87 protein-coding genes, 7 pseudogenes and 1 riboswitch (1 of these 95 cut by a window edge) are annotated in these 115,343 nt (G+C 69.2%); of the genes and pseudogenes, 40 read left to right on the forward strand and 54 right to left on the reverse strand.

The annotated features are described in order from the left end of the window. The first annotated feature begins 10 nt into the window (after window positions 1-10). Entirely contained in the window at window positions 11-706 is a 696-nt protein-coding gene (locus C8250_RS01890; protein WP_138351793.1) for a response regulator transcription factor, read from the forward strand. A gap of 10 nt (window positions 707-716) precedes the next feature. Then, the gene (locus tag C8250_RS01895; RefSeq protein ID WP_138351794.1) at window positions 717-1,811 is read left to right on the forward strand and encodes a HAMP domain-containing sensor histidine kinase; all 1,095 of its coding nucleotides are present in this window, start codon (window positions 717-719) and stop codon (window positions 1,809-1,811) included. A 52-nt stretch (window positions 1,812-1,863) separates the two neighbouring features. On the opposite strand, the gene C8250_RS01900 is transcribed toward C8250_RS01895, so the two are convergent. The 4 genes from C8250_RS01900 to C8250_RS01915 all read right to left on the reverse strand — a co-directional run bounded on the left by C8250_RS01900 (window position 1,864) and on the right by C8250_RS01915 (window position 5,947). Next, window positions 1,864-2,481 carry a hypothetical protein gene (locus C8250_RS01900; RefSeq protein ID WP_138351795.1) on the reverse strand — a complete coding sequence of 206 codons (618 nt, stop codon included), beginning with the start codon at window positions 2,479-2,481 and terminating at the stop codon, window positions 1,864-1,866. A 353-nt stretch (window positions 2,482-2,834) separates the two neighbouring features. Beyond that, window positions 2,835-3,191 (reverse strand): hypothetical protein, encoded by a 357-nt coding sequence (locus tag C8250_RS01905; RefSeq protein ID WP_138351796.1) that lies wholly within the window; start codon window positions 3,189-3,191, stop codon window positions 2,835-2,837. A 732-nt stretch (window positions 3,192-3,923) separates the two neighbouring features. Next, the gene (locus C8250_RS01910; RefSeq protein WP_138351797.1) at window positions 3,924-4,310 is read right to left on the reverse strand and encodes a hypothetical protein; all 387 of its coding nucleotides are present in this window, start codon (window positions 4,308-4,310) and stop codon (window positions 3,924-3,926) included. A 5-nt stretch (window positions 4,311-4,315) separates the two neighbouring features. Further along, window positions 4,316-5,947, reverse strand: a complete 1,632-nt coding sequence (locus C8250_RS01915) for an amidohydrolase family protein (RefSeq protein WP_138351798.1) — start codon at window positions 5,945-5,947, stop codon at window positions 4,316-4,318. 143 nt (window positions 5,948-6,090) lie between these two features. Between C8250_RS01915 and C8250_RS01920 the strand changes: the two genes are divergently transcribed. The 5 genes from C8250_RS01920 (at window position 6,091) to C8250_RS01940 (ending at window position 15,119) form a co-directional block, all read left to right on the forward strand. Next, window positions 6,091-6,903 (forward strand): uracil-DNA glycosylase family protein, encoded by an 813-nt coding sequence (locus tag C8250_RS01920; RefSeq protein WP_138351799.1) that lies wholly within the window; start codon window positions 6,091-6,093, stop codon window positions 6,901-6,903. A gap of 237 nt (window positions 6,904-7,140) precedes the next feature. Beyond that, a complete protein-coding gene (locus C8250_RS01925) occupies window positions 7,141-9,027 on the forward strand; it encodes a copper resistance protein CopC (RefSeq protein WP_244809777.1) in 1,887 nt (628 codons plus the stop codon). Window positions 9,028-9,291: 264 nt separating this feature from the next. Beyond that, window positions 9,292-13,965 (forward strand): DUF6531 domain-containing protein, encoded by a 4,674-nt coding sequence (locus tag C8250_RS01930; RefSeq protein ID WP_244808942.1) that lies wholly within the window; start codon window positions 9,292-9,294, stop codon window positions 13,963-13,965. Window positions 13,966-13,995: 30 nt separating this feature from the next. Further along, window positions 13,996-14,739, forward strand: a complete 744-nt coding sequence (locus C8250_RS01935; RefSeq protein WP_138351802.1) for a hypothetical protein — start codon at window positions 13,996-13,998, stop codon at window positions 14,737-14,739. A 5-nt stretch (window positions 14,740-14,744) separates the two neighbouring features. Next, window positions 14,745-15,119 (forward strand): hypothetical protein, encoded by a 375-nt coding sequence (locus tag C8250_RS01940; protein ID WP_187144697.1) that lies wholly within the window; start codon window positions 14,745-14,747, stop codon window positions 15,117-15,119. 85 nt (window positions 15,120-15,204) lie between these two features. Here C8250_RS01940 and C8250_RS01945 read toward each other — a convergent pair whose 3' ends face one another. The 4 genes from C8250_RS01945 to C8250_RS01960 form a co-directional block, all read right to left on the reverse strand. Further along, on the reverse strand, window positions 15,205-15,858 hold the full coding sequence (locus C8250_RS01945; RefSeq protein WP_138351804.1) for a GNAT family N-acetyltransferase: 654 nt from the start codon (window positions 15,856-15,858) through the stop codon (window positions 15,205-15,207). 130 nt (window positions 15,859-15,988) lie between these two features. After that, window positions 15,989-16,801, reverse strand: a complete 813-nt coding sequence (locus C8250_RS01950; protein ID WP_138351805.1) for an SDR family oxidoreductase — start codon at window positions 16,799-16,801, stop codon at window positions 15,989-15,991. Window positions 16,802-16,879: 78 nt separating this feature from the next. Then, window positions 16,880-17,218 carry a helix-turn-helix domain-containing protein gene (locus C8250_RS01955; protein WP_138351806.1) on the reverse strand — a complete coding sequence of 113 codons (339 nt, stop codon included), beginning with the start codon at window positions 17,216-17,218 and terminating at the stop codon, window positions 16,880-16,882. Continuing rightward, entirely contained in the window at window positions 17,215-17,664 is a 450-nt protein-coding gene (locus C8250_RS01960; RefSeq protein WP_138351807.1) for an SRPBCC domain-containing protein, read from the reverse strand. Before C8250_RS01960 ends, C8250_RS01955 begins: the two co-directional genes overlap by 4 nt. A gap of 333 nt (window positions 17,665-17,997) precedes the next feature. Here C8250_RS01960 and C8250_RS43235 point away from each other — a divergent pair, with 333 nt between their 5' ends. Beyond that, on the forward strand, window positions 17,998-18,273 hold the full coding sequence (locus C8250_RS43235; protein ID WP_232485747.1) for a hypothetical protein: 276 nt from the start codon (window positions 17,998-18,000) through the stop codon (window positions 18,271-18,273). Between the two features lie 17 nt (window positions 18,274-18,290). On the opposite strand, the gene C8250_RS01970 is transcribed toward C8250_RS43235, so the two are convergent. Beyond that, complete coding sequence (locus tag C8250_RS01970) at window positions 18,291-19,187, reverse strand: LysR family transcriptional regulator (RefSeq protein WP_138351808.1); 897 nt, start codon at window positions 19,185-19,187, stop codon at window positions 18,291-18,293. Between the two features lie 96 nt (window positions 19,188-19,283). Here C8250_RS01970 and C8250_RS01975 point away from each other — a divergent pair, with 96 nt between their 5' ends. The 4 genes from C8250_RS01975 to C8250_RS01990 all read left to right on the forward strand — a co-directional run bounded on the left by C8250_RS01975 (window position 19,284) and on the right by C8250_RS01990 (window position 22,412). After that, the gene (locus C8250_RS01975; RefSeq protein ID WP_138351809.1) at window positions 19,284-20,141 is read left to right on the forward strand and encodes an alpha/beta hydrolase; all 858 of its coding nucleotides are present in this window, start codon (window positions 19,284-19,286) and stop codon (window positions 20,139-20,141) included. Then, complete coding sequence (locus C8250_RS01980) at window positions 20,138-20,956, forward strand: LLM class flavin-dependent oxidoreductase (protein ID WP_138351810.1); 819 nt, start codon at window positions 20,138-20,140, stop codon at window positions 20,954-20,956. The genes C8250_RS01975 and C8250_RS01980 overlap by 4 nt, the downstream gene beginning before the upstream one ends. Before the next feature lie 64 nt (window positions 20,957-21,020). After that, entirely contained in the window at window positions 21,021-21,869 is an 849-nt protein-coding gene (locus C8250_RS01985) for a class I SAM-dependent methyltransferase (RefSeq protein WP_138351811.1), read from the forward strand. 78 nt (window positions 21,870-21,947) lie between these two features. Then, window positions 21,948-22,412 carry a hypothetical protein gene (locus C8250_RS01990; RefSeq protein ID WP_187144698.1) on the forward strand — a complete coding sequence of 155 codons (465 nt, stop codon included), beginning with the start codon at window positions 21,948-21,950 and terminating at the stop codon, window positions 22,410-22,412. A gap of 100 nt (window positions 22,413-22,512) precedes the next feature. Here the strand turns inward: C8250_RS01990 and C8250_RS01995 are convergent. The 3 genes and pseudogenes from C8250_RS01995 to C8250_RS02005 all read right to left on the reverse strand — a co-directional run. Continuing rightward, window positions 22,513-22,950, reverse strand: a pseudogene (locus tag C8250_RS01995) (phosphotransferase); the annotation flags it as partial. 101 nt (window positions 22,951-23,051) lie between these two features. Beyond that, window positions 23,052-23,294 (reverse strand): annotated as a pseudogene (locus tag C8250_RS02000) (helix-turn-helix domain-containing protein); the annotation flags it as partial. A 167-nt stretch (window positions 23,295-23,461) separates the two neighbouring features. Then, entirely contained in the window at window positions 23,462-24,130 is a 669-nt protein-coding gene (locus tag C8250_RS02005; protein WP_138351813.1) for a Type 1 glutamine amidotransferase-like domain-containing protein, read from the reverse strand. Window positions 24,131-24,434: 304 nt separating this feature from the next. Here C8250_RS02005 and C8250_RS02010 point away from each other — a divergent pair, with 304 nt between their 5' ends. Beyond that, window positions 24,435-24,800 (forward strand): hypothetical protein, encoded by a 366-nt coding sequence (locus C8250_RS02010; protein ID WP_138351814.1) that lies wholly within the window; start codon window positions 24,435-24,437, stop codon window positions 24,798-24,800. Window positions 24,801-24,934: 134 nt separating this feature from the next. Here C8250_RS02010 and C8250_RS02015 read toward each other — a convergent pair whose 3' ends face one another. Then, on the reverse strand, window positions 24,935-25,339 hold the full coding sequence (locus C8250_RS02015; RefSeq protein WP_232485746.1) for a VOC family protein: 405 nt from the start codon (window positions 25,337-25,339) through the stop codon (window positions 24,935-24,937). Window positions 25,340-25,732: 393 nt separating this feature from the next. On the opposite strand from C8250_RS02015, the gene C8250_RS02020 reads away from it, so the two are divergent. After that, window positions 25,733-26,752 (forward strand): aldo/keto reductase, encoded by a 1,020-nt coding sequence (locus C8250_RS02020; protein WP_138351816.1) that lies wholly within the window; start codon window positions 25,733-25,735, stop codon window positions 26,750-26,752. A gap of 292 nt (window positions 26,753-27,044) precedes the next feature. Here C8250_RS02020 and C8250_RS02025 read toward each other — a convergent pair whose 3' ends face one another. Continuing rightward, entirely contained in the window at window positions 27,045-27,590 is a 546-nt protein-coding gene (locus C8250_RS02025; protein ID WP_138351817.1) for a DM13 domain-containing protein, read from the reverse strand. Window positions 27,591-27,693: 103 nt separating this feature from the next. Here C8250_RS02025 and C8250_RS02030 point away from each other — a divergent pair, with 103 nt between their 5' ends. After that, the gene (locus C8250_RS02030) at window positions 27,694-28,230 is read left to right on the forward strand and encodes a protein kinase (protein ID WP_244808943.1); all 537 of its coding nucleotides are present in this window, start codon (window positions 27,694-27,696) and stop codon (window positions 28,228-28,230) included. Window positions 28,231-28,299: 69 nt separating this feature from the next. Here the strand turns inward: C8250_RS02030 and C8250_RS02035 are convergent, their stop codons facing one another. Next, entirely contained in the window at window positions 28,300-29,613 is a 1,314-nt protein-coding gene (locus C8250_RS02035; protein ID WP_138351819.1) for an MFS transporter, read from the reverse strand. A 56-nt stretch (window positions 29,614-29,669) separates the two neighbouring features. Here C8250_RS02035 and C8250_RS02040 point away from each other — a divergent pair, with 56 nt between their 5' ends. Continuing rightward, a complete protein-coding gene (locus C8250_RS02040) occupies window positions 29,670-30,638 on the forward strand; it encodes an ArsR family transcriptional regulator (protein ID WP_138351820.1) in 969 nt (322 codons plus the stop codon). 73 nt (window positions 30,639-30,711) lie between these two features. Here C8250_RS02040 and C8250_RS02045 read toward each other — a convergent pair whose 3' ends face one another. Further along, entirely contained in the window at window positions 30,712-31,095 is a 384-nt protein-coding gene (locus C8250_RS02045) for a VOC family protein (RefSeq protein ID WP_232485744.1), read from the reverse strand. An 831-nt stretch (window positions 31,096-31,926) separates the two neighbouring features. Further along, the gene (locus C8250_RS02050) at window positions 31,927-33,228 is read right to left on the reverse strand and encodes an ROK family transcriptional regulator (RefSeq protein ID WP_187144699.1); all 1,302 of its coding nucleotides are present in this window, start codon (window positions 33,226-33,228) and stop codon (window positions 31,927-31,929) included. A gap of 137 nt (window positions 33,229-33,365) precedes the next feature. Between C8250_RS02050 and C8250_RS02055 the strand changes: the two genes are divergently transcribed. Continuing rightward, window positions 33,366-35,963, forward strand: coding sequence for an alpha-N-acetylglucosaminidase (locus tag C8250_RS02055; RefSeq protein WP_138351823.1), 2,598 nt, complete (start codon window positions 33,366-33,368; stop codon window positions 35,961-35,963). A gap of 122 nt (window positions 35,964-36,085) precedes the next feature. Here the strand turns inward: C8250_RS02055 and C8250_RS02060 are convergent, their stop codons facing one another. From C8250_RS02060 to C8250_RS02095, 8 genes are all read right to left on the reverse strand, one after another. Beyond that, entirely contained in the window at window positions 36,086-36,691 is a 606-nt protein-coding gene (locus tag C8250_RS02060) for a sarcosine oxidase subunit gamma family protein (protein ID WP_138351824.1), read from the reverse strand. Then, a complete protein-coding gene (locus C8250_RS02065; RefSeq protein ID WP_138351825.1) occupies window positions 36,684-39,908 on the reverse strand; it encodes a sarcosine oxidase subunit delta in 3,225 nt (1,074 codons plus the stop codon). The genes C8250_RS02060 and C8250_RS02065 overlap by 8 nt, the downstream gene beginning before the upstream one ends. A gap of 13 nt (window positions 39,909-39,921) precedes the next feature. Further along, complete coding sequence (locus tag C8250_RS02070) at window positions 39,922-41,154, reverse strand: sarcosine oxidase subunit beta family protein (protein ID WP_138351826.1); 1,233 nt, start codon at window positions 41,152-41,154, stop codon at window positions 39,922-39,924. A gap of 14 nt (window positions 41,155-41,168) precedes the next feature. Then, complete coding sequence (locus tag C8250_RS02075; protein ID WP_138351827.1) at window positions 41,169-43,616, reverse strand: FAD-dependent oxidoreductase; 2,448 nt, start codon at window positions 43,614-43,616, stop codon at window positions 41,169-41,171. Window positions 43,617-43,868: 252 nt separating this feature from the next. Further along, on the reverse strand, window positions 43,869-44,861 hold the full coding sequence (locus C8250_RS02080) for an ABC transporter substrate-binding protein (RefSeq protein ID WP_138351828.1): 993 nt from the start codon (window positions 44,859-44,861) through the stop codon (window positions 43,869-43,871). Between the two features lie 22 nt (window positions 44,862-44,883). Then, window positions 44,884-46,908 (reverse strand): ABC transporter permease subunit, encoded by a 2,025-nt coding sequence (locus C8250_RS02085; RefSeq protein WP_138351829.1) that lies wholly within the window; start codon window positions 46,906-46,908, stop codon window positions 44,884-44,886. Then, window positions 46,908-48,002, reverse strand: coding sequence for a glycine betaine/L-proline ABC transporter ATP-binding protein (locus C8250_RS02090; RefSeq protein ID WP_138351830.1), 1,095 nt, complete (start codon window positions 48,000-48,002; stop codon window positions 46,908-46,910). The genes C8250_RS02085 and C8250_RS02090 overlap by 1 nt, the downstream gene beginning before the upstream one ends. Window positions 48,003-48,068: 66 nt before the next feature. Continuing rightward, on the reverse strand, window positions 48,069-49,550 hold the full coding sequence (locus C8250_RS02095; RefSeq protein ID WP_138351831.1) for an aldehyde dehydrogenase family protein: 1,482 nt from the start codon (window positions 49,548-49,550) through the stop codon (window positions 48,069-48,071). Window positions 49,551-49,746: 196 nt separating this feature from the next. On the opposite strand from C8250_RS02095, the gene purU reads away from it, so the two are divergent. After that, window positions 49,747-50,619 (forward strand): formyltetrahydrofolate deformylase, encoded by an 873-nt coding sequence (gene purU, locus C8250_RS02100; RefSeq protein ID WP_138351832.1) that lies wholly within the window; start codon window positions 49,747-49,749, stop codon window positions 50,617-50,619. A 52-nt stretch (window positions 50,620-50,671) separates the two neighbouring features. On the opposite strand, the gene C8250_RS02105 is transcribed toward purU, so the two are convergent. Both C8250_RS02105 and betA read right to left on the reverse strand, forming a co-directional pair. Beyond that, window positions 50,672-51,493: a methylenetetrahydrofolate reductase gene (locus C8250_RS02105; protein ID WP_138351833.1), complete on the reverse strand. Its 822-nt coding sequence runs from the start codon at window positions 51,491-51,493 to the stop codon at window positions 50,672-50,674. After that, a complete protein-coding gene (betA, locus tag C8250_RS02110; protein WP_138351834.1) occupies window positions 51,490-53,148 on the reverse strand; it encodes a choline dehydrogenase in 1,659 nt (552 codons plus the stop codon). The genes C8250_RS02105 and betA overlap by 4 nt, the downstream gene beginning before the upstream one ends. A 151-nt stretch (window positions 53,149-53,299) precedes the next feature. Here betA and C8250_RS02115 point away from each other — a divergent pair, with 151 nt between their 5' ends. Continuing rightward, window positions 53,300-54,097 carry an IclR family transcriptional regulator gene (locus C8250_RS02115; protein WP_138351835.1) on the forward strand — a complete coding sequence of 266 codons (798 nt, stop codon included), beginning with the start codon at window positions 53,300-53,302 and terminating at the stop codon, window positions 54,095-54,097. Here the strand turns inward: C8250_RS02115 and C8250_RS02120 are convergent. The 6 genes from C8250_RS02120 to C8250_RS02145 form a co-directional block, all read right to left on the reverse strand. Next, complete coding sequence (locus C8250_RS02120; RefSeq protein WP_138351836.1) at window positions 54,085-55,221, reverse strand: aromatic ring-hydroxylating dioxygenase subunit alpha; 1,137 nt, start codon at window positions 55,219-55,221, stop codon at window positions 54,085-54,087. The genes C8250_RS02115 and C8250_RS02120 overlap by 13 nt on opposite strands. A gap of 91 nt (window positions 55,222-55,312) precedes the next feature. Next, window positions 55,313-56,524, reverse strand: coding sequence for an FAD-dependent oxidoreductase (locus C8250_RS02125; protein WP_138351837.1), 1,212 nt, complete (start codon window positions 56,522-56,524; stop codon window positions 55,313-55,315). Next, entirely contained in the window at window positions 56,521-56,883 is a 363-nt protein-coding gene (locus C8250_RS02130) for a bifunctional 3-phenylpropionate/cinnamic acid dioxygenase ferredoxin subunit (protein WP_138351838.1), read from the reverse strand. The genes C8250_RS02125 and C8250_RS02130 overlap by 4 nt, the downstream gene beginning before the upstream one ends. A gap of 139 nt (window positions 56,884-57,022) precedes the next feature. After that, the gene (locus C8250_RS02135) at window positions 57,023-57,664 is read right to left on the reverse strand and encodes an MBL fold metallo-hydrolase (protein WP_138351839.1); all 642 of its coding nucleotides are present in this window, start codon (window positions 57,662-57,664) and stop codon (window positions 57,023-57,025) included. Continuing rightward, window positions 57,664-58,749 (reverse strand): S-(hydroxymethyl)mycothiol dehydrogenase, encoded by a 1,086-nt coding sequence (locus C8250_RS02140; RefSeq protein WP_138351840.1) that lies wholly within the window; start codon window positions 58,747-58,749, stop codon window positions 57,664-57,666. The genes C8250_RS02135 and C8250_RS02140 overlap by 1 nt, the downstream gene beginning before the upstream one ends. A 102-nt stretch (window positions 58,750-58,851) precedes the next feature. Further along, window positions 58,852-59,700, reverse strand: a complete 849-nt coding sequence (locus tag C8250_RS02145; protein WP_138351841.1) for a helix-turn-helix transcriptional regulator — start codon at window positions 59,698-59,700, stop codon at window positions 58,852-58,854. Between the two features lie 149 nt (window positions 59,701-59,849). On the opposite strand from C8250_RS02145, the gene C8250_RS02150 reads away from it, so the two are divergent. After that, window positions 59,850-60,629 carry an NAD(P)H-dependent oxidoreductase gene (locus C8250_RS02150; protein ID WP_138351842.1) on the forward strand — a complete coding sequence of 260 codons (780 nt, stop codon included), beginning with the start codon at window positions 59,850-59,852 and terminating at the stop codon, window positions 60,627-60,629. A gap of 418 nt (window positions 60,630-61,047) precedes the next feature. Here the strand turns inward: C8250_RS02150 and thpR are convergent, their stop codons facing one another. Further along, the gene (gene thpR / locus C8250_RS02155) at window positions 61,048-61,701 is read right to left on the reverse strand and encodes an RNA 2',3'-cyclic phosphodiesterase (protein WP_187144700.1); all 654 of its coding nucleotides are present in this window, start codon (window positions 61,699-61,701) and stop codon (window positions 61,048-61,050) included. A gap of 201 nt (window positions 61,702-61,902) precedes the next feature. Between thpR and C8250_RS02160 the strand changes: the two genes are divergently transcribed. Then, on the forward strand, window positions 61,903-62,337 hold the full coding sequence (locus tag C8250_RS02160) for a VOC family protein (protein WP_187144701.1): 435 nt from the start codon (window positions 61,903-61,905) through the stop codon (window positions 62,335-62,337). Window positions 62,338-62,391: 54 nt separating this feature from the next. Here C8250_RS02160 and C8250_RS02165 read toward each other — a convergent pair whose 3' ends face one another. Then, window positions 62,392-63,012: a TetR/AcrR family transcriptional regulator gene (locus tag C8250_RS02165; protein WP_138351844.1), complete on the reverse strand. Its 621-nt coding sequence runs from the start codon at window positions 63,010-63,012 to the stop codon at window positions 62,392-62,394. 71 nt (window positions 63,013-63,083) lie between these two features. Between C8250_RS02165 and C8250_RS02170 the strand changes: the two genes are divergently transcribed. Further along, entirely contained in the window at window positions 63,084-64,688 is a 1,605-nt protein-coding gene (locus C8250_RS02170; RefSeq protein ID WP_138351845.1) for an FAD-binding oxidoreductase, read from the forward strand. 39 nt (window positions 64,689-64,727) lie between these two features. Here C8250_RS02170 and C8250_RS02175 read toward each other — a convergent pair whose 3' ends face one another. From C8250_RS02175 to C8250_RS02185, 3 genes are all read right to left on the reverse strand, one after another. After that, window positions 64,728-66,419: an FAD-dependent monooxygenase gene (locus C8250_RS02175; RefSeq protein WP_244808944.1), complete on the reverse strand. Its 1,692-nt coding sequence runs from the start codon at window positions 66,417-66,419 to the stop codon at window positions 64,728-64,730. 239 nt (window positions 66,420-66,658) lie between these two features. Next, window positions 66,659-67,207, reverse strand: coding sequence for a DUF1062 domain-containing protein (locus C8250_RS02180; RefSeq protein WP_138351847.1), 549 nt, complete (start codon window positions 67,205-67,207; stop codon window positions 66,659-66,661). Between the two features lie 217 nt (window positions 67,208-67,424). After that, a complete protein-coding gene (locus C8250_RS02185) occupies window positions 67,425-68,642 on the reverse strand; it encodes an erythromycin esterase family protein (protein ID WP_138351848.1) in 1,218 nt (405 codons plus the stop codon). Between the two features lie 58 nt (window positions 68,643-68,700). Here C8250_RS02185 and C8250_RS02190 point away from each other — a divergent pair, with 58 nt between their 5' ends. From C8250_RS02190 to C8250_RS43240, 3 genes and pseudogenes are all read left to right on the forward strand, one after another. Beyond that, window positions 68,701-69,483, forward strand: coding sequence for a TioE family transcriptional regulator (locus C8250_RS02190; protein ID WP_138351849.1), 783 nt, complete (start codon window positions 68,701-68,703; stop codon window positions 69,481-69,483). Window positions 69,484-69,745: 262 nt separating this feature from the next. Next, window positions 69,746-69,973 (forward strand): annotated as a pseudogene (locus C8250_RS02195) (PLP-dependent transferase); the annotation flags it as partial. Window positions 69,974-69,978: 5 nt separating this feature from the next. Then, a pseudogene (locus C8250_RS43240) lies at window positions 69,979-70,173 on the forward strand (homoserine O-acetyltransferase); the annotation flags it as partial. 24 nt (window positions 70,174-70,197) lie between these two features. On the opposite strand, the gene C8250_RS02200 reads toward C8250_RS43240, so the two are convergent. From C8250_RS02200 to C8250_RS02230, 8 genes and pseudogenes are all read right to left on the reverse strand, one after another. Beyond that, complete coding sequence (locus tag C8250_RS02200; RefSeq protein ID WP_138351850.1) at window positions 70,198-70,668, reverse strand: Clp protease N-terminal domain-containing protein; 471 nt, start codon at window positions 70,666-70,668, stop codon at window positions 70,198-70,200. A gap of 7 nt (window positions 70,669-70,675) precedes the next feature. Further along, window positions 70,676-70,879: a helix-turn-helix domain-containing protein gene (locus tag C8250_RS02205; RefSeq protein WP_138351851.1), complete on the reverse strand. Its 204-nt coding sequence runs from the start codon at window positions 70,877-70,879 to the stop codon at window positions 70,676-70,678. Between the two features lie 119 nt (window positions 70,880-70,998). Beyond that, window positions 70,999-72,144: an LLM class flavin-dependent oxidoreductase gene (locus C8250_RS02210; RefSeq protein WP_138351852.1), complete on the reverse strand. Its 1,146-nt coding sequence runs from the start codon at window positions 72,142-72,144 to the stop codon at window positions 70,999-71,001. 14 nt (window positions 72,145-72,158) lie between these two features. Next, window positions 72,159-73,236 (reverse strand): annotated as a pseudogene (locus tag C8250_RS02215) (LLM class flavin-dependent oxidoreductase). Continuing rightward, the gene (locus C8250_RS02220) at window positions 73,233-74,615 is read right to left on the reverse strand and encodes an NtaA/DmoA family FMN-dependent monooxygenase (RefSeq protein ID WP_138351853.1); all 1,383 of its coding nucleotides are present in this window, start codon (window positions 74,613-74,615) and stop codon (window positions 73,233-73,235) included. Before C8250_RS02220 ends, C8250_RS02215 begins: the two are co-directional and overlap by 4 nt. Before the next feature lie 20 nt (window positions 74,616-74,635). Further along, window positions 74,636-75,844 (reverse strand): LLM class flavin-dependent oxidoreductase, encoded by a 1,209-nt coding sequence (locus tag C8250_RS02225; protein ID WP_138351854.1) that lies wholly within the window; start codon window positions 75,842-75,844, stop codon window positions 74,636-74,638. A 70-nt stretch (window positions 75,845-75,914) separates the two neighbouring features. Beyond that, window positions 75,915-76,034 carry a putative leader peptide gene (locus C8250_RS44685; RefSeq protein WP_331284126.1) on the reverse strand — a complete coding sequence of 40 codons (120 nt, stop codon included), beginning with the start codon at window positions 76,032-76,034 and terminating at the stop codon, window positions 75,915-75,917. A gap of 137 nt (window positions 76,035-76,171) precedes the next feature. Further along, a pseudogene (locus tag C8250_RS02230) lies at window positions 76,172-76,687 on the reverse strand (ATP-binding cassette domain-containing protein); the annotation flags it as partial. Between the two features lie 99 nt (window positions 76,688-76,786). Then, a riboswitch (SAM riboswitch) is annotated at window positions 76,787-76,900 on the forward strand. 299 nt (window positions 76,901-77,199) lie between these two features. On the opposite strand from C8250_RS02230, the gene C8250_RS02235 reads away from it, so the two are divergent. Beyond that, complete coding sequence (locus C8250_RS02235) at window positions 77,200-78,132, forward strand: glutathione S-transferase C-terminal domain-containing protein (RefSeq protein ID WP_138351855.1); 933 nt, start codon at window positions 77,200-77,202, stop codon at window positions 78,130-78,132. Between the two features lie 23 nt (window positions 78,133-78,155). Here C8250_RS02235 and C8250_RS02240 read toward each other — a convergent pair whose 3' ends face one another. The 5 genes from C8250_RS02240 to C8250_RS02260 all read right to left on the reverse strand — a co-directional run bounded on the left by C8250_RS02240 (window position 78,156) and on the right by C8250_RS02260 (window position 81,516). After that, entirely contained in the window at window positions 78,156-78,788 is a 633-nt protein-coding gene (locus tag C8250_RS02240; RefSeq protein WP_331284125.1) for a DUF6875 domain-containing protein, read from the reverse strand. After that, window positions 78,785-79,348 carry a hypothetical protein gene (locus C8250_RS02245; protein ID WP_138351857.1) on the reverse strand — a complete coding sequence of 188 codons (564 nt, stop codon included), beginning with the start codon at window positions 79,346-79,348 and terminating at the stop codon, window positions 78,785-78,787. The genes C8250_RS02240 and C8250_RS02245 overlap by 4 nt, the downstream gene beginning before the upstream one ends. 9 nt (window positions 79,349-79,357) lie before the next feature. After that, the gene (locus C8250_RS02250; protein ID WP_138351858.1) at window positions 79,358-79,558 is read right to left on the reverse strand and encodes an MbtH family protein; all 201 of its coding nucleotides are present in this window, start codon (window positions 79,556-79,558) and stop codon (window positions 79,358-79,360) included. Between the two features lie 84 nt (window positions 79,559-79,642). Next, window positions 79,643-79,879, reverse strand: coding sequence for a hypothetical protein (locus tag C8250_RS02255; RefSeq protein ID WP_138351859.1), 237 nt, complete (start codon window positions 79,877-79,879; stop codon window positions 79,643-79,645). Then, a complete protein-coding gene (locus C8250_RS02260) occupies window positions 79,876-81,516 on the reverse strand; it encodes a fatty acid--CoA ligase family protein (RefSeq protein ID WP_274599391.1) in 1,641 nt (546 codons plus the stop codon). Before C8250_RS02260 ends, C8250_RS02255 begins: the two co-directional genes overlap by 4 nt. 339 nt (window positions 81,517-81,855) lie before the next feature. Here C8250_RS02260 and C8250_RS02265 point away from each other — a divergent pair, with 339 nt between their 5' ends. The 10 genes and pseudogenes from C8250_RS02265 to C8250_RS02300 all read left to right on the forward strand — a co-directional run bounded on the left by C8250_RS02265 (window position 81,856) and on the right by C8250_RS02300 (window position 108,792). Beyond that, the gene (locus tag C8250_RS02265) at window positions 81,856-89,715 is read left to right on the forward strand and encodes a non-ribosomal peptide synthetase (protein ID WP_274599392.1); all 7,860 of its coding nucleotides are present in this window, start codon (window positions 81,856-81,858) and stop codon (window positions 89,713-89,715) included. Further along, window positions 89,712-91,394, forward strand: coding sequence for a condensation domain-containing protein (locus C8250_RS44415; protein WP_274599393.1), 1,683 nt, complete (start codon window positions 89,712-89,714; stop codon window positions 91,392-91,394). Before C8250_RS02265 ends, C8250_RS44415 begins: the two co-directional genes overlap by 4 nt. Window positions 91,395-91,490: 96 nt before the next feature. Further along, a pseudogene (locus C8250_RS44690) lies at window positions 91,491-95,666 on the forward strand (amino acid adenylation domain-containing protein); the annotation flags it as partial. Between the two features lie 78 nt (window positions 95,667-95,744). Then, complete coding sequence (locus C8250_RS44695; protein WP_346268796.1) at window positions 95,745-102,464, forward strand: amino acid adenylation domain-containing protein; 6,720 nt, start codon at window positions 95,745-95,747, stop codon at window positions 102,462-102,464. A gap of 57 nt (window positions 102,465-102,521) precedes the next feature. Then, window positions 102,522-103,154: a DUF6875 domain-containing protein gene (locus C8250_RS02275; protein ID WP_138352451.1), complete on the forward strand. Its 633-nt coding sequence runs from the start codon at window positions 102,522-102,524 to the stop codon at window positions 103,152-103,154. A gap of 39 nt (window positions 103,155-103,193) precedes the next feature. Then, window positions 103,194-104,096, forward strand: coding sequence for an alpha/beta hydrolase (locus tag C8250_RS02280; RefSeq protein WP_138352450.1), 903 nt, complete (start codon window positions 103,194-103,196; stop codon window positions 104,094-104,096). Then, window positions 104,093-104,992, forward strand: coding sequence for a tryptophan 2,3-dioxygenase family protein (locus C8250_RS02285; protein ID WP_138352449.1), 900 nt, complete (start codon window positions 104,093-104,095; stop codon window positions 104,990-104,992). The genes C8250_RS02280 and C8250_RS02285 overlap by 4 nt, the downstream gene beginning before the upstream one ends. 113 nt (window positions 104,993-105,105) lie before the next feature. After that, a complete protein-coding gene (gene kynU / locus C8250_RS02290) occupies window positions 105,106-106,368 on the forward strand; it encodes a kynureninase (RefSeq protein WP_138352448.1) in 1,263 nt (420 codons plus the stop codon). A gap of 64 nt (window positions 106,369-106,432) precedes the next feature. After that, the gene (locus C8250_RS02295) at window positions 106,433-107,473 is read left to right on the forward strand and encodes a methyltransferase (protein ID WP_138352447.1); all 1,041 of its coding nucleotides are present in this window, start codon (window positions 106,433-106,435) and stop codon (window positions 107,471-107,473) included. A 26-nt stretch (window positions 107,474-107,499) separates the two neighbouring features. After that, window positions 107,500-108,792, forward strand: a complete 1,293-nt coding sequence (locus C8250_RS02300) for a cytochrome P450 (protein WP_232485275.1) — start codon at window positions 107,500-107,502, stop codon at window positions 108,790-108,792. 65 nt (window positions 108,793-108,857) lie between these two features. Here C8250_RS02300 and C8250_RS02305 read toward each other — a convergent pair whose 3' ends face one another. The 3 genes from C8250_RS02305 to C8250_RS02315 all read right to left on the reverse strand — a co-directional run bounded on the left by C8250_RS02305 (window position 108,858) and on the right by C8250_RS02315 (window position 110,903). Next, complete coding sequence (locus tag C8250_RS02305; protein ID WP_138352446.1) at window positions 108,858-109,064, reverse strand: ferredoxin; 207 nt, start codon at window positions 109,062-109,064, stop codon at window positions 108,858-108,860. Between the two features lie 37 nt (window positions 109,065-109,101). Then, a complete protein-coding gene (locus C8250_RS02310; RefSeq protein ID WP_232485274.1) occupies window positions 109,102-109,749 on the reverse strand; it encodes an LmbU family transcriptional regulator in 648 nt (215 codons plus the stop codon). A gap of 314 nt (window positions 109,750-110,063) precedes the next feature. After that, window positions 110,064-110,903 carry a TetR/AcrR family transcriptional regulator C-terminal domain-containing protein gene (locus tag C8250_RS02315; protein WP_138352445.1) on the reverse strand — a complete coding sequence of 280 codons (840 nt, stop codon included), beginning with the start codon at window positions 110,901-110,903 and terminating at the stop codon, window positions 110,064-110,066. 113 nt (window positions 110,904-111,016) lie between these two features. On the opposite strand from C8250_RS02315, the gene C8250_RS02320 reads away from it, so the two are divergent. The 4 genes from C8250_RS02320 to C8250_RS02335 all read left to right on the forward strand — a co-directional run. Beyond that, the gene (locus C8250_RS02320; RefSeq protein WP_138352444.1) at window positions 111,017-111,886 is read left to right on the forward strand and encodes a siderophore-interacting protein; all 870 of its coding nucleotides are present in this window, start codon (window positions 111,017-111,019) and stop codon (window positions 111,884-111,886) included. 74 nt (window positions 111,887-111,960) lie between these two features. Beyond that, entirely contained in the window at window positions 111,961-112,944 is a 984-nt protein-coding gene (locus C8250_RS02325; protein ID WP_138352443.1) for an ATP-binding cassette domain-containing protein, read from the forward strand. Beyond that, the gene (locus C8250_RS02330; protein WP_138352442.1) at window positions 112,934-113,701 is read left to right on the forward strand and encodes an ABC transporter permease; all 768 of its coding nucleotides are present in this window, start codon (window positions 112,934-112,936) and stop codon (window positions 113,699-113,701) included. Before C8250_RS02325 ends, C8250_RS02330 begins: the two co-directional genes overlap by 11 nt. Before the next feature lie 116 nt (window positions 113,702-113,817). After that, window positions 113,818-115,343, forward strand: the 5' portion of a protein-coding gene (locus tag C8250_RS02335; RefSeq protein ID WP_138352441.1) for an excinuclease ABC subunit UvrA. Its footprint extends 736 nt past the window's final position; only the first 1,526 of its 2,262 coding nucleotides appear in the window; it begins with the start codon at window positions 113,818-113,820; the stop codon falls past the right edge of the window.

Genomic DNA, 115,343 nt, shown 5'->3' on the forward strand with positions numbered 1-115,343 from the left:
CCTGAAGAACATGCGTGTGCTGATCGTCGAGGACGAGCCCTACCTGGCAGAAGCCATCCGCGATGGTCTACGCCTGGAAGCGATCGCCGCCGACATCGCGGGGGACGGCGACACCGCTCAGGAGCTGCTGGGCATCAACACCTACGACATCGCCGTCCTCGACCGCGACATCCCCGGACCGTCCGGCGACGAGATCGCCAAACGCATCGTCGCCTCCGGCAGCGGCATGCCGATCCTGATGCTCACCGCCGCCGACCGTCTCGACGACAAGGCCTCCGGCTTCGGACTCGGCGCCGACGACTACCTCACGAAACCGTTCGAACTACAGGAACTCGTGCTCAGGCTCAGAGCACTCGACCGCAGGCGTGCGCACACCAGGCCTCCCGTACGAGAGATCTCAGGTTTGCGCCTGGATCCGTTCCGCCGCGAGATCTACCGCGACGACCGCTACGTCGCGCTCACCCGCAAGCAATTCGCCGTGCTCGAAGTCCTCGTCGCCGCCGAAGGCGGTGTCGTCAGCGCCGAGGATCTCCTGGAACGCGCGTGGGACGAGAACGCGGACCCGTTCACCAACGCCGTACGCATCACGGTCTCGGCCCTGCGCAAACGCCTCGGCGAACCCTGGATCATCACCACCGTGCCAGGCGTCGGCTACCGCATCGACACGCAACCCGGGGCCGTCCACGGAGGAGAAGACCGTGGATAGGGCACCTGGGATGAGCGTTCGCCTCAAACTCACCCTCAGCTACGCCGGATTCCTCATGGTGGCCGGTGCCTTGCTGCTCGCGGCCGTGTGGGTTTTCCTCCTCCGTTATGTCCCGGACCGTGCGATGCTCATCAACCCTGATGACAAGCCCACGCATGGTGTCTTTCCCATCCGGTCCGGCCTCCTTAACGTCTTCGCGCCGAGAGCGGCCGCAGTACTGGCGATCCTGCTGGTGTTCGGCCTCGTAGGAGGGTGGATCCTCGCCGGCCACATGCTCGCCCCCCTGACCCGCATCACACACGCCACCCGCATGGCCACGAACGGATCACTTTCTCACCGGATCCGGCTACCGGGCAGCAAGGACGAGTTCCGCGAACTCGCCGACGCCTTCGACGCCATGCTCGCGCGTCTCGAAGAGCACAACGCCGAACAGCAGAGATTCGCAGCCAACGCCTCCCACGAGTTGCGCACCCCGCTGGCGATCTCGAAGGCACTGCTCGACGTGGCCCGCACCGATCCGAACCACGACACCGGTGAACTCGTCGACCGCCTCCACGCCGTCAACACCCGAGCCATCGACCTCACCGAGGCACTGCTCCTGCTCAGCCGCGCCGGTCAGAGGTCCTTCACCCGAGAACCGGTCGACCTGTCCCTCATGGCGGAAGGAGCCACCGAGACACTCCTCCCCCTCGCGGAGAAGCATGGCGTCACCCTCGAAACCAGCGGCGACGTCGCCCCGGCGAACGGATCGCCGGCACTCCTGCTGCAGCTGACCACGAACCTCGTACAGAACGCGATCGTCCACAACCTGCCGGAACACGGCAGCGTATGGGTCCACACCAGCGTCGGCCCCAACACCGTGGTACTCACCGTCGAAAACACCGGCGAGCAGCTCTCGCCGCACCTGGTCTCGACGTTCACCGAACCCTTCCAGCGCGGTACTGAGCGCATCCACACCGCCCGGACAGGCGTCGGTCTGGGCCTGGCCATCGTCAAAACCATCACCCAGGCACACGACGGAACCCTCACCCTCACCCCGCGCTCTGCCGGCGGGATCCGCATCACTGTGGAACTACCCGCGACATCCCCGTGCACCGACGGGTGAAGAACTGAGCGGGTGCTGGGACCTGACCACAACCGGCGGAGTCTTCCGTGGCTCAGCCGGGTCGGAAGGAGACCCGGACGTTGGCGTCCAACGGGATGATCAGCACGTTTCCGCGATCCACAGTCCAGGACTGCGGAATGATGAACATCCGGTCGCCGGACTGGGCAAGCAAGCGCAGTCCCCGGTAGCGGAACCTGAAGTGTTGCTGCGGTGTGCCCTCGGGAAGGACGGTCTCCTGCACTCCCGGGTACTGGAAGTACAGCCGCTCGGTGGTGTCGAGCACCACCTGCGGTCTGAGCCACAGACGGTCCGTCAGATAAGCAGCGTCGCTTTTGCCATGGTCCTGGGCATAGATGTTCACCGTCCAGAACGACGAGAGCACGATCAGCGCGGCAACGATGGCCAGCGCGGCCTTCTCCCGTAGGACCGGGTACCGGCCGCCGGAAATCTTGACGAGGAGCAGTCTCCCGTACATCAGCACCACCAGACCACCGCCCAGGAACAGCGGTGTCCCCAGCGAGCCGGCGTAGAGCACATCGAACCCGCAGAGCAGCCCGACGAGGAAGAGCAGCAGCCCGCACGCGATCACGGCGAGCGAAGCCCAACGGACGTACGGCGGGGTGGGCGCGTCCGACCGGCCGAGTGACGCGACCAGGTAGTACGCGAGCACCCCCAGCAATCCGACGACCAGCGCCGCCCCGATGGGCAGGAAGAGCGCGCCGCCACTGCGCAGGGCGTAGTCCTGGGTGGAGAAGCCCAGGGTGGCCGCGTCGATCCCGAACTGCTCGTACAGCGCGTCGGTGTAGGCGAAACCGAAGTAGAGCAGCAGCGCCCCGATGAGCGTGGTGGGTGCGACCAGCGTGGTGAGCGTACCCAGCCAACCGGCCCAGGGTGAAGGACCCGCTTCGGGCTCACCGGCATCGCCCCCGTTCCCGCCGGTGCCGGGATCGGCGCCCGGGTCGGGAACAGGGGCCGGGGCAGGGTCCGGGACGGGGGCCGGCTCGGGGGCCGGATCGGCCGGGCTCAGGGTGTGCTCGCGTCGGACGTCGCGGGTCCTTCGGAGACATCGGGGGTATCGGGGGTGTCGGGGCTGTCCGGGGTATCGGGGCTGTCGGGGGTGTCAGAGGGTACGGGCGGGGCGGACGAGGGCGGATGGATCGGATCGCTGAACGTGGTGACGGGGCCGCCGCCGTCCTGGACCAGGGTGCCGCACATAGTGTGCGTAATGCGCGGTGCAGTGGCGGCGAGATGGAATTCGTCGAAGTAGCTCGCCCCCGGCGCCACCGAGATGTGTCTACTCACCGACTGGGCCGGCTGCCCGGGGGTGCAGTCATGGAACTCCAACTGCGCTTCGTAGGCGGCTCCGGTGGTGTTATTCACATCCACATTGACCGGGTTGGGCCACTGCCCGGAGAATTTGGCGGACGGTTTGGGACCGTCCTTGAAGCCGCCGTTCGGCTTCGCAGTTCTTTTTGACCCTCGCTGGACTCTTCCGAGCCCTCCACCGGTGGGGTTGCGTTCGGGTCGAGAGACTCCTCCGAAGTGGCGGACGTCCCGCCGGAGGGGCTGTCGTTGCCACCACCTGACGAGCATCCGAGGAGCAGCGGGGCCGCTGCTCCGAGCAGTGGGACCACTGCCAGGAATCGCCTGCCGCTCGCCGCGAGCATGGGCCGGGACCAGTCCATAGAGCCTCCGAGACTGAGGGGACGGACGGACCGAAAGTAGACCGGGGGCATAGGCGATGGGCACGCACAACACGGCGTCGAGGTGGAATTTCACGCGTCCGGGCGCTACGCCCTGCCCGGCGGGGAGGCCGGCCCCTTGGGAGTCGCGTCCCCCTTCGGGGCCGCGGGGTCATCGGAGTCCGGAACCTCTGACGCGTCGGCGTCAAGTTCGCGCATGCGGCGGTGAATCGCCTCGCGCGGGTTGGCTGCACGAGGCTCTTCGTCTTCCGGCGGTTCCTCTGGTGTCCGACCGGCTTTGGACCGTTCGATCAGCGCATGGATCCGATCCGCGCGCGCCTTGCTGTCCTCGGAGCCCACGGAGCCCTCCGAACTCTCGGGATTCTTACGGCCCTTCGGGTCCTTGGGGCCTTTGGGGTCCGCTCTCCCCTCACCCATGGTCCTTGGCTCCGCCTTCCCAGGTGCCTTCCAGGGTCTGACCTGACTGGAGACCCTGAATCTGGGTCCGCCAGGCGTCGGCGCGTGAGGTGGTGGACTTCTTGACCAGCGCGGTCAGGGTCTGTGCTGAGGTGAAGCGGTCGGACTGCGGACCGCTGTCGGCGATGCGTAGCGCCGTCTTGGTGCGGGAATCGATGGCGGAGCGCAGGCTGCCCGCGCGGGCGGTCAGCTTTCCGAGGTCGCGGAACTGGGGCTTGGCGGTGTCGAACCAGACCTGCTGCCACCAGTGGTCGGTGACCGGTTCCCGCCAACTGAGGTATCCGCCGGGTACCGCCGGCGCTTCGCATCCGAGGAACGGAGTCCGGGCCGAGTCGTTCAAGTCCGTCAGGTCAGGAGGTCGGAGAGCTGGGCTCCGAAGTGGTCGGGCAGGTTGGCCTCGTCGGCGAGGAGGGCGAGGAAGGCGGTGTCGGACGAGGCGGTCAAGCCGTCGAGGGACAGCGGGACGAGCCCGTCCTGCCGCGCAAGGCGTGTTGCGATCTGCGGCCCCGTCGGCTGCCCGCCGTTGCCGCGCAGTGCCAGGCGTGGGCGCAGCTCCGCGCCGGTGGGTCGTATCTCGTCGAGTGCGAGCTGCCAGTGCAGGTCGCCGTCGGGCCGGGCCGTCACCCGCGGCTGCGCGGCTCGTGCTGCCAGCGCCGGCAGGTCGTGCAGCGCGTGGGAGAGCCGGCTGGTGGCCTCGGCCAGCGTCACCCCGGCGACGATCGGGTCGGCGGAATCCTGCTGGAGGTTGAGTACATGATCGGCGGGGGCGCCCGTGGCCGTGTCTTCCAGCGGCGCCCCGGGAGCCAGGGCCGTCATGAGCCGGCGGGTGCCGTAGCGGGCGACGCCGTCGATGGTGACGAGGCGGATGTCCTCGTCACCGGCGTCGATCAGGGATCCGTAGGGATCGCCGGCAGCGCCGGAGATGGTGAGCAGGTCGGCGCGCATGCCGGGCCGCAGCGAGCCGAGGGTTTGGTCCCACTGCAGAATCGTGGCCGCGTCCCGGGTGGCCATGGCGACCAGTTCGCGGTCGGAGAACACTCCCCCAGCCGCGTCGGATGCCAGACGGGCGGCTTTGAGTTCACCGAGCAGGCCTTTGCTTCCGGAGATGGCCCAGTCCGAGCCCAGTCCGATGAGAACGCCGGCCTGTTTGGCGGCCGCGATGTCGGCGGTCTTCCCGTACAGCAGCAGGTTGGACAGCGGCGACCACACCATCGAGCCGCCGTGGTCGGCGAGTATCCGGAAGTCTTCGCCCGTCAGCGCGGTGCAGTGGATGCCGACCAGGTTCTCCGTGATGGCCCATTGGCCCGGCTGGAACTCCAGAGCCTGGAAGTGCGCACGCGCGGCAGCGTCGGTGCCCTCGGCCAGATGCAGCAGGAGCCGGTGCGGCTGCCGCAGCCGGGCCAGGAACCGGGCCGCGTCCACCGCCTCGACATCGGCTATCCGGGAGCCGGCCTCCGGCAGCGCGGGGTCGTCGGTCTGCTCGACGTTGCGAACGATCCCCCGATACATCCGGCGCGCCCCGGCGTTGCTGAACAGAGCGATGCCCTGACTCGTCGTCGTCCCGTTGACCAGGGCCTTGGCCTCGACGTACCGCACCACGGCGGGCATCAGCCGGGGATCCTCGCCGAGCACCGTCATCGGTCCGGTCACCAGGCGGTGGTAGTCGGGGTTCCGGCTACCGCCCCACTGCGACCGGTTGCTGTACTTCTTGGGCACCGGCCACAACTGCAGAACGTCGTAGGGCAGATGGTTGTGCAGTTCGATCAGACCGGGGTATATCGTGCCGCCGCTGACGACCGGACCGATGTCCTCGAACCCCGGCGGTGCGGGCGCCCCGGCAGGCTGCACCGCCTCTATCACGCTGTCCCTGATGTACAGAACACCATCGGCGACGACGGTGTTGTGCGGGTCGAGGGTGACAAGCCGCCCGCGCAGTGCGAACGGTGAGGTGTCCGGGGCGTTGGCTGGGGGCGGCATAGGTGCGTCCCTTCGCTGCGCCCACAAGGGACGACCGTCGAAGCGTTCGGGCCAATACCATGGCCCTCTTCCAGAATGCCGTGCGCCTACCGATATGTCACCATTTGGCATATCCATTCGCCCACCTGGAGTAGGAGCCCCACGTGCATGAATTCGACCCGGGCTACGCCCTCGAGCCCTATGCGACCCTGGCGCGCTCCTACCCGGGCCCGGAGGTCTATCCGGCCGAGGACTTCCGCATCGAGTGGGGCCCGATCTTCCACCGTGGACGGCTCGACGGCACCGCCCGCGTCCTGGTCCTCGGCCAGGACCCCGCCGCCCACGAAGCCATCGCCCGCCGCATCCTCGTCGGCACCGCCGGCCGCCGCTTCCAGGGCTTCCTGGGCAAGCTCGGCATCGACACCAGCTACGTCATGATCAACACCTATCTGTACAGCGTGTACGGCCAGCACGCCGGCAACGCGCACGCCACCGACCCGGACATCGCCCTCCACCGGCACGCCTGGCTCGACGCCCTGACGGGGCACAACCCGATCCAGGCCGTCATCGCGCTGGGCAGCCTCGCCGACACCGCCTTCCACACCTGGCGCAAGACCCCGGCAGGCGCCGCCTTCACCGGCGCCTACCAGCACGTGCTCCACCCCACCTACCCCGACAGCGCCGCCGCGTCCGGCGCCGACCCGGTCGAGGCGATGACCAAGCTCCTCACCAGCTGGAACACGGCGCTCGACGCCCTCCACGGCACGGTCACCGCCGACACCGACCGACCGTTGGTCCGCTACGGCAGCATCCTGACAGCCGCGGACCTCGCCACCATCCCCGAAGCCGACCTGCCGCCGGGTCTGCCCGCGTGGATGCGCTCCGACGAGCCATGGGCCGCCCGAAAGGGGGCCACTTCCGCCGAGAAGCGCGCCACGATCACCGTGCGGATCCCGGAGGACCTCAGACCTTTCTGACGCGGACCCTGAGTGACCGCAGGACACTCCTCCTTCGGCTTACTGAGCAGATGAGGGCCGGAGTGCGTACTCCTTGGCATGCTCCTCGCCGCAGTTGTCTCCCTCTGTGTCTCCCTCTGTGTCTCCGCGCAGTGTGTTGCCGCTCGCCCCGTGCGGTCGGTACGGGCACGGCTTCGCGATGAGAGGACAACGCGAGGTAGAAGCCTGGGGCGCATCCTCCTGTTGTTGTGCGTCGCTGTGGGGGTCCTGCTCGGCGGGGCCGGCTCTGCCGCCTCGCACGCGGTACTCCGTGGGAGCGACCCGGCGGACGGTGCCATCGTCAAGAGAGCACCGACGGTCGTCACCCTCACCTTCACCGAGGGAGTCACGGTCTCCGATGACTCCGTCCGGGTGCTCGACCCTGGCGGTCGGCGCGTCAACGAGGGACGGCCCAGGCATGCCGCGGGGAAGTCCGGCACCGTGCAGACCACGCTCCGCGGGAACATGCCCAGGGGTACGTTCACGGTCGCGTGGCGCGTCGTGTCCGCCGACAGCCACCCGATCTCCGGCGCCTTCACCTTCTCGGTCGGCGAGCCTTCGGCGACGTCGGCGATCGTGCCCCGGTCGTCGGCCGGCGACACAGCCGCGGGGCGTCTCTACGACCTCGGCAGATACGTTGCCTACCTAGGGTTTTCGCTGCTTGTCGGTGCAACGGCCTTCGTGCTGGTGTGCTGGCCGGCCGGCGCAGGGCAGCGTCGGCTGCAACGGCTCGCGGTCGCCGGCTGGTGCGTCCTGTTCGTCTCGACGCTGGCCATGCTCATCCTGCGCGGCCCGTATGAAACCGGCAGCAGTCCTGGCTCCGGCTTCGAGCTCGCCGCGGTGCGTCGGACCCTGGACACCAGGCCCGGCGCGGCGCTGGGTGGGAGAATCGCGCTTCTCACCGTAGCGGGCATCTTCCTCTTCCTGACCACAAGGACGCTGAGCCACACGCCGGTTCGGGACCCACCCGGGAAAGAGAACGCCACGGCCGGTTGGTGGCCGGAGCGGGCAGGACACCGGACTCTGATCGTGACAGGCGTCGTTCTGGCGCTCGCCCTCGCGCTGACCTGGGCGGCAGCGGAACACGCCTCTGTGGGCATTCAAGTGCCGTTGGCGATCCCGGTCGCGATGGTCCACCTCCTGGCCATGGCCCTGTGGACGGGGGGTCTGGCCGCATTGTTCATCGCCCTCCGACGCTCGTCCCAGGACTCTTCACTACCAGTCACTGCCATTTCCCGGTTCTCACGCATCGCGTTCGCCTCGGTCGTGGCTCTCCTCGGCACCGGCATCTACCAGTCCTGGCGTCAGCTCGGCTCATGGGATGCCCTCACCGGCACGTCCTACGGACGATGGCTGACCCTCAAGACCCTTGTCGTTCTCGGGCTGCTGGCCGCCGCGACCTATTCCCGCAAGTGGACAGGCGAGCTGATCCGCGATTCCAGTGAACCGCGTGTCCTGGCGGGCAGAGCGTCCGCCCATGTGAGCGCACTGGTCGGTGTGTCACACGAGGCAGGCGGCAGCCGCTCGCTCCCGGCACCGGACGACGACCCTCCCGCCGTCGGCTCCGGCCCGGATCCCACTGAGCCGGCTGCCTCTCCCAGCCCACGTCGCCGACTGCTCCGCACGGTCGGAACGGAAGTTGCCATAGGCATCGCGGTATTGGCGATCTCCACCGCCCTCACCGGAACGCAACCCGGTCGAGCAACCATCGAGCAGTCCGCCGAAGCCGCCTCGACAACCGTCCCGGGCATTGCCACCGTGCTGGTCCCCTTCGACATGGGCACCCACGGCGGGCGTGGACAGGTACAAGTGACCCTTGAACCCGCGCGCGTAGGTGACAACACGCTGCAGGCGGTCATTTTCGCCGGGGACGGCGGCATCGCAACCGTCCCAGAACTACGCATCACCTTCACGCTGCGCAAACAGAGTATCGGCCCGCTGGATTCCAAGATCGTCAACCGTGGGGGTTACTGGGGCACGGAGAGCGTCAAGCTCCCCATGGCGGGCAGTTGGACGATGAATGTCACGGTACGAACCTCGGAGATCGATCAGATCACCACGACGAAAGACGTGAACATCGCGCCGGACCAAGCTCCGCAGGAATGACGGCAGCCCGCGCGGTTCCTCTCCCGTCCGCGGCCTTCCCTGCGGCCGACGTGCGCCTCGATGCCCACCGGCGCGCCGGACCGGGAACCGAACTGCTGCCCCCGGCAGTCTTCCTGACCGTCAACCGCACCTTCCGGACCCTCGGACGTGGGGGTCGGGTGGAGGCTTCGCTTCCGGATGTGCCTCCGCCACCCGAATGTCGATAAGGTCAAGCTCAAGCAAAACGTCGAACGTTCGGCGGTGATGGATGCACGGGGGCACAAAGTGGCGAATCGTCCGACGGATTGGCATGTGCTGGACCTGGACCGGGATCCGGTCCCCGGGGACCCGTACGAGGTGAAGGAACTCGCCCGCAAACTGGGCGACTTCGCCGACGACGTGTCCTCGGCCCTACGGTCCGTCCGCGGGCTGAGCGGTAACAACGCGGTGCAGGACTGGGCCGGCCTGGCAGCCGACGCGTATCGCGAGCAGTTCGGCGACCTGCCCGGCGAACTGGACAAACTGGAGAAGTCCTACCGGCTGGCGTCCGGGGCGTTGGAGACGTACTGGCCGAAGCTGGAGACCGCACAGGCCGACGCCGACCGGGCCCTCTCGCAAGGTCGTGCTGCCCGCCAGGACCTCGATGCCGCCAAAGCCACCCAGACCAACGCCAATGACTGGGTGAAGCGGGCCGGCGACAAGTCCAAGGAGTACCAGGCCGACCCCAAGCCGGGCGTGGAACCGCCGTCCGCAGAAGAGGTCCGCACCGCCACCCGTAACGCTCTGGACGCCTCCAACGCCCAGAAGTCCGCGAACACCGCCGTCCACGACGCCCAGCAGCGCCTGGACGCGGCGAAAGAACTCGCCGCGCAGGCAGCCCATCTGCGGGACACCGCCGCAAGCACCGCTGAACACGCCCTGCACGAGGCCTCGGACGCCGGCATCAAGAACAAGCACTGGTGGGAGAAGGCGGTCGACTGGGTCGCCGACCACTGGGACGAGATCGTCGCCGTCTGCAAGGTGATCGTCGCCGTCCTCGGCATCATCGTGATGATCATCGGCGGGCCGCTCGCCTGGATCGTGCTGGCCGCAGCCCTCGTGGTGCTCGCCGACACCCTCATCAAATACGCGCAGGGCAAAGCCGGCCTCTGGGACGTGCTCTTCGCTGCGATGGACTGCATCCCCGGCTTCAAGGGCCTGACCACCCTCGGCGGCCTCGCCAAGATGGCCAAGAACCTGCCCGCGCTCCTCAAGAGCGGCAAGGCCCTGGAGAACGTCGCCAACAGCCTCCGCAAGGGCGGCCAGGGCCTGCGGGACGCCTACAACTCCCTGCGCAAGGGCGCCAAGGATGAAATCGGCGCGGGCAAGCCGATGGAGGGCCGCTGCAAGGGCGGCGACCCGATCGACATGGTCTCCGGTGAAATGCTCCTCTCCGAGACGGACGTGGAGCTGCCCGGCCTGCTCCAGCTCGTCATCGAGCGCACCCACATCTCGTCGTACCGCTCCGGAGTCTGGTTCGGCCCGTCATGGACCTCCACCCTCGACCAGCGGCTGGAGGCCGACGCCGAGGGGCTCGTCCTCGCCGCCGAGGACGGGATGCTGCTGGCCTACTCCGTGCCCCGCCCCGACATGGCGGTCCTGCCGCACCACGGCCCGCGCTGGCCGCTGCACTGGGACGGCACCCCCGGCGGAGAGATACGCATCACCGATCCGGCGACCGGCCACACCCGCCACTTCACCCTGGCCGAGCCGCCTCCCGGCGCCTTCAACGGGCTGGTGGCGCTGCCGCTGCGTGCCATATCCGACCGCAACGGCCACCGCATCGACATCGAGCGGCTGGAGGACGGCACGCCCGTCGAGGTCCGGCACAGCGGCGGCTACCGGATCGCGGTCGAGACGCATGAGCGCCGTATCACCGCCCTGCGTCTGCTCGACACCGATGACGGCCCCGAGGGCACCGTCCTGCGCCGCTACGCCTACGACGTCAACGGTGACCTCTCCCGCGTCGTCGACGCGGTGGGCCACGCGGCACTTCTCGCGTACGACGCGGACGGCCGGATCATCGAGCGCGTCGACCGCAACGGCAGCTGGTACCGGTGGGAGTACGACAGCGCGGACCGCTGTGTCCGCGGTACGGGCTCGGACGGCTTCCTCGACTGCGTCATCGACTACGACACCGAGAACCGCGTCAACCGGTACACGGACTCCCTGGGCCACACCACCACCTACCGGTACAACGAACTGCGTCAGCTCACCGCCCGGACGGACGCCGAGGGCAACACCACCATCCGCGAGTGGAACGCCGACAACCGCCTGGACTCCGTGACCGACGCCCTCGGTCGCACCGTCAGCTACGGCTACGACGAAGCCGGCAACGTCGCTTCCCTCACCCGGCCCGACGGACACACCATGCGGGCCGTCTTCAACGACCGGGCGCAGCCCGTAGAGGTCGTCGAAGTGGACGGCGCGACCTGGCGGTACACATACGACGAGCGGGGCAACCGGCTGTCGGTCGTCGACCCGGGCGGCGCCACGACGCGCTACACGTACGACGAGCGGGGCTGCCCGTCCTCGACCACCGATGCCCAGGGCCACACCCGGCGGGTGACCGCCGACCCGGCCGGGCTGCCCCTCGTGCTCACCGACCCGCTCGGCCACACCACCACCGCCCGACGCGACGCGTTCGGCCGCGTCCACACCGTCTCCGACGCCCTCGGGCGCGTCGAACGCTACGGCTGGACCACCGAGAGCAAACCCGCCTGGCGCGAGACCCCGGACGGCGCCCTGGAGACCTGGGAGTGGGACGGTGAGGGCAATCTGGTCGCGCACACCGACCGGATCGGGAACACGGCCCGCTACACCTTCACCCACTTCCACCACCCGGCCACCCGCACCACCGCGGACGGCACGCGGTACACCTTCGGCTACGACACCGAGGCGCGGCTCGCCACCGTCACCGATCCCCGCGGCCTGACCTGGGACTACGAGTACGACGCGGCGGGCCGGCTGGTCCAGGAGACGGACTTCGCCGGCCGGACCCTGCGCTACACGCCCGACCCGACCGGGCAGCTGACCGCCCGGACCAACGGCGCGGGCGAGACGACCACCTTCGTCAGGGACGTCCTGGGACGACCGGTGAAGGAGCACTCGGTCCACGGGACCAGCACCTTCACGTACGACCCGGCCGGGGGCGTGCTCCGCGCCGCCAATGCCACCACCACCGTGGACCACGAGTACGACGTCTTCGGACAGACGCTCTCGGAGACCATCAACGGCCGCACGACGACCTACGCCTACGACGTCCTCGGACGGCGCACGCAGCGGCGCACCCCGGCCGGCACCCTCTCCACCTGGACGTACGACGCCGCAGGCCGGCCCGTGACCCTGGACACCGACGGCAACCGGATCGACTTCGACTTCGACGAGGTGAACCGGGAGACCTCCCGCGCCCTGGGACCCGATCTCTCGCTCACCCAGAGCTGGGACGTCAGTGGCCGGCTGAGCGCCCAGACCGTGTCGCACGGCGGGAGCGCCGCCGGCTCCATCCTGCAGCAGCGTGAGTACGCCTACCGCGCCGACGGCTTCCTCGGCGGGATTCAGGAACTGACGAGCGGCAGCCGGCGCTTCGACCTCGACGCGGAGGGCCGCGTCACCGCGGTGCACGCCCACGGGTGGACCGAGACCTACGCCTACGACAGCGCCGGAAACCTCACACACGCCGACACCCCCGCCCACGCCGGTACCGATCCGGAGACCGGCGCACCGGATCCCACCCGCGAGTTCACCGGCAACCGTCTGCGCCGGTCGGGCCGTACCACCTACGAGTACGACGCCCAGGGCCGGCTGATCCGCCGCCACACACGGCTGCTGAACGGACAGACCCGTACCAGCACCTTCACCTGGAACAGCGACGACCGGCTGACCGGCACCGTCACCTCCGACGGCACCCGGTGGGCCTATCACTACGACCCGGCGGGCCGCCGCACGGCCAAGCAGCGCCTCGCCGAGGACGGCACGGTCGCGCAGGAGACCCGCTTCAGCTGGGACGGCACCCGGCTGGCCGAGCAGATCACCAGCACGGGCGCCGCGACCACCTGGGACTACGCCTCCGGCACCCACCGGCCGCTGACCCAGCTCGACCGGGAACCCGGCCGTTCCGACCCTTCCGTGACCGACGTCCGTTTCCACGCCATCGTCACCGACCTGTCCGGTGCCCCGGCCGAACTCGTCTCACCCGACGGCCGGCTGGCCTGGCAGCTGCGCACCACCACCTGGGGCACGCCCCTCCCCGGCTCCTCCGAGGGCGCCGAGGTGGACTGCCCGCTGCGCTTCCCCGGGCAGTACGCCGACCCGGAGACCGGCTGGCACTACAACTACTTCCGGCACTACGACCCGGATACGGCCCGCTACCTCTCCCCGGACCCGCTCGGCCTGTCCCCGGACCCCAACGACTACGCCTACGTCACCAACCCGTTCACCTTCTGCGACCCGCTCGGACTCGCCTCGATCAACGGCCCTGGAGGGCTGTGGATGCGCGACCCGAACTCCCCGCCGTCGGTCGGACACAACCGCGACAGCGAGTTCCCGAGCAGCTACCGCCAGAGCACCCATGACGCGATGACCGCGAAATGGACCGAGCAGGGCATCGCGCAGGGCGGCACGCCGGTCTACCTGGACGGGCCCAACAAGGGCCAGCGGATCCCGCGCAGCGAACTCGACTGGTTCAACTCCCGCGGTGAGTCCATTCCCGGCGACCCGAAGATCCTGACCTACGAACACCTGCACCCGTGTGTCGACCACTACAACGAGACCGGCTTCAACACCGACCGCGCCGCGCGCGCCGATTTCTACAACGACGTCGATAACCTGGAGCCCATGACCCGCAGCGAGAACTCGCGCGGCGGCTCTCAAATGGACAATTACCGCCAGGACACGGGGCCGAACTACTCCTGCACCTAACGGGGCGGGACAACGAGAAGGAGACAGACGATGGACCTCACATCCACGGTGTCCGCGCTCCCGGGCGCCACACCGGTCGAGGGGCTGCCGGACGCCTGGCACTGGTCGCGCGCGGTGTTCAACTTCGACGCTGTCCTCACCCCGGACAAGAGCCGGTCGTTGCAGATGAATGTCATGGGCCGGTACGACGCGGGGCTGGCCCGCGCCGTTCTGGAGTTCGCCCGTGAGCACAGCGCGGAGTTCGCCGCCGGGGACCGGCCGCTGGTCGCCGTCGGGGGGTTCTCGTATCCCGGCTGGGAGTTCGACACCATTGTCGCGGTGGGTCCCGCCGTGCACGACTACCATTCCCAGGCGCTTCCCGAGCTCCACCAGGCGACGCTTGCGGTCTTTCCCGGATACCGGAACGAATTCTCCGGGACCGAGACCGAGGACGAGGCGTGGGAAAGGTTCAGGAAGATGCTGCAGCCCACCAAGCTGGAGCGCGAGCAGGTGCCCTTCCTGAAGCTGAGCTACACCAACACCCGCACCCAGGGCGGCAGCAAGGGCCCCGACCGCGTTCTGGCACCCCTGTCCCGGCTGCTGCGCGAACTGCCGCTGCTGGAAGACGCGCCCGGCAGTCACGTCGAATGGGAGAACGCGGCCGGCGAGGTCTCCCGGGCCGAGTGGGACACAGCGCTGACCCTTTCCGGGGCCTCTGGGAAGCGCGAGATCACCATCGATGAATTGCTGAAGTACTCCGAGCAGAACGTGACGGGTGCGGGCAGCGGATCGTGACGCGGGTGCGGGCGCGGACCTGGAGCGGGGACACGTGGGACGACCCCCACGAGGACCAGCTGTACGACCTGCTCAGCGAGATGAACCTGCTTCATCGATTCGTCATCGTCGAACGCGTCGATCCGCCACTGCCGGGAGAACACTTCATCCAGGTCCACCTCAACGACGACCTGAGCTGCCTGATCGAGTACCGCGAGGGCGGGCCCCAGGCCCACTTCCAGGCCGACGTCGCCGCCCCGTTCGACATGTACGGCCATGACGTGGTGGCCGACGTGGTCAAGAGCTGGGCCCGCGACGACGGCCGCTGGCGCGACGCCCTGCCCTGGAGACCGCTCCTCGGCAGTGCCGACACCGCCGGCAACGCCGAGGAGCGGCCCTGAGACCGTGGACCGCCTCAGGGAGAGCCGCTCCAGGCACATCGGGCATGGGCCTTCTCCGAAGGCGAGGCCTGGCCGGAGAGCGATCTCACCGAGCGGCAGCCGACGGCTCGTAGCAGAGGCTCGTCATCGGGGAGTGCATGGTCCAGCCCAGCGAGGAGTAGAGCGCCCGGCCCTCGGGCGTACCGACCAGGACGCCGGTCCTTGCACCGGCTTCGTACGCGGTGCTCTGCAGCGTGCGCATCACCAGGCCGCCGAGCCCCTGGCGCCGGTGCTCGGCGGCGGTCTCGACCTGGTCGACCACGACATGGGCGCCTGCCTGAGCGATCTGTCCACGGGCGGCGAAGTGCCCGGCAGGCGTGCGGACCAGCACTCGGCCGACACCACCCCGGGTCCAACTGGTGAGCGTGTACCCGGCCGGCACCTCAGGGTGCTCCGGTCCCAGGTGGCAGGTCATCAGAAACCCGGGACTGTCGCACCGCCAGCCCGGCCCGGCCCAGGGCAGGACCGCCTGCTCCTCGGCGAACAGCTTCAGCCACGTCCCGGGCGCGCTCGTCGCGGCGACGATCTTGCGCACATCGGCTTCGGAGGGCTCCGGCAGCACGTGCCGGGCGACGTGCTGGGGCTGCCCGACGTCGATCGTCCACCCCCACGGCTCGTCGATCGGGTCCGAGCTGCCGCGGGAGACGACCCAGCCGCTGATCCACATCCGCACGAGCTCACTGATCCTGGTGTCCGGCATCGCCGCCCGCCCCCTGATGGGTAATAGGTGCTAGTTCGTAGTGCACCTTACTCAACAGGGGTGGGATTTGACCATAGGAGCACGTCGCCCGACCGAGGACCGCAAGCGATCGCCACCGGACATGGCGGCCTCAGTCGACCAGCGCGCCGGCGGACAGATTGGCGATGGTTCCGGTCATGGCTCCAGCCCGATCCGAAGCCAGGAACGCGGCTGTCTCCGCGATTTGGGAGAGCGTGGGCAGCCTCTTGAGAAGCGTCCCCTGCACCATCCCCCCGCCTTCGAGCATTTCCTGGACCGACTGCCCGGCCGCTGCCGCGGTCTGCTTGAAGAGGTCCTTGGTGTAGGAACCGGCTGCCGGCGCATCGACGACAGCGTGTGGACGGATGCAGATCACCCGGATGTTGTCGGGTGCCAGCTCCGCGGCCAGAACCCGCGAGAAGGCCTCCTTGCCGGCCGCGCTCACGCTGTGCCCCAGGATGCCGCGCACCGCCAGTTTCGAACCCGGCTCGGACAGGGTCAGGATGACGCCAGGACGCTCGCGGCCCATGTGCCGTGCCACAGCCTTGCTGGTGATGAACAACGTCCGCAGAAAGCCATCGATCGGCCGCATGAACTCTTCCAGCGAGAGGTCCGCCAGCAAGGTCCCCTGGTCGTGCATGACACTCACGGCGTTCAGGGCGATGTCGATGGTGCCGGCCGTCGCCGCGACCGCATCGGCGTGCTTCTCGACCGCCTGTTGATCGAGAACGTCGACCTGCGCGGTCTCGACCCTTCCACCTGTGGCGGCGATATCACGCGCCACGGCGTCGAGCTTCGCCTGCGTCCGCCCGGCGATGAAGACCCTCGCGCCTTCCCGGGCGAACACCCGCGCGACGGCGCCGCCGATGGCGCCCCCGCCTCCATAGATCACGGCGTTCTTGTCGCCGAGCAGCAATCCACTCATGGTGTCCTCCACAGGTGACTGGTTCTTCCGGATGATGACGCAGGCAGCGCGGTGTGATCTCTTCCGGCGGCCTGTCGGTCAGTCGCGTCTCTGACGCTGGATCTCTTCCGCGATGCGCTTGATGCGGTTCAGTCGCGCATCCCACGTCTTGCCGACCTCATTCAGCTGCCGGACGGCACGGGCCAGCTGCGCCTCGTCGACCTCGTAGCGCCGCTCGCGGCCCATCGGTGTCGCGTGCACGAGGCCTGCGCGATCGAGGACGCCCAGGTGCTTGGTGACCGCTTGGCGCGAGATCGGGAGACGCTCGCTCAGGCTGGTCGGCGTACCGACTCCTTCCGCGAGCAGCAGGTCGAGCAGGCGGCGCCTGCTCGGGTCGCCGATCGCCGACCAGAGTTCGTCGTCGACGGCGACGGTCACTGCGTCACCGCGGAAGGGGCGTAGCTCTGCAGCCTGGGCAGGAACAGGTCCCAGCCGCGCTCGTGGTCGTGGAAGGACTCCTCGAGCACGGCGGCTTCCCAGCCCTTCTCCCGCCAGCCGCTCTCGGTCAGGCGCACGACCGTGCCGTCTCCGGAGGGCTCGAGCTCGAAGGTGACCAGGAGAGAGTTGTCCGCATCGGGCAACTGACCCTCAGGAGCGACCCAGCGGAACGCGAACCTGCGGGGTGGATCCACGTCGACCACCGTGATCGCTTCGACCCCGGCACGGTCGCCCCACACCAGTTCGCCGACCGCTCCTGGCGCAGGCTCGAACGACGCGTCATCGGACCACCACATCTTGATGTGCTCGGGACGACTCACCACATCGAACACGATCTCCGGTGCCGCGTCGATCCGGATCTCGCGCTCCAACTTTCCGAACTCCATCACGGACCCTCCGATAGGCAACCATTGGTTGCACATGACTCTAGTGGCGGCACCGGCCATCCGCAACCTCTTGTTGCGCAATGAGCGCGAGTGCGCTCCGCGGCGACATCACCCGATCCACGACTCTCTTGACAACTGCCCACGCACCTGACGGGCAACTACCCGCTGCACAGCCGCAAGCCGACCGCACCGGGCGTCGCGTTCATCGGCGACGCCGTCCTGACCGGCGATCCCCTGTGGGGATGCGGGTGGGCCCTGCAGTCCGCGCTATGGCTGGCAGAGGCGGTCGCCCCAGCCGCAGCCGGCCAGGACCACCTCGACAGGTCACTCGCGATGTACGCGCGCAGGCACCGGCGCCGGCTGCGCGGCCACCAGTTTCTGGCCGCCGACTTCGCCAAGGCCCGTCCGTTCTATCCCATGGAGCGGCTGATGTTCTCGGCGGCAGCGCGCGATGAATCGGCGCCCCGGCACATGCATCTGTTCGCATCCCGCCTGATCGGTCCGCTGCGCTTCTTGAACCCGGTTGCACTGGCCAAGGCCTCACCCGTCAACATCAAGCATCGCGGGGCGACTGCGCCACCCGCGGCCCTGTCACACACCGAGTCATGACCGGCTCCCCTCCCTGCTCACGCGCGCTCGGCGATCATGCCTACGACGTCTACGGCGATCTCGATCGCCCGTGCCGCGAGTGGGGAGTGGGTCCGATCCGCCTGCCACAGCAGGAAGATCTCGCGTGGCGGGAGCGCCGGCCGGAGTTCGTGGATGGACAGCGACTCATCGGAGCCGACGTCGGCACCGCCGACGGCGAGCTGCGGCAGTACCGCCACACCCATGCCGGCGCGCACCATCGACAGCACGGTTTCGTTGCCGGCGGTGCGGAACACGATCCGCGGCCGTACGCCGCGGTGTGCGAGCGCCTGCTCCAGCCGGGCCTGGTCGCAGATCGGTGGGTGCGCCACCATCGGTGCGGCGTCGAGTCCGGCCGGATCCACCGGTCCGTCGGGGAAAGTGCCGCGGCGTGCCACCAGCAAGTAGGGATCGTCGAGCAATTTGAAGTGTTCGACGTCGCCGTCGACACGGCCGTCGAAGAACATCAGGTCGAGTTCACCGACGTGTGGCCGGTCGGTCTCCTCCTCGAACAGCCTGATGTCGCAGCCGGGGTGCTCGTCCCGGAGCCGGCGGACGACCAGCGGCAGGATCACGTTGGACACGCTCTGGAAGGTGCCGATGTCGACCCGGCCGTCGCCGGCCTTGAACCGGTCCACGGCCGCTGCCATCGACTGGGCCTTCGCCAGCAACTCGCGTCCGTGTGCCAGCACCACGGCGCCGAGCGGGGTGATCCGCACCGGTTTCGGCCCGCCGGGCCGGTCGAACACGGCACCGCCGACGGCTTTCTCCAACGCCGCGATCTGCTGACTCACCGTCGACTGGGTGTACCCCAGCCGCGCGGCGGCCCGCCCGAACGAGCCCTCGTCAGCGACGGCGGCCAGCGTGGTGAGATGCCGCAGTTCGACGTCAGGCACGGGGCCCCTCGGAGCTCATAGACATCGCTGATCGTGATTGCTTCGATCGGATTCTATCGCTTTTCGCGATGGATGGCCTGGCCTAGCGTGGGGTTCATGACCCACAACCTTTCCCACGGCGAGAAGCTCGTCGAAATCAGCGATATCGAGCTGTGCGTCGAGACCTTCGGAAACCCCGCGAACCCGGCGGTCCTCCTCATCGATGGTGCGGCCGCCTCCATGCTCTGGTGGGAAGCCGAACTGTGCGAACAGCTCGCACACGGCGACCGGTTCGTGATCCGCTACGACAACCGGGACACCGGCAGATCCACCAGCTACCCGCCCGGGCACCCGGGCTACACGTTCACCGACCTGGCCGGGGACGCACTCGGCATCCTGGACGCCCTGAACATCGAGCGCGCCCACATCGTGTGCCGGTCCATGTCCGGCGGAATCGGGCTCATTCTCGGAGTGGGCCACTGCGACCGGGTCGCATCACTGACGTTCGTCTCCACGTCCACGGGCGACGACCACCTCCCACCGCCGTCGGCCGAGCTCACCGACAACACCCCCGCCGACCCGGACCCCGCCGATCACGCCGCGGTGGTGGACTTCGTCTTCGCCTCGGCAAAGGCGTACTCGGGCGGCTCGCCCTATTTCGACGAAACCGCCACGCGTGCGCTGGTCGAGCGGGACGTGACCCGCACACGCAACATCGCGTCCACCCTGACCAACCACTACGCGATGACCTTCGACGGGCCGTCCCACGGCTTCGCCGACATCAAGGCGCCCACTCTGGTGGTGCACGGCGACCATGACCCGTTCCTCCCACTCCCCCACGGGCAGGCGCTGCGCGACACGGTTCCCGGCGCTCAGCTGCTGGTCCTGGAAGGCGCGGGGCACGACCTCCCGATGCCGCTGTGGGACGTGTTCGTACCCGCTCTGATCCGGCACACCACAGGCGGCCGGACATGACCCGGTTGCGTTCGGCCCTCTGGCTGCCGATCTTCGACGATCTCGCCGAACCGATGGTGGTCGCACATCTCGCCGCCGAGGCGGAGGAGGCCGGCTGGCACGGCGTGTTCGTATGGGACCACCTGCGCTGGCGGGCGCCGATCCGGCGGGTGGCCGACCCGTGGATCACGCTGGCCGCCATCGCCACCGCCACCCAGGACCTTCGGCTCGGCCCCATGGTCACACCTCTAGCCCGTCGCAGGCCGCCCAAGGTCGCCAGGGAGACCGCGACGCTGGACCGGCTCAGCGGCGGCCGCCTCACCCTCGGCGTCGGTCTCGGCAGCGACCGCTTCGCCGACGAGCTCCGCGCGACCGGCGAGGAACTCGACGACCGCCGGCGGGGGCAGATGGTCGACGAGTCCCTGGAGATCCTCACCGCCGCATGGTCCGGCAAGCCGGTGCACCACCACAGCCGGCACTACACCGTCGACGGCATCTCCTTCCTCCCCCGGCCGGTGCAGCGGCCCGGCGTGCCGGTGTGGGTGGCGGGGCTTCCCGGCAACGTCAAACCGCTGCGCCGCGCAGCCGGGCACGACGGCTTCTTCCCGGTCAATCTCGAACACCCGGACCAGCTCGCCGACATCGTCGCCACCGTCACCGGGCTCCGCCGGGGACGGACGACCCCGTACGACATCGCCGTCGCCCTCCCACCCGGCGCCGATCCGACGCCCTACGCCACAGCGGGAGCCACCTGGTGGCTGACGGAGTTCCCACCGGAAACGGTGTCGCTGGACCAGGTGCGAGGCGTACTGCGCGACGGCCCGGTAGAGCCTTGAGACATCGACATCCGCACGACCGACAACATGTCGAAATCGGTATCGAGAGGATACGGTGACCGTGATGTCCGACCAGCAGGGAACCCAGACACCGCCGAGCTCCGAGCCGGCCGCGGGTGAGCACGCGACCGGAGCTACCGAACTCTTCGACTACGACGCGGAGTTGCGGCTGTACAACGAGCGCTTCCGCGCCGCTGCCCGGGTCGGCTCCCACGACCGAGTGCTCGACATCGGCTGTGGCACGGGCCAGACCACGCGCGAGGCGGCCCGCGCCGCCGTCGCCGGAAGCGCGCTGGGCGTCGATGTCTCCGCACCCATGCTCGAACGGGCCCGTCAGCTCAGTGACGAGCAGGCACTGCCCAACGTCAGCTACCAACTGGCGGACGCCCAGGTTCACCCCTTCCCACTGACGCATTTCGACCTCTGTATCAGCAGGTTCGGAACGATGTTCTTCGCCGACCCGGTCGCCGCGTTCACCAATATCGGGCGCGCTCTGCGTCCCGCAGCGCGCCTCGTGCTGCTGGTCTGGCAGGACCGCGACCGCAATGAATGGGCGTCAGCGATCCGCCAAAGTCTCACTGCCGCAACCGCCGCACCCATCCCGCCCGCCCCCGGTCGGGACGCGTTCTCCCTCGCCGACCCGGGCAGCACGGAAGACATCCTGACGGCGGCCGGCTTCACGGACGTCACCTTCACCGACGTGCACGAGCCTGTCTACTACGGCCCGGACACCGTCACCGCCTTCGACAATGTGCTGCGCCTGCTGAAATTCCAGGACCTGCTGGCCGACCTCGACGCCGCGACCGCTGAGCAGGCACGCACGCGGCTACGCGCCACCCTCGCCGCCCACGACACCGGCAACGGCGTGTACTTCGACTCCCGTGCCTGGATCATCACAGCCCACCGCCACTGACCAGCACGACGCACCACCGTCCCGGACGGGGCTTGTCGAAAGCACCGCATGGGAACAGCGACGATGCCAAAATCCAGTATGCGAAGAGCGATGGCGGTCCTGGCCGCTTCCATGATGGTGGTGCTGGCCGGTTGCGGGGGCGGGGACTCCGACTCGGCGTCGGTGGCCTGGACGAGCCCGTGCGACCTGCTGACCACCGCAGAGGTCGAGCAGGCGATCGGCGCCAAGGTAAAATCGGATGTCATCGAGGGCAGTTACGGCTATGAATGCCACTGGCGGCAGCCTCAAGCCCTCAGCACCTGGGTGGTGTGGCTCAAGGTCAACAAGAGCAGAGCCCAGTGCGGTGAACCGGGCACGCGCATAGCCGACGAACTGGATGTCAATGCCTACAAGGGCACGAGCGACGGGGTCGTGAGAGTCGGCGGCCCGTACAAGGACCACTGCCTGCGCCTGACCAGCTTCGTATCCACCACTCCCGGAGAGACCGTCACCGAGGACCAAGCCGTCGACCTCATGCGCACGATCAGACGCCGCCTGGAGTAACGGGCCGGCGCGACGCGCACCCGCCTCTCATCCCTTCAGTCCTGTCTGCGCGAGCCCTTCCACGAAGTGCCGCTGGGCGAAGGCGAAGACGATCAGGACATCCCCCGCGGTTTCGGCCCGCGGGCGCCCCGTCGGGGGCCGGTCGGTGCAGGGCTGTCAAGAAGGCGGCCAGGGTGACGGCCGCTTCCGTGGCGCGCGGGGCGGGGGCGCGGTCGGCAGGCTCGCCCGGCACCCAGGTCGTGACGAGCCAGGGCCGCGGAAACCGTTCGGACGGCTCACCGAGGCGCTGCGGGACGGGAATCTGCAGGGGAAGGTGCGGGGCGAGGATGGGCAGCCAAGCGTGCTCCTTGCGCAGCAGCGCGTCCGCGGACTGTGTCGCCCAGGGCAATCGGACGGCGAGGTCGTCGCCGAGCCGCCACACTTGGTTGTCCCAGCCTCGCGCTCCGAGCTTCAAGGGGCGATCCGCCAGGTCCGGATGCTGCTCACGCAGCAGATCCCGGATCAATTCCCCGTTGATGTCCATCTCGGTGGCTGTCATGAGGGGCAACGGTAGTTGGGGACCGGCCTGCCTGGCTTGCGGGCGAACCCGAGTCGTGCCCGGCGGCGAGCCAGAACGGTCCGCCGCCCCGAACAAGCCCCCTACCCGGCATTGTCCACGCGGAAGGCGCGCCGGTAGGCGGCAGGCGTGGTGCGCAGGGCCTCGTGGAAGCGCCGGCGCAGGTTGACGGCCGAGGAAAGGCCGACCCGGCGCGCGATGGTCTCCACCGGCAGGTCGGTCTCCTCCAGCAGGGCCCGGGTGGCGGCGATCCGCCGGTCCAGCAGCCAGCGTCCGGGGCTGATGCCCAGCTGCTCGGTGAAGTGCCGGGTCAGTGCCCGGACGGACCATGCACGGCCCCACGAACACCGCCCGGCGGTTGCCGCGTCAGATTCAGTTCTCCTTGATCCAGACCACGTGGTGAGGCCCGCGAGCGGTCCTTGCATGCCGGATTCAGGATCAGGCGCTGAGCGCCGTACCACCCCGTGCCCCAGGCTCCGCACCAAGCGTTGGGTCACGGATGAAACCGCCACCGGCCTTCGGAGATGACGTCCACCTTGTCGTCACTGACGCGAACAGCCGTCTCGTCGTCGATGAGGTAGATCGGGAAGTCCGCCCGCGCGGCGATGCGATCAGCCCAGGCCTCGTCCCGTTCCGGGAAATCCGGCGAGTTCAGGTGCGGCTTCAGGTACCAGTCGAAGAGACCGAACGGCGGGTCCACGGTCGTCGCGCCGAGCACATGGAGGTCAGCAGCGTCCCCGATCACGTCGGCGGAGTGCTCGGTGAGATTCCGGCTGAAGATCATCGATCCGGCACTCACTCCCACATACACCCGACTCTCCAGCACCTCCAGGAAGCCGCCGGCCAGGTCGTTGTTGGTGATGCTGCGCGCGAGGTGGTAGTGATTGCCGCCCTCGACATAGATGACGTCGGCGTGGAGCAGCCGGTCGAGCACCATCCGCCGGGGCAGGCCGTTCAGCTCCAGGACGTCGAACTCCCGCCAGCCGAGACCGTGCAGCCTGCTCATGTCCGCAACGAGCGACCCGTGGTCCCCGGGCTCGGCGAGGGACGCCGTGGGAATGTATGCGACGTTCGCCGACCCGAACGGCTTTCCCAGTGTGTCCCGCAGCGCATCCTGCAGTGTCTCGTTGCGCAGCCCGCTCGACGTCAACAGAAGCTCCATCCGGCGAGCCAACCACGGCCGACAGGCGCGCGCAACGAACTCTTGATCACCATGACTGTCCTGGCATGACGGCATCGGAAACAGGCACTCGGCCGCCGGGAACGAGCTGGCCGGGCGCCGGGCTTCGGTGCTCGCGCGCAGCGATCGGCGTGCAGCCGATGACCAGGTGTCCCCACGCTGATCGCCACCACCCGCGGTCCTGGCCGCCAGGCCTTGCGGACACCGCGTTCGATGGCCTGCTTCAGCGGCCCGCGGTGGCGCCGCCGCCCAGGCACTACTGGACAATCACCGATATTCTGGAGGCATGACGCATCCGTCGCAGAACGCCGCGAACGGACCGCCGGACGCGCTCGCCGCCGCCCGAACGGCGGTCAGCGGGTACCTGGATCGGCAGGTGGCGGTCGGCACGTCGGGCGCTGCGGACCAGCTGAGCCGATGGCAGGTCACCGGGACCACCGACGAACACATCGCCGAGGCGACCGCCCAGGCGGCCTGGGACCAGGTCGGCGACAAGCCCAGCGGTCTGTACGTGACCGGTCTCGAGGACCTGCGGAAGGAGTACGCCCGGCTCTGGCACGAGGCAGACCTCGTCACCCGCGGGTTGCAGCAGCTCGGTCATGATGTGGCCGGACTCGACATCCCCCACTCCCCGGACGACGAGGGCGCGTGAGTACGCCATAGAGGTCGATGGCCGTCCCGCTGCAGCACGGCGAACTCATCGCCGCCGGAGGCGCGCGATGAGTTCGTCGCGCTGTACGGCGAGGACAACCCGCCCCGCCCCTGACGAGGACAGCACGCGCCAGGTCACTGCCCCTCGGGCAGATTCAGCTGCCAGGAGACGCCGAAGCGGTCGTTCACCCAGCCGAACTTGGTACTGAAGCCGTACGAGCCCAGCGGCATGAGCTCCGTGCCCTGGTCGGCGAGGGCAGCGTAGAGGCGGTCGAGCTCGGCCTCGGTGTCGCAGTTGACGAACAGCGACACCGCCGGGGTGAACCCGAATTCGTGCTTGACGTAACTGTCGATGCACATGAACCGCTGTCCGGCGAGCGAGAACGTGGCGTGCTGAACCGTGCCCGCCTCACCGGGGCCGTCAGCCCCGTAGCGGGTGATGTCGACGACGCCTGAGTCCTCGAACAGCGACGTGTAGAGGGTCAGCGCCTCCTCTGCCCTGCCTTCGAACATGAGGAAGGTGGTGATCTTCTGCGGCATCGAGGCCATGGTGCTGCCCTCCGGGTGATGACGTTGGTCCTTAGAGGACGAGGCTAGGACCCACCGCTGACGCCGGCCTCACGGACACACGTCGCGGCCACTCGGGGTTGAGCCACTCGGACACATGTCCGTGGGTGCGCGGCAGGAACGCGACCCGACTGCGGTGGGGCGCCCAGCGGCCGCCCATCACGGTCGCCGCCGTACCCCGCGCCACATCCTCGGCCGGCCGCCGGCTTGCCAAAGCGGAACGTCGTTCCGTATCGTTAATCGGAACGCGGTTCCGTTTGCTCACGATGTCGGAGCAGGGGCCGCGGAGGCCACAGGGGCCGCAGCGGCCCGACGTCCAAGCCCTGTATTGCCACCACGCTTCACCCGCAATGGAGGAACACGGTCATGCAGTACCGCACTTTGGGCCGCACCGGTGTGCAGGTCAGCTCCCTCGCACTCGGCGCGATGAACTTCGGCAGGATCGGGCGCACCACCCAGGACGAGGTCACCGCCATCGTCGACGCCGCCCTTGAGGGCGGGATCAACGTCATCGACACCGCCGACGCGTACAGCGGCGGCGAGTCGGAAGAGCTGGTCGGCAAGGCCATTGCCGGCCGTCGCGACGACATCGTGCTGGCCACGAAGGCGAGCCTGCCGATGGGTGACGAGCGCAACCGTCAGGGCAGTTCGCGCCGCTGGCTGGTCACCGAGCTGGACAACAGTCTGCGCCGTCTCGGTGTCGACCACGTCGATCTCTACCAGATCCACCGGTGGGACCCGAGCACCGATGACGAGGAGACGCTGTCGGCGTTGACCGATCTGCAGCGCGCGGGAAAGATCCGCTACTTCGGTTCCTCGACGTTTCCCGCGTACCGCATCGTGCAGGCCCAGTGGGCCGCTCGCGAGTACCACCTGCGCCGTTACGTCACCGAACAGCCCAGCTACTCGATACTGCAGCGCGGCATCGAGACCCACGTGCTGCCCGTGACCGAGCAGTACGGGCTCGGGGTGCTGGCGTGGAGTCCGTTGGCCTCGGGCTGGCTGTCCGGCGCGATCCGCGAGGGCAAGGACATCACCACCAGCCGCTCCACGTTCATGCCGCAACGCTTCGACACCGCCATACCCGCCAACCGGGCCAAGCTCGATGCCGTCGAGCAGCTGGCCAAGGTCGCCGACGAGGCCGGCCTGACCTTGATCCAGCTCGCACTCGGATTCGTGACCGCGCATCCGGCCGTGACCACCGCACTGATCGGCCCCCGCACCCTGGACCACCTGCGCTCGCAGCTCGCCGCCGCCGACACCGTGCTCGCCGCCGACGTACTCGACGCCATCGATGCCGTCGTCGCCCCCGGCACCGACCTGGCCGCACACGAGAAGAACGACACCCCGCCCGCGCTCCTCGACCCGGCACTGCGGCGCCGCTGACCGCCGAGCCCACTCTCGCGGGCGGCGCCTGAGGCATCCCGACTACCGGTGCTGCCCGATGCGTTCCCCGCCCGCGCGTACCAGGAGGCCGGGGCAGCCGGCGGGGTGCTCGTGAACGAAGCTGAGCGCCGCCGCCCGCGCCGGTTTCGCTCGTTCAACTGATGGCCACGGCCCGGGCGCACCGGGAACAGCCAAGGACGGCCGCGGTCGGCTGACGGGCAGCCCCGAGCCACCACCCGCCGGCCGTCCGGAGACGGCGGGCGGGCCGTGGAGCGCCCCGCCGACGGGTGACTCACGCCGCGCGCTTCAGCTCCGCCGCACCGAAGGAGACGTCGAATCGGTCGCACCAGATGCTGACGCTGGTGTAGGTGGCCAGGTCGATGTCGGCGGGCAGGTCGTAGTTCTGGTCGCCCTTGTTGCCTTTGAGCTTGCCGAGACTGACGTGCTTCCCGTCGTCGAAGACCCGCCAGCCCGCCGTGCCCTTCTTCACCGGAGCGTCGGTGACCAGGACCCGCAGGTCGGGGCCATTGCTGGTGTCGAGACCCTCCAAACGCAACGTCCGCTTTCCGTCCGCGAGTTGGATGATGCGTACAGAACCCTTCGTCGCGTGCTCGTGGCTGATCAGCTCGCCGGTCGCAAGGACTGACGGCATCGCCCGCCCGCCATCGGCCTTGGCGGGGGCGGCGGTCGGCACCGCGTCGTTGACCGTCTCGTCCACCCACAGCTTCCACGGCTGGAACCAGTACAGGCTCACGGCCAGCAGCAGCACCGCGACGCTGGACAGGGCGATGCCCAGCGGCTTCTTCAGAAAAGTGAGCAGTGCAGTGACCGCGCGCATGATGCTGATTCCCTCTCTCGTTCTTCGAAGAGGCCGGATCCCCTGCGCCCCTTTGTGCCATCCAGCTAAGCGGAACAAGGGGTCCTGGTGCGCCCTCACGCTGATGACGAAAGTCTTACGTGGGTGCGGTGTCGTCCGGACGGAGCTGGCCGCCGATCCCACGTTCCGCAAGCGGTTCGGCCGGGAGATCGAGGCCGCGCGCCGGGTCGGCGGATTCCATACGGCGTCGGTGGTCGCCGCTGATCCCAACGGCGAGCCGCCCTGGCTGGTCACCGAGTACATCCCGGGCCCCTCGCTGCATGACGTGCTGCGCCGGCACGGCGCGCTCCCCGCCAAGACCGTCCAGACCCTGGCCATCGGTGTCGCCGACGGCCTCGAAGGCATCCATGCTTGCGGGATCGTGCACCGCGACCTCAAATCCAGCAACATCATCGTCGGCGAATCCCTCGAGTCCGCCCTCGCCATGCTGCCGTCCCACCTGTCCGAACTCGTCACCCGCTGCCTCGACCACGACCCCACCCGGCGGCCGACCCCCACCGAGGTCGTCGAGCAGCTCTCCGTGAAGGGATCGTCGGCCGGGGACCGGCTGCCGCCGCCCGTGCGCCCGATGGTCGATCTGCACAACGCGTCCACTGCGTAAGGCGATGACGGGTGCGGTGTCCCCGCCGGCGCTGGAGCGAAGCCGAATGGTCTGGCTTGAGTGAATGCCTCAGGCGGGCTTCCCCTCCTGGACGAGCTGGGGCTCACTCCGGCGGTCGGGCTGAGGGGGCTGAGGCAGTTCGGTGCGGGTGCGGACCGGGGACAGGAGGACCGGCAGGAACGCGACGGCCATCAGCCCGCCGCCCACCCACAGCGTGGTGCGCAGTCCGGCGAACTCGCCGAGCATCCCGGCCACCGCGGAGCCGACTGCGATGGCGCCGGTGAGCAGGAAGCGGAAAGTGGCGTTCATGCGGCCGAGGAGGGCGTCCGGGGTCAGTTGCTGGCGCAGACTCACACCGAGCACGTTGTCGACGCCCATCTTGAAGGTGACCAGAAGCCAGCCGGCGCCCGCCACATACAGCCACCCGCCGCGGTCGATCAGCGGCACGAGGAGGGCTGCGGGGGCCAGACACAGGCCGACGAGTCCGAGGGTGCGGCCGTAGCCGAGGCGCGCGGCGATGGCACGGGCGGTGCGGGCGCCGAGGAAGATACCGACACCGCCGATCGCCCAGTACAGGCCCAGTACTCCCTCGGGCAGGTGGAGTTCCCGCACGAACAGGATCGGAAGCAGGGTGTTCACGATCACCGCACCGAGATTGAGCACGGCTGCGGTGAAGGCGAGGGCCCGCAGCTCCGGGTTGCCCAGTACGTGCCGCAGGCCCCGGGCCATCTCCGCACGCAGGGATGTGGTGCGATCTTGTCGGGCCGGGGTCTGCTGTGATGTGCGTACGCCCATGAGTCTGATCGCCGAGGCCAGATACCCGGCGGCGCTGCACGCCACCGCGAACGGCGCGGTGAGCAGCTGAACGAGACCGCCGCCCGCGCCGCGGCCCGCGACATTGCCCGCGGCCTGAAGGCCGACCATCGCGGCATTGGCCCGCACCAGTCCGTCCCGGCTCACCAGTTGCGGCAGCATGGTCTGCGAGCCGACATCGAAGAACACGGTCGCGCAGCCGTTGAGCAGCACCACGGCGTAGAGCTGTCCGAGAGTGAGCCGATCCAGCCACCAGGCCACCGGAACGGAAACGAAGAGCACCGATCGCACCAGATCCGCGACGATCAGCACCCGCCGCTGCCGCATCCGGTCCACCCAGGCCCCAGCGGGCAGCCCGATGAACAGGAAAGCGGCCGTGCCGAGGGCTGCGAGCAGGCCCACCTGTCCGGCGCTCGCGTCCAGTGCGGTGACGGCGAGCAGCGGGACGGCGACGTACGCGATGTTGGTGCCCAACTGGCTGATCGCGGTCGCGGTGAACAGGGCGCGGAAGTCGGGTATCTGCCACAGGGAGCTCGCGGTGCTCGGTGGCCGGGCCGGTGATCTGAACATGGCGCACAAAGTGCCCCACGGTTCGCTGCGCGCCCCAATGATTTAGCGTGAACAAAATGCTGCAGATCGAGTTCACGGCCGAGGACGTGGCCCGCACCCGCTTCGCGGTCTCTCCCCTGTGGGAGGTCGTGGCCAGTGTGCGGGTCCTCAAGGGCGCCGATGAACAGGGCCTGCACCGCCGCTGGACCGACCAGGTCCGCCCCCGCCTCGCGGCCGCGAAGCTGGACCTGGCTCCGCTCTCCGCCCTGGTCCAGGTCCCCACGTACGGCATCCCCGGCTTTCTGGTCCCGCCGCCGACCACCCCGCAGCCCTCCCTCGACGTGGAACTGGCGACGCTGCGCGCGACCCCGTTCGACCTCCTGCGGACCTCCTCCGACGCGGCCCAGCCGGGAGTGGAAGCCCTGCGCGCAGACCCGGAGCGCGGCCTGGGCCGGCTCGCGGACACCATCGCCGCCTACTGGGACGTGGCGATCGCCCCGCACTGGCCGCGCATCCGTACCCTCCTCGAGGGCGACATCCTGCACCGCGCCCAACTCCTGGCCGAGGGCGGCGCCCGGCGTCTCTTCGACGACCTCGACCCCCAACTCGGCTGGGACTCCGGCACCTTGAACCTGGCGCACCGTTTCGTCAGCGGCGAGCGCACCCTGGACGGCCGCGGCCTGCTGCTGTGCCCCTCGGCCTTCATCTGGCCGCGCATCTTCTCCACGATCGGCTACGACCCCTGGCAGCCGACCCTGCGCTACCCGCCCCGCGGCGTCGGCACCCTCTGGAACCCCCGCACCGTCCCGACCCCGACCGCCCTGTCCGCCGTCCTCGGCCGCTCCCGGACCCTGCTCCTCGCCCATCTCACGACCCCCGCCACCACGACCGACCTCGCCGCCCGGACCGGCCTGACCGCCGGTGGCGCATCACAGCATCTGACGGCCATGCGAGCAGCCGGCCTGGTCACGGCCCACCGGACGGGACGCCTGGTGCTCTACGCGCGGACGAGCGTGGCAGAGGCACTGCTGACAGCCGGGGACTAGACCGTTGGTGTTGCAGCATGATCCGCCGCCGAACGCCTACGCGAAGCCGCCAGAAGGGCCAACGTTGCCTGGCCTAATCACCATCGCGGCACAGGCAGAAGGGGTGACCGGCCGGGTCGAAGAGCACCCGGACGCTCTCCTGCGGTTGGAACTCCGCCACGGTGGCGCCCAGGGCGACCGCCTCGGCGACCGCTGAGTCCAGGTCTCCGACCTGGAAGTCGAAGTGCATCATCGGGCGCTGGGCGCCGTCGACCGGTGGCCACACCGGAGCCCGATAGCCCTCCGCCTGCTGGAACACGAAGAACGGCCCTTGCGGAGAGGCGGCGACGATGGCCGTTCCCGGCTCCTCGTGCCCGATATGCCAGCCGAGAAGTTCGGCGTAGAACCTCGCCAAGCGACTGGGGTCCGCCGCTTCGATCGTGGTGCCCCACCACATACCGCCTGTTCGAGATCGCATGCCTGAGCCTAGCCCGGGCCACCGGCACAGGCACAGGAACAGGCACAACGATGCCGGCCCCCGGCCCATCTGATCGTGGGTTCATATGCGTCCCCGGGTGACGCACAGACCTGGGAGACGCGGGTCTGATCGACCTGCTCCGCGCCTGGGAGCCGGAAGAGTAGGACCTGACGGTGCACCACCTCCCGCACCGGGCCGACAGGTTCCCGTACCGGAGAAGCGCCGGCCGTCGTCGGAGTCAAAGCCCTGCCCGCCCAGCGGGTGGACTCAGTGGCCACCGGGCGTGTCGGTGACCGGCGGCAGGGACGGCCAGGGCGTGGGGCCGGCTGAAGGTGGCGGCCAGGAGTAGTCGTACGGTGGCGGGCTCCACGGTGCGTGGGCAGGCGGTGGTTTGAACGGTCCTGCCCGATTGGCCATGAGGATCAACATCGTCGCGGCGAAGACCACGCTGACGACGATAAGGGCCAGGCCGAGGGGGTTTCGGGGGTTGTAGTAGTAACGACTGGTTCCCCAGTTGCTTCGTTTGAAGACCGGCTCGTCCTCGTCATGCACAGGCTGCGTCCCAGGTCGAAGGTGTTCCGGGGCCGGCATCGTCCAGCGGGCCTCCGCTCGCTCCCGCCGGGAGCTGATGGCACTTTAGGTCAGGAGGTGCGGCCTGCCGAACGGGGGGGGGTGGTCGGGAAGTATCCCGTCACGGAGCGAGCAAGGCCGTCGCGGCGCTTCATGGCGTCGTCAGGCTCGGGGAGTTGCCGCTCGGCCTGGACGACGAAAGACAGCGACCACCTACACGCGGCGACCCGCCGCCTTCGACCGCTGCATCCCTGCGGCCGCTCAGCCCTGTCCGCTCTGCAGCGTGAGGCCCAGGCGGGATTCGGCGGCTTCCAGGGCCAGCCGGACGGCTCCCAGGGCCACGCCCTGGCCGCCCAGTTGGGAGGCGTCGATCACGGTGGGAACCAGGGTGTGGCCCTTGAGGTGGCGGCGGATCGGGTCGAGGAGGATGTCGCCGGCCTCGGAGATTCCACCGCCGATCACCAGGTGGCCGGGGTCGAGGAGAAGGAGCAGGACGGCCAGGCCGCGGGCGAAGCGGGCGGCTACCCGGTCGACGACGGCCAGGGCGACCGGGTCGCCGTCGGAGGCCGCGGTGAAGAGCGGGGCCAGGCCGCTGCGGCCGTCCGTCAGTCCGGGTGGTGCCGCGCGCCGGGCGTCGGTGTACGCCGCTGCCGCGAGGCGGCGGATCTCGGCCGCGCCGACGAGTCGTTCGAACGGTCCCATGCCGTCGGCGGGCAGCTGCGATCCGTCGGACGGCTCCACTAGCGTCACCGGTTCCGTCGGCGAGTCCAGTCGGGCGAACAGGTCGAGGAAGCCGAGTTCGCCCGCGGCCCCCGAGGCCCCGCGGAGCGGTACGCCGTCGATGATGATGCCGGTGCCGATCCGCTCGCCCCAGTGGACGAGGACCATGCTGCGGGTCTCCCGGGCCGGACCGTAACGCAGCTCGGCCAGGACGGCGAGGGTCGCGTCGTTGTCGAGCAGGACCGGGCAGCCGAGCCACTCGCGCAGCTCCGGCACAATCGCCGGCCCGGCCCAGCCCGGGATGCTCGGTGCCTTCAGCACCACCCCGCGTTCGCGGTCGACGATGCCGGGCGTTCCCGCGCAGACCGCCCACAGGTCGGTCGGTTCCAGGCCCGCCCGCCGCGCCGCCTCCGTCAGCCCTTCGCGGACCAGGGCGACGAGTTGGGGTGCGTCCGCGCCGGGCGGGACGGTGGCGCGGTGGGTCGTGAGGATCTCGCCGGAGAGGTCAGCGATGAGGACCAGCACCTTGTGCGGACCGATGTCGACGCCCGCGACATGCCCCATCTCGGAACGGAACCGGACCCGCCGGGCAGGTCTGCCGGGCCGGCCCTCCTCGCCGCTGCCGGTTCCCGTGCCGGTGCCGTCGTCCAGCGGGCCCACCAGCCCGTCGTTGCCCAGATCGGCCAGCGCCCTGGTGACGGCGGGGCGCGAAAGGCCGGTCGCCGCGGCCAGTTCGGAGACCCGGGCCGTACCGCCCGCGGCCTGCCGAAGCGCCGTCAGGACCGCCTGTCCGTTGATCCGCCGCAGCACGTGCGGTCCGGTCGCTGCCAGCTCTGACGGCATCAGATCACCCTCCCGGACACAGTGTCGCAGCCGGGATCGGGCCCGCGACCCCTTGACGGACGACTTCAGGGCTTCCATAGTATCGAACGGTTCGTTACTAACACCTCGCGGAACCCGACCGGACTAGGCGGCCTCGCATGAGATGGAAATCCAGCGCCCGCGCAACGCTCTCGTCGATCGTCCTGCTGACGGCGTCGATGTACGGAGATCCCACCGCACACGCGAATCCCAACCCCCCTTCCGTCTCAGCCGCGTTCGACCCCGCACCGGCGAGCGCAGCCCTGTCCCGGTTGCTGCCGGCCCGGGCAGCAGCGCAGTTCTCCCTCGTGCCGGTGCCGAAGCCGGCCTCCGGCGACGCCTTCACGCTCTCCGGTTCGGTCGGCGCCATCACGGTCGCGGGCACCTCGCCGGCCACGCTGCTCACCGGCGTCGGCTGGTACCTGGAGCACGTCGCGGGTGTGGACATCGGCTGGCCCGGTGACAGCCTCGGCAAGCTCCCGGCCGCCTTGCCTGCCGTGCCGGACCCGGTCACCCGCTCGGCGACGGTCCCCCACCGGTACGCCCTCAACGACACCGACGACGGCTACTCCGGCGCCTACCGCGACTTCGCCTCGTACCAGCACGAGATCGACGTGCTGGCTCTGCACGGCGTCAACGAGGTCTTCGTCCAGATGGGCGCCGAGTACCCCTATTACAAGGCGCTGCAGAGCTTCGGCTACAGCGGCGCCGAGCTGCGATCGTGGATCCCGGGCCCCGCGCACCAGGGCTGGTGGCTGCTGCAGAACATGTCCGGTTTCGGCGGACCCGTCTCGGAGCAGCTGATCAACGCCCGCGCGGCCGAGGGCCGGCAGATCACGGACCAGCTCCGCGCGCTGGGCATGACTCCGGTGCTGCCCGGCTACTACGGCACCGTGCCACCGGGCTTCACCGACAGGAATCCCGGCGCCAAGGTGGTGGCGCAGGGCGACTGGGTCGGCTTCCAGCGGCCCGACTGGCTCGACCCCACCAACGCCGTCTTCACCCGGGTCGCCGCCGCCTACTACGCCGCGCAGCGCACCCGGTTCGGTGACAGCACCCTGTACAAGATGGACCTGCTGCACGAGGGCGGGCTGCCCGGAAGCGTCAACGTGACCGACGCCGCCACCGCGGTCCAACACGCCCTGGACACCGCCCACCCGGGCGCGACCTGGGTCATCCTCGGCTGGCAGAACAACCCATCTGCCGCTGTGCTCAAGGGTGTTGACAAGGCACGCATGCTGATCGTCGACGGTCTCTCCGACCGCTACGACAACCTCGACCGCGAAACCGCGTGGGGCGGCACCCCGTACGCCTTCGGCGCCATCGACAACTTCGGCGGCCACACCAGCATCGGCGCCAACACCAGTACCTGGGTGAGCCGATTCCAGCAGTGGCTCAGCAAGAAGAACAGTGCTCTGCAGGGCATCGCCTATCTGCCGGAGGGGACCGGCGGCAACCCCGCCTCCTTCGACCTGTTCACCGAACTGGCCTGGCAACCGGGCCCCATCGACCGGACCGCCTGGTTCGCCGACTACTCGGCACGCCGCTACGGAGGCGCCGACGCTCACGCAGCTGCGGCCTGGGAGCTGCTGCGCCGCGGCCCGTACAGCACCGCGTCGGGTACCTGGAGCGAGCCGCAGGACAGCCTGTTCACCGCGCGCCCGGGGCGCACCGCGAGTCATGCTGCGGAGTGGAGCCCGGACGGCATGCGCTACGACGCGGCCACCGTGCAGAACGCACTGGCGGAACTGCTACAGGTCGCCCCGGACAAACAGGCCTCGACCGCCTACCGGTACGACCTGGTCGACGTCGCCCGCCAGGCACTGGCCAACCGCAGCCGGGTACTGCTGCCGCAGATCAACGCCGCCTACACGGCGAAGAACCTGACCCAGTTCCGCGGTCTCGTCACCGAATGGAAGGGCGATGAGGCCCTGCTCGACCAGCTCGTCTCCAGCGACCCGGCGTTCCTGCTGGGCACGTGGCTGACGAGCGCCCGCGCGTCGGGGGCCACCGCCGCGGAGAAGAGCCAACTGGAGTACGACGCCCGGTCCATCCTCACCACCTGGGGCGACAGGGCGGCCAGCGAGGCGGGCGTGCACGACTACGCCAGCCGTGAGTGGGGCGGCCTGATCTCCGATCTCTACGCCAAGCGGTGGGCGGCGTACTTCGCCTCGCTCGACACCGCACTCACCGGCGGCACTGCTCCGGTGGCGATCGACTGGTTCGCGATGGACGACAGCTGGGCCAGACAGACCAACAGCTACAGCACCTCGCCCTCCGGCGATCCGATCGCGCTGGCCCAGCACGTCAGGGACGCCCTTCCGCCCATCGCACCGTCGGGCCCGATCACCGGAATCGGCGGCGCCTGCGTCGACATCACGGGCGGCAGCACGGCCGACGGCACGCCGCTCCAGCTGTACGGCTGCAATGGGACGACTGCCCAGAGGTGGACCGTCTCGGCGGACGGCACCCTGCGGGCCAACGGCAAGTGCATGGACGTCAGGGGCGGCGCCGTGACCCCCGGCACCGTGGTGCAGCTCTACACCTGCAACGGCACTCCCGCCCAGGCCTGGACACCAAGGAGCGACGGCACGCTGCGGAACACCAAGTCCGGCCTGTGCCTCGATGCCGGCGGCGGCAGCTCCGCCAACGGCACCGCCCTGATCATCTGGACGTGCACCGGCAACGTCAACCAGCGCTGGTCGCTGCCGAGCTGAGGTCCACGACACCCCCCTCATCCCAGGTCCGTCTGCACTGCGGTGATGGAGCCGGCGTCGCCAGCCGGGACACTGGCGGGCGCCGCCCGCCAGTGTCCCGGCTCCGGGGTCAGGGCCCGTTCTCAGAGGTATTCGGTGGCGGCGTCGAGGAGCCAGTCCGCGACATAGTCGGCGAAGGAGGAACGGACGAGGAGCCAGAAGCCTCCCTTGCGGCCTACGACGACGACCTGCGCGCGGGCGAGCGTCGTCTGTGCGCAGCGGCCGGGGCCGAAGGCGCGGGGGTGCAGGTCGAGGGAGCAACCGTGGGCGAGCAGGTCGCGGGCGCGGGGGCCGGCGACCAGCAGGGTGGTGCGCTGGGCGGAGACGTCGGTGACAGCGGCAGGCTCCTCGCCGATGGCCGCACGGATCCGGCTCTCCAGGTCCTGCTGGGTGCCGGGCCGGCCGACGACGAGCCATTCATCGGGTCCGAGCCAGAGGACGGCCAGGTCACGGACGGCGTCACAGGCCCGTACCGCGGTGTCGGGTTCGAGAGGGAGCGGGAGGCCGAGCGCGAGCCCGACGGCGTCGCCGGCGGGGCCCTTGGGGTCGAGGCGGACGTTGAGCTGAGTGCGGAAGGGGAGTTCGGCCAGGCGCAGATCGCCGCTGGAGGTGCGGGTGGCGGCGGCGAAGCGGTCGGCGGCGTGCGCCAGGGGGCTGTGGCGGGTGGTCCGGGTGGCGGTCTCAGCCATCGCGGCGGGCTCCCTCGGGGTCGTAGAGGACGGGGCTGGCGACGGTCACCGGGATCAGCCGGTCGCCGACGGGGGCGTAGAGCCGCTCGCCGATGCGGTCCCGGCCGCCCTTGATGAGGGCGAGCGCGAAGGTCCGGCCGAGGGCGGCGCTGCGGTAGCTGGAGGTGACGTGACCGAGCATCGGAACGGGAGGTGCCGGGAGCACGCTGTCGGCGACGAGGTGGGTGCCCTCCGGGAGGAAGGCGCTGGGATCCTCGGGGAGCAGCCCGACGAGGTGCTTGCGGTCGGGGCGGAGGGTGTCGGCGCGGCTGTAGGACCGCTTGCCGACGAAGTCCGGCTTCTTCTTCGACACGACCCAGCTCATGCCGAGGTCCTGCGGGGTGACCGTGCCGTCGCTGTCCTGGCCGATGATCGGGTAGCCCTTCTCCGCGCGCAGGACGTGCATGGTCTCGGTGCCGTACGGGGTGATCCCGTACGGGGTCCCCGCTTCGTCGAGCGCCTCCCACAGGGCGAGGGCGTCCCACGGGGAGATGTTGATCTCGTAGGCCAGCTCGCCGGAGAAGCTGATCCGGCAGACGCGGGCCGCAATGCCCGCGACGGTCGTGTCGCGCCAGGCCATGAAGGGGAAGCTGTCGTTCTGCACGTCCAGGCCGGGGGCCAGGCCGCCGAGGACCTCACGGGAACGGGGACCGACGAGAGCGACGGTGGCCCACTGCTCGGTGACGGAGGTGCAGCGGACCCGCAGGTCGGGCCATTCCGTCTGCAGCCACTCCTCCATCCACTCCAGGACGGCGGCCGCGTTGCCCGTGGTGGTGGTGACGATGTAGCGGTCGTCGGCGAGGCGGATGGCGGTGCCGTCGTCGAAGATCATGCCGTCCAGGCGGGCCATGACGCCGTAGCGGATCATGCCGACCTTCAGGGTGCTCATCATGTTGGTGTAGATCCGGTCGAGGAAGACCCCGGCGTCCGGGCCCTGGACGTCGATCTTGCCGAGGGTGGAGGCGTCCATGAAGGCCACGCCCTCGCGGGCGGCACGGCATTCGCGCAGGACGGCGGTCTCCATGTCCTCCCCGGACAGCGGGTAGTACCACGGGCGCTTCCACTGGCCGACGTTCTCGAAGCGCGCACCGTGAGCGGTGTGCCAGGGGTGGAGGGCGGTGAGGCGGGCCGGGTCGTGGAGGACACCTCGGTCGCGGCCCGCGAGGGTGGCGAAGGAGACCGGGGTGTACGGGGGCCGGAAGGTGGTCGTGCCGAGGACGGAGATGTCGACACCGAGGAGGTGGGCGACGGTGCCCGACGCCAGTACGCCGGAGGTCTTGCCCTGGTCGTTGGCGGTGCCGGCGGTGGTGTAGCGCTTGGTGTGCTCGACGGACCGCATCCCGGTGCCGGCGGCCCGCGTGAGGTCGGCGACGGTGACATCGCGCTGAAGGTCGACGAAGCTCGACGCCTCGGCGGCGCCCGGGACCACATGGACGTGCGCGGGCGGGGAGGCCGGCTCGGCTGTCACCGGCGGGAGTTGGGAGGTCGCAGCCGGGTAGCCCGCGGCCTCGATGGCACGGATGCCGGCCGCGGCGCCCTCGGCGAGGACCGCTGCCAGGTCGAAGACGCCGTTGGCGGTGCCCGCCACCTCGACCGCCTGCCGGCAGCTGTCGGGGACGAAGGAGCCGAGGGCGTCGTCGTAGCGGAGCTTGCCGCCGGCCTGGCTGAACAGGTGCGCCACGGGGTTCCAGCCGCCGGAGACCAGGAGCAGGTCGGCGGTGAACTCGCGCTGCGGTGCGTCGGACCCGCCCGATCCCTGCGATCCGTCCGGCCCTTCCGATCCGTACGGCGCGACGGTGACCGAGGTGAGGCGGTCCCCGCCCTGTGTGCCGATGACCGCGTGGCCCGCAAGGACTTCGACACCGGGGACCTGCGCGCCCGGCTCGCGGCGGGTGTCGACGATCGCCACGACGTCCACGCCCGCGGCGGCGAGGTCACGGGCGGCGGCGTAGGCGCTGTCGTTGGTGGTGAAGACGACGGCCCTGCGCCCAGGGACGACTCCGTAGCGGTTGACGTAACTACGGGCTGAAGCGGCCAGCATGACGCCCGGGCGGTCGTTGTCGGCGAAGGCGAGGGAGCGCTCGTGGGCACCGGTGGCGAGGACGACTCGGCGGGCGCGGATGCGCCAGACGCGCTCGCGGGAGACGTTGTCCGGGGCGTGGGCGCCAAGGTGGTTGGTGCGGCGCTCCACGGCGAGGAGGTGGTTGTCGTCGTAGTAGCCGAAGACGGTGGTGCGGCGCAGGACGCGTACGTCCGCGCTCGCTTCGAGCAGCGCCGCGACCTCGGCCGGCCAGGAGGGGAGCCGGCCGGTGCTGAGGAGGCTTCCGCCGAGCTCGGGCTGGTCGTCGGCGAGGATGACGCGGGCACCGCTGCGGGCGGCGGCCGCGGCCGCGGCCAGTCCGGCCGGACCCGCGCCGACGATCAGCACGTCGCAGTGGGCGTGCACGGCGTCGTAGCGGGCGGGGTCGGGCTCGGTGGCGAGCCGTCCCCTGCCGGGGAGGCCGGTCGCGACGAGGCCGTCGTACAGCTCGACGGTCGTCGCGGGGAGCATCGGCTCGGGGAAGGGCTCCTCGATCTGGATGACGGCGTTGGGTTCTTCGACACCGGCGGAGAAGATGCCGCGGGGGCGGCCGAGCTTGATGCTGGTGTTGGTCCGGATGACGCCGTTGGCGAGGAGGGCGGAGGCGAGGGTGTCGCCGGGATGGCCTTCGTAGGCGACTCCGTCGAAGGTGAACGCCAGCCGGTCACTGCGCGCGATGCGGCCACCGGTGGCGCGCCGGAACGGCTGGGTCTCCCCCGCCCGGTCCCGTTCCGAAACCGGGGACTCCACCTCTGGACCCCCAGGCTTCGTGGTCGGCTGCGGGCCGGTGGTCGTGTTGCGCCCACCCTCCCCCAACTCACCGCGCTCGCCACGCGGAGCGGTCTGCCCGCAGCGAGGTTCGATGAACTCGTTCGTCGACGTGTCACGTACCGCGTTGAACCACCGGCGGCACCCCGCCGAGTGCATCCAGCGCTCGGCGAAGGGCCCCTTGGGGTTGTCGCGGAAGAAGAGGTAGCGGGCCCACTGCTCGTCCGTCAGGGCCGAGGGGTCCTCGGGGTAGGCGAGGTGCGCCTGACCGCCGTAGTGGAACTCGGCCTCGTCGCGGGGTCCGCACCAGGGGCATGGGATGAGCAGCATGGTTTCGGGCTCCTCAGTGGGCTACCGCGGCCGCGCCGTGCTCGTCGACGAGCGCGCCGGTGGTGAAACGGTCGAGCGAGAAGGGGGCGTTGAGGTGGTGCGGGGCGTCGTGGGCGATGGTGTGGGCGAAGACCCATCCCACGCCGGGGGTGGCCTTGAAACCACCGGTGCCCCAGCCGCAGTTGAGGTACAGGTTGTCCACCGGGGTCAGGCCGACGATCGGTGAGGCGTCGGGGCTGACGTCGACGATGCCGCCCCAGGTGCGCAGCACGTGCGCGCGGGCGAAGACGGGGAAGAGCTCCAGCGCGGCGGACATCTGCTCTTCGATGATGTGGAAGGCGCCGCGCTGGGTGTAGGAGTTGTACGAGTCGATGCCCGCGCCCATGACGAGCTCGCCCTTGTGGGCCTGGCTGACGTAGACGTGCACGGCGTTGGACATCACCACGGTGGGGTGGACGGGCTCCAGCAGCTCACTCACCAGCGCCTGCAGCGGATGGCTCTGCAGCGGCACCTCGAAGCCCGCCATGGCGGCGAGGACCGACGAATGGCCCGCCGAGCAGAGCGCGACCTTTCCCGCCGCGATCGGGCCGAGGGTGGTCTGAACCCCGATCACCCGGCCGCCGGCGATGTCGATGCCGGTGACTTCGCAGTTCTGGATGATGTCGATGCCGGCGGCGTCCGCCGAGCGGGCGAGGCCCCAGGCGACGTGGTCGTGCTTGGCGATGCCCGCGCGGGGCTGGTACGTGGCGCCCATCACCGGGTAGCGCACGTCCGGGGAGATGTTGACGATCGGGCAGACCTCTTGGACCTGCCGCGGGTCGAGCCATTCGGCATCGACGCCGTTGAGGCGGTTGGCCTCCACGCGGCGGACGCTGTCGCGCACGTCCTGGAGGCTGTGGGCGAGGTTGAGTACGCCGCGCTGGGAGAAGAGGATCGGGTAGTCCAGCTCCTCCTCCAGGCCCTCCCAGAGCTTGAGCGCGTGCTCGTAGATCCCGGCGCTCTCGTCCCAGAGGTAGTTGGAGCGGATGATGGTGGTGTTGCGGGCCATGTTGCCGCCCGCGAGCCAGCCCTTCTCCAGGATCGCGACGTTGGTGATGCCGTGGTTCCTGGCCAGGTAGTGGGCGGTGGCGAGGCCGTGTCCGCCGCCGCCGACGATGATGACGTCGTACGACTTCTTCGGTTCGGGCGTGCGCCACAGCCAGTCGGGGTGCTCGGGGAGATCGGCGCCGGGGGTGCGGGGGCTCATCGGGCGTCTCCTGACTAGCCGCGGAGGCGGGACATGGACGGGTCGAACAGCGGCTCGTCGGCGACCTGCGCGGCGACCCGCTGATCGAAGTAGCCGACGTGCAGCACGTGCCCGGGGGTGGCGAGCTCGGCCGGGAGCCAGGCGTAGGCGATGCCTTTGCCGATGGTGTACCCGTAGGAGGCACTGGTGACGTAGCCGACGGGGCGGTCGCCGTCGTAGACGGGTTCCTTGCCCATGACGACGGCGGACGGGTCGTCGATCGTCAGGCACGTCAGGCGGCGCTTCACCTCCGCCTTGCGACGCTCGAGGGCCGCCTTGCCGATGAAGTCGGGCTTGTCGAGCTTGACGGCGAAGCCGACGCCGGCTTCATAGGGGTCGTGCTCGTAGGTCATGTCGGTTCCGAAGGAGCGGTAGCCCTTCTCCAGGCGCAGGCTGTTGAAGGCTCCGCGGCCGGCGATGATGCCGCCGAGCGGCCGGGCGGCGGCCCACAGCGTGTCCCAGAGTTTCAGGCCGTGGTCGGCCGTGGTGTAGAGCTCCCAGCCGAGTTCGCCGACGTACGACAGCCGCATCGCTGTGACCGGCACGGAGCCGATGTGGGCGCGCTTGGCGCGGAAGTACTTCAGGCCGTCGTTGGAGAAGTCGCAGTCGGCCAGCGGCTGCAGGACCTGGCGGGCGAGCGGGCCCCACAGGCCGATGCAGCAGGTGCCGGGGGTGATGTCGCGGACGGCGACCGAACCGTCGTCCGGGAGGTGGCGGGTGAACCAGTCGTGGTCGAGATTGCCGTTCGCGCCGACCTGGAAGAGGTCACGGGCGAGGCGGGCGATCGTGACGTCGCTGCGGATGCCACCGTCCTCGTCCAGGAGGAGCGTGTACGTCACCGAGCCGACGGACTTGTCGATCTTGCCGGTGGACAGCCGCTCCAGGAAGGCCGCCGCGCCGCGTCCGCTGACCTCCAGGCGCTTGAGGGCCGTCATGTCGTACATCGCGACGGTCTCGCGGGTGGTCTGGGCCTCGGCGCCGACGATCGGGGACCAGTAGCGGGCGGCCCAGTCGTTGGGGGTGGGGATGGAACGGCCCTCGACCAGTGCGGCGTTGGCCTCGTACCACTGGGGGCGCTCCCAGCCGTTCGCCTCGAGGAAGACAGCACCGAGCTCCTGCTGCCGTCCGTAGAAGGGGCTGGTGCGGATCGGGCGCGGGGCGCCCGGCGGCTGGAGCGGGTGGAGGATGTCGTACACCTCGACGAAGTTCTGGCAGTCGCGGGCGAGGACGTACTCCGGGGAGAGCTGGTGCGGCTCGAACCGGTTGACGTCGCACTCGTGCAGGTCGAAGGAGGAACAGTAGCCGTCGACCAGCCATTCGGAGACGGCCCGCGCCACGCCGGCGGAGTGGGTGACCCAGACGGCCTCGGCGACCCAGAAGCCCTTCACCTCCGGTGACTCGCCCAGGAGGGGAAGCCCGTCTGTGGTGAAGGAGAACAGGCCGTTGATGCCCTCCTCGATCTTGGCTTCGCGGGTGGCGGGGAGGAGGGACTGCGTTTCGGTCCAGGCGTCCGCGAAGTCGCCCTCGGTGAACTTCAGCACCGACGGCATCTCGTCGGCCGCGTCCGCTGCCTGCACCGAGCGGATGTCGTCGACGGAGACCGGCATCGGGCGGTGACCGTAGGAGCCGATGCCGATACGGTCAAAGCGGTCGCGGTAGTAGAGGTCGGCGTCCTGGTGGCGCAGGATCGGGCGGACGGCCTCCTCCGTCTGGCCTTCCAGGGCGGGCACCGGGCCGGTCCACGCGAGCTGGTGGGCGAGCGGGGTGAGCGGGAGGTTCATGCCGACCATGCGGGCGATCTTCGGGCCCCAGATGCCGGCGCAGCACACGACGATGTCGGCGGGGATCTCGCCCTGGTCGGTGCGGACGCCGCTGACGCTTCCGTCGCTCTGCAGCACGTCGAGGACTTCGTGGCGGGCGAGGAAACGGACACCGCGCTCCTTCGCCTGCCGGATCTGCGCCTCGACCGCGAGCACGGACTTGGCGAGGCCGTCCGTGGGCACCAGCAGCCCGCCGAGGACTCGCGAGGGGTCCACGAGCGGGTGGAGTTCCACGCACTCCTCGGAGCTCAGCAGCCGGGCTTCGACGCCCCAGGCGGTGATCCAGCCGTGGCGGCGGTGGAGTTCGGTGAGGCGGTCGGTCGTGGTGGCCACTTCGAGGCCGCCGACCTGGAGGAAGCAGGGCTGGCCGTCGACGTCGAGGGAGCAGAACTTCTCGACGGTGTAGCGGGCGAGTTCGGTCATCGTCTTGGAGGAGTTGGTCTGGAAGACCAGACCCGGGGCGTGCGACGAGGAGCCTCCGGTGGCGGGGAGCGGGCCCTGGTCGACGACCGTGATCTCCGTCCAGCCCGCGGCGGACAGTTCGTCCGCCAGCGCCGCTCCCACGACGCCCGCTCCGATGATGACCACTCGGGGTCCCGCCATCGCCGCACCTCCGCCTTACAGCAGTCCGAGTTGCTTTCAGCGCAACAAGCTTCAGGTTGCGCAACTCAATGTGCCGGTCCCTCCGGGAGGTGTCAAGGGGGCAAACGACAGTGCCCGGAGGGCTGTCGGAACAGCTCTCCGGGCACTGCGGTGTGCTCTCGCCGACGTGCGTCACGCCGGTGGTCAGGTGGGGCTCCCCCGGACGTCGTCCGGGAGGTCGCCGACGGAACGTTTCTCCCGCCACCCGACAGGTCACTTCAGCCAGGCGGCCACCTTGTCGCCATTGGCCTCGACCCACTTCTTCGCAGCCGCCTCGTCCGACATCTTGTCGACGGCGATGTACTTCGCGACGAGGTTCTGATCGTCATTGGTCCACGAGAAACTCTTGACCAGGCTGTAGGCCGGACTGCCCGACGCGGCGAACTTGGTACTGACGATCTTGTCCAGGTCGTACACGGGATAGTCGCAGGCGACCGCCGCCGCGACGGCGTCGCAGCCCTCCTTGTACGGGGGCAGGTCGACCTTGACCAGCGGCACCTCGGAGAGGAACCACTGCGGCTCGTAGAAGTAGCCGAGGATCCACTCCTGCTTCTTCTCGGCCTGCCGGAAGGCCTGGATGAGCGCGGTCTCGCTGCCCGCGTACACCACCTTGAAGTTCAGGTTCAGATTCTTCACCAGCGCCGCGTCGTTGGTGACGTACGACGGGTCGCCGTCCAGCAGTTGGCCCTGGCTGCCCGACTCCGAGGTCTTGAACTGCGACGCGTACTTGTTGAGGTTCTTGTAACTGGTGATGTCCGGGTACTTCTTCGCCAGCCACGGCGGTACGTACCAGCCGATGACCCCGTTGTTGCCGGTCGGGCCGGCCGCCACGGCGGTCTTCTGATCGGTGATGTACTTCTTCTTCAGGTCGTCATGGCCCCAGTTCTCCAGGACCGCGTCGACCTCACCGGTCCCGAAGCCCTGCCACGCGACCTCCTCCTTGAGGTCCTTCTTCTTGACCGTACAGCCGAGTTTGTGCTCCGCGACGTAGGCGACGACCGCCGCGTCCGCCTCGTAGCCGACCCACGGGTTGACGGCGAGATTGAAGGTGCCGCACTTACCGCCGGAGCTGCTGCCCGCGGCGGAGGGGGTGTCACCGACCTTGGCACCGCCGCAGGCGGTGAGGGCGAGACCCAGTACGGTCAGTCCGGCCGCGCCGGCGCGCCATCTCGCGGGACGGGTACCCGCGACGAGGTGTATTGCCATGTGTCGTGCTCCTTTTGACTGCCTAGTGCCGACGGCCGTTCACCGCCGTGGTACGGCGCGCCGCCGCCTGTGTGATCCCGTCGAACATGACGCCGAGCAACACGATGGCGAGTCCCGCCGCCAGCCCCTTGCCGTACAGCTCTCCTTGCGAGAAACCGGCTACGACGTCGTAGCCGAGGGCGCCCGCACCGACCAGGCCGCCCACTACAACCATCGACAGCACGTAGATCAGGCCCTGGTTGACAGCGAGAGCCAGGGCGCTGCGTGACATCGGCAGTTGGACTTTGGTGATGATCTGCCAGGTATTGGACCCGGCAGCCGCGGCCGCCTCGACGGTGGTCTCCGGCACGGCCCGCACCCCGTCCGCGATGATCTTCATCGTGACGGGCGCCGCATAGACGACCGCGGCGACGATCGCGGTGAACCGGGTCGCCCCGAACAGCGCGAGGAACGGCACCAGATAGACGAACGGCGGCATGACCTGCGCCGCATCCAGAGTGGGCCGGATGAGCCGGTCGGCCATAGGGCTGCGCCCCATCCAGACGCCCACCACGACCCCGAGGGCCATCACCAGCACCGTCGCCACGGCGGTCGACGCCAGCGTCGTCATGCTGTCCGACCACATGCCGGTGCCGACGAGCAGGGCCACACACACCCCGGCCGTCACTCCGGCCCGCCGGCCGCCCAGCACGGCTCCGACGGCGACCAGGACGGCGCCGACCAGCCACCACGGGGAGTCGGTCAGCAGCGACTGAAAGGGGTTGAGCAGACCGTTGGTGACGGCGTCACGCAGGGCGTTCGTCATGCCGGAGAGGTGGTCCTGCGCCCAGGTGGTCACGGTGTCCGCCGCACTGGCGATGGTGCTGCCGGTACTGCCCTCGCCGGGGAACTCCGCCGCCCACACGTAGGTGTGCGACAGATACACCAGGACCGCGGCCACCACGCCGCCCGCCACCAGCAGATGCCGGCGCCACTTCACGAACGGGCCGCCCAGGCGACCGGGAGCCCGGCCCCTCCCCTCTGCTGAGGGGACCCCGGTCGCGCTGCGCTCGCTCGCCGCCGTCGTAACGCGGTCGAGGACGATGGCCATGACGACGATGGCGAGACCAGCGTTGAACGCTGTGCCGACGTCCAGCGACTGCAACGCCTTGACCACGGTCTTGCCGAGCCCGGGTGCGTCGATCAGCGCGGCGATGGTGACCATGGCCAGGGCGGCCATGATGGTCTGGTTGATGCCCATCACCACGGTCCGCTTGGACATCGGCAGGAGCACCTTGGTGAGCGTCTGGCGCCGCGTCGAGCCCAGCGAATAGGCCGCCTCGACCGTCGTCGCCGGCACGGACCGAATGGCGTGCGCGGTGATACGGATCGCGGGAGGCGCCGCGTAGATCAGCGTGGCGATCGTGGCGGAGGCCGGCCCGATGAGGAAGAACAGCGTGAGCGGGGCGAGATAGACGAAGGTCGGCATCGTCTGCATGAAGTCCAGGAACGGCGTCATGATCCGGTTGGCCCGGTCGGACATCCCGGCCCACACGCCGAGCGGGATGCCGATGAGGAGCGAGACGAAGACCGCCGAGAGCGTCAGGGCCAGGGTGTCCATGCTCTCCTGCCACAGGCCTTGCAGCCCGAAGAAGGTGAAGCCGGCCATGGCGAGCAGCGCGACCCGCACGTTGCCCAGGGCCCAGGAGAGGTAGCCGACGATGCCGACGACACCGAGCCACCCGATCTGCGGGACTCCGCGGCCGCTCGAGGGCTGGGAGATCAGCGACTGGATGAAGGTCACCAGGTTGTCGATGACCAGCCGGATCTCGTTGAAGAAGTAGAGGAAGAGCGGATTGCTGTTGCGGTCGGCGCCGATCGAGTCGTTGACGTCGTTGAACCAGCGGTGCAGACCGGTCAGGTCGGCCGCCGCCAGCGCGAGCGTCTGGTGGCCGCGGAACACGGCGAAGATCAGCAGCCAGAGGGCCAGTATCCCGGCGACGACGAACCGGCGCGGGATGGCGCGGATCGCCCCCAGTCGCGTGGGCACCTGGGCGACGACGGCCATCACGCGCCGCCTTCCACGCCCGCGATCACCGCGAGGATCTCCTCGTCGCCGACGACACCCAGCAGCTTGCCGTTCTCGACGACCTTGACCGGCTTCACCGCCTCGAACACCGCCCTGGTGGCGTCCCGCACCACCACGTCCGGGCCGAACTCGGGTCCGTCGAGATCGTCGTCCGGCCCTGCCGGGCGCATGATCCAGCGCAGCGTCAGGACATCGGCACGCGGCACGTCCTTCACGAAGTCGCGGACGTAGTCGTCGGCGGGAGCGCCGACCAGTTCGTCGCCCGTACCGCACTGGACCGTCTTGCCGTCGCGCATGATCAGGATGCGGTCGCCCAGCTTGAGCGCCTCGGACAGGTCGTGGGTGACGAAGACCATGGTCTTGCCGACCTCGTGGTGCAGCCGGATGACCTCGTTCTGCATGTCCCGCCGGATCATCGGGTCCAGCGCCGAGAACGGCTCGTCGAAGAGCAGCACATCCGGATCGCCGGCCAGCGCCCGCGCGAGGCCGACGCGCTGCTGCATACCGCCGGAGAGCTGGTCGGGGTAGGAGTTCTCGTAGCCGGACAGGCCCACCAGCTCGACGACCTCCAGCGCGCGCTTGGTGCGCTGCGCCTTGCCCATGCCGCGGATCTCCAGGCCGTACGCGACGTTGTCCACCACGCACCGGTGCGGCAGCAGCCCGAAGTGCTGGAAGACCATGGAGAACTTGTGCCGGCGAAGCTCCCGCAGGCGCTTGGGGTCGGCGTCGCGGATGTCCTCGCCCTCGAAGACGACCTGGCCGGCGGTCGGTTCGATCAGCCGGGTCAGACATCGCACCAGGGTGGACTTGCCCGAGCCGGACAGGCCCATGACCACGAAGACCTCGCCGGGCGACACGTCGAAGCTCACGTCCCGCACCGCCGCCGTGCATCCCGCACGGTCCATGAGCTCACGGCGCGACAGGCCGCACAACTCCTCGGACTGCGGCACCTTTTCGGCCTTCGGCCCGAACACCTTCCACAGCCCGCGCACGGAGATGACCGGGGTCCGGTCCTGATCCGGGTCCTGGGACCTGTCGCGCCGCCGCGACACCTCGGTCTGTGCTGGGATCACTGTCGACCTCTCTCCATGCTTCAGGTGTTCGGCCTTCCGGGCTTCAGGTCTCCGGCCCGGTGCGCTTCAGCTGCGGAACCAGCGCTGCGGCCGCGGTTGGATGTTCTGCCAGATGTGCTTGGGCTCGCGGTACTCGTCCAGGCCGGCAGGTCCCAGCTCCCGGCCCACGCCCGACTGCCCGAACCCACCCCACTCCGCCTGCGGCACATAGGGGTGGTAATCGTTGATCCATACGGTGCCGTGGCGCAGCCGGCGGGCGACTCGCTGCGCCTTGCCCGCGTCCTGTGTCCAGACGGCACCGGCCAGTCCGAAATCCGTGTCGTTGGCGATGCGTACGGCTTCGTCCTCGGCGTTCTCGCCGCCGCTGAAGCGTTCGACGGTCAGCACCGGGCCGAAGGACTCCTCGTGCACCACGCGCATGTCCTGGGTGCACTCGTCGAGAACGGTCGGCGGGTAGTAGAAGCCGTCCGCGAGCGCGGGGTCGTCCGGGCGGGCGCCGCCGCAGCGCAGGACGGCGCCTTCGGCGATGCCGGCGGCAACATAGGCCTCGACCTTGTCGCGGTGGGCGGCGGAGATCAGCGCGCCGGTCTCGGCCGCGGCGTCGAAGGGTCCGCCGAGGCGGATCTGCCGCGCGCGGCGTACGACCTCGTCGACGAAGGCGTCGTGCAGCGAGTCCTCGACGATCAGCCGGGCGCCGGCCGAGCAGACCTGGCCCGAATGCAGGAAGACGGCCGTGAGCGCGAAGTCCACGGCCGTCTCGAAGTCGGCATCGGCGAAGATGACGTTGGGGTTCTTGCCGCCCAGCTCCAGCGCGACCTTCTTCACCGTCGCGGCGGCCGTGGCCATGATCCGCTTTCCGGTCTCCAGCCCGCCGGTGAAGGACACCATGTCCACATCCGGGTGCTCGGACAGCGGCGCCCCCACCTCCGGCCCGGTGCCCAGGACGAGGTTGGCGGCCCCCGCGGGGAGCCCGGCCTCCTCCAGCGCCCGCATGAGCAGGATCGAGGTGGACGGGGTCAGCTCACTGGGCTTCAGGACAAAGGTGTTGCCCGCGGCGAGGGCCGGCGCGACCTTCCAGGAGGCCTGAAGAAGAGGGTAGTTCCAGGGGGTGATCAGGCCGCAGACACCGATCGGCTCGTGGACGACCCGGCTGATGGCGTCGTCGCGGCCCGTGTCGATGACCCGGCCCGCGCTGGTGCCCGCGACCCCGCCGTAGTAACGGAAACAGGAGACGACATCCGCGATGTCGTACTCGCTCTCCACCAGCCGCTTGCCCGTGTCGAGCGATTCGGCCCTGGCGAATTCCTTCGCGTCCCGTTCCAGGATGTCCGCCACGCGAAGGAGCAGCGCCCCGCGCTCGCGCTCCGGCGTGCCCGGCCACGGTCCCGAGTCGAAGGCACGGCGTGCTGCGAGGATCGCGGCCTCGGTGTCGGCCCGCATCCCCTCGCCCACGCTCGCGACGAGCGTGCCGTCGGCTGGGCAGCGAATCTCCCGGCGGCCGCCCGCAACCGGGTCGCGCCACTCACCGTCCAGATACAGGTCCGCCACGCGATGAGCCCTTCAGACGAATCCGTTGCGCATAGCGCATCGAATTGCTTGTGGTGGAACACCCTGGCCGAACGGGTGGCGCGCGTCAAGGGGTTGATACCTGCGGGCTTCACCTCTTGACCGCAGGCCTTACGGGACTGGACCATGTTGCGTATCACTCACTCTGTTGCTCATTACGCACCAGTGGAGGTCGCATATGTCCCCTCGCCCACAACCCGGCCACGAGTACGTCCTCACCCTCGCGTGCCCGGACCGGGCCGGCATCGTCCACGCGGTGAGCGGCTTCCTCGTACGCAACTCCGGCAACATCCTGCAGAGCCAGCAGTTCGACGAGCGGCTCAAGGGCCGGTACTTCATGAGGGTCCACTTCGACATCTCCGATCCGGACACAGGTCTGGAAACTCTGCGTTCCCGATTCGGCCCGGTCGCCGAGGCGTACGGGATCACGTGGACGCTGCGGGACGCGGCCACCCCGACGCGCACGCTGATCATGGTGTCCAAGTTCGGGCACTGCCTCAACGACCTGCTCTTCCGGCAGCGGACCGGCGCGCTCAACATCGAGATCCCGGCGATCGTCTCCAATCACCGGGAGTTCGAAGCACTCGCGGACACCTACGGCGTGCCGTTCCTGCACGTGCCGGTGACGCGGGAGACCAAGGCCGAGGCGGAGGCGCGGCTGCTGGAGCTGGTGCGTGAGCTGGACATCGAGCTGGTGGTGCTGGCCCGCTACATGCAGGTCCTCTCCGATGATCTGTGCAAGCAGCTGGAGGGGCGGGCGATCAACATCCACCACTCCTTCCTGCCGAGCTTCAAGGGCGCACGTCCCTACAACCAGGCGTACGACCGCGGGGTCAAGCTGGTCGGGGCGACCGCGCACTACGTCACCCCGGAGCTGGACGAAGGGCAGATCATCGAGCAGGACGTGGTCCGGGTCGACCACTCGCTCGACCCGGAGGAGCTGGTGACCGTGGGCCGCGATGTCGAGGCGCAGGTACTCGCGCACGCGGTGAAATGGCACAGCGAGAACCGCGTCATGATCGATGGAAACCGCACGGTGGTCTTCCGCTGACGCCACGTCGTGCGAGCGCGCCGGCACCCTCGCAGGGGTGGTGCGGAACGCATCAGTTGTCGGCGCGCTCGAGCATCGCGCGGCGCCAGCGCTCGGTCTCGGCGATCTGGTTGAACGTGAAGACGTGCAGCCCCGCCACCACCGCCGAGGGCGCCGTCAGCGCGGGCGCGGTGCGCGTGAGGAACCGCTCCGGCGAATAGCCGCCGGGCGCGGAGAGGCGGACGAACCACGAGGCGTGCCGGGTCAGGAAGCGCGTCGACTCACCGACGCCGATCTTGGTGGCCATGGCGAGCAGCTTCGTCCGCTCCACGGGCCCCGCCACCCCCACATGCACGGGCAGGGCCACGCCGCGGCGCCGGATGCGCCCGACCCACTCCCCCAGGACCTGCGGGTCGAAGCACAGGTTGCTGACGATGTACGTGGCGTGGACGCGCTTCTCCCACATGGCCTGAATGGTGATGTCGTCGTCGATCAGGGGATGCCGCTCGGGATAGCCGGTGATGCCGACATGGCGGAAGGGGCTGCCCAGCTCGCTCAACTGCCGCAGCACGGGCAAGGCCCCTTCGTACGCACCCGCCGAGGGGTTCGCGTCGCCGGCCGGCACGAAGACGTCCTCGACGCCGGAGGCCCGGAGCCGGTCGGCGATCTCCGCGACGTGCGCACCGTCGCGCAGGAGGCGCGCGGGCACATGCGGGACGACGCGGTAGCCATGGCCCGCGAGCCGGACGGTGAGGTCCAGGGTGGGGTCGAGGCCCTTGACCGGCGACGCGGTGACGGTGATCACCACGTCGCGCGGGACATGGGCGAGGACCTGGTCCTCGGTGGGGCCGGCCGGCAGGACCTCGTAGCGGACCCGCTGCAGAAGCGTCCTCACCGCGGGTCGCGGTGGCGGTAGTACGCCGACTTGGAGGGCGGCAGGGGGTCCTTGCCGAGGATGAGGTCGGCGGCCCGTTCGGCGATCATCATCGTGGGGGCGTAGATGTTGCCGTTGGTGACGTAGGGCATGACGGACGCGTCCACGACGCGCAGGCCCTGCACGCCGTGCACCCGCAGGCTGTCCGGGTCCACGACCGCCATCGCATCGGTCCCCATCTTGCAGGTGCAGGACGGATGCAGGGCCGTCTCGCCCTCCTTGGCGACCCAGTCCAGGATCTCCTCGTCCGTCGCGACCGACGGCCCGGGCGAGACCTCCCCGGCGTTGTACGGCTCCATGGCGGGCTGGTTGAGCAGCTTGCGGGCCACCCGGATCGCCTCGACCCACTCCCGCCGGTCCTGCTCGGTCGACAGGTAGTTGAAGCGGAGCGCCGGATGCTCGCGCGGATCCCTGCTCTTGATCTTCACCGAGCCGATGGCGTCGGAGTACATGGGCCCGACGTGCACCTGGTAGCCGTGCCCGCCCGCAGGCGAGGAACCGTCGTACCGGACCGCGATCGGCAGGAAGTGGAACATCAGGTTGGGGTAGTCGACGTCCTCGTTGCTGCGGGCGAAGCCTCCGGCCTCGAAGTGGTTGGTGGCGGCCGGACCCTTGCGGAACAGCCACTGCAGGCCGATGAAGGGATAGCGCCACTTCTTCATGTACGGCTGCATGGAGACCGGCTGCTTGCAGGCGTACTGCACGTAGACCTCAAGGTGGTCCTGCATGTTCTCGCCGACGCCCGGCAGATCGTGGACGACCTCGATGCCCAGATCCTGCAGCTCCTCCGCCTTGCCGACACCGGAGAGCTGCAGCAGCTGGGGTGAGTTGATGGCACCGCCACAGAGGATGACCTCGCCGGCCCGTACCCGCTGCGGCTTGCCGCGACCGCGCTGGTACTCCACGCCGACCGCGCGCTTGCCCTCGAAGAGGACGCGGGTGACGAGCGCCCGGGTCCTGACGGTGAGATTGGGCCGCTTCATGACGGGGTGCAGATAGGCCTTGGAGGCCGACAGCCGACGCCCGCGGTGGACGTTGCGGTCGAAGGCGGCGAAGCCCTCCTGGCGGTAGCCGTTGACGTCGTCCGTGAGCGGGTAGCCGGCTTCCTGGACGGACGCGAGGAACGCGGGAAAGAGCGGGCTGGACGCGGGTCCGCGTTCGAGGACGAGCGGGCCGTCGTGGCCACGGAACTCATCGTCCTGGTCGGCGGCAAGGCAGTTCTCCATGCGCTGGAAGTAGGGCAGGCAGTGGGAGTAGTCCCACTTCTCCATCCCCGGGTCCGCGGCCCAGCGCTCGTAGTCCAGCGGATTGCCGCGCTGGAAGATCATGCCGTTGATGCTGCTGGAGCCGCCGAGGACCTTGCCGCGTGCGTGGTAGACGCGGCGGCCGCCCATGTGGGGCTCGGGCTCGGACTCGTACTTCCAGTCGTAGAAGCGGCTGCCGATGGGGAACGTGAGGGCGGCGGGCATCTGGATGAAGATGTCCCACGGGTAGTCGGAGCGGCCGGCTTCGAGCACCAGCACGCGGTTGGCCGGTTCGGCGGAGAGCCGGTTGGCCAGCGCGCTGCCGGCCGAGCCGCCGCCGACGATGACGAAGTCGTACTGCAAGGGAGCCATGGCTGTCTCGTCTCGCTCGCGCCGTCGATACGCGAGGCATGCTAGTACGAGTAGCGCCATACGCACCAGGTTGCGTGCCACGCAACTTGGAGAGCCATCGCCTCCCTTTCACTTCCCCCGGCCTGTTGTTTACCGCGCGTATAGTTCCGCTATGAGCAACTTCAGCGCAGATAACGAAACTGCCGGGTCGCAGACCGGCGGCGTCCAGTCCGTCGACCGCGCGATCAGCGTCCTGGAGATCCTGGCTCAGCGCGGCGAGGCCGGGGTGAGCGAAGTGGCCACGGAGATCGACGTGCACAAGTCGACCGCTTTCCGGCTGCTGGGCGCCCTGGAAGCGCGCGGTTTGGTGGAGCAGGCCGCCGAGCGCGGCAAGTACCGGCTCGGCTTCGGGATCGTCCGGCTGGCCGGCGCCGTCACCGGACGGATCGACATCACCCAGCAGGGACGCCCGGTCTGCGAACGGCTGGCCGAGGAGCTCGAGGAGACCGTCAACATCGCGGTCATGGAGAAGCAGTTCGCGATCAACCTCTTCCAGGTGCGCGGCCCGGCCGCCGTCAGCGCGCACAACTGGGTCGGCCAGCTGACCCCGCTGCACGCCACGTCCAGCGGCAAGATCCTGCTGGCCCACCTGCCCGCCAGGGAGCGCGCCGAGCTGATCATGGACGCGGGCCTGGAGAAGCTCACCCCGCACACCCTGACCTCGAAGACGAAGCTGGAGAAGAACCTCGCCGAGGCCAGGGAGCGCGGTTACGCCTGGACCCTGGAGGAGCTGGAGGTCGGCCTGCACGCCATGGCCGCGCCCGTCCGCTCCCGCGACGGCGAGGTCATCGCGGCGGTCACCGTGTCCGGGCCGTCCTACCGCTTCACCGAGGAGCGGATGCACGAGCTCGCACCGACGCTGATCAGGGGAGCGGCGGAGATCAGCCACCGGATGGGCTACCTCGGCTGAGGAGCCGTCCCCAGCCGCTCCTGGACCCACTCGTGGAAGGCGCCGATGTGGTGCTCACTGGGGACCAGGACGCCACCCTTGGCGTACAGGCGGGAGCTCATGGCGGGCTGGCAGCGCTCGCAGGCGTCGAAGTCCTGCCGGTTGACGCGGTCGAAGAGCTCGACGGAGCGGCTGACGTCCCTGCCGCTGTCCACGACGTCCTTGAGGTAGAGCCAGTCGCACTCGACGATCGTGCGGTCGGCGGCGACCGGGTACATCCGGTGGAAGATGACATGGTCCGGCACGAGGTTGATGAAGACCTGCGGCTGGACGGTGATCGCGTAGTAGCGGCGGTCCTGGTCGGGGGACACACCGGGTATCCGGTCCAGGCCCTCGGTGCCGTCGACCGTGAAACCCTGGATGTCCGAACCGAACTCGGCGCCGTGGCCGACGTAGTACTGGGCGGCGTAGCCGTCGGCGAACTCCGGTAGCACCTCGGTGAGTTCGGGATGGATCGTCGCGCAGTGGTAGCACTCCATGAAGTTCTCGATGATGAGCTTCCAGTTCGCCTTGACGTCGTAGACGATCCGCTTGCCGACCGCGAGGTTGTCGATGTCGTAGTGCTCGATCGGCTCCACATCGCCCAGCCGCTCCACGACCGCGCCGATGACCTGCTCCTCGAAGCTGGGCGGCTCCTCGGCCAGGCAGACCCACACATAGCCGAGCCATTCGCGTACGTGCACACCCACCAGGCCGTACTCGGTACGGCCGACGTCCGGCATCTTGGTGAGGTTGGGCGCGGCGATCAGCTTGCCGGTGAGGTCGTACGTCCAGGCGTGGTAGGGACACTGGAAGGCCCGGCTGACCTCGCCGGACTCCTCGGTACGGAGCTTGGCACCGCGGTGCCGGCACACGTTGAAGAAGGCGCGGATCGCGTTGTCGCGGGAGCGGGCGACGAGAATGCTCTCGCGGCCCACCTCGACCGTCCGGAAGGCGCCGGGCCTGGCGAGTTCCGAGGCGCGCGCGACGCAGAACCACATCGTCTCGAAGATCCGTTCCTGCTCCTGGGCGAAGACCTCCGGATCGGTGTAGCAGGAGCCGGGGAGGGTGGCGATCAGGCTGTCCGGCAGGCTGGTCGATGTCACGTGGGCACTCCCCGGGGACGTTGTGTGATGTGCAACCTGACGTGGATGGCGCAACTTCTTGCGGGCAGAATGTGGCGCGCGGCCCCCGCTGTCAAGCCCCGGCGGCAGCCAGTTGCTTGCGCCAGCGGGTGAACAGCCGAGGCTGGTCCATCCCGAGCACCGCGACCGGAGCCCCGGCACGGCGGTAGACCGCGAGGAAGCTGCGGTCGTCCGCCGCTCCTTCCTCGACCGTGACACTGTCCGCCGCGGCCGCATGGCCCGTGAACTGGATCCGTACGCCGTACTGGTCCGACCAGAAGTACGGCGGCCTGACGGGTCCCGGCTCCCCGGCGCCACCGGACAGCAGGGTGGTGACGGCGACGGCGGGGCGTTCCTTGGCGCCGGTCCAGTGCTCGACGCGGCGGTGGATTCCGGCGGCGGGGTCGTACCAGTTGGCGCAGTCGCCGACCGCGACGACGGCGGTGAGGTTGGTGCGGCCGTCCGCACCGCACTTGACGCCGTTCTCCAGCTCGATGCCGGAGCTCTCCAGCCATTCCACATTCGGCCGGGCGCCCACCCCGACGACGACGATGTCGGCGGGCAGCCGGCGGCCGTCCTCCAGGAGGACCGCTGTCACCCTCCCCCGGCCGTCGGCCGTCGGGACTCCCGCCTCTCCTCGCTCGCCGCCGCTGAACCCCTTGACCCCGACGCCGCACAACAGCCGTACACCGTGGTCGGCGTGGAGCGATGACACGACACCGCCCATCGTCTCGCCGAGCGGTCGGGCCAGCGGAGTCGGCGCCACCACGACGACCGTCACGTCCAGCCCGAGGGCGTACGCCGTCGAGGCGACCTCGGCACCGATGAAGCCGCCGCCGATGACGACCAGGCGCCCGCCACGGGCCAGGTCGTCCCGCAGCGCACGGGCGTCGTCCAGGGTGCGCAGCGTGTGGACGCCGGCCAGCTTCCGCCCGCCCGCACGGGCCGGCAGTGTGCGGGCAGCGGCGCCGGTGGCGATGACGATGCCGTCGGCGCGGACGGCTGTGTCACCGGCGAGGCGTATCCGGCGCTCGGTACGGTCGAAGCCGGTGGCACGGGCGCCGAGCAGCCATTCGGCGGCCAGGTCCTCGCCGTCCGCTTCCAGGGCGAGGTCGGCCTCGGCGACGGCCCCGGTGAGGAACTCCTTGGACAGCGGGGGCCGGTCGTAGGGCCGGTGGGGTTCGTCGCCGATGATGACCAGCCGCCCGTCGTACCCCTGCCTGCGCAGGGAGCGGGCGGCCGACAGACCGGCGAGCGAGGCACCCACCACGGCCACGCTTCTCACGCGGAGCCTTGCGCGAGCCGGGCCCCGACGCAGGGCGGGAGGTTGGGCGCGGCCGGGGACAGCTCGACGTAGATCATGCCGTCCTCGACCAGGACCTGGTGTGTTCGGACGGGACGCTTGGCCGGCGATGTGTCGACCGCGCCGGTGCGCAGGTCGAACTTCGACGCGTGCAGCGGACATTCGACCTCGCACCCTTCCAGCCAGCCGTCAGCGAGTGAGGCGTCCTGGTGGGTGCATGTGTCGTCGATGGCGAAGACCTCTCCGTCGTCGGTGTGGAACACCGAGACAGGCGGGTCGATTTCGAGCCGGTAGGCCTCGCCTCGCGGCAGATCCGCGAGCCGGCACACGGGAATCTTCATGACACCTCGGTGCGTATAACGAAACTGATTGCGGGAAGCGCAACAACAGTTTGGAGGCGCCCCCAGCCGCTGTCAAGAGACACGAAAACCGCCCCACAGCATGGGGCGGTTGACGTACGAACGGGCAGCTCAGGGGCGGTCAGTGGCCTCGCTTGATCCACTCGTCGAGCTGCGGCGCCTCGGCTCCGACGGTCGTCCCGTCGCCGTGTCCGGTACGGACGACCGTGCCGGGCGGCAGCGTGAGCAACCGCTCCCGGATGGAGTCGATGATCGTCGGAAAGTCCGAGAAGGAGCGGCCCGTGGCCCCCGGACCGCCGGCGAACAGCGTGTCGCCGGTGAAGACGGTGCCCAGCTCGGGCGCGTACAGACACACCGCACCTGGCGCGTGGCCCGGGGTGTGCAGAACAGCCAGCTCGATCCCGGCCACCGACAGCTCCTGGCCGTCGGCGAGTTCGCCGTCGGGAGACCGCTCCGGGTGGGTCTGCTTCCACAGGAAGAGGTCATCCGGGTGGAGCAGGATCGGCGCACCGGTCAGTGCCGCCAGCGCGGGAGCCGCGTCGATGTGGTCGTTGTGGGCGTGTGTGCACACGATCGCGCGCAGCGTACGGTCCCCGACAGCGGACGCGATGGCGGCGGCGTCGTGCGCGGCGTCGATGACGATCGCCTCGCTGTCGTCGCCGATGATCCAGACGTTGTTGTCGACGTCCCAGGTACCGCCGTCGAGACTGAACGTCCCACTCGTGACGACATGGTCGATGCGGACGGCGGAAGCGGCGGCCATCAGAAGACCACCACCGAACGCAGCACGTCACCGTTGCGCATCCGGTCGAAGGCCTTCTCGACTTCGTCCAGGGCGATCGTCTCGGTGACGAAGGCGCCCAGGTCGAGGCGGCCCTGCAGATGGAGGTCGACCAGCATCGGGAAGTCCCGGGACGGCAGGCAGTCGCCGTACCAGGACGACTTGAGCGAGCCACCGCGCCCGAAGACGTCCAGCAGCGGCAACTCCAGCTTCATCTCGGGCGTGGGCACGCCCACCAGCACGACGGTCCCGGCCAGGTCGCGGGCGTAGAACGCCTGCCGGTAGGTCTCCGGCCTGCCGACCGCCTCGATGACGACGTCGGCGCCATTGCCGCCGGTCAGCCCGCGGATGGCCTCGACGGGGTCGGTGGCCTGGGAGTTCACGGTGTGGGTGGCGCCCATCCGCTGCGCGGTCTCGAGCTTGCGGTCGTCGATGTCGACCGCGATGATCGTCGCCGCCCCGGCCAGCCGGGCCCCCACGATGGCGGCGTTGCCGACGCCGCCACAGCCGATCACGGCGACGGAGTCGCCACGGCCGACGTTGCCGGTGTTGATCGCCGCGCCGATGCCGGCCATGACACCGCAGCCCAGCAGACCGGCGACCGCCGGGGAGACGGCGGGGTCGACCTTGGTGCACTGTCCGGCGTGGACGAGGGTCTTCTCGGCGAAGGCGCCGATGCCCAGCGCCGGGGACAGCTCGGTGCCGTCGAGCAGGGTCATCTTCTGCTCGGCATTGTGGGTGTCGAAGCAGTACCAGGGGCGGCCACGCCGACAGGCGCGGCACTGACCGCACACCGCACGCCAGTTGAGGATCACGAAGTCGCCGGGAGCCACATCGGTCACGCCCTCGCCGACGGACTCGACCACGCCCGCCGCCTCATGGCCGAGGAGGAAGGGGAAGTCGTCGTTGATGCCTCCCTCGCGGTAGTGCAGGTCGGTGTGACAGACCCCGCAGGCCTGGATCCTCACAAGGGCTTCGCCCGGCCCGGGGTCCGGCACGATGATCGTTTCCAGACTGACCGGGGAACCCTTCCCCCGGGCGACGACAGCACGAACCTGCTGGGCCATGACTACTCCTCGGCTGGTTTCTTATTGCGGTACGCAGCGCACGTATCGCAACGAAAGCATCCGCGAAGCGGATACGGCGGTCAAGGACCGGGCGTCGTCGAGCTACTCGCGGACCGGAGCGTTCACCGCGCGCTGCGCGTCACCGCTGTCCGCGCCCAGCCCCGCGAGCAGGCGCAGCCCGTCCTCGGCGGGACTGCCGGGAGCCGCGGACAGCACCAGCAGCTCCATGCCTGTCTCGTCGGGTAGTGCGAAATTCTCCTGGTGCAGTTCCAGCAGTCCGACCAGCGGGTGCCGGTACGCCTTGCGTCCGTGCGTGCGGGCGCGCACGTCCGCGCGGGCCCAGAGACGGCGGAAGCGTTCGCTGCCCATCGCCAGTTCGCCGATGAGTGAGGCCAGGCGGGGGTCCTCGGGGTACTTGCCGGCGGCCAGGCGCAGGTGCCCGACCACGTCGAGGGTGCACTTCTCCCAGTCCGCGTAAAGGCCGCGCTCGGCCTCCTCGAGGAAGATGTGCCGGGCGGTGTTCAGGCCCGGCATCGGCCGGCCGAAGAGGAGCCCGGCGAGGCGGTTCCCGGCGAGCACGTCCAGCCGATGGTCCATGATCAGCGCAGGTGCGTCGGCGACCAGGTCGAGAACGCGCAGCAGCTCCGGCCGGACCCGCCCGCCCGGCGCCTTCGCGCGGCGGCGGCGCTGCCGGGCGAGCCGGTAGAGGTGCCCGCGCTCGGTCTCGTCCAGGCCGAGGACACCGGCGAGCGCGTCGAGGACCTGCTCGGAGGGCTGGGTCGCGCGGCCCTGCTCCAGGCGTACGTAGTAGTCGACGCTGACTCCGGACAGGTGCGCGACCTCTTCGCGGCGCAACCCTTCGACGCGGCGCCGGCTGTCGGTGGGGATGCCGACGGCCGCCGGGTCGACCCGGGAACGCCGGGTCCGCAGGAAGCTCGCAAGATCGTCCATGCCCTCAGTATGGCCTCCGTGGTTCCCGCGACGTGCCCGTGAAGGTGGTCCTGCCGATACCAGGAAGTCCCGTCCGATGGAAGAGGCGCCCCTGAACAGCGGGCGCCGCGGCGCCCAGGATCGAAGGCATCCGATCCGAAGGAGTTCCCATGAAGACGCTGATCGTCCACGCCCACCCGGAGCCGAAGTCGCTCAACAGCTCACTGAAGGACCTCGCGGTGTCCACACTGGAGACCGCCGGGCACGAGGTACGGGTGAGCGACCTGTACGCGATGAACTGGAAGGCGGTCGTGGACGCCGCGGACTACGGCCCCGACGCCTCGAGTCCGCTGAAGGTCGCCCTGGACTCGGGCCGGGCCTTCGACGCCGGGACGCTCACCGCGGACGTACGCGCCGAGCAGGAGAAGCTGCTGTGGGCCGACACGATCATCTTCCAGTTCCCGCTGTGGTGGTACTCGATGCCCGCGATCCTCAAAGGCTGGGTGGACCGGGTGTTCACCTACCACTTCGCGTACGGCGTCGGCGAGCACAGCGACACCAAGTACGGCGAGCGCTTCGGCGAAGGCACCCTCGCGGGCAGGAAGGCGCTGCTGTCGGTGACCACCGGCGGCCCGGAGTCCCATTACGCCGCTCGTGGGATCAACGGCCCCATCGACGATCTGCTGTTCCCGATCCACCACGGCATCCTCTACTACCCGGGCATCGAGGTGCTGCCGCCGTTCGTGCGGTACGGCACCGACCGGATGACCGACGAGGAGTACACCGACGTAGCCAAGGCCTGGGAACAGCGCCTGCTCACCCTGGAGTCGACCGAACCGATCGCGTTCCGGCGGCAGAACTTCGGTGACTACGAGATCCCCTCGCTGCACCTGAAGGAGGGACTGGAGCCCGCGGGCCACCGGGGTTTCGGGCTGCACGTGCGCGGCTGACCGCCGGCGATGGCCAGGACGGGCCGGCGCGCGAACCCGAGGCACTGCCCGGCCGTGGTGGCAATCGGTGCACCGTGATGCCACGGCCCTGCCCCGGAACCCCCGTGTGTTCCGGGACGGGGCCGTGGCACGGATGAGTGCCGTGAAGGTGGTGCCGTCGAGTTGGTTGCCGGCCGCCCCTCAGGGGCGGGGCCGCCGGATCCGGCGTAACACGCGTCGCGGTCGTCTCCACGGCTGACGTGTCTTCGTCATCAGTCGTCGTGCGTTCGGATCATGTGGTGAAGGAGACCCGGAGGAACTCGAGGATCTCCGCCCGAGCGGCCTCGGCCTGCGGTTCCACGCCCGGCATGCCGAGGAACGACGTCACCGCACTGATCGACATGGTTCTGCCGCAATTCGCCGACGGCCCCGACCCCGCTTAGCGCCGGGTCGGACCGGATGCGCCCTGTTGCCCGGGGCCGTTCGCGTTGCCGTTGCCGTTGCCGTTGCCGTTGCCGTTGCCGAGGGTCCACGCCTCGATGTCCCGGTAGTGGATCGGCCCGCGGCTACGGCCCACGTTGCTGCCGACCAGGTGCAGACGTTCGGCAGCCCATCGGCTGCCGGTGAATCCGACGAAGCCTGCGGCGATCTCTCCGACGGAGGATCGGTCGCCCCGGCGGGCCCGGGCCAACGTCAGATGGGGGCGCAGGGGCCGCTCCTCGAAGACGACACCGCAGTTCCTGACGGCGGTACGCACAGCGGCGGCGAGCAGGTGCAGTTCCTCGAGGTCTCCGTCGATTCCGCTCCACAGCACCCGGTCGTCGAAGTTTCCGCTGCCGCGCAGTGCCAGACACGGGGGCCGGTGGTCCGCCGCAAGGTCGGCGAGAGGCGGGCGCAGCAGCGGAACGGTCTCGGCCGGGAGCTCCCCGAGGAACGCCAGGGTGATGTGCCAGTCCTCAACACGGTTCCACCGCATGTCCGGGTGCGTGTCATAGGCGGGGCGCAACTCCCGGGACAGCTCTTCTTTCGCGTGGTCGGGCGGGGCGAGCGCGATGAACACACGTACGGTCGCGGGCTGAGCCTGTTCGTTCACACTGGACTTCGTACCACCCGGGCAGGCGATGCCCCGGCGCGGGTGCCGCGGAAGAGGCAACATGTCCAGGCCGTTTCTTTCGGATCGTCCTGCCCAGCGGATGAAGAGCCCGATGCGAATTCCGAAGTCCACCGATGAGTTCTGCAGGCGCGGCGGGTCTACCCCGTTGTACGTCATCGAACCTCGGACTGGAGACACACCATGACCGCTCCCGCACACGCCGGTCGCATGCTGTTCGTGAACATGCCCGTGGCGGACGCCGAGCGCAGCAAGGCGTTCTTCACGCGGCTCGGGTTCAGCTTCAACCCGATGTTCAGCGACGAGACCGCGGCCTGCATGCTGGTCGGCGAGCAAGCCTCCGTCATGCTGCTCAGCCACGAGAAGTTCGCGCAGTTCTCGAAGCTGCCGATGGCCGATCCCACCACGCACGCGCTGGCGCTCTACTGCTTCAGCGTGGCAACCCGCGATGAGGTCGACACGGTCGCTGAGGCTGCGTTTGCCGCGGGCGGCACCGAGGCGGATGGCCCGGAGGACCACGGCTTCATGTACTCACGCAGCTTCTTCGACCTTGACGGCCACGGCTGGCAGATCATGTGGATGGATCCGTCGAGTACCTCGGACAGCTCGACTTCCTAGACGGAGTCGTCGCGGTCGACTCCACACACGGTCGTCGACCTCCAGGACAGCACTTCAGTCGAAGGCTCTGCCGGTGGCGGCGAAGAGGCGGGCGCAGCGGTCCGCCATGGCGTCCGGGGATTGGTCCGGATGGTTGATCCACCAGCGGACCAGGGCGCTGACCAGGCCCCGCCAGGCGTATTTGAGCGCGTCCGCATCAAGTGGGTCGGGGGACCCGGTCGCGCGCAGCAGGTCGGCGGTGCCGGTTGAGGCGAGCTGGTCGATGGCGGTCCGGTAGCGCGCGGCGATTCGGGCGGGCTCGCTGTCGGCGGGCAGCGAGGCGTCGTAGAGCACGAACCACCCCTCACGTCGGCCGTCCAGTGCGGTGAAGATGGCGCGCAGCACCAGCAGTGGTGTGCGCGCTGCGGTGGCGTCGCCCTCCGCCATCGCGGCGCGCATGGCGTCCAGCAATTGGTCGCCGACCGGGTTCAGGCAGGCGAGGAAGAGGTCCTGCTTCGCGCCGAAGTACTGGTGCAGCAACGTCTTGGTGACGCCGACGCGTGCGGCGATGGCGGCCAGCGACGCGGAAGCGTAGCCGTGGCGCCCGAACTCTTCGGTGGCGGCGGCCAGGATCTGCTGCTCACGGCGAGCCCGTGGAACGCCCTTGGTGCCGGCCCTGCCTTGGGGGGTGGTCATGGGCTCGATGTTACCCTAACGTAATTTACCGGCAGGTACATTACCCTCAGTCATCATGGAGTATCGGACCCATGCCCGACCCCACGACCGCTCCCCGCACCTCCCGCGTCCGCTCCTGGTGGGGATGGGGATGGGCCGACGCTCACCCCGACGACGCCGAGTGCACCGCCCTGGGCGCCCTGCTCCCCGGCACTCTCCCCCACCCGCTGCCGGCCCCGCGGACAGCCGACCTGAACATCGGACGCCCCGGCGCCGAGCCCCCGCAAAGCCTCGCCCACCTGGTCACCGCCGACCCCGGACCGCGCGCCGCCCACGCCATGGGCAAGGCTTATCGCGACGTCATCCGTGCCCTGCGCGGGCAGCCCGGCCGGATCCCCGACCTGGTCGCCCATCCGACCCGCGACCAGGACGTGGCCGACCTTCTGGAGTGGGCCGGCCAACACCACGTCGCCGTGGTCCCCTTCGGCGGCGGCTCCTCCGTCACCGGAGGTGTGGAGTACCGCGGAGACACCCACCACGCCGTCATGTCCCTCGACCTGACCGCCATGGACCGGGTCCTGGAGATCGACGCCGACAGCCGCTCCGCTCGCATCCAGGCCGGCACCTTCGGCCCCGCGCTGGAGGACCAACTGCGACCCCATGGCCTGACCCTGCGCCACTTCCCGCAGAGCTTCGAGTTCTCCACCCTCGGCGGCTGGCTCGCCACCCGGGCAGGCGGCCACTACGCCACCGGCCGCACCCACATCGACGACTTCACCCAGTCCCTGCGCGTGGTGACCCCCGCCGGTACCAGCACGTCCTGGCGACTGCCCGCCTCAGGCGCCGGGCCCTCTCCCGACCGGCTCTTCCTCGGTTCCGAAGGCGCCCTCGGCGTCATCACCGAGGCATGGGTGCGCCTGCAGGAACGCCCCCGCCACAGTGCTTCCGCTTCCCTCGCCTTCACCGACTTCCACGCCGCGCTGAACGGGGTACGCGCCATCGCCCAGTCCGATCTCGCCCCCGCCAACTGCCGCCTGCTCGACTCCGGCGAGGCAGCACTCGCCGGCGCCTCCCGGGACGGCTCCGCGGTACTCGTCCTCGGCTTCGAGTCCGCCACCGCACCCGTCCACGCTCGCCTCGCCCAGGCCCTCGACCTCGCCCGCGCGCACGGCGGACGGGGCGGTGAGTCCGCCGCCGAGGCAGGCGCCCCGGCCGACGCGGCCGTCGGTGCCTGGCGCTCCATCTTTCTGCGCATGCCCTACCTGCGCGACGGTCTGGCCAGGATGGGAGCCGTCGTCGAGACCTTCGAGACGGCTACCACCTGGAACCAGCTGCCCGCCCTCATCGACGCCATCCGCACCGAGGTCGGGACCGCCGCACGCGACATCACCGGCCACCCCGCAACCATCAACTGCCGCCTCACACACGTCTACCCCGACGGCGCCGCCCCCTACTTCACGGTCCTCGCCGCCGGCCGCCCCGGCGACGAAGTCGCCATCTGGGACCACCTCAAGACCGTCGCAAGTGACGTCCTCCACCGCCACCGCGCCACCATCACCCATCACCACGCCGTCGGCCGCGACCACCGCCCTGGTTACGACCGCCAGCGCCCGGAACCCTTCGCACTCGCTCTGCGCGCCGCCAAGCACGCCCTCGACCCCCACGGCATCCTCAACCCCGGCGTACTCGTCGACTGAGCCGGAGTGCGGAACCGGTGATGCGGTCGGTCATGGTGTTCAGGCGGGTACGGACAGGGCCGCACCGTAGCTGGACAGAGCCGCCTTGGCGTCGGCGAGTGCGAAGCGGGCGCCAAGGTGCCCGTCCGGGCGGACGAGGAAGCCGGTCGGGCCCTCAGGTCGGTACAACCGGGCGAACTCCCCGGCGGTGTCACGGTATCCGGGGACGGCCAGGGCTCCGGGATCGGTCGGTGCGGCTTCCCGGGCGAGGACGGCGATGGTCTGCAGGCCGGCCCCGGCGTCCGGGCCGTCGGGGGTGTCAGGGCTGCTGCCGGTCATCCGCAGCACCCCGGCAGCATCGGCGGCTTCGGCCAGGTCGGCCGCCTCGGCCGCGTACAGGACCAGCACGTGGCCCGTGCGGTCGCGCAGGATGTCGAGCAGGCGCAGCGGATAGGTGGCGATGGGGGTGGTCAGGCCGGCGCAGTCCGGGGCCCGGTCGCCGGGTTGGGGTGCGTTGGTCGGCCCGTACGGGCTGTCGGCGAGTGGGCCGTCCCGGTAGCCGACGAGCAGTTGGGCTTCGCGGAGCATGATGGTCTTCGGGTCGTCCGGGTCGGCCTCGATGCCGCGGGTGGCGTGCCGGACCGTCCGGCCGACGACCTCCTCGCCGACCGGGCGACGTTCGGCGTCGTAGCTGGTGAGCAGGGCCGGCCCGGCCTCCCCGCTGATGACGAGCGCGAGCTTCCAGGCCAGATTGCAGGCGTCCTGGATGCCGGTGTTCATGCCCTGGGCGCCGGTCGGTGGGTGGATGTGGGCGGCGTCGCCCGCGACGAAGACCCGGCCGTCGGCGTAGCGGTCCACGATCCGGTGGCTGATGCGGAAGACGGAGGACCATCGCATGGTGGAGAGGGTGGCCGGCCTGGGGGCCAAGCGGTCGACGACAGCCTGGACATGGGACAGCTCCGGGACCCGGCCGCCCTCCAGGCCGTGCGCTACGCCGGCTGTCCGCCCGGGCGCCGGGTCTGTCGCCTGGGCGGAGAGTTCGGGCGGGACCAGCATCGACATGCGGTAGCGTCCGGCGCCGGGCAGCGGGATACAGACCAGCAGGTCATCGGTGGCGCCGTCGTCGGTGTGGTGGAGGGAGCGCACGCCGTATCCGGGCGGAAGGTCCCAGTCCGCCTCGACGTCGGCCAGCATGTACTCCTCGGCGAAGGCGCCTCCCTCGAAGCCGAGCCCCAGTCCTTTGCGAACGGTGCTGTGCGCGCCGTCGCAGCCGATCAGATAGCGCGTACGGACCTCCTCGGCACCGCCGGACGCGGTCATCAGGCGGGCGGTGACTCCGCCCGCGTCCTGGGTGAACGAAAGCAACTCGGTGGAGCGCTCGATTGCCGTGCCCAGGCCCCTGACGTATTCCTCCAGCAGGCGCTCGGTCTCGTACTGCGGGAGCGCGGCGAATCCGTAGGGCACCTCGGGCGGCAGCGCGAGCTCGATCCGCGCCTGCTCCCGGCCGTTGACGTAGATCAGCTGGCCGTGCATCGGAACGGCGGCTTCCAGGACGGCGCGGACCAGGCCCATCCGGTCCCAGATCTCCAGGGTGCGCGTCTGGATGCCGACAGCCTTGGCATACGGGAGGCGGGCCGGCAGCCGGTCGATGAGACGGCAGCGCACCCCTTGGCGGCGGAGCTCGGCAGCCGCGCTCAGTCCCACGGGGCCGGCGCCCGCGATCAGTACGTCGATGGACCGGGTGTGCGACACGGGCGCCTCCTCGGCTTGTCCCCCCGTATCGCCCCTCTGCTCCATGGTCCCCCTCCGGGGCACGGGCGGCGAGCCGAGGCCCAGTTCATCCCCTGACTCCTGATCTGCCGGCCGACTGAGCGCCTCATGCCCACCCCCACCACCCACCACGGGCAGCGGCGGCGGGCTGCGCCATAGGAGACCGGCGTCAGGGCCTGTCCGGCGCATCGTGCCGGACAGGCCCTGGTCCCGGGAAGGGCTCAGCGCTTCAGCGTGAAGGTGAAGTCGCCGGAGAGCTTGCCGCTCAGCCGGACCGCCGAAACGAGACTCCCTTCCATGATCAGTCTCTCGACCTCGGCCCGCGAAAGCCCGCAACCTTCAGCGATCAGCCGCACCGGCCGGACCGGAATCCGCGCCGCGAAACGGACCGAGATGTCGATCACCTCTTGGTCCAGGTGATCCGATCCGCCGGTGTCGAGGCGCCAGGCATTGTCCCAGCCGAGGGCGATGCGATTACGGCGCCGCACGACCGGATCCTGGAGCAGCTCAGCTGCCAGGCCAGGGTCGTTGTCATGCAGCCGGTCCAGCAGCTCAGGTCGGACGGAGCGCACATTCACCCGCTCCAGGACCGTGAGCTTCGCCGTTTCCCCGCAAGCGGTACAGAGCACGAGGAGCCAGGCGTCGATGAGCTTGTGGTGTGCGTTGACGCGAAATTTACCGCTTGCCCGGAAGCACCCGGACGCGCACGCGTGGCAACGGCGGAGAACGAGCGGAAGGCAGGTGGGCGTGACCACCCAGTTCTTGAGCACAGAGGTACACCAGTCCTGGTGAGAAGTCCGCAGCAAAAAGGAGCGCGGCGCACATGCGCGACGCGCGACGATTCAGCACTTGGGAGGTCTCACACGGTGTACAACGGCACGTCCTTGCCCAGACGACTCGGTCCGGCAGCACGGTAGTGGCGCACAACGGCGCCGCTCCACTGGTTTTCGCGTGCCGGCCCCCGGGCGCCAGGGCGGTCTCCGCCATTCAGCTCTGCTGGACGTCCTTGACGAACACGAGACCGTCGCTGTCGGCCAGGTGGGCCGGGTCGAGCGGGGCGTAGCCGAACCAGGGGGACACGCGGGTCTCGGGCCGTGTGGTGCCGAGGGCGGTGGCCAGCCGCGGGGCGTCGATGACGCAGCGGTCTTCCGGGAGCGCGTACAGGAGTCCTTCGACGGTGTCCGGCGGCGGTGTGTCCACTCCCTGGTGCCGGATCGTGCCAAGGGCTGCGGCCACGAAGGCGTACTCCTTGCCGAGTTGGGCGCTCACCAGCGCACCGGCGCTCCACCACTCCACCGGCCCCTGCCACATCTGCATCGTGCTCTTCTCCCGCTGGAGATGGGAGTTGTGGGCGTGGACGAGTACCGGGCCCCGTTCGGCGAGGGCGAGGAGGTTGTGGGCCATCATCAAGTCCCGCAGCGCGCACAGCCGGGTCATGCGGGCCGGTGAAGTGTCGGCCATCGAGTGGTGGTAGCGCAGCAGGCCGGTCGCGGTGCGCCCGTACAGGCGAGCCCGGTCCCAGTCGTCCCGCGAGTTCGCCGTGATCAGGTGCGGCGTCCGCGCGTCGAGCAGCGCCACCAGATCGTCGGTGAGCAGCCGCAGTTGACCGGCCTCGGCCGACTGCCCCGTGGATCGGGACGGGTCCATCATCGCGGCGGGATCGGTCCACCGGTCGTCGGCACCCAGCAGGCGGTCGAGGGTGTCCGCGGTACAGGGGAGCAGGTCCGCTTCCACCCGGGCCGCGAGGTAGCCGTGGAGTGCGGTGAGGGCCTGCCGGGGGCTCGCGGCATGGGTGATCTCCAGCGGGCCGTCGAACCCGGCGAAGCGGAGCCGCTCAAACGCGGGCCGGCCGTCGGTCTCGGCGCGGACGTTGTAGGAGCGCATCCAGCGCACGAGCTCGCGGTTGGCCGCGAAGGTGCCCCAGCCGTGGCTGACTCCCTGCTCCATGACCTCGTCGAGAGTGCCCGTGCCCGAGGTGACGTAGTCGTCCACGACCAGTCCCATCATGCAGTCGCTCTCGATCGTGATCGTCCGGTAGCCCTCCTGCTCGACCAGCTGCTGGAAGAGCTCGTTGCGCAGGTCGAGCAGAGCATCCTGGCCGTGGGTGGGCTCGCCCAGGGCGAGCAGCCGAGGCCGGTCCTGGAGCAGCCTCATGACGGCGGCAGCCTCGACGGCATGGACGGTGTCCTTGATGTCAGTAGCCATGCCTTCAACGGTATCGTTGAACCTTCGGTTGAAACTTTCCCGCGATATCGTCAGCTTCATGCGGAGAAACCTTCAAAGTGGTGATCGGCTCAGGCCGGTCGATCTGGCGCGCGGGCACGGTCTGTCCACGCAGGCGGTCAGGAACTACGAGGAGGCCGGCATCCTGCCGGCCGCCGTTCGCACACCCCACGGCTACCGCACCTACACCCCGCTGCACGCCGGGGCCCTGCGCGCGTTCCTCGCCCTGGTGCCCGGCCACGGCCACCGGACGGCGGCGGCGATCCTGCGGGCCGTGAACCAGGGTGCGGTCGACGAGGCGTTGCGCCTCATCGACGAGAGCCACGCCCAACTGCTCGGCGACCGGCGGACGCTCCAGGCTGTGGAGAGCGCCCTCCGCGACCTGGAGCCCGGTTTGGGGTCCGAGCCCGGTGTCGGGTCCGAGCCCGGCGTGGAGTCCGAGCCGGCCGCGGTGTCCGGGCCCGGCGGCACCTTCATTGGGCCCACGTTCATCGGGCCGCTGGCGGACCAGCTCGGAATCCGGCCCGCGACGCTGCGCAAATGGGAGCGCGCCGAGCTGGTGCGCCCGCGCCGCGACCCACGGACCGGTTACCGCGTCTACGACGAGGCCGACGTTCGGGATGCCCGGCTGGCCCATCAGCTCAGGCGGGGCGGCTATCTGCTGGAGCAGATCGCCCCGCTGATCACCCAGGTGCGGGCGGCCGGCGGCCTGGAGCCGCTGGAGGCCGCACTGTGCGACTGGCACGGTCGACTCTCCGCCCGCGGACGGTCGATGCTGACCGGGGCGGCAGAGCTGGAGGCGTACCTCCGCGAGCGCGGATGAGACCTCGATCGCGAGCCGGCTTCGGCTGCCCGCGGCGGCCGGGCCGGCCGGGACCCAACTCGGTCTGCACGACGTGCTGGTGCGGATCTCATCACTGTGGGTTTTTTGCGGCATGACCCTGCTTGTGACCCGTCGCCACGTGGACTACGGGCGTGTCACCAGCACCGGTTGTCGCGCCGTGCGCTGACGCCACGCTCCCGGCGTCCGGCCGCCCTCTCCGGCCGCTGATCATCCCCCTTGTCTCCGCGCCTTCGGCGCGCTCTCCGCCTTCCTGCTGCTGCAGGGCGTGGAGACACTCAGCCTGCGCATCGAACGGCACTCGGCCAACGCCCAGGCGCTCGCCGAATGGCTGGAGCAGCGCGACGAGGTCGCCGCCGTCCACTACCCGGGCCTGCCGTCCAACCGGTGGTACGAGGCCGGGCAGCGCTATCTGCCGCGTGGTGCCGGCGCGGTCCTGGCCTTCGAACTGCGTGACGGCGTCGAGGCGGGCAGCGCCGGGTCACCGCCAGGACGCTGGTCGCCGCAGTCGACTCCGACCGTCTCTACCCACCCGCCCAGCAGGCCGAGTTGGCAGCCGGTATTCCTTCGGCCGACCGGCTGCGAATGGTCCACTCCCCCTACGGTCACGACGGCTTTCTCATCGAAACCGAGCAGGTCGCCGCGCTCGTACGCGAACTCACCACCTCATGACGATCTCTGGGTGGACCGGGGATCTCAGGCGTCCGCCTGCCTGATGCGTTCACGGACGGCCGCACGGTCGATGCCCAGCTGCTCCATCAGCTCTGCCGCGGGATCAGGCCGCTCACAGTCAAGGATCGCGAGCAGCAGGTGCTCCGGCGTGATGCGCCGGCTGCCGGCCTTCTTCACCTCGACGAGGGCGCGCGGGAGCACCGAGCGGGCACCGGAGGTGAAGGGGGTGCGCTTGCGTGAGACGGGGACCGGCGGCCTCTCGACGCCCTGGACGTCGATGCCGATCGCGGCCAGTGCCGACCGGTCGAGGACGTCGAGGGCGGTACGTGCGGCCTCCAGGTCGGTACCGAGGGATCGGACCGCGAGCGAGCCGGGCTCGTGGAGTACTCCCAGGAGGAGGTGCTCGGTGCCGATGCGGCGATCGCCGCGCAGCCTGGCTTCTTCCAGAGCGGACGTGACCGCCGCGCGGGCACCTGTTGCGAACTGTTCGAACACTGTCGTCTCACTTCCCGTGTTTGGCGTGCGCCGATTGCCGTGACACGCCGAGGGCATCCCCGATCTGTTCCCAGGACCATCCCTGCTCCCTGGCGCGGACCACCGCTGCCGTTTCGATCTGCTCGGCCAGTCGGTGCAGGGCGCCCACCGCCCGTAGCCCGACGGCGGGGTCGTGCGACCTGAGGCGTTCTGCGAGATCTCCTGCTTCCATGACTGTCAGTCTGGGCTGACAGCCATCATGTTGTCAACCCAGACTGACAGTCCGCCGATGCGTTACGACCCATTGACCGCGGGCTGTCAGGCCCCCAGCGGCCCGTCATGGGAAGGACCTCAGCGGCGTTGCCACTCCTCGGCCAGGAGCCGGTAGGAACGCACCCGGTCGGCGTGGTCGTGCGTGATGGTCGTGATGACCAGCTCGTCGGCGCCGGTGGCCTCCTGAAGTCGTTCGAGCTGGTCGGCCACATGTCCTGCGGTGCCGACGAACTGGGTGTCGACGCGGTCGGCCACCAAAGCCCGGTCCTCGTGGGTCCACACATGGGCGCGGGCCTGCTCGGGGGTGGGGAAGGCGATGGCGCCCTCGGCGGTGCGGATGCTGCGGACCCACGGACCGTAGCCGGCGGCGAGTTCACGGGCCGTCGCGTCGTCCTGGGCGACGACGACGTCGGCCGAGACGCTGACGTACGGCTTGTCGAGATCGTCGGAGGGCTGGAACGCGGCGCGGTACCCCTCGGTCGCCTCCAGGACGGTGGCCGGGCTGACGTGGTAGTTGGAGGCGAAACGCAAACCGTTGCGGCCGGCGACGTCGGCGCTCTGCCCGCCGCTGCTGCCCAGGATCCACACCTGCACGGCGGCGCCCTCGCCGGGCACGGCGTGCGCCTCGACGCCGTCGGCCGAGCGGTAAGTGCCGCGCAGCAGGGCGAGGATGTCGTCGATCTGCTCGCCGTAATCCTGCGCCTCGGCGTTCGGTTGGCGCAGCAGGCGCTGCTGGAGGGCGAACCGGGGTGAGCCGAGCAGGTGCTCGAAGGAGAACCGGGGTGGGATCCGCAGCCCGTTGGGAGTGTGTCCGTCGATGACCGGGGTCGCGGTCACGAGGGGTCCCACGGCCGGAACGGAGTCCGCGCTCGGACTGGGGGGACGTCCCCCGGAGCGGCCGAGGCCCAGGTCGAGCCGCCCGGGGTGCAGGGCGTCGATGAGGCCGAACTCCTCGACGGTGGACAGGGCGGTGCGGTGGCCCAGCAGGACCGCCCCGGAACCGATCCTGATCGTGGAGGTCGCGGAGGCGGTCAGGGCCAGCACGACAGCGGGAGAGGTCCCGGCGACGCCCGGGTTGAGATGGTGCTCGGCGACCCAGTAGCGGGTGTAGCCGAACCGCTCGGCCTGGCGGGCGAGGTCGATGCTGTTGTGCAGCGCGTCGGCCGCGGTGGAGCCGGACGGAACCGGGACGAGGTCGAGAACCCCGAGAGGGATGCCGGACATGATCGGGGTGCTCCTCAGAAGTCGGCGGGTCGGGGCGCGGCGAGGACCGGGGTCCAGGGGAACGGTGGGTCGGGGATGTCGCGCCGCAGTACGGGCGCGATGTCGGACTGGAAGAGTTCCAGCGAGGCCCGGTGCCGGGCGTCGCCGAGCCCGCTCGCGTCCGCCTGCAGATGGAGCACGCTGTGGCCGAACTGCTCGTGGTAGCGGTGCACCTTGTCGATCACCTGTTGGGGGCTGCCGATCAGCGCCGAGCTGCGCTCCACGAAGTCCTCCAGGGTCGCGAACACCGGCTCCAGACCCAGCCGCTTCTGGAAGGCCAGCTGTCCCTCGAAGACCGGCCGGTAGGCGGCGATCGCCTCCTGCGAGGTGCGTGCCGCGTAGTACCCGGCGGTACCGGCGCCGACCACCGCGTGGGCGGCGTCGTGGCCGTAGTGGGCCCGGCGCTCCCGGTAGTGGCGGACGAGTTCGGCGTAGGGCTCGATGGGGTTGGTGACATTGGCCGAGAACAGCGGGTCGCCGTAGCGGGCGGCGAGGTCGACGGACTCCCGGCTGGTGGCGCTGCCGTGCCAGACCCGCACCGGCTGCTGGTACGGCCTGGGCCACACCTCGGCGGCGGTGAGCTCCGGGCGGAAGCGCGGTTCTGCGGTCACCTTGTCCTCCCGCCAGATCCGGCGGAACAGCTCATAGCTCTCGGCGTTGCGCTCCCACTGGTCATCGGGAGTGACCTGGAACAGCTCGCGCTGGGCGGTGCCGTTGCCCTTCCCGATGATCAGGTCCAGGCGGGTCGGACAAGTGGTCCAAGGTCGCGTAGTCCTCGTAGGCGCGTACCGGGTCGAGCAGGCTGAGGGTGGTGACGGCGGTGAACAGCCGGATCCTGGAGGTGAGCGCGGCGATGTGACTGAGCACGACCGGTGGCGACGAGGAGATGAACGGCCGCTCGTGGCGTTCGCCGACGCCGAAGCCGTCGAACCCGGTCTCCTCGGCGAACACCGCGTTGTCGATCACCTCGCGGAAACGGTCGTGGGTCGGCTTCAGCACCCCGTTCACCGGGTCGGGGGCGTGCACGATGAGGGTGATGGCCAGGAACTTCACGACGCCACCCGCCCGGTGCCCGGCTCGGCGGCGGCGTCGGGGTGGGCCAGTCCCAGGTGGTCGCGCAGCGTGGTGCCCTCGTACGCGGTGCGGAAGACACCGCGCTCCTGCAGCAGCGGTACGACGGTGTCGGCGAAGCCGTCCAGACCGGTGGGGGTGATGTGCGGGACCAGGATGAAGCCGTCGGCGGCATCGGCCTGGACGAGGGTGTTGATGGACTCGGCGACGGTGGCCGGGGAGCCGACGAAGTTCTGCCGGCTGCCGGTCTCGATGACGAGGTCGCGGATCGACCAGTTGTTGGCCGCCGCGAGCTCACGCCACTGGCGGGCGGTGGCCAGCGGGTCACGGTACATCCGCACCTGCGCGCGGCCGCGGGCGATGGTGTGCTCACCGAGGTCCGGGTCGATGTCGGGCAGCGGGCCGTCCGGGTCGTAGCCGGACAGGTCGCGGTTCCAGACGAACTCCAGGTGCTTGAGCGCGGTCGCTCCGCTGACCTGCTGCCGGCGCACCTCGCGGGCCAGCTCCTGGGCCTCGGCGTCGGTGTCGCCGAGCACGAAGGTCGCGGCCGGCAGGATCAGCAGCTGCTCGGGGCGGCGCCCGTAGCGGGCGAGCCGGCGCTTGACGTCGGCGTGGAACTCCTGACCCTCCTTCAGGGTGCCGTACCGGCTGAAGATCGCGTCCGCGGTGGAGGCCGCGAACTCCCGGCCCTCCTCCGAGTCACCGGCCTGGAAGATCACCGGACGGCCCTGCGGACTGCGCGGGACATTGAACTGCCCGGCGATGTCGAAATGCTCTCCCTCATGGACGAAGGCCCCGGCGCGCGCGTCCTTCAGAAAGATGCCGGACTCCTGGTCGGCGACGATCTCCTCACCGTGCCAGGAGTCGAACAGCTCGATGGCGGTCGCGAGGAACTCCGTGGCGCGGGAGTACCGCTGGTCCTGCGGGAGGAAGCCGCCGCGGCGGAAGTTCTCGCCGGTGAACGCGTCCCAGGAGGTGACGACGTTCCAGGCGGCACGCCCGTCCGACAGATGATCGAGGCTGGCGAACTGGCGGGCCACCTCGTAGGGCTCGTTGAAGGTGGAGTTGATGGTGCCGGTCAGGCCCAGGCGCTCGGTCACCGCGGCCAGAGCGGACAGCACCGTGAAGGTGTCCGGCCGCCCGACCACGTCCAGGTCGTAGATCTGCCCGGCCTGTTCGCGCAGCCGCAGCCCTTCGGCGAGGAACAGGAAGTCGAACTTGGCGCGTTCGGCGGTCCGCGCGAAGTGCGCGAACGAGCTGAACTCGATGTGGCTGCCGGCCCGCGGGTCGCTCCACACGGTGGTGTTGTTGACACCGGGGAAGTGGGCCGCGAGATGGATCTGCTTCAGTGGCTTGCTCATGGTCGGACGGTCCTCCCGGCTCAGACGGTGGCGTAGCGGTTGGCGGGACGGGACAGCCCGAGCAGCCCGCGCAGGGTGTCGGCCTCGTACACCCGCCGGAAGGCGCCGCGGCGCTGGAGTTCGGGCACCAGGCCGCGGGTGATCGCCGGAAGGTCATGGCCGATGACGCCGGGACGCAACCGGAAGCCGGACAGTCCGGCCTGCTGCCACTGCAGGAGCAGGTCGGCGAGTTGCGCGGGGCTTCCCGTGAAGATCTTCGCGTCGCTGGTGTACGGGTAACCCGCCAGGTCGTCCAAGCGTGCCTTGCGGTCCGCCGCCGCTGCCGCGTCGTCGTCGAGAAAGACCACCAGGTCACCGAAGATGTGCAGGGGCTCGTCGGAGCGCCCTGCCGCGGCCTGGGCCGCGCGTATCTCGTCGGAGATGGCGCGGGCGTGGCCGGGGTCGTGCGGGGTGACGTAGCCGATGTCGGCGGAACGGCCCACCAGTTGGAAGGGGACGCTCTGGTGCGCCAGGGCGGTGACGACCGGCTGTCCCTGGGGCGGCCGGGGGGTGATCGAGGGTCCCTTGACGCTGAAGTGCCGGCCCTCGAAGTCGACATAGTGCAGTTTGTCGCGGTCGACGAAGCGCCCGGTGGAGGTGTCGCGGATCTCCGCGTCGTCCTCCCAGCTGTCCCACAGACGGCGGACGGCCTCGACGTGGTCGGCGGCCTCCTCGAAGAGCTCGGCGGTCAACTCCCGGACCTCCGGGGTGTCCAGGTCCTCGATGCGCAGAGGCGGGAACGTACGACGGCCGAAGTGGGCCGCCTCGCTCTGCCGTGCCGACACCTGGACCCGCAGGCCCGCACGGCCGGTGCTGACGTAGTCCAGGGTGGCGATCGCCTTGGAGATGTGGAACGGCTCGGTGTGGGTGGTGACGACGGTCGGCACCAGCCCGATGTGACGCGTCAGCGGTGCGACGCGGGCGGCGATGAGGACCGCGTCCAGCCGGCCGCGTACCTGATCGGTGCGATCGTCCGGCTCGGTGAAGCGCGACGACTGCAGCCCGAGGGCGTCCTCGAAGGTGACGAAGTCGAGCAGGCCGCGTTCCGCCTCGGTGACGAGGTCGGCCCAGTAGCCGGCGGTGAGCAGGTCGCGAGGCCTGGCCTGTGGTGCGCGCCAGGCGGCCGGGTGCCAGCCCGCGCCGTCCAGGGCTACGGCAAGATGCTGAGGTGAGGAAGGAAATGCGGGCACAACGATGTCTTCCTGATCGGCCGTACACGATCGCCGGGTCTGCTCGGCAGGGCCCGGCGCGGGGAACGCGTCAGGCGCAACAGAGCGCGCCGGCCACCCGCAGCAGGTCGATGTGGGACCGGGAGTACAGGTGCACGCAGCCACGCGGGACCAGGGGTTCGACGACGAACCGGCCGGATTCAGCCTGCATCGACGTCACCTCCACCCATCGTGTCCGCGGTCCACCAGAAAGTGCCGACCCGGGGGGCATGCCTGTACCCCCGTCGCCCACAACGCAGCCGCCACGCCACCTATTCCGCCCCATGCTCAGGCGTCCGTACGAGGTGGAATCACCCCCGGCCGCAGTGCGAGGGCACGGGCGATCGCCACCCGCTGCTGCTGGCCGCCGGACAACTGCCGCGGATGCGCACCGGTCTTGTCGGCCAGCCCCACCCGGTCGAGGAGGGTACGGGCCAGCGCCTGCGCCTCGGGCTTGCGCAGCAGGCCCGTCGCCACGGGCGCCGCTGCCACGTTGTCCAGCACGGTCAGGTGCGGGAAGAGGTTGAAGTTCTGGAAGACGAAGCCGATCCGGCTGCGCTGGGCGAGGATCGCGCGCTCGCTCAGCTCCTTGAGCCGTTCGCCCTGTCTGCGGACGCCGATCAGTTCGCCGTTGAGGCTGGCGTAGCCGACCTCCGGCTTCTCCAGGTGGTTGATCACCCGCAGCAGGGTGAACTCGCCGGAGCCGGACGGCCCGAGGATCACCGTGACCTCTCCTGGCCGCACCGTCAGGTCCACGCCGTCCAGCACCCGGTGGTCGCCACCGTCTGGTACGTGATCCTCACCAGCGTGGTGTCCGTCGTCCAGTACCGGTCCATGAGACGGAGCCTCGGCCTTCTTGACTCCGTCACAGGGCGCAACCACACTGTTGAGGACGGTAACGATAGTCAGCGCCCATCTCGCGGGGTTCCTGCCCCAGTGGGTCATCGGCCCCGGCCCGCTGACAGGCAACCCTTCTCCGCGACGGGGTGCCCTGGGTGATGACCGGGTCCTGCCGGGGTGGCGGGACAAGCGTGGTCTCGTGTCTCACGAGCCCCGATGATGGGACCGGTGGAGATGCCGCGCACTGGCAGTGGGACGGGGAAGGCGAGCGCCCGTCGGCCGCTCCTGACCCGACGTCTCCACATCGACCTGTTGCGGGTCTGCAGCGCGACCGGCAGCCCGGCGGTCTGACCGGGACAGCTCCTGAGGGGCTCCCGTAGGCGCACATCACCGGGCCAGGCGTCGTCCGCACACCCAGACACCGGGCTCTCCAGGCGTCCTGCCACCGACGCCGCTTCGGCACACCCAGGCTGCTTCCCTGCCCGCATTGGAGAGCCATGCCCGAGACAGCTCTGCCCAGCCCGCTCACCTCACGCCCGGCCACCGTCCGCGATCTCCGACCCGCCGTGTCCGACCCCCAGGTCACCCTGGCCGCCCGCGCGTCGCACTTCGGCAGCCGTATCGGCGTCGACCTCGCCGGCGGGTTCTATCCGGCGCCCCTCCGCTACAACGTGTACCTAGCGCCGGGCTGTCCGCGGTCCCTGCGGGTGTCGATCACCCTGGACCTGCTCGCCCTCACGGACTCGGTCACCATCACCCCCGTCCCCCGGTCGGCCGGCACCCCCGACCCCCTCGTGGCACTGCGCAGCGCCTACGAGGCCACCCGGCACCACTACGACGGTCCACTCACCGTGCCCGCGCTGTCCGACCGCTGGAGCGGACGCATCGTCAGCGATCAGACCCCCGACATCCTCCGCGACCTCGTCGACCTCGCCGACCACCTCACCGAGCACGGCCGGGACGGCCTGCCCCGCCTGCGCCCGCCGGCCCTCGTCGCGGACATCGAGACCATCCGGCAACTCCTTGACGAGGACATCGCCGAAGCCGCCCAACGGGCCGGTGCGGCCCCGGCATCGCACCGCCGAGGGGAGGCGCTGGAAACCCTGCTCGCGGCACTGGACCTTCTCGACCGCCAACTGGCCACCGGGCCCTATGCGCTGGGCGACGAACTGACCGCCGCGGACGTGGACCTCTGGGTGACCCTCGTACACCTCGACCTCGTCGGCCGTCTCCACCTGGACGCCGACGCGGTACACGCCATCGCCCGGCACGACCGCCTGTGGGCCTACGTGCGACGCCTGCACGGCCACCCGGCCTTCCGCGACAACCTCCGCACGGACCGGATGGCCCGTCTGCACCGCCGCACCTGCCGTGGCCCAGAATCATCAGGCGCCGCGATCGAGCTCCCCGGAGTCCTGCGGATCAGCTGAGCGTTGTCGGCGCAACGGCGAGGTCAGTCCCGGTACCCGTAGTCCCGTTCGGACTGCCGGTAGCGCTCCACCAGGATCGCGTCCATCGGCGCGGTCTGCGGTCCGAAGAACTTGCCGAACTTCTCACGGTACTTCTCGAACCATTGCGCCCGCTCGGACAGGAAGAAGATGTCGTGCAGGGCGATGGAGCGAATCGCGAGGACGGGTACGGGTGCCTTGCTCACAGCGAACCGCGGATTCCTTGCTGCCCTCACATCGCAGTTCTCGTGGAACTGACCGACCATGAGGCCCTGCGCCACGTAGTCGTCCTTGACGCGTTCCTGCGCCTTGTCGAGAAGCTCGGTGTCCTCGCTGTGGAGATCGGGAAGGACGACCACCATGGCGCGCAGCATGGGATTCCGTCCCTGCCAGGAGGTCAGCAGGTACTCGTGCAGGCTGCTCCGTACGATCTCCTCCACCAGGTCGGGGGTCGGCGAGTGCCCGACCAGGCGGATACGGATCTCCATGGTTCTGTTCTTGCGAGAGGGGGCCACGAAAGGGCAGATGGGGCCCATTCGGCCGATCTCCGGATGGTTCGTCGCAATGTAGTCGGTCAGCCATAAGTCGACCGATTCGAGCGCGGACTCGATATCGACGACGGATCCCGTGGAGTTCATGGTGTTCCCGTCAGATCCGACACGCGATCGACCGCGATGCGCGCGAGACGACGGATCTCGGACTCGTCCGGGACTCGGGTGTTCACCAGCGAAAGGATGTCGTCCTTCATCACGATGACCCAGGACGTCTCGATACGGAAGTGCTCGACGGTGGACAGCCATCGCACCATGAAGCTGCCGTCTCCGACGGAGATCGGTTCCTGGCCGACTTTCGTGATGTCCAGCTGGACGCCGTCGTTCAGTTCCATCCGGTAGTGCGTGCAGTCGCGTACTGCGGCGGAGATCTCCTCGAACACCTGCCGGCAGGCCTGGTTGCCGAACCGCGTGACGTTGTGGAATATCACCGAGCCCACGACGTTCGTGAACAGTGCGGAGGCATGCTGTGTCGCCTCCGGATGCGTGCCGTGCGTCAGCATGTTCGTCAGGTCGACAATGGCGCGCCCCGACTCGTCACCGGAAACGAAGCTGGGGTCGTAGGCGGCGCTCGGTTCCTCGCCGAAGAACGACTCTTCGAGGTCCTCTTCTCTCAGGAGCAGTGTCTGGAAGGCGGTGTCGTCCATCGCGTTCTCCTATCGGCGTACGAGGCTGAGGGGGCGTATGTCGGTCCAGTGCTCCTCGACGTAGTCGAGGCAGGACTGGCGGTCGGTCTCGGCGAGGGCGACCGTCCAGCCCGCGGGCACTTCGGCGAAGGCGGGCCACAGCGAGTGCTGGCCCTCGTTGTTGACGAGTACGAGGTAGCTGCCGTCAGGGTTCTCGAAGGGGTTGGCCATCGTTTCTCCCTACAGAAAGTGGTCAGATTCGGGTGGCTGCGCATGCTTCATGCCCGCGCCGGCATTGCCGGGCGGTGGGGTTCGTCATCTCTCTTCGACGACCCTCATCACGTACTTGTGAATCCCGTTGATCGAGGTGAACAGCTCCATGTCCTCGAACTGCGGGTCTATGACGACACCGTGCTTCTCCTCCAGCACATGTTGGAGGACGAGCAGGGTGAGCGAGTCGATCACCAGTTCGGCATCGTCGGGAAACTCGTCCGGGGGCCCGAGCCCGGCATTCTCGGACAGGATCACTCTGATGTCACTCTTTGAGATCATGCTGTGTCCCATGGCTTGGAAGACGCCTCCGACGTGACGTGCTCGTGCATCAGTGCGCGGTTGCGGGTCAACTTGCCCATCGAGTTCCGGGGCAGCTGCCGCGTGACGAAGAACCGCCTGGGGATTTTGGCCGCGCTCAACCGTTCCCGGCACCAGACGGTGAGTTCGTCCGCGGTGACCGCCTCATGGGCTCCGACGAACGCTTCGATGGCCTCCGCATGGGTCACCACGGCATCGGTCACCCGGGGATGGCTCAGCAGGGCCGCCTCCACTTCTGTGAGGTCGACCTTCAACCCGCCGACGATGACGAGCGAGTCGGTCCGGCCGAGCATGGTCAGCACCCCGGTCGTCGGGTCCTGGTGAAATCGGTCGAAGGTCCGCAGCCAGCCGTCCGTGAAGCGGTCGGCATACTCCCCGTAGAGGTACGGCGAGCGGTCCATCCGGACGTGGAGCTCCTCGTCGACGACTTTCACCTCGGCCCCCGGCACCGGTGGCCCCAGCTGTGGGGGCAGGCACGTCCCGGAGAGGTCACCAGCGATCAGCCCGATCTCGGTCAGGCCGTAGACCTGGCTGATCGGCAGGCCGAAGCGCTCACCGAACTGCTCGTAGGTCTCGTGCGGAACCCGCTCACCGCCCGAGACGGCCAGCCGCAGCGAGGGCAGGTCCAGCGGATCCCTTGTGCGCACCAGGAGTTCGTAGTGGGCGGGTGTCCCGTACACGGCGGAGATCTCGGCGGCTGACATCAGCCGCACCACCTCGGTGGGGCGGAGCGTCGGGGGGACGACCAGCGTCGCCCCGGACACCAGCGCATGCAGCACCCCACTGACCAGACCCATGTTGTGCATGACGGAGTTCAGCAGCAGAACCCGGTCGCCCTTGCCAGGAACCCCGGGGAGTGCGGCGTGCCGGTCGAGCTCGGCCAGCACGGAGTCGGCCGGGCGGCCGATGACCTTCGGCCTGCCCGTCGAACCCGAGCTGAACTGCACCAGGCGGATGTCGTCGTCGGCCGGCCGCCCGTTCGACAGCCGCCGGACCGAGAATGCGGACTCCTGACGGAATCCGGCCACCGGCCCATCAGCCCCGGCCGCCGCAACCAGGTACTGCGGACGCACCAGCTCCACCAGCGGCTCGTATTCGGCCGGTCTCAGCCGAAAATCGACCAGAATGACTTGCGCCCCGCGGCTCCACAGAGCCAGCAGTACCTGCAGATACGTGAAACTCGGCTTCATGCGCAGTAGAACGGAGCTGCCGTGGGCAATACCGTGCTCCCGGAAATCTCCTGCAAGGCCACCGACCGCTGCCCGGAGTTCGCCACGGGTGACGGGAGCACGGGAAACCGCCCACAGCTCGTCGTCGGCCCCTCGACCCAACAGGTGTTCTCCCCACCATGCATCCGCCATAAACGCATCCTTACGAGAAAACCGGCCCGTGCAATATTCGCTCCGGCATTTGATGACGGTGAAGTTAGCACCGCCGAGAAACGCCGAGCAAGCACGCCACCAACGCACCCGGACCGCCTCGGAAGGAGCCGGCATTCGACGCGATGCGCCGCTGGAGGACCCTGCGCGTGAGGTGACCGGCGTGGCAGTCGAAGCCGTTCGCACTCCTCTCACCAGCGAGTCCTCGGCAGCGCACACCTGCGGGGATCGTCGTTGGACCGCCCGCGAGGCTGTGCGCCCACAGGATTCCGTCGGCTGCGGCGTACGCCGGTTGTCCCGCCGGCGGGACACATACGAGACCTCCCACATTGATCTCCTTGACCACCCAGTGACCTCGGGTTAGGTTTCTAGGGATTTTGGTTCAGGGCAGTTGCGCCGGTTCCGGCGTACGAGGCGACCCACCGTTCCGATGGTCAGACGGTCGCGCATTCTCCGATGTCCGGTCGCGCTTTCTCATTGTCTTCGCGGCTGTCAGGATTTCTTTTACTTTTCTCCCCCAGGCAATGTCCGCGCGGGGGATATTCCGGAGGTGGGGACTTGTCCATCAGTGCTGGCGCCACACTGCCGCTCACGGCCGCGCAACGCGAGATATGGATGGCCGAACAGCGGTTGGCGGGAGCCAACCGGGTTTTCCGGGTGGGCGACTATCTGGAAATCCACGGACGAGTGGATCCGGTGCTCTTCGAGCAAGCCCTCCTGCGGGTTGTCTCCGAGACGGAGGCACTGCACGTCCGTTTTGTGGAAGAGCGCGGCGACGGCCGACAGGTCCTCCACGGACTCGGTGACTGGTCGCCCACGATGATCGACCTCAGCGCCGAACCCGACCCCGAACGAGCCGCCCACGCCTGGCTGGAGGCCGCGGTGGCCCGGCCGATGGACCTCGCCGGCGACCGGCTCTTCGAGTACGCGCTGCTCCGTCTGGGCCCCGACCGCTTCTACTGGTACCAGGGCTACCACCACGCCGTGATGGACGCCTTCGGAGCACTCCTGATCACCCGCCGGGTCGCCGAGGTCTACACCGCCCTTGTCCAGGACCACCCGGTGAAACCTAGCCCCTTCAGCCCGTTGCACGAGCTGCTGGCCGCCGATGAGAAGTACCGCGATTCCCAACAATTCTCCCTCGACCGGGAGTACTGGACCGAGCAATTCGCCGACCGCCCCGAACCGACCGGGTTCGTCGACCGGCCGTCGACCACCCCGGAGCACTACCTTCGGCGGACAGCCGGCCTGGGGGCCGTGGAGCTGAACGACTTACGCGCAGCGGCGCGGCACGCCCGGGCCCCTTGGTCACACCTGGTCATCGCGGCAACAGCCGTCTATCTCCATCGGATGACCGGCTCATCGTGCGTCGTGCTCGGCCTGCCGGTGACCGGGCGTCTGGACCAGCTCCAGCGCCGTACTCCCGGCATGGCCTCCAACGTCCTTCCGCTGCGGCTCTCGTTCCGACCGGATCTGTCGCTCGGTGACCTCCTCGGGCAGATCGCGGACCGAGTGGTCGAGCTGGGCAGGCACCAGCGGTACCGGGCCGAGGACCTGCAACGGGACCTGGACCTGCCGGGCAGTCTGGGAACGTGGTACGCACCGGTCGTCAACGTGATGTCGTTCGACTACGTGCTCGACTTCGCCGGTCTGCCGACCACCGCGCACAACCTTTCCTCGGGCCTGGTGGGCGACTTCACGGTCGCCGTGTGGGACCGGCGCGACGGGACCGGCCTCAAGGTCGATGTCAATGCCCACCCTGAGATCTGCTCGGACGGCGAGCTGGCCGCTCATCATCAGCGCCTGCTCACCGTGTTACGGGCCGTGACCACGGCCGATCCCACCCAACCCGTAGGCCGGATCGACCTGCTCACCGACGAGGACCGCACCGCCCTGCTGGGTATGGCCGCGGATGCTCCGCCAGTTGCAGAGACCACGCTGCCGGGGTTGTTCGAGGCGCAGGCCGAGTGTGCACCGGACGCGGTAGCCGTGACGTGCGACGACACCGCCCTGACCTACGCCGAACTCAACACCCGAGCCAATCGCTTGGCTCACCTCCTCATCACCCACGGCATCGGCCCCGAACACAACGTCGCCCTCGCCCTGCCCCGCTCCACCGACCTCGTCACCGCCATCCTCGCCGTCCTCAAAACCGGCGCCGCCTACCTCCCCCTCGACCCCCAATACCCCACCCCACGCCTCAACCACATGCTCACCGACGCCCAACCCACCCTCACCCTGACCACCACCACAACCCAGACCAACCTCCCCCACCACACCAACCACACCCTCCACCTCGACCACCCCACCCTCGCAACCGACCTCACCCACCAACCCACCCACAACCCCACCGACCACGACCGCACCACCCCCCTCACCCCCCACCACCCCGCCTACATCATCTACACCTCCGGCTCCACCGGCCGCCCCAAAGGCGTCGTCAACACTCACCGGAACGTGGTCAGGCTGTTCGACGCCACCCGCCAGTGGTTCGGCTTCGGCGCCGACGACGTCTGGACGCTGTTCCACTCGTACGCCTTCGACTTCTCCGTCTGGGAGCTCTGGGGGCCGCTGCTGCACGGCGGCCGACTGGTCGTGGTGCCCTTCGAGGTGAGCCGAACGCCGGGGGCGTTTCTGGACCTGCTCGCCGAGCAGGGTGTCACCGTTCTCAACCAGACACCGTCGGCCTTCTACCAGTTGGTGCAGGCCGATGCCGACACGTCCCGGCCGGCCCGGCAGCTCAGTTTGCGCGTTGTGGTGTTCGGCGGCGAGGCGCTGCAGCCCTCCCGCCTGGCCGACTGGTACCTGCGGCATCCCGACGATGCACCGGTGCTGGTCAACATGTATGGCATCACCGAGACCACGGTGCACGTGACCTATCAGCCGCTGACCCGTGATCGGGTGAGCAACGAGGCTGCGAGCGTGATCGGCGTCGGCATTCCCGACCTGCGCACCTATGTGCTGGACGGCGGTTTGCAGTTGGTGGCGCCCGGTGTGGTGGGTGAGCTGTACATCGCGGGCGCCGGCGTGGCCCGCGGCTACCTCGGCCGTTCCGCCCTGACAGCTGAGCGGTTCGTCGCCGACCCGTTCGGTCTGGAGCCCGGCGGACGGATGTATCGCACGGGCGACCTCGTGCGCTGGAACGGCGACGGTGAGCTGGAATTCATCGGCCGCGCCGACCACCAGGTCAAGATCCGCGGCTTCCGCATCGAACTCGGTGACGTCGAGGCGGCGTTGTCCGCTCATCCGTCGGTGGCTCAGACGACCGCGATCGTGTACGAGGAGCGGCCGGGTGACTCCCGTCTGGTGGCGTACGTGGTGGCACGGGATGCTCTTTTACCGCAGCAGGTACGGGATTTCGCGCAGGAGAACCTGCCGGAGCACATGGTCCCCTCGGCCGTGATCCTGCTCGATCGTCTGCCATTGACCACTAATGGCAAGCTCGACCGAGCCGCTCTGCCGGCGCCGGACTTCGCGTCGGTCGGGTCGGGCCGGGAGGCACGCACTCCGCAGGAGCAGATCGTCTGCGACCTGTTCGCGCAGGTACTGGGGCTGCCGCGGGCCGGGGTCGACGACAATTTCTTCGATCTGGGCGGGCACTCACTGCTCGCCACCCGCCTCATCGCGCAGATCCGATCGGTCTTCGGCGTCGAGGTCGGTCTACGAACGCTCTTCGAGGGCCCGACGCCGGCCGCGGTGGCGGCCCTGCTCGACACCGCTGCACCTGGACGACTGGCGCTCACCGTGCGGGAGCGACCTGAGGTCATGCCGCTGTCGTTCGCTCAGCGCAGGTTGTGGTTCCTCCACCAGATGGAGGGGCCCAGCGCCACCTACAACATTCCCCTCGTGCTGCGGTTCACCGGCCAGTTGGACCGGGATGCGCTGCGCGCCGCGCTCGGTGACCTCGTCGCACGGCACGAAAGCCTGCGCACGATCCTGCCCGAGGTCGACGGCACTCCGTATCAACGAGTGCTCGACATAGCGACCATGGAGCTGCCCATCACCGGAACCACTGAGTCCGAACTGGATGATGTGCTGCGCCGGGGAGCTCGGCATGCGTTCGACCTGACCGTGGAACCTCCGCTGCGAGCCGATCTCTTCGAGCTCTCCTCCCAGGAGCATATCCTGCTGCTGGTGGTCCACCACATCGCGGGCGACGGCTGGTCTCTCGGACCCCTCGCCTCCGACCTCACGCACGCCTACACCGCCCGCACCCAAGGAGAAGTCCCGAACTGGGTTCCACTGCCGGTGCAGTACGCGGACTACACCCTGTGGCAGAACGAACTCCTCGGCGACCAGAACGACCCCGACAGCCTCTTCGCCACCCAGATCGACTACTGGACGAACGCCCTGGCCGATCTTCCCGACCAGCTGAGCATCCCCACCGACCGGCCCCGTCCGGCCGTGATGACCTACCGCGGGGACTACGTCACCGTCGCCATCAACCCCGAACTCCACCAGCGTCTCGCCGACCTCGCCCGATCCACCGGGACCAGTCTGTTCATGGTCCTCCAAGCAGGCCTCGCCTCCCTGCTGACCCGCCTCGGCGCGGGCCACGACATCCCCCTCGGCAGCCCCATCGCCGGCCGCACCGACCAGAACCTCGACCACCTCATCGGATTCTTCGTCAACACCCTCGTCCTGCGCACCGACACCACCGGCGACCCCACCTTCACCCAACTCCTCAACCAGGTCCGCGAAACCTCACTCGCCGCCTACGCCCACCAAGACGTCCCCTTCGAATACCTCGTCGAAATCCTCAACCCCACCCGCACCCTCGCCCACCACCCCCTCTTCCAAATCATGCTCGCCCTCCAAAACGCACCCGTGAGTGCGTTGGAGCTTCCCGGAGTGCGTGCCGGTGTCGAGCTGGGTAGGACGGGGACGGCAAAGTTCGACTTGTTCTTCAGTCTTGCCGAGCAACGCGGTCCCAACGGCGAGCCTCAGGGCATCGACGGTGCCGTCGAGTACTCGAGCGATATCTACGACGCACCTACGGTCCATGATCTGTTCGACCGCTGGATCCAGCTCCTCGACGCTGCGACCATCCACCCCGATCAGCCGCTCAGCACCATCAACGTCCTCACCCCCACCGAACACCACCACCTCCACCACACCTGGCAGGACACCGCGCTGCCTCTGCCCGAGGCCTCCCTGGCTGACCTGTTCACCCGGCAAGTGACGAAAACCCCGGACGCCCCCGCCCTCATCACCGCCCACACCACGCTTTCGTACGCGGAGCTGAACACTCGCGCCAACCACCTCGCGCACCATCTCATCGCCCGCGGAGTCCGCCCCGGCGATGCCGTCGCCGTTCTCCTGCAACGCTCACCCGAGACCATCACGACGCTCCTGGCCCTGATGAAGACCGGCGCGGTCTACGTCCCGCTCGACGCCCGCTATCCGAGTGAGCGCATCCACCACATCCTCGAGCAGACCGACACCGCACTCGTCCTCACCGACACCACCTCACAAACCGCACTCCCTACCGCAACACCTCACCTCCTCATCACCGACACCGACGCGGCCCGGTTGGACGGCGACAGCCACCACGCACCCGATGTCACGGTCCAGCCGGACGCCGCCGCGTACGTGATGTACACCTCCGGCTCCACCGGCACCCCCAAAGGCGTCGTCGTCACCCACCGCAACGTCACCTCACTCGCCCTCGACCCCCGCTTCGATCCCCACGCGCACCAGCGGGTTCTGCACCACTCACCCTCCGCCTTCGACGCCTCCACCTACGAAATCTGGGTCCCACTCCTCAACGGCGGCGCCATCGTCATCGCCCCCGCCGGCGACCTCGACATCCCCCTACTGCAGAAAACCATCACCGAACACCACGTCACCGCAGCCTGGCTCACCAGCTCCCTGTTCAACGTTATGACCGAACACCACCCCGAAACCCTCACCGGGGTGCAGCAGATCTGGACCGGCGGCGAAGCCGTATCCGGTGCATCCGTCCAACGCCTCCAACAAGCCTGCCCCACCACCACCGTCACCGACGGCTACGGACCCACCGAAACCACCACCTTCGCCACCTGCTACCCCATCCCCAACCCCTACACGGGCAACGCCACCGTGCCCATCGGCCGCCCCATGGCCAACACCCGCATATACATCCTCGACAACCACCTCCAACCCCTCCCACCCGGCGTCACCGGCGAGCTCTACATCGCCGGCACCGGCCTCGCCCACGGCTACCTCAACCAAACCGCACTCACCGCAGAACGCTTCACCGCAGACCCCCACAACCCACAACCCGGCACACGCATGTACCGCACCGGCGACCTCGCCCACTGGAACGGCGACGGCAACCTCGAATACACCGGCCGCGCCGACCACCAAATCAAAATCCGCGGCTTCCGCATCGAACCCGGCGAAATCGAGAAAGTCCTCACCGACCACCCCGACATCACCCAAGCCGCCGTCATCACCCACGAAAACCAACCAGGCACGATCCGCCTCATCGCGTACGTCGCCGCCACCAACGCGCTGCCTGCGGAGAGCCTGCGTGAGTTCGCCCGCCGGCGGCTGCCGGACTACATGCTGCCGTCGGTGTTCGTCCAGCTGGACAGGTTGCCGCTGACTGCCAATGGCAAGCTCGACCACACCGCGCTGCCCGATCCTGACCCGGCTCCGCAGGCGGACGCCCCGGGACGCGAGCCGCGGACGGCGCGCGAACGGCTGCTCGGTGAGCTGTTCACACGGGCCCTCGGTGTGAACCGGGTCGGCCTTGATGACGACTTCTTCGCACTCGGCGGGGACAGCATCATCTCGATCCGCCTGGTGAGCCTGGCGCGCACGGCAGGGGTCGGTTTCGCGGTCCGGGACATCTTCGAGCGGCGGACCGTGGCTGGGCTGGCGGACGTCGCCGAGGACTTGCCCCAGTCGGCTCCGGCAACCGATGGAGCGGGCATCGGTACGGTGGAGCCCACACCGATCATGCTCTGGTTCGACGAGCGCGGCGGCGCGATCGACCCGTTCTACCAGGCGATGCTGCTGCAGGTGCCGGCCGATCTGGGCGAGGACCGCCTCACTGCGACCGTGCAGGCGCTCGTGGACCACCATGACGCCCTGCGACTGACCCGGACCCCGAGCCGCGCAAGCCGCCGGCCGTGGTCGCTGGAAGTTCTTCCGGTCGGCGCCGTCCCGGCTGCCGACCTGGTGCACCGCGTCGACGTGGGCGCAGGCACGTTCGACGAGGCGCTGGTACGGGATCACCTGGACTCGGCGGCCGCCCGCCTGTCGACGGAGCGGGGGGTGCTGCTCCAAGCGGTCTGGTTCGATGCCGGGCCCAGTCGTGCCGGCCGTCTGCTGTTCCTGGTCAACCACCTGGTGGTGGACGGGGTGTCCTGGCGGCTGCTGCTTGCGGATCTGGTCGCCGGTTGGGAGGCGGTCGCGCGCGGCCGGGCCCCGGGGTTGGAGCCGGTGCACACCTCGTTGCAACGCTGGTCCCGGCTGCTGACGGCGGAGGCCCGCCATCCAGCTCGTGCCGCGGAAGTGCGGCTGTGGGCCGATCTGCTGACCGCTGCTGACCCACCGCTGACCGCTGACCGGCTGGATCCAGGACGGGACACCGTCGGCCGGGCCCGCGACCTCACGCTTTCCCTTCCACCCGACGTCACCACCTCACTCCTGACGACGGTGCCGGCCGCCTTCCACGCGGGGGTCAACGATGTACTGCTGACCGCGCTCGCCCTGGCGGTCGCCCAGTGGCGGCGCCGTCATGCCCGCGGGCGGCACACCGAGCTGTTGGTGGATGTCGAGGGCCACGGCCGCGAGGAGATCATCGAGGACACGGACCTGTCCCGCACCGTGGGCTGGTTCACCTCTCTGTATCCCGTCCGGATCGACCCGGGCGCGCTGGGCTGGGAAGAGGTCGCCGACGGCGGACCGGCCCTCGGGCAAGCCCTGAAAAGAGTCAAGGAGCAGTTGCGCTCCCTGCCCGACAAAGGCGTCGGCTTCGGTCTGCTGCGCCACCTCAATCCGTCGACCGGATCGGAGCTGCGTCGGCTCGCGGTGCCCCAGCTGGGCTTCAACTACCTCGGCCGGTTCGCTTCAGCCGGAACCCCCCTCGTTGCGGGCAACCCGGCGTGGGCCGTGGCATCGGAGGCGGGCTTGCTGAGCGGCGCTGATCCGGGCACCGCCCTGGCGCACGGACTGGAGGTCAACTCGATGGTCCGCGACACTCCGGACGGCCCCTGGTTGGAAGCCGTCTGGACGTGGGCCCCCGATCTCTGGCCCGAGCAGCACGTCCGCGACCTTGCCGAGGACTGGTTCCGCGCGATCCGCGGCCTGGTCCGGCACGGTGACCGGTCCGGCACCGGCGGCCACACGCCTTCGGACTTCCCCCTGACCACACTCAGCCAGCACGAGATCGAGCAACTCGAAGCCGCGTGGAGGATCCAGAAATGACGTCGTCGGGCCTGGAAGACATTCTGCCCCTGTCCCCGATGCAGGAGGGGCTGCTGTTCCACTCGCGCTATGAGCAGGACGGCGCGGACGTCTACGGGGTGCAGCACGTATTCGACATCGCGGGCGCCCTCGACAGTGAGAACCTGCGGGCGGCGGTCCGCGCCCTGGTCCAGCGGCACGCGAACCTGCGCGCCGGTTTCCGGCAGGTGGGGTCGGGTCAGACGGTGCAGACGATTTCCCGTCAGGTCGAGGTTCCCTGGGAGGAGTACGACCTCTCCTCGCTTCCCGGCGACGCAGCGGAGGCGGAGTTCGTCCGACTCGCCGCCAAGGAGCACGGCCGCCGGTTCGACCTGGCTGAGCCGCCGCTGCTGCGCTTCTCCCTGGTGCGGCTCGCCGGGGAGCACCACCGCCTCATCCTGACCACCCATCACATCCTGCTCGACGGTTGGTCCACTCCCATCCTCGTGCGCGAGCTGACCGCGCTGTACGACACTCACGGGGACACCGCTGCGCTCCCCCGGGTCACCCCCTACCGCCAGTTTCTGGGCTGGCTGGCCCAGCAGGACCAACCGGCGGCCGAGGCTGCCTGGCGCGAGGTCTGCTCCGACCTCGAACAGCCCACCCTGATCACACCGGTGGATCCCGGACGCGCCGCGCAGATGCCGGAACGAATCACTGTCGAACTGGACGAGGAGCGCACGGCCGCGCTCGCCGAGTGGGCGCGCGGCCAGGGCGTGACCCTGAACACCGTCCTGCAGGCCGGCTGGGGTCTGGTACTGAGCCGCCGTACGGGCCATGACGACGTGGTTTTCGGCGCCGTCGTGGCAGGTCGTGACCCGCAGCTGTCCGGTGTGGAGTCCATGGTGGGCCTGCTCATCGCCATGGTGCCCGTGAGGGTCAGGCTGGACCCGGCGCAGTCGCTGCTGGCCACAGTCGTCCGGCTGCAGGATGAGCAGTCGCGGCTGACCGCACACCACCATCTCGGGCTGGCCCGTATCCAGCAGCTCGCGGGATTGGGCGACCTCTTCGACACCTCCGTGGTGTTCGAGAACTATCCCTGGGATGACACCGCCGCCACGGTGGGTGCGGGACTACACATCGCCCCCGACCTTGGCCGGGGACGCGACGCGACGCACTACCCGCTCACTCTGATCGCGGCGCCGGGCCGCCGTCTCCACCTGCGTCTGGACTACCGCGACGACCTTTTCGACCGAGCTGCGGCCAACGGATTCCTCGATCGGCTGATCCAAGTGCTCGACCTGATGGTCGCCGACGCGGACCGGCCGGTCGGCCGGATCGACCTGCTCACCGACGAGGAGCGGCGGGAACTGCTGGTCACCCGCAATGACACCGCCACGGTGAATGACAGCGCAACACTACCGGGGTTGTTCGAGGCGCAGGCCGAGTGTGCACCGGACGCGGTAGCCGTGACGTGCGACGACACCGCCCTGACCTACGCCGAACTCAACACCCGAGCCAATCGCTTGGCTCACCTCCTCATCACCCACGGCATCGGCCCCGAACACAACGTCGCCCTCGCCCTGCCCCGCTCCACCGACCTCGTCACCGCCATCCTCGCCGTCCTCAAAACCGGCGCCGCCTACCTCCCCTCGACCCCCAATACCCCACCCCACGCCTCAACCACATGCTCACCGACGCCCAACCCACCCTCACCCTGACCACCACCACAACCCAGACCAACCTCCCCCACCACACCAACCACACCCTCCACCTCGACCACCCCACCCTCGCAACCGACCTCACCCACCAACCCACCCACAACCCCACCGACCACGACCGCACCACCCCCCCTCACCCCCCACCACCCCGCCTACATCATCTACACCTCCGGCTCCACCGGCCGCCCCAAAGGCGTCGTCATGCCGGCATCGGCGCTGCTGAATCTCCTCGCGTGGCATCACCGCACGGTCGGTGGCGCACCCGGCAACAGGACCGCACAGTTCACAGCGATCAGCTTCGACGTGTCCGCTCAGGAGATTCTGTCGGCCGTCGCCTACGGCAAGACGCTGGTCATCCCCGACGAGTCCGTCCGCCGCGACGCGGCCCGGTTCGCCGCGTGGCTCGACGACCGCCAGATAGACGAGCTGTTCGCCCCGAACCTGGTGCTGGAGGCCCTAGCTGAGGCCGCTGTCGAGCAGGGCCGTACGCTGATGCGGCTGCGAACCGTCGCGCAGGCCGGCGAAGCTCTGACGCTCAGCGGCAAGGTCCGTGCATTCCACCGTTCGACCCCGGGCCGGGGACTGCACAACCACTACGGCCCGACCGAAACCCATGTGGTCACAGCCCACACGCTGGTCGGCGATCCTGACCTCTGGCAGCTGCCCGCGCCGATCGGCCGGCCCATCGCCAACACGCGTGCCTATGTGCTGGACGGCGGTTTGCAGTTGGTGGCGCCTGGTGTGGTGGGTGAGCTGTACATCGCGGGCGCCGGTGTGGCCCGCGGCTACCTCGGCCGTTCCGCCCTGACAGCTGAGCGGTTCGTCGCCGACCCGTTCAGCCTGGAGCCCGGCGGACGGATGTACCGCACGGGCGACCTCGTGCGCTGGAACGGCGACGGTGAGCTGGAATTCATCGGCCGCGCCGACCACCAGGTCAAGATCCGCGGCTTCCGCATCGAACCCGGCGAGATCGAGAAGGTCCTCACCGACCACCCCGACATCGCCCACGCCGCTGTGACCACGCATGAGGATCAGCCGGGGCGGTCCCGTCTGGTGGCGTACGTGGTGGCACGGGATGCTCTTCTACCCCAGCAGGTACGGGATTTCGCGCAGCAGAGCCTGCCGGAGCACATGGTCCCCTCCGCGGTGATCCTGCTCGATCGCCTGCCACTGACCACGACCGGCAAGCTCGACCGTTCCGCCCTGCCGACGCCGGACTTCGCGTCGGTCGGGTCGGGCCGGGAGGCACGCACTCCGCAGGAACAGATCGTCAGCGACCTGTTCGCCCAGGTACTCGGCCTACCGCGAGCCGGAATCGACGACGACTTCTTCGACCTCGGCGGGCACTCACTCCTCGCCACCCGCCTCATCGCCCGCATCCGCGCCACCTTCGGCGTCGAGATGGGCCTGCGCACCCTCTTCGAGGCTCGGACCGTCGCGGCGGTGGCGGCTCGGCTGGACACTGCTGGCCCGGCGCGACTTGCCCCGACCGTGCGGGAGCGGCCCGAGGTCATGCCGCTTTCCTTCGCGCAGCGCAGGTTGTGGTTCATCCACCAGATGGAGGGGCCCAGCGCCACCTACAACATTCCCCTCGCACTCCGCCTCACGGGCGGGCTGAACGAGGACGCACTGCGGGCCGCGCTGGCTGACGTCATCACCCGGCACGAAAGCCTGCGCACCGTCTTCCCCGAGATCGACGGCACCCCCTACCAGCACATACTGACCCCCGAAGCCGCCGCACCACGTGTGACCGTCATTCCGACGACGGAAGCCGAGCTGGCGACCGTACTCGAACAAGCAGCCCGGCACGCCTTCGACCTGGCCGTCGAACCCCCGCTGCGAGCCGATCTCTTCGAGCTCTCCTCCCAGGAGCATATCCTGCTGCTGGTGGTCCACCACATCGCGGGCGACGGCTGGTCTCTCGGACCCCTCGCCTCCGACCTCACGCACGCCTACACCGCCCGCACCCAAGGAGAAGTCCCGAACTGGGTTCCACTGCCGGTGCAGTACGCGGACTACACCCTGTGGCAGAACGAACTCCTCGGCGACCAGAACGACCCCGACAGCCTCTTCGCCACCCAGATCGACTACTGGACGAACGCTCTGGCCGATCTTCCCGACCAGCTGAGCATCCCCACCGACCGGCCCCGGCCGGCCGTGATGACCTACCGCGGGGACTACGTCACCGTCGCCATCAACCCCGAACTCCACCAGCGTCTCGCCGACCTCGCCCGATCCACCGGGACCAGTCTGTTCATGGTCCTCCAAGCAGGCCTCGCCTCCCTGCTGACCCGCCTCGGCGCGGGCCACGACATCCCCCTCGGCAGCCCCATCGCCGGCCGCACCGACCAGAACCTCGACCACCTCATCGGATTCTTCGTCAACACCCTCGTCCTGCGCACCGACACCACCGGCGACCCCACCTTCACCCAACTCCTCAACCAGGTCCGCGAAACCTCACTCGCCGCCTACGCCCACCAAGACGTCCCCTTCGAATACCTCGTCGAAATCCTCAACCCCACCCGCACCCTCGCCCACCACCCCCTCTTCCAAATCATGCTCGCCCTCCAAAACGCACCCGAAGGAACCTTCCAACTCCCCGGACTCCGCATCGACCTGGCACCCGGACGCACCGGAACCGCAAAATTCGACCTCTTCTTCAGCCTCGCCGAACAACGCGGACCCAACGGCGAACCCCAAGGGATCAACGGCGCGATCGAGTACTCCAGCGACATCTACGACGCACCAACCGTCCACACCCTCTTCGACCGCTGGATCCAACTCCTCGACACCGCGACCGCCCACCCCGACCAACCCCTCAGCACCATCAACGTCCTCACCCCCGCCGAACGCCACCACCTGCTCCACACCTGGCAAGACACCGCTTCCCCGGTGAGCGAGACCCTCCTGCCGGACCGCTTCGCGGAACAGGCTGCCGCCACGCCCGACGCCGTGGCTCTGATCGTCGGGGATGCCACCCTGTCGTATGCGGAGCTGAACTCTCGCGCCAACCAACTCGCCCACGCCTTGTTGCGACGTGGTGCCGGGCCGGATCTGGTGATCGCCCTTGCGCTGCCTCGCTCGGCCGACCTGGTGGTCGCCCTGCTGGCAGTGCTCAAAACTGGTGCCTCGTACCTGCCACTGGATCCGGATCATCCGGCGGCACGCATCGAGTACGTGCTCGAGGACGCGCGACCTGCCCTGGTTCTCACTACGACGCGAACGGACCGGCTGGTGGCGGGCGGCTCGTCGCAGCGGTTGGTTCTGGACGCTGCCAATGTCCGCGCGCTGGTGGCTGACTGCTCCGACAGCGATCCGACCGACGCCGACCGTGTAGCACCGCTGCGGCCCGCGGACGCCGCGTACGTGATCTACACCTCCGGGTCGACCGGACGTCCCAAGGGCGTGGTCGTGCCGCACGCCGCGTTGCTCAACTTCTTGGAGGCCATGCGGCAGAAGGTCGAACTTCGGCCTGAGGAGCGGCTGCTCGCGGTCACCACCGTCGCCTTTGATATTGCTGCTTTGGAGCTGTATCACCCGCTTCTCTCCGGTGCAGCGGTGGTCCTGACGCCGAAGGAGTCGGTCACGCAACCTTCTGCCGTACTGGACTTGATCGCCCGGCACGGTGTCACGGTCCTTCAGGGGACCCCCTCGCTGTGGCAGCTGCTGGTGGCGCACAACCCGGAGGCCCTGCGGGGCCTGCGCATGCTGGTCGGAGGGGAGGCACTGCCCACCGCCCTCGCCGAAGAAATGCGCGAGCTCACGGACGACCTGACCAACCTGTACGGACCGACCGAGACCACCATTTGGTCGACTGCCGGAGACTTGGCCGATGGCGCGGGCGCTGCCCCCATCGGCCGGCCGATAGCCAATACGCGGACCTATGTGTTGGATGACGAGCTGCAGTTGGTGGCGCCTGGTGTGGTGGGTGAGTTGTACATCGCGGGCGCCGGCGTGGCTCGCGGCTACCTCGGCCGTTCCGCCCTGACGGCCGAGCGATTCGTCGCCGACCCCTGCGGCCTGGAACCCGGCGGACGGATGTACCGCACCGGCGACCTCGTGCGCTGGAACGGCGACGGTGAGCTGGAATTCATCGGCCGCGCCGACCACCAGGTCAAAATCCGCGGCTTCCGCATCGAACCCGGCGAGATCGAGAAGGTCCTCACCGACCACCCCGACATCGCCCAGGCCGCCGTCATCGTTCGTGAGGACCAGCCGGGAGACGCCCGTCTGGTCGGCTATGTCGTCGCCGACAGTTCGACGGACGATCGCAATGAGCAGGTCGAAGAGTCACAGTTGAGCGAGTGGCAGGAACTGTACGACTCCGTCTACACCTCCGCGACCAAAACCGTGTTCGGCGAGAACTTCGCGAGCTGGAACAGCAGTTACGACGGCCGACCGATCCCGCTGGAGGAGATGCGGGAATGGCGGGACACCACCGTCAAGCGCATCAGGACGCTCCGTCCTCGCCGTGTGCTCGAAATCGGTGTCGGAACCGGTCTCCTGCTCTCTCAGCTCGCGCCCGAGTGCGATGAGTACTGGGGGACCGACTTCTCCCCCACCGTCATCAGGGAACTTCAGGCCCAGGTCGACAACGATCCCGTCCTGCTCCAGCGGGTTCGCCTGAGGACGCAACCCGCCCACGACTTCGGCAGTCTGCCCGACAACCACTTCGACACCATCGTGCTCAACTCCGTCGCCCAGTACTTCCCGAACGCCGGCTATCTCGAGCAGGTGCTTCATCACGCCATCCGCGCTCTCGCTCCCGGCGGTGCGGTGTTCGTGGGGGACGTCCGTAACCCCCGCCTGCTGCGCACTTTCACCACCGCGGTCCAGGCCGCCCGCGCCGACGACGCCGACACCGCCGCCATCCGCCGCGCCGTCGAACAGAGCCTCGTCCTCGGCAAAGAACTCCTCATCGACCCCGAATACTTCACCGCCCTCACCCACCACATCCCCGACATCGCCGGCACCGACATCCAACTCAAACGCGGCACCGCACACAACGAACTCACCCGCTACCGCTACGACGCCACCCTCTACAAAACCGGCATCACCCCCCACCCCCTCACCCACACCCCCCACCAACCCTGGGACCAGAACGCCGACGATGCCACCGCCAATCTGGCCGACCTCAGGCGACGGCTCGCGACCCAGCAGCCCGTCGAACTCCGGGTCACCGGAGTCCCCAACCCTCGCCTCACCCACGAGCTCGCCCTGCAGCACGCCCTCGATCACAACGCTCCTCTTCCCAGCCACACCTCCCTCCTCCATATCGACCTGGAGATGTTCCATCAGCTCGGCGACGAGCTCGGGTACTGGAGCGGCATTACCTGGAGCACCCATGACGTCGACACGGTCGACGTCACCTACATCGTCCGGAGTCGGCTGGCCGCCGGCACCCCGACCCATACCTACACACCGGTCGATACCAGTGGATCTGGAGCAACCCTCTCGACCTGGGTCATCAACCCGGCCACCCACCGCGGCACCGCCGCCCTCCTCACCGCCCTCCGCGAACACACCCGCCAACACCTCCCCGACTACATGCAGCCCGCCGCCATCGTCCCTCTCGATCGCCTGCCACTGACCGCCAACGGCAAGCTCGACCGCGCCGCTCTGCCGGCGCCGGACTTCGCGTCGGTCGGGTCGGGCCGGGACGCACGAACCCCGCAGGAGCAGATCGTCTGCGACCTGTTCGCGCAGGTACTGGGGCTGCCGCGGGCCGGGGTCGACGACGACTTCTTCGACCTGGGCGGCCACTCGCTGCTCGCCACCCGCCTCATCGCGCAGATCCGATCGGTCTTCGGCGTCGAGGTCGGTCTGCGCACCCTCTTTGAGGGCCCGACGCCGGCCGCGGTGGCGGCCCTGCTCGACACTGCTGCACCTGGACGACTGGCACTCACCGTTCGGGCGCGGCCCGAGGTCATGCCGTTGTCATTCGCTCAGCGCAGGTTGTGGTTCATCCATCAGATGGAGGGGCCCAGCGCCACCTACAACATTCCGCTCGCACTCCGCCTCACGGGCGAACTCGACCGGGACGCACTACGGTCCGCGCTCGGTGACCTCGTCGCCCGGCACGAAAGCCTGCGCACCGTCTTCCCCGAGATCGACGGCACCCCCTGCCAGCACATACTGGACTCCGAAGCCGCCGCGCCGCGTGTGACCGTCATTCCGACGACGGAAGCCGAGCTGGCGACCGGACTCGAACAAGCAGCCCGGCACGCCTTCGAGTTGGCCGTCGAACCTCCCCTGCGAGCCGATCTCTTCGAGCTCTCCTCCCAGGAGCATGTCCTGCTGCTGGTGGTCCACCACATCGCGGGCGACGGCTGGTCGCTGGGACCGTTGGCTGCCGACCTCACCCATGCCTACACCGCCCGGACCCAGGGAGAGACGCCTCATTGGGTTCCGCTGCCGGTGCAGTACGCGGATTACACGCTGTGGCAGAACGAACTACTGGGCGACCAGAACGACCCCGACAGCCTCTTCGCCACCCAGATCGACTACTGGACGAACACCCTGGCCGATCTTCCCGACCAGCTCACCATCCCCACCGACCGGCCCCGGCCGGCCGTGATGACCTACCGCGGGGACTACGTCACCGTCGCCATCAACCCCGAACTCCACCAGCGTCTCGCCGACCTCGCCCGATCCACCGGGACCAGTCTGTTCATGGTCCTCCAAGCAGGCCTCGCCTCCCTGCTGACCCGCCTCGGCGCGGGCCACGACATCCCCCTCGGCAGCCCCATCGCCGGCCGCACCGACCAGAACCTCGACCACCTCATCGGATTCTTCGTCAACACCCTCGTCCTGCGCACCGACACCACCGGCGACCCCACCTTCACCCAACTCCTCAACCAGGTCCGCGAAACCTCACTCGCCGCCTACGCCCACCAGGACGTCCCCTTCGAATACCTCGTCGAAATCCTCAACCCCACCCGCACCCTCTCCCACCACCCCCTCTTCCAAATCATGCTCGCCCTCCAAAACGCACCCGAAGGAACCTTCCAACTCCCCGGACTCCGCATCGACCTGGCACCCGGACGCACCGGAACCGCAAAATTCGACCTCTTCTTCAGCCTCGCCGAACAACGCGGACCCAACGGCGAGCTCCAGGGGATCGGCGGTGCTGTCGAGTACTCCAGCGATATCTACGACGCACCCACGGTCCATGCCCTGTTCGACCGCTGGATCCAGCTCCTCGACACCGCGACCGCCCACCCCGATCAGCCGCTCAGCACCATCGACGTTCTCACCCCTGCCGAACGCCACCAGCTCCACCACACCTGGCAGGACACCGCACTGTCCCTGCCCGAAGCATCGCTCGCCGACCTCTTCACCCGCCAGGTAGCGAAAACCCCGGACGCCCCCGCCGTCATCACCACCGACAGCACCCTCACCTATCAGGACATCGATGCCCGCGCCAACCACCTCGCGCACCACCTCATCGCCCGCGGAGTCCGCCCCGGCGATGCCATCGCTGTCCTGCTCCAGCGCTCACCCGAGACCATCACGACGCTCCTGGCCCTGATGAAGACCGGCGCCGTCTACGTCCCCCTCGACACCCGCTACCCCGCCGAGCGCATCCACCACATCCTCGAGCAGACCAACACCACACTCGTCCTCACCGACACCACCTCACAAACCGCACTGCCGACCACCACGGCCGACCTCCTCATCTCCGAGACCACGCAGCTCAACCAACATGACCAGCACGCACCCGATGTCACGGTCCAGCCGGACGCCGCCGCGTACGTGATGTACACCTCCGGCTCCACCGGCACCCCCAAAGGCGTCGTCGTCACCCACCGCAACGTCACCTCACTCGCCCTCGACCCCCGCTTCGATCCCCACGCGCACCAGCGGGTTCTGCACCACTCACCGTCCGCCTTCGACGCCTCCACCTACGAAATCTGGGTCCCACTCCTCAACGGCGGCGCCATCGTCATCGCCCCCGCCGGCGACCTCGACATCCCCCTACTGCAGAAAACCATCACCGAACACCACGTCACCGCAGCCTGGCTCACCAGCTCCCTGTTCAACGTCATGACCGAACACCACCCCGAAACCCTCACCGGGGTGCAGCAGATCTGGACCGGCGGCGAAGCCGTATCCGGTGCATCCGTCCAACGCCTCCAACAAGCCTGCCCCACCACCACCGTCACCGACGGCTACGGACCCACCGAAACCACCACCTTCGCCACCTGCTACCCCATCCCCAACCCCTACACGGGCAACGCCACCGTGCCCATCGGCCGCCCCATGGCCAACACCCGCATATACATCCTCGACAACCACCTCCAACCCGTCCCACCCGGCGTCACCGGCGAGCTCTACATCGCCGGCACCGGCCTCGCCCACGGCTACCTCAACCAACCCGCACTCACCGCAGAACGCTTCACCGCAGACCCCCACAACCCACAACCCGGCACACGCATGTACCGCACCGGCGACCTCGCCCACTGGAACGGCGACGGCAACCTCGAATACACCGGCCGCGCCGACCACCAAATCAAAATCCGCGGCTTCCGCATCGAACCCGGCGAAATCGAAAAAGTCCTCACCGACCACCCCGACATCACCCAAGCCGCCGTCATCACCCACGAAAACCAACCAGGTGACGCTCATCTGGTCGCCTATGTAGCAGCCGACCGTTCCGTCCCGACGAGCGACGAGGATGAGCGGGCTCAGATAGGCGAGTGGCAGGAGCTCTACGACTCCCTGTACACGGGGTCCGGTGCTGAGTTCGGTGAGGACTTCTCCGGCTGGAACAGCAGCTACGACGACAGCGCGATTCCGTTGTCGGAGATGCGGGAATGGCGTGAGGCGACCGTCGAGCGGGTCAGGGCGCTCAAGCCCGGCCGGGTCCTCGAGATCGGCGTCGGTACCGGCCTGCTGCTGGCGAAACTGGCGCCCGAGTGCAGCGAGTACTGGGCGACGGATCTCTCCCCGACCGTCATCGAGGCGATGCGGTGCCACGTCGATGCCGATCCCGAGCTCGCCGGGCGCGTCACCCTGCGCGCCCAGGCAGCGCACGAGCACGACGGACTCCCGCAGGGTCACTTCGACACGGTCATCCTGAACTCCGTTGTCCAGTACTTCCCCAACGCCGAATACCTCCGGCAGGTCATCGAGCAGGCCGTACGCCTGCTCGCTCCCGGCGGAGCCCTGTTCGTGGGTGACGTCCGCAACCCCCGCCTGCTGCGCACTTTCACCACCGCGGTCCAGGCCGCCCGCGCCGACGACGCCGACACCGCCGCCATCCGCCGCGCCGTCGAACAGAGCCTCGTCCTCGGCAAAGAACTCCTCATCGACCCCGAATACTTCACCGCCCTCACCCACCACATCCCCGACATCGCCGGCACCGACATCCAACTCAAACGCGGCACCGCACACAACGAACTCACCCGCTACCGCTACGACGCCACCCTCTACAAAACCGGCATCACCCCCCACCCCCTCACCCACACCCCCCACCAACCCTGGGACCAGGACATCGACACCCTCGCTGAGCGGCTGCGCAACGAGCGGCCCGAGCAGCTCCGGGTGACGAGCGTCCCCAACACACGCATCGCCGACGATCTCGCCGTCCAGAAGGCCCTGGAGGCCGGCGCACCTCCGGCCGCCCCGCATACGGCGAACGTCGACCTGGAGGCGTTCCACCACCTCGGCGAGGAACTGGGATACTGGACCGCGATCACGTGGAGCAGCCACGACGCCGGCGCCGTCGAGATCACGTACGTCAACCGCCGAGTGCTGGGCGACGCCGCTCCCATCGGCACCTACGCACCGGCGGGTGGCGCCGACGCCGGCACCCCCCTCTCCACCTGGGTCATCAACCCGGCCACCCACCGCGGCACCGCCGCCCTCCTCACCGCCCTCCGCGAACACACCCGCCAACACCTCCCCGACTACATGCAGCCCACCGCCATCGTCCCTCTCGATCGCCTGCCGCTGACCGCCAACGGCAAGCTCGACCGAGCCGCCCTGGTGGCCCTCGACCCCGAGCGCGCCGACATCGGCCGCGCTCCCGGCACTCCGCAGGAGCAGGTCGTCTGCGAGCTGTTCGCGGAGACCCTCGGCCGAAGTGTGGTCGGCGTGGACGAGGACTTCTTCGAGCTGGGTGGACACTCACTACTGGCCACTCGGCTGATCGCCCGACTGCGCAGCGCGTTCGGCGTCGAGCTGGGGCTGCGGAGCCTGTTCGAGGCGCCCACCCCGGGGAAGATCGCGGCACGGCTGGATGTGGACGATCCGGACGGCTCGTACGAGGTGGTGCTGCCGCTGCGCACCCGGGGCAGCCGGCCGCCGTTGTTCTGCATCCACCCCGGGGGCGGTATCAGCTGGTCCTACAGCGCTCTGATCAAGCACCTCGACCCGCAGTACCCGCTCTACGGCATCCAGGCGCGCAGCCTGGCCCGCCCGGAGCCCCGGCCGGACAGCATCGAGGAGATGGCGGTGGACTACGCCGACCAGATCCAGTCGGTGCAGCCGCACGGTCCGTACCATCTGGCCGGCTGGTCGTTCGGCGGGCTGTGCGCCCACGCGGTGGCCGCTGAGTTCCAGCGGCGCGGTGAGCGGGTGGCGCTGGTCGCCGTGCTCGATGTCATCCCGAACTGGCAAGGGCTGACGCATGCCGACGTTCCTGCCCCCGACGACCGGGTGATGCTCCTGTACCACGTCGGCCTGGTCGACGACGGCAGCCATCGCGACAGCGGCGAGGAGATGACCTTCGCCACGGCGCGGGAGATCCTGCGCCGTCAGGGAAGCGTCCTGGCAAATCTGGAGGAGGACCGGCTTGCGACGATCACCGAGATCTCGGCGAACAACACGCACCTGACCGTCGATTACCAGCCTGGACCGATCGATGGCGACCTGGTGCTGATCGCCTGCTCGGAACAGCAGGACCCGCCCGTCACCGCCGAGGCCTGGCAGCCCCACATCCGCGGCACGGTCGAGGCCCATGTGGTGTCCGGTGAGCATGGAACCATGCTCACCCGCCCGGGCACGCTGGCCCAGATCGGTCAGATCCTGTCGGCCAAGCTCCACGACATCGCCGGTGACGAGTGACGCCCGCCGGCCGCACTTGAGGTTCCTTCCACTCACTGTCTGCGAGGACTGATTTCGATGTTGACCGACGTGCTCTCTGTCGACCTGGACAAAACGTTGGAGGCCGTTGAGGGCTGGCTCAGCGGCTACATCCGGCAACCGCACAGCGAACTCGGGCGATCCGGTCCGGTGTGCCCGTTCGTCGCCCCGGCCCAGGACGCCGACGCACTGGAGATCAGAGTCAGACTCGTCGGACTCACCCCGAGCCAGGCGCTCATCGACGAGATCGTCCGCTGCGGTCTCGACGAGTTCAGCGAGGTCGGCTGGAAGGCGGGCAATCCGAACCTTCGCTCACTCCTCCTCGTACTGCCGGACCTGCCGCCCGAGCACCTGCACCTGCTGGACGCCGCGCACAGCGCGCTGAAGCCCGAGAGCGTGCGCCGCGGGCTGATGCTCGGGCAGTTCCACGAGAAGTGCCGTGAGAAGGCGGCCCGCAACCCGGCATTCGAGGTCAGTTGGGCCCCGGTGCCGATGGTGGCGATCCGCTCGATGGCCATCCACGACGTGCTGTTCCTGGCCGATCGCAGAGACTGGTTCGAGGAGTATGCACGCCGTTTCGGGATCCGCTACCGGAATTCGGCACACGGCGTCGACCCGCTCTTGACCAAGGTGTACGAGCACGCCTCCGCCGTCCACGGTCTGCGGGGCTGAGCGGATGGGCAACGCATCACAGCTGACGGGGTGGCGGCGATGACCGGCGTCGTCGTGTACCGGGGCATGAATCGGGCCACGCTGGACCGGCAGTACTCGCCGAGCTCCCGCGTGCGCAGTCTGCCGGCCTATCTGGACGAGTACCGGCGGCTGAGCGAAGCTGCCCGCCACGACCATCCAGTGCTCACCGGTCTCGCCTACGGACCGCATCCCGCCGAGACGCTCGACTACTTTCCCGGCACGAGCACGAGCACGAGTACGGGTACGGGTACGGGACGCCCGCCCCTGCTGGTCTTCGTGCACGGCGGGAACTGGCAGGCGCTCGGCCGGGCCGATTCGGCCTTCCCGGCACCGCCACTGCTCGCGGCGGGCGCGGCGGTCGCCGTGGTCGAGTACGGGCTGGCGCCTGATGTCGGGCTCGACACGATGGCGGGGATGGTGCGCCGCAGCGTGGACTGGCTGCTGCGGCACGCGGACGGACTCGGATTCGCCCCGGACCGCCTCCACCTGTGCGGGACCTCGGCCGGCGCCCAGCTGGCCGCGATGGCGCTGCTGCCTGATCCGTTCGACGGCCCGGACGTGTCCGGCCGGATCGCCGGAGCGGTCCTGCTGAGCGGCATCTACGACCTCGAACCCGTCCGGCTGTCCTACGTCAATGAGGCGCTGCGCCTGGACGAGGCCGCGGCGCTGCGCAACAGCCCGCTGCTTCTGCTGCCGGCGCGGCCGGCCAAGGTCGTGGTCGCCCGCGGCGGCAACGAGACCGAGGAGTACATCCGGCAGCACGAACGGATGGTGGGGGCGCTGCGGCCCCGGACAGCGGTGACGGAGGTCGTCGCGGACCGGCGCAATCACTTCGACCTTCCCTACGACCTGGGGGTCCGCACGTCACGGCTCGGGAGCGCCGTCCTCGCGCAGATGGGACTGGAAGGGAGCACGACATGACCGCCGAGCAGAGCGCCGGCACCGGGTGCCCGTTCACCGGCGGCGCACCAGCGCACCCGAAGGACGCCACGGTGGCCGCGCCGACGGTTCAGCCGTCGGACGCGTCACCTCCGGGCAGCACCGCATACGCGCACTACGCGCAGATGGATGCGTTGCTTGCGCTGCAGCATCCGCTCAGCACGGCGGACACCGAGCCGGGCTTCATCATCATGAGCCAGGTCAAGGAGCTGCTGTTCAAGCTGCTGCACACAGAATTCAGCACGTCGCGTGACCAGTTGCGCAAGGACCAGCTCGACGACGCGCTGTGGACACTGCGCCGATCGGCCCGGGTGCAGCAGGTCCTTCTGGTGTCCTGGGAGACGTTCTCCGTACTGTCGCCCGTGGAGTTCGCCGAGTTCCGGGACGTCCTCGGTTCCGCGTCCGGTTTCCAGTCGGCCGGCTACCGGCGGTTGGAGTTCCTGCTCGGCAACAAGAACCCGGGGATGGTGGAGCCGCACCGCGGCTCGGTCACCTACCACGAGGTGCTGAATCAACTGCACGAGCCGAGTCTGTACGACGAGGCGCTCGCGCTGCTGGCCCGCCGTGGGCTGCTGGCTGGGGACGACGTCCCGGCCCGTGACGCCGCGCAGCCGTATCGGGCCGGCGAGGAGGTCGAGGCGGCCTGGCGGGCGGTGTACCAGGATCCGATCCGTCACCGTGACCTGCATCTGCTCGCCGAGGCACTCATGGACACCGCTGACCAGTTCGCCCGCTGGCGCTACACCCACCTGGTGACCGTGCAACGGATGCTGGGCGCCAAACCGGGCACCGGCGGCACCGACGGCGTGTCCTGGCTGGCCCGGATCAGCGAGCACCGCTTCTTCCCGGAACTGTGGGCGGTGCGCTCGACGCTCTGACCGACGCGCGGCATCAGGCGTTCGGCACCCGCGAGCGGCACAGCGAAGGATCCCGCAGGACACGACCTGCCCAGCCACAACCTGCCCAGCCACACGACAGACAAGGAGCAGCAATGGAAGGCGGCATCCCTCGCGCGGCGGCCGAGGAGCTGGACGCGGCCGATCCCCTGGCCGCGTTTCGTGAGCGGTTCGTCATCGCCGACCCGGAGCTGATCTATCTGGACGGCAACTCGCTGGGCAGAATGCCCACGGCCACCCCGGACCACCTGCGCGCGGTGGTGGAGCAGGGCTGGGGCGAGGGGCTGGTGCGTTCCTGGCAGGACTGGATCGACTGGGGCAGCCGGCTCGGTGACCGTCTCGCCGAGCACGTGCTCGGGGCCCGCTCCGGTGAGGTGGTGGTCTCCGACTCCACGTCGGTCAACCTGTACAAGCTGGCCGGCGCCGCGCTGGAGGCCGCGCCGGGGCGCGGTACCGTCCTGATGGACGCCGAAGACTTCCCGACCAACCGGTACGTCCTGCAGGGCCTGGCCGCGCAGCGCGGGCTGCGCCTGCACCATGTCCCCTCCGACCTCGACGGCGGCATCGACCTCGACCGGTTGCGCTCCGCCCTGGACCAGGACGTCGCGCTGGTGGTGCTCTCGCTGGTGTCGTACCGCAGCGGCGCGCTGCTGGACATGGCGAGGGTGAACGAGCTGGCCCGCTCGGTCGGCACCCGGGTCCTGTGGGACCTGTCGCACGCGGCCGGAGCCGTTCCCGTGGAACTGGCGGCGACCGGCGCGGAGCTCGCCGTCGGCTGCACGTACAAGTACCTCAACGGCGGACCGGGCTCACCCGCCTACCTCTATGTGCGACGTGAGGTACAGACCCAGCTACGGCAGCCGATCTGGGGCTGGTTCGGACAGCGGGATCAGTTCCGGATGGGCCCCTCCTACGACCCCGTACCCGGCATCGAGCGGTTCTTGGTGAGCACACCACCGCTGCTGTCGCTGGCGGCAATCGACCCGGGTCTCACCCTTGTCGAGCAGGCCGGTGTGGCTCAGATCCGGGCCAAGGGCCTGCTCCTGAGCCAGCTGGTCGCCGATCTGGCAGCTGCCTGGCTGACCCCGCTGGGATTCAGACCGGCCTCACCTACCGCGGCGGAGCAGCGCGGTTCACATGTGTCGCTGCACCACCCGGACGCCTGGCGGATCTGCCAGACGCTCGCTGCGGACGCGAAGGTCATCAGCGACTACCGGACCCCGGACCGGCTGCGGCTCGGACCGTCCCCGCTCTACACCCGGTACACCGAGATCTGGGACGCGATGGACCGCCTCCGCGAGGTCGCCGAACGGCGGACCTATCTGTCCCGGCCTGCCGGTCTGGCCCGAGTGACATGACATCCCGGTCGATGCCCAGCGCCTCGCCCCCGAACCCCTCCACCTCATCCGATACGGAGTAGCCATGTCAGACCCGTCCCCGCTCACCACCGATGGTCTGGTCCAGATCCTCTTCGGTTCGTCGGCCTTCCAGATGCTCAACGCCGGCCGCAACCTGGGCCTGTTCCCGCTCCTCCACCAGAAGCCGGGGCTGACGGCGCAGGAGATCGGGGAAGAGCTCGGTCTGGCGGACCGCCCGACCCAGATCCTGCTCCTGGGCACCACCGCGCTGCAGCTGACGACCCGCCAGGACGACCTCTACCGCAACGCCGATGTCCTGAGCGGCATGTTCGCGGACGGAACGTGGGACATCATCGAGGACCTCATCGAGTACGAGGAGCGGATCGTGCGCCCCGCCGAAGTCGACTTCACGGACTCACTGCGCGCCAATACCAACATCGGCCTGCGGCGGGTCAAGGGAACCGGCACCGACCTGTACCACCGGCTGTCGGCCGATCCGGACCTGGAGCAGCTGTTCTACCGCTGCATGCGGTCCTGGTCCCGGCTGTCGAACCCCATCCTGCTCGAGAAGGCCGACCTGACCGGAGTGCGCCGGGTACTCGACGTCGGCGGCGGCGACGGTGTGAACGCCATCGCCCTCGCACAGGCGAATCCGGGGGTCGAGTTCACCGTCCTCGACCTGCCGGGGACCGTGGAGATCGCCCGCCGCAAGGTAGCCGAGCACGGCCTGAGCGACCGGATCTCCGTACGCGAGGCCGACATCTTCGCCGACGCCTACCCCGCAGGGCACGACTGCGTGTTGTTCGCCAACCAGCTGGTGATCTGGTCGCCGGAGCAGAACGTGCGCCTGCTGGGCAAGGCCTACGCGGCCCTGCCGGACGGCGGACGGGTGCTGGTGTTCAACGCCATGTCCGACGACAGCGGCGACGGACCCCTGTACGCGGCGCTCGACAACGTCTACTTCGCGACCCTGCCCGCCGCGAGCAGCACCATCTATCGCTGGGGCCAGTACGAGGAGTGGTTCGCCGCGGCCGGATTCGCGAAGGCCGAGCGGCTCCCAGGCGGCCGGTGGACCCCGCACGGCGTGATCAGCGCGGTCAAGTGACGCCCCAGCGAGAACCGGAGCCGACCATGTCCCTCACTACCCACGGCACCTCGTCGACCGGCGGGGGCGCGACGTGCCCCGTCGGCCCGCACATGATGGACCCGGACCTGCTCGCGGACCCGTTCAGCGGGTACGGGCGGATGCGCGAGCAGAGCCCGGTGGTCCGCGGCCGGTTCGTCGACGGCACCCCGGTGTGGTTCGTGACCCGCTTCGACGACGTCCGCGCCGTGCTGCGCGACCCCCGATTCCTCAACACGCCCTCCCACGTTCCGGGCGAGGGCGGCACGGATCCACGCGAGAGCATGATGGACCTGCTCAACGTCCCCGAACATCTGCGGGCCTATCTGCTCGGCTCCATCCTGGACAGCGACCCGCCGGACCACCCCAGACTGCGGCGCCTGGTCACCCGGGCTTTCGCGGCTCGCCGCATCCTCGACCTGCGGCCGGACATCGAGCGGATCGCCGACCGGCTGCTCGCCGAGCTCCCGGACCATGAACAGGACGGTGCGGTCGACTTCCTGGAGCATTTCGCGTATCCACTGTCGATCACCGTGATCTGTGAGCTGGTCGGCATCCCGACGATCGATCTCGAACGGTGGCGGGTGTGGGGAGGCGATCTGGTGTCGATGCGGCCCGAACGGCTGCAGCACTCGTTCCCGGTCATGATCGACTACTGCCATGCACTGATCGAGCAGCGCCGCGCCGCGCTGGGGGACGATCTGCTGAGCGCGCTGATCCGGGCCCAGGACGACGACGGCAGCCGGCTCAGCGACATCGAGATGGTCACCATGATCGTGACCCTGGTGCTGGCCGGGCACGAGACGAGCGCGCATCTGATCGGCAACGGCACCGCGGCACTGCTCACCCACCGCGACCAGCTCGAGCAACTGCGCAAGGACCCGTCGCTGATTCCGCGCGCGGTCCACGAGCTGATGCGCTGGTGCGGTTCGGTGCAGGTGGCACGGCTGCGCTACGCCGCCGAGGAGCTGGAGATCTCCGGGACGCGCATTGCTCGTGGCGACGCGGTCCAACTGGTGCTGGTGTCCGCCAACTTCGACCCGCGCCAGTACCCGGACCCGGACCGGCTGGACGTCACGCGCCACCAGGACGGACAGGCCGAGAACCACGTGGGGTTCGGTCACGGTATCCACTACTGCCTGGGTGCCACGCTGGCCCGGCAGGAGGGCGAGGCGGCCTTCGCCAAGCTGCTGGAGCACTACCCTGATCTGGCGCCGGCCGACGGTGACGCGGGGTGGGACCGCGCGCTGCTCCCCGGCAGCTGGCGGCTGAACTCGCTGCGCCTTCGGCTGCGGGCCTGAGCCGGCCGGTCGCGGGGTGAGGGGGCCGACCGGTGCCGGGCGACCCCATCACTCCGCTGTCCCGCTCAGTTGGCGGACGGCTCGTCCGCCACGGCGATGGCCCGTACAGGACACGACAGGGCGGCCTCCGCCGCCTGCCGCCGCGTCGCTACCTCAGTACCTCCGGGTACGAGCCGGGAGTACCCGTCGTCATCCTGGGTGAACAGGTCAGGCGCCGTCAGGACGCACTGCCCCGAGCCGATACACGTATTGTGGTCAATGCCGATCAGCATGAGCGTGACTCTCCGGTGGTGGGCAGTCAAAGGTCCTTCAGTGATCCAGCCCGTGCGCGGCGGCGCGGTCGAGCGCCGCGACTATCCAGTCCTCGAAGTCCCGTTCAGCCTTGGACGCGGCCTCGCGCCAGAGCTCCACGCGGTCACCGGAGGCGCTGATCCGGGGGATGTGGTCACGTTGGGGTGTGGCCGCCCGGTTGCCCTGACGGCTCTCGCGCAGGGTGGCTCTGAGCTGATTCCTGGACCAACTGTGCTGCTCCGCCCGGTCGAGCCACACATCCGCCTCCGCGGGCGGGAGGGAAGCGACCTCGGCATGGTGGCCGAAGCTGAGAGCCTCGCGCCGTCGCCCGAGCTCGAAATGCCGCGCCACCCAGGCGTAGTTGCGCAGTGTCTGGTAGTCGAGGCCGGCAGCCTCCGCGCCGGCCTGGTAGCGGTCGGCGTACTGTTCCTGGCCGTACACCAACCAGTCCCCCAGGCACCAGGCGGAGGAGTCGGCGATCTGGAAGATGCGCTGTCCGGCCTTCTCCCAGCGGTCGTAAGTGAGTCTGGCTGGGAGCTGCAGGCCGACCCGGGTGGTCAGGATGCGCTCCGGTCCGGCGTTCCGGGGGCGCACTGTCCTACCACCCGTGGTGTGCCTGGCCGTTGATGGCATGATCCGCTGGTTTTCCTTGGTGATGTGCTCCATGTGGTGCTCCCCTGGAATTGAGGCACTGCCAAATCTCGTACCAGTCGTATGCGGCCGGGGGTCGTGATATGTAGCGGCCCAAAAAACCGTAGGTCAACCTTCAAGAATCAGTCAACAATCATTTCCGGTCGGCATATGACCGATCCGGTTGCGTTCCTGGGCTCCCAGCGATCAAGACCGTCCTAAAATCGCCTATAGGTGAGCGCGATGGGAGTCAGCCGCCCGGGGCGGGGGGTACTGCTGCCTTCACGCCTCCACGCGGCGGCGCAGCACCCCGCCCGCCCGGACCGTCCGCCCGTCCGTCCGTCCGTCCGTCAAGGAGCTGACGAGGTGGGGCGGTTGGAGCCGGCCGAGGTGGACAGGACCGCCGCGTCGATGCCGTCGAGGATCAGGTCCAGGCCCACCCGGAAGGCCTCCTTGGCCTCATGGTCCAGATAGGGCGCGGTGTCGCCGCTCCCTTCCTCGACGGCGACGGGGGCGGCGCCCGACTCCAAGGCCGCCACGGCCGGAAAGCGCTGGGCGAAGTCCGGAGCAGCCTCCATGAGCAGCGCGGACCGGACGGACCACCACTCCTCGTCGGACACGCCGGTCGCCGGCCCCGCCTGCTGAAGCTCCGCTGCGACCCGGGCCATCCCGCGAACGAACTGGAAGAGCACGGAGATGACACGACGGACCTTCAACGGCTCCAGCCCGATCCCGTCGAGGATCCGCACCACCGTCTCCAACTGCGTGTACTCGCCGGGGCCGAGTACGGGCCTGGCCTGGGAGACCTGCAGGACCCACGGGTGGCGCAGGTAGAACGCCCAGACGTCGTCGGCCCAGGAGACGACCGCGGGGCGCCATCCACCGCCGGTCTCGTACGCGGTGGGCAGCTCGGCCAGCACACGGTCGTGCATGAGGTCGATCAGTTCGTTCTTGCTCGGCACATAGGTGTAGAGCGCCATCGCGCTCCGCCCGAGCCACACGCCCACCGCCCGCATCGACAGGTCGGCCATGCCCTGCTCGTCGGCCACGGCGATACCCGCCGCCACGATCGTGTCGACGTCGAGACCGGGCTTGGGCCCGGGCGCCGTCCTGGCCTCCTTGGAACCGGCCGTGCGCCAGAGCAGGGCCATCGAACGGCGAGCGTCGCCCTGTCCGGAAAAAACAACCACCTTGCAACTCCTTACCGCATAAAGTAACCTCTTCCACGCATCTCTTTACAGCGTAAAGATATCACGTCGGCACGGGCTGCCCCGGGATGGCCGACGTCCATGGAAGGTTTCCAATGGCAGAACTCCCTGTATCTCTCATCCAGGTCACCGACATCACCCGCGTCACACCGCACATGGCCCGCGTGACCTTCGACGCCGACCAGCTCGACGCCTCCGTCGGCCGGACACCGGACCAGCAGGTGAAGCTCTGCTTCCCCCTCCCCGGCCAGCGGGTGCCCATCCTCCCGGAAGAGGGAGGAGACGCCACGAGCTGGTACTACGCGTTTCTGGCCATTCCGGAGGACGAACGTCCGACGATGCGCAGCTTCACCGTCCGCCGTCGCGTACCGGGCACCAACACGATCGAGATCGACTTCGTCCTCCACGGCGAGACCGGCCCCGCGACCCGCTGGGCCGCCTCCGCCCAGCCGGGCGATCAGCTCGGCATGGTCGGCCCCTCGGCCGTCTACGCGCTGCCGGTCTCGATCGACGACTCGATCGCGAACTCCGACTGGCTCCTGCTGATCGGTGACGAGACCGCCCTGCCCGCGATCGGCACCCTGCTGGAGGCGCTGCCCGAGGGAGCCCGCGCCCATGCCTACATCGAAGTCGCCGACCACACCGAGCGCCAGAGCTTCGAGACCAACGGCGACGTCAGCGTCAACTGGGTGTTCCGCAACGGAACCGCCGCCGGACAGAGCGACGTCCTGTTCGACACCGTAGGCAAGGCCGAGTTCGCCCCGGGCCGCCCCTTCGTCTGGCTGGCCGGCGAGTCGGGCACCGTCCGGGCACTCCGCCGTCACCTCGTTGACGATCGCGGACTGGACAAGCGGTCGATCGCCTTCAGCGGCTACTGGCGGTTCAAGCTGACCCAGGACGACGCGCCGACCGAGCAGGACATGGCCGAGGCGCAGGAGCGGCTGGCCGAGGCGACCGCGGAATGAGCCACAGCGAGGAGTACACGGTCGGGCCCTTACGTGGTCCGAGCCAGGAGCCGTCCGCACACGAGGGAGATCCCATGATCACCGTGCGAGGTCTTGCCCGGCAGTTCGCCCTGCGGGGGCGAACCGTCGACGCGGTCAAGGGCATTGACTTCGATGTGGCCGCAGGCGAACTCGTCGGGTTCCTCGGGCCCAACGGAGCAGGCAAGACCACGACCCTGCGGATGCTGACCACGCTGCTGCGCCCCACCGGCGGGACCGCGACCGTGGGCGGCTGCGATCTGCTGACGGACCCTCAGGGAGTGCGCCGCAGGATCGGCTATGTGGCCCAGGGCGGCTCCACCTGGCCGGAGTCCCGGGTCGGCGAGGAGATCGAGCTGCAAGCCCGGCTGTACGGACTGTCGCGATCGGAGGCCAGACGCCGCGGAGCACTGCTGGCCGAGCAACTCGACCTCGCCGGCTTGGACCAACGTCCAGCCAAGACGCTCTCCGGAGGCCAGCGGCGGCGGCTCGACATCGCCCTGGGCCTGGTGCACGAACCGGCCCTCGTCTTCCTGGACGAGCCCACCACCGGACTGGATCCGCAGAGCCGGGCCAACCTCTGGGACCACGTCCGCCGGATGCGCGCCGAGCAGGGCATGACCGTCTTCCTCACCACCCACTACCTCGACGAGGCCGACGCCCTGTGCGACCGGATCCTCGTGACCGACCACGGAACGATCGTCGCGCAGGGCACCCCGGACGAACTCAAGGCCCGCGTAGCCGGCGACACGATCACCATCGAGGTGTCCGACCGGCCCACCGAGGCCGCCGACGCCGCCCAGCAGCTGCCGGGCGCCCACGAAGTCACCATCACCGACGACACCGTGCGGCTCCGGGTCCCGCACGGCGACGCCGCCCTGCCCGAACTGCTGCGCGTTCTGGACCAGCAGGGCATCACCATGACCTCGGTCAAGGTCAACCGCCCCACCCTCGACGACGTGTTCCTCAGCCTGACCGGTCGCTGTCTGCGCGACGACGAGGCCGCACCACCGGCCCTGGAGGCCACCCATGCTGCATGACACCGGACTCATCTTCACCAGGGACATGAAACTGTCGCTGCGCAATCCCACCTGGCTCCTCATCGGAATCATGCAGCCGCTGCTGTACCTGTTCCTCTTCGGGCCACTCATGGTGACCGTGGTCCGCAACACCCCCGGCTTCCCCTCCGACGACGCCTGGACGGTCCTCACGCCGGCGCTCATCGTGCAGACGGCGTTGTTCAGCGGCTCGTTCGCCGGAGTCGGACTGCTCACCGAGTACCGGGTCGGCGTGGTCGACCGCTTCCGGGGCACCCCGGCCAGCCGGTCCGCCCTGCTGTTCGGCAAGGTACTGGCCCAAGCCGCCCAGGCCACAGCACAGTCCGCCCTGATCGTGGTCGTCACCCTGCTGGTCTTCGACCTGAACGCCCCCGTCTCCGGCATGCTGCTGAGCCTGCTGATCGCCGCGGTGCTGGCCATCACGCTCTCCTCGGGGTCGTACGCGCTCGCGCTGATCCTCAAGAGCGAGGCCGCGTTTCCCTCGCTGATGAACATGGTGCTGCTGCCGCTCCTGCTGCTGTCCGGCGTGCTGCTGCCGGTCACCAGGGAACTGGCCCCCGCCTGGCTCTACAACCTGGCGCGGATCAATCCCCTGACCCACATCGTCGATGCCGAACGTGCAGCGTTCCGAGGTGACCTGCAGGCGACTGGGCTGCTCACCGGTTGCCTGATCCTGTTGCTCATGACCGTGTTGGCGCTGGTCTGGGGCACCCGCACGTTCCAAAAGGAGAACGCCTGACGAACCGTCGGCCGGGCGGGCCGCGGACCGACCCGCCCGGCCGATGACACCCCCTCCCCCGACCACCACCCGAGGTTCCCTCCGGAGCCTCACCCGTACCACCCCGAGGAGCGCATGTGAGTACCGAGGCCATCAAGGTGACCGGTGCGAGGGAGAACAACCTCAAGAACGTCTCGGTAGCGATCCCGAAGAACCAACTGACGGTCTTCACCGGTGTCTCCGGCTCGGGCAAGTCCTCCCTGGTGTTCGACACCATCGCGGCCGAGGCACAGCGCCAGCTCAACGAGACCTTCACCAGCTTCGTCCGCAACTTCCTGCCCGACCAGGGCCGCCCGGACATGGACGCCATCGAGAACATCTCCGCCGCGATCGTCATCGGCCAGAATCGCCTCGGCGGCAACCCGCGCTCCACCGTGGGCACCATCACCGACACCCACCCGCTGCTCCGACTGCTGTTCTCCCGTGCGGGAGAGCCGACCGGCCTTCCGCCGAGCGCCTTCTCCTTCAACAACCCCGCAGGCATGTGCCCGGTCTGCGAAGGCCTGGGCACGATCGTCGAGCTCGACCTCGACGCCTTCGTCGACCGCACCAAGTCCCTCAACCAAGGCGCCCTGCTGCACCCGGACTTCTCCCCTGACAGCTGGTACTGGCTGAGCTACGTGGAGTCCGGCCTCTTCAACGGCGACACCCCGCTGGCCGACTTCACCGATCACGAGTGGCAGCACCTGCTGCACGGCGAGACACCGCACAAAATCCGTCTCAATTGGCAGGGCAACACCCTGAACGTCAAGTACGAAGGCATCGCCGACAAGTTCACCAGGCTGTACATCAAGAAGGAGGACATGTCGGAGCGCGGCCGCCAGGTGTTCCAGCGGTTCACCCGCTCGGCTGCCTGCACCGCCTGCGACGGCACGCGCCTCGCCCCCGCCGTTCGCGCCACCCGCATCGCCGGCCACCACATCGCGGACCTCACCGCGATGGAGACCGAACATCTCGCGGCGGTCCTGGCGGCATGGGACCTGCCCCACGTGAAGCCCGTCCTGAACGACCTGACCTCCCGCCTCCGCCACCTGGTCGACATCGGTCTCGGCTATCTGAGCCTGGACCGGGAGACCCGCACGCTGTCGGGCGGGGAGTCGCAGCGCATCAAGATGGTCCGTCATCTGTCCAGCAGCCTGACCGGAATGATGTACGTCTTCGACGAACCCAGCGTCGGCCTGCACGCCCGGGACGTCCACCGGCTCAAGGAACTCCTGGTCAAACTACGGGACAAGGGCAACACCGTGCTGGTGGTCGAGCACGACCCCGACATCATGGCCATCGCCGACCATGTGGTGGACATGGGACCCCAGGCCGGAACGCTGGGCGGCGAAGTCGTCTTCGAGGGGACCTTCGCCGGCCTCGCCGACGCTGACACCCTCACCGGCCGCCACCTCCGGCACGCTCTTCCCCTGCGGTCCGAGCCCCGGCAGCCCACCGGGACCCTCACTGTCCGCAACGCGAGCGGCCACAACCTCAAGGACGTCACGGTCGACTTTCCCACCGGCGTCCTGACCGTGGTCACCGGCGTGGCCGGGTCGGGAAAGAGCTCACTGGTCAATGACGAGTTCCTGAGCCGGTATCCGGATGCCATCGTCATCGA

The organism is Streptomyces sp. So13.3, assembly GCF_005860785.2.
Taxonomy (GTDB): Bacteria; Actinomycetota; Actinomycetes; order Streptomycetales; family Streptomycetaceae; genus Actinacidiphila; species Actinacidiphila fildesensis.

Bases quoted from the DNA above. Each gene is read 5' to 3' on its own strand.
- C8250_RS01890 (WP_138351793.1), top strand. From the start codon at position 11: ATGCGTGTGCTGATCGTCGAGGACGAGCCCTACCTGGCAGAAGCCATC.
- C8250_RS01895 (WP_138351794.1), top strand. From the start codon at position 717: ATGAGCGTTCGCCTCAAACTCACCCTCAGCTACGCCGGATTCCTCATG.
- C8250_RS01915 (WP_138351798.1), bottom strand. From the start codon at position 5,947: ATGCCGCCCCCAGCCAACGCCCCGGACACCTCACCGTTCGCACTGCGC.
- C8250_RS01935 (WP_138351802.1), top strand. From the start codon at position 13,996: ATGGACCTCACATCCACGGTGTCCGCGCTCCCGGGCGCCACACCGGTC.
- C8250_RS01945 (WP_138351804.1), bottom strand. From the start codon at position 15,858: ATGCCGGACACCAGGATCAGTGAGCTCGTGCGGATGTGGATCAGCGGC.
- C8250_RS01950 (WP_138351805.1), bottom strand. From the start codon at position 16,801: ATGAGTGGATTGCTGCTCGGCGACAAGAACGCCGTGATCTATGGAGGC.
- C8250_RS01960 (WP_138351807.1), bottom strand. From the start codon at position 17,664: ATGGAGTTCGGAAAGTTGGAGCGCGAGATCCGGATCGACGCGGCACCG.
- C8250_RS43235 (WP_232485747.1), top strand. From the start codon at position 17,998: ATGTACGCGCGCAGGCACCGGCGCCGGCTGCGCGGCCACCAGTTTCTG.
- C8250_RS01975 (WP_138351809.1), top strand. From the start codon at position 19,284: ATGACCCACAACCTTTCCCACGGCGAGAAGCTCGTCGAAATCAGCGAT.
- C8250_RS01980 (WP_138351810.1), top strand. From the start codon at position 20,138: ATGACCCGGTTGCGTTCGGCCCTCTGGCTGCCGATCTTCGACGATCTC.
- C8250_RS01985 (WP_138351811.1), top strand. From the start codon at position 21,021: ATGTCCGACCAGCAGGGAACCCAGACACCGCCGAGCTCCGAGCCGGCC.
- C8250_RS01990 (WP_187144698.1), top strand. From the start codon at position 21,948: ATGCGAAGAGCGATGGCGGTCCTGGCCGCTTCCATGATGGTGGTGCTG.
- C8250_RS02005 (WP_138351813.1), bottom strand. From the start codon at position 24,130: ATGGAGCTTCTGTTGACGTCGAGCGGGCTGCGCAACGAGACACTGCAG.
- C8250_RS02010 (WP_138351814.1), top strand. From the start codon at position 24,435: ATGACGCATCCGTCGCAGAACGCCGCGAACGGACCGCCGGACGCGCTC.
- C8250_RS02015 (WP_232485746.1), bottom strand. From the start codon at position 25,339: ATGCCGCAGAAGATCACCACCTTCCTCATGTTCGAAGGCAGGGCAGAG.
- C8250_RS02020 (WP_138351816.1), top strand. From the start codon at position 25,733: ATGCAGTACCGCACTTTGGGCCGCACCGGTGTGCAGGTCAGCTCCCTC.
- C8250_RS02025 (WP_138351817.1), bottom strand. From the start codon at position 27,590: ATGCGCGCGGTCACTGCACTGCTCACTTTTCTGAAGAAGCCGCTGGGC.
- C8250_RS02030 (WP_244808943.1), top strand. From the start codon at position 27,694: ATGACGAAAGTCTTACGTGGGTGCGGTGTCGTCCGGACGGAGCTGGCC.
- C8250_RS02035 (WP_138351819.1), bottom strand. From the start codon at position 29,613: ATGTTCAGATCACCGGCCCGGCCACCGAGCACCGCGAGCTCCCTGTGG.
- C8250_RS02040 (WP_138351820.1), top strand. From the start codon at position 29,670: ATGCTGCAGATCGAGTTCACGGCCGAGGACGTGGCCCGCACCCGCTTC.
- C8250_RS02045 (WP_232485744.1), bottom strand. From the start codon at position 31,095: ATGCGATCTCGAACAGGCGGTATGTGGTGGGGCACCACGATCGAAGCG.
- C8250_RS02050 (WP_187144699.1), bottom strand. From the start codon at position 33,228: ATGCCGTCAGAGCTGGCAGCGACCGGACCGCACGTGCTGCGGCGGATC.
- C8250_RS02055 (WP_138351823.1), top strand. From the start codon at position 33,366: ATGAGATGGAAATCCAGCGCCCGCGCAACGCTCTCGTCGATCGTCCTG.
- C8250_RS02060 (WP_138351824.1), bottom strand. From the start codon at position 36,691: ATGGCTGAGACCGCCACCCGGACCACCCGCCACAGCCCCCTGGCGCAC.
- C8250_RS02065 (WP_138351825.1), bottom strand. From the start codon at position 39,908: ATGCTGCTCATCCCATGCCCCTGGTGCGGACCCCGCGACGAGGCCGAG.
- C8250_RS02070 (WP_138351826.1), bottom strand. From the start codon at position 41,154: ATGAGCCCCCGCACCCCCGGCGCCGATCTCCCCGAGCACCCCGACTGG.
- C8250_RS02075 (WP_138351827.1), bottom strand. From the start codon at position 43,616: ATGGCGGGACCCCGAGTGGTCATCATCGGAGCGGGCGTCGTGGGAGCG.
- C8250_RS02080 (WP_138351828.1), bottom strand. From the start codon at position 44,861: ATGGCAATACACCTCGTCGCGGGTACCCGTCCCGCGAGATGGCGCGCC.
- C8250_RS02085 (WP_138351829.1), bottom strand. From the start codon at position 46,908: ATGGCCGTCGTCGCCCAGGTGCCCACGCGACTGGGGGCGATCCGCGCC.
- purU (WP_138351832.1), top strand. From the start codon at position 49,747: ATGTCCCCTCGCCCACAACCCGGCCACGAGTACGTCCTCACCCTCGCG.
- betA (WP_138351834.1), bottom strand. From the start codon at position 53,148: ATGGCTCCCTTGCAGTACGACTTCGTCATCGTCGGCGGCGGCTCGGCC.
- C8250_RS02115 (WP_138351835.1), top strand. From the start codon at position 53,300: ATGAGCAACTTCAGCGCAGATAACGAAACTGCCGGGTCGCAGACCGGC.
- C8250_RS02130 (WP_138351838.1), bottom strand. From the start codon at position 56,883: ATGAAGATTCCCGTGTGCCGGCTCGCGGATCTGCCGCGAGGCGAGGCC.
- C8250_RS02135 (WP_138351839.1), bottom strand. From the start codon at position 57,664: ATGGCCGCCGCTTCCGCCGTCCGCATCGACCATGTCGTCACGAGTGGG.
- C8250_RS02140 (WP_138351840.1), bottom strand. From the start codon at position 58,749: ATGGCCCAGCAGGTTCGTGCTGTCGTCGCCCGGGGGAAGGGTTCCCCG.
- C8250_RS02145 (WP_138351841.1), bottom strand. From the start codon at position 59,700: ATGGACGATCTTGCGAGCTTCCTGCGGACCCGGCGTTCCCGGGTCGAC.
- C8250_RS02150 (WP_138351842.1), top strand. From the start codon at position 59,850: ATGAAGACGCTGATCGTCCACGCCCACCCGGAGCCGAAGTCGCTCAAC.
- C8250_RS02160 (WP_187144701.1), top strand. From the start codon at position 61,903: ATGACCGCTCCCGCACACGCCGGTCGCATGCTGTTCGTGAACATGCCC.
- C8250_RS02165 (WP_138351844.1), bottom strand. From the start codon at position 63,012: ATGACCACCCCCCAAGGCAGGGCCGGCACCAAGGGCGTTCCACGGGCT.
- C8250_RS02170 (WP_138351845.1), top strand. From the start codon at position 63,084: ATGCCCGACCCCACGACCGCTCCCCGCACCTCCCGCGTCCGCTCCTGG.
- C8250_RS02185 (WP_138351848.1), bottom strand. From the start codon at position 68,642: ATGGCTACTGACATCAAGGACACCGTCCATGCCGTCGAGGCTGCCGCC.
- C8250_RS02190 (WP_138351849.1), top strand. From the start codon at position 68,701: ATGCGGAGAAACCTTCAAAGTGGTGATCGGCTCAGGCCGGTCGATCTG.
- C8250_RS02205 (WP_138351851.1), bottom strand. From the start codon at position 70,879: ATGGAAGCAGGAGATCTCGCAGAACGCCTCAGGTCGCACGACCCCGCC.
- C8250_RS02210 (WP_138351852.1), bottom strand. From the start codon at position 72,144: ATGTCCGGCATCCCTCTCGGGGTTCTCGACCTCGTCCCGGTTCCGTCC.
- C8250_RS02220 (WP_138351853.1), bottom strand. From the start codon at position 74,615: ATGAGCAAGCCACTGAAGCAGATCCATCTCGCGGCCCACTTCCCCGGT.
- C8250_RS44685 (WP_331284126.1), bottom strand. From the start codon at position 76,034: ATGCAGGCTGAATCCGGCCGGTTCGTCGTCGAACCCCTGGTCCCGCGT.
- C8250_RS02235 (WP_138351855.1), top strand. From the start codon at position 77,200: ATGCCCGAGACAGCTCTGCCCAGCCCGCTCACCTCACGCCCGGCCACC.
- C8250_RS02240 (WP_331284125.1), bottom strand. From the start codon at position 78,788: ATGAACTCCACGGGATCCGTCGTCGATATCGAGTCCGCGCTCGAATCG.
- C8250_RS02245 (WP_138351857.1), bottom strand. From the start codon at position 79,348: ATGGACGACACCGCCTTCCAGACACTGCTCCTGAGAGAAGAGGACCTC.
- C8250_RS02250 (WP_138351858.1), bottom strand. From the start codon at position 79,558: ATGGCCAACCCCTTCGAGAACCCTGACGGCAGCTACCTCGTACTCGTC.
- C8250_RS02255 (WP_138351859.1), bottom strand. From the start codon at position 79,879: ATGATCTCAAAGAGTGACATCAGAGTGATCCTGTCCGAGAATGCCGGG.
- C8250_RS44415 (WP_274599393.1), top strand. From the start codon at position 89,712: ATGACGTCGTCGGGCCTGGAAGACATTCTGCCCCTGTCCCCGATGCAG.
- C8250_RS02275 (WP_138352451.1), top strand. From the start codon at position 102,522: ATGTTGACCGACGTGCTCTCTGTCGACCTGGACAAAACGTTGGAGGCC.
- C8250_RS02280 (WP_138352450.1), top strand. From the start codon at position 103,194: ATGACCGGCGTCGTCGTGTACCGGGGCATGAATCGGGCCACGCTGGAC.
- C8250_RS02285 (WP_138352449.1), top strand. From the start codon at position 104,093: ATGACCGCCGAGCAGAGCGCCGGCACCGGGTGCCCGTTCACCGGCGGC.
- kynU (WP_138352448.1), top strand. From the start codon at position 105,106: ATGGAAGGCGGCATCCCTCGCGCGGCGGCCGAGGAGCTGGACGCGGCC.
- C8250_RS02295 (WP_138352447.1), top strand. From the start codon at position 106,433: ATGTCAGACCCGTCCCCGCTCACCACCGATGGTCTGGTCCAGATCCTC.
- C8250_RS02300 (WP_232485275.1), top strand. From the start codon at position 107,500: ATGTCCCTCACTACCCACGGCACCTCGTCGACCGGCGGGGGCGCGACG.
- C8250_RS02305 (WP_138352446.1), bottom strand. From the start codon at position 109,064: ATGCTGATCGGCATTGACCACAATACGTGTATCGGCTCGGGGCAGTGC.
- C8250_RS02310 (WP_232485274.1), bottom strand. From the start codon at position 109,749: ATGGAGCACATCACCAAGGAAAACCAGCGGATCATGCCATCAACGGCC.
- C8250_RS02320 (WP_138352444.1), top strand. From the start codon at position 111,017: ATGGCAGAACTCCCTGTATCTCTCATCCAGGTCACCGACATCACCCGC.
- C8250_RS02325 (WP_138352443.1), top strand. From the start codon at position 111,961: ATGATCACCGTGCGAGGTCTTGCCCGGCAGTTCGCCCTGCGGGGGCGA.
- C8250_RS02330 (WP_138352442.1), top strand. From the start codon at position 112,934: ATGCTGCATGACACCGGACTCATCTTCACCAGGGACATGAAACTGTCG.